This is a genomic window from Carnobacterium jeotgali MS3 (genome assembly GCF_000745125.1).
In the GTDB taxonomy this organism is placed as follows: Bacteria; Bacillota; Bacilli; order Lactobacillales; family Carnobacteriaceae; genus Carnobacterium_B; species Carnobacterium_B jeotgali.
The window spans coordinates 1-115,343 of record NZ_JQNF01000007.1 but is presented as its reverse complement, the minus strand read 5'-3'; the positions used below and the strand labels follow the sequence as shown (position 1 = coordinate 115,343).

97 protein-coding genes, 25 tRNA genes, 5 rRNA genes, 1 pseudogene, 2 riboswitches and 1 other annotated feature (1 of these 131 running past the window's edge) are annotated in these 115,343 nt (G+C 36.2%); of the genes and pseudogenes, 97 read left to right on the top strand and 31 right to left on the bottom strand.

Going from position 1 to position 115,343, the window contains the following annotated elements; translation table 11 throughout:
* The 3 genes in view from BP18_RS06660 to BP18_RS06650 are tightly spaced (at most 47 nt apart) and all read left to right on the top strand, a layout consistent with a single transcriptional unit that may run on beyond the window.
* A protein-coding gene (locus tag BP18_RS06660) for a bifunctional 3,4-dihydroxy-2-butanone-4-phosphate synthase/GTP cyclohydrolase II (RefSeq protein ID WP_007721328.1) crosses the window boundary here: on the top strand, window positions 1-379 show its 3' end. The gene continues 815 nt to the left of window position 1, outside the view; the window shows 379 of its 1,194 coding nt (coding positions 816-1,194); its start codon lies beyond the left edge, outside the window; it ends in the stop codon at window positions 377-379.
* A gap of 47 nt (window positions 380-426) precedes the next feature.
* Window positions 427-888 (top strand): 6,7-dimethyl-8-ribityllumazine synthase, encoded by a 462-nt coding sequence (gene ribH, locus BP18_RS06655; RefSeq protein WP_007721326.1) that lies wholly within the window; start codon window positions 427-429, stop codon window positions 886-888.
* Window positions 889-897: 9 nt separating this feature from the next.
* Window positions 898-1,563, top strand: a complete 666-nt coding sequence (locus BP18_RS06650) for an HAD family hydrolase (protein WP_035050506.1) — start codon at window positions 898-900, stop codon at window positions 1,561-1,563.
* Window positions 1,564-1,668: 105 nt separating this feature from the next.
* On the opposite strand, the gene BP18_RS06645 is transcribed toward BP18_RS06650, so the two are convergent.
* The gene (locus BP18_RS06645; protein ID WP_231549445.1) at window positions 1,669-3,111 is read right to left on the bottom strand and encodes a WD40/YVTN/BNR-like repeat-containing protein; all 1,443 of its coding nucleotides are present in this window, start codon (window positions 3,109-3,111) and stop codon (window positions 1,669-1,671) included.
* Window positions 3,112-3,510: 399 nt separating this feature from the next.
* Between BP18_RS06645 and BP18_RS06640 the strand changes: the two genes are divergently transcribed.
* The 6 genes from BP18_RS06640 (at window position 3,511) to BP18_RS06615 (ending at window position 10,715) form a co-directional block, all read left to right on the top strand.
* On the top strand, window positions 3,511-4,167 hold the full coding sequence (locus BP18_RS06640) for a potassium channel family protein (RefSeq protein WP_029277645.1): 657 nt from the start codon (window positions 3,511-3,513) through the stop codon (window positions 4,165-4,167).
* 4 nt (window positions 4,168-4,171) lie between these two features.
* Complete coding sequence (locus BP18_RS06635; protein ID WP_035050505.1) at window positions 4,172-5,521, top strand: TrkH family potassium uptake protein; 1,350 nt, start codon at window positions 4,172-4,174, stop codon at window positions 5,519-5,521.
* Between the two features lie 85 nt (window positions 5,522-5,606).
* A complete protein-coding gene (locus tag BP18_RS06630; RefSeq protein WP_029277647.1) occupies window positions 5,607-6,818 on the top strand; it encodes an amidohydrolase in 1,212 nt (403 codons plus the stop codon).
* Window positions 6,819-7,167: 349 nt separating this feature from the next.
* Entirely contained in the window at window positions 7,168-7,722 is a 555-nt protein-coding gene (locus tag BP18_RS06625; protein ID WP_007721319.1) for a nucleotidyltransferase family protein, read from the top strand.
* A gap of 213 nt (window positions 7,723-7,935) precedes the next feature.
* Window positions 7,936-8,643, top strand: a complete 708-nt coding sequence (locus BP18_RS06620; protein WP_007721318.1) for a DsbA family oxidoreductase — start codon at window positions 7,936-7,938, stop codon at window positions 8,641-8,643.
* Window positions 8,644-8,936: 293 nt separating this feature from the next.
* Complete coding sequence (locus BP18_RS06615) at window positions 8,937-10,715, top strand: DUF2207 domain-containing protein (protein WP_029277649.1); 1,779 nt, start codon at window positions 8,937-8,939, stop codon at window positions 10,713-10,715.
* Between the two features lie 189 nt (window positions 10,716-10,904).
* Here BP18_RS06615 and BP18_RS06610 read toward each other — a convergent pair whose 3' ends face one another.
* Complete coding sequence (locus BP18_RS06610) at window positions 10,905-11,390, bottom strand: DNA-deoxyinosine glycosylase (protein ID WP_029277652.1); 486 nt, start codon at window positions 11,388-11,390, stop codon at window positions 10,905-10,907.
* A 232-nt stretch (window positions 11,391-11,622) separates the two neighbouring features.
* On the opposite strand from BP18_RS06610, the gene BP18_RS06605 reads away from it, so the two are divergent.
* The 6 genes from BP18_RS06605 to BP18_RS06580 all read left to right on the top strand — a co-directional run bounded on the left by BP18_RS06605 (window position 11,623) and on the right by BP18_RS06580 (window position 15,813).
* On the top strand, window positions 11,623-12,156 hold the full coding sequence (locus BP18_RS06605) for an RDD family protein (RefSeq protein WP_029277654.1): 534 nt from the start codon (window positions 11,623-11,625) through the stop codon (window positions 12,154-12,156).
* Window positions 12,157-12,927 (top strand): class I SAM-dependent methyltransferase, encoded by a 771-nt coding sequence (locus tag BP18_RS06600; protein ID WP_029277656.1) that lies wholly within the window; start codon window positions 12,157-12,159, stop codon window positions 12,925-12,927.
* Window positions 12,928-13,101: 174 nt separating this feature from the next.
* Window positions 13,102-13,926 carry a substrate-binding periplasmic protein gene (locus tag BP18_RS06595; RefSeq protein ID WP_007721308.1) on the top strand — a complete coding sequence of 275 codons (825 nt, stop codon included), beginning with the start codon at window positions 13,102-13,104 and terminating at the stop codon, window positions 13,924-13,926.
* A gap of 39 nt (window positions 13,927-13,965) precedes the next feature.
* Window positions 13,966-14,610: an amino acid ABC transporter permease gene (locus BP18_RS06590; RefSeq protein ID WP_029277659.1), complete on the top strand. Its 645-nt coding sequence runs from the start codon at window positions 13,966-13,968 to the stop codon at window positions 14,608-14,610.
* 13 nt (window positions 14,611-14,623) lie between these two features.
* Window positions 14,624-15,391 (top strand): amino acid ABC transporter ATP-binding protein, encoded by a 768-nt coding sequence (locus tag BP18_RS06585; RefSeq protein ID WP_029277661.1) that lies wholly within the window; start codon window positions 14,624-14,626, stop codon window positions 15,389-15,391.
* Window positions 15,388-15,813 (top strand): OsmC family protein, encoded by a 426-nt coding sequence (locus tag BP18_RS06580; protein ID WP_007721305.1) that lies wholly within the window; start codon window positions 15,388-15,390, stop codon window positions 15,811-15,813. Before BP18_RS06585 ends, BP18_RS06580 begins: the two co-directional genes overlap by 4 nt.
* 432 nt (window positions 15,814-16,245) lie before the next feature.
* Here the strand turns inward: BP18_RS06580 and mgtA are convergent, their stop codons facing one another.
* The 3 genes from mgtA to BP18_RS06565 all read right to left on the bottom strand — a co-directional run bounded on the left by mgtA (window position 16,246) and on the right by BP18_RS06565 (window position 21,887).
* Window positions 16,246-18,855, bottom strand: coding sequence for a magnesium-translocating P-type ATPase (gene mgtA, locus BP18_RS06575; protein WP_029277663.1), 2,610 nt, complete (start codon window positions 18,853-18,855; stop codon window positions 16,246-16,248).
* A gap of 348 nt (window positions 18,856-19,203) precedes the next feature.
* Window positions 19,204-19,368: riboswitch (M-box (ykoK) riboswitch) on the bottom strand.
* Between the two features lie 227 nt (window positions 19,369-19,595).
* Window positions 19,596-21,248 (bottom strand): peptide ABC transporter substrate-binding protein, encoded by a 1,653-nt coding sequence (locus BP18_RS06570; RefSeq protein WP_029277665.1) that lies wholly within the window; start codon window positions 21,246-21,248, stop codon window positions 19,596-19,598.
* Window positions 21,249-21,482: 234 nt separating this feature from the next.
* Window positions 21,483-21,887 (bottom strand): zinc ribbon domain-containing protein, encoded by a 405-nt coding sequence (locus BP18_RS06565; RefSeq protein WP_029277667.1) that lies wholly within the window; start codon window positions 21,885-21,887, stop codon window positions 21,483-21,485.
* Between the two features lie 222 nt (window positions 21,888-22,109).
* Between BP18_RS06565 and BP18_RS06560 the strand changes: the two genes are divergently transcribed.
* The 7 genes from BP18_RS06560 (at window position 22,110) to BP18_RS06530 (ending at window position 29,522) form a co-directional block, all read left to right on the top strand.
* Complete coding sequence (locus BP18_RS06560) at window positions 22,110-23,276, top strand: CapA family protein (protein WP_007721297.1); 1,167 nt, start codon at window positions 22,110-22,112, stop codon at window positions 23,274-23,276.
* Between the two features lie 60 nt (window positions 23,277-23,336).
* A complete protein-coding gene (locus BP18_RS06555) occupies window positions 23,337-24,251 on the top strand; it encodes an ABC transporter ATP-binding protein (protein WP_029277669.1) in 915 nt (304 codons plus the stop codon).
* A complete protein-coding gene (locus BP18_RS06550) occupies window positions 24,251-25,852 on the top strand; it encodes an ABC transporter permease (RefSeq protein WP_051669242.1) in 1,602 nt (533 codons plus the stop codon). The genes BP18_RS06555 and BP18_RS06550 overlap by 1 nt, the downstream gene beginning before the upstream one ends.
* A gap of 386 nt (window positions 25,853-26,238) precedes the next feature.
* Window positions 26,239-27,228, top strand: a complete 990-nt coding sequence (locus BP18_RS06545; protein ID WP_007721291.1) for a mannose/fructose/sorbose PTS transporter subunit IIB — start codon at window positions 26,239-26,241, stop codon at window positions 27,226-27,228.
* 33 nt (window positions 27,229-27,261) lie between these two features.
* Window positions 27,262-28,062 carry a PTS mannose/fructose/sorbose transporter subunit IIC gene (locus BP18_RS06540; RefSeq protein ID WP_007721289.1) on the top strand — a complete coding sequence of 267 codons (801 nt, stop codon included), beginning with the start codon at window positions 27,262-27,264 and terminating at the stop codon, window positions 28,060-28,062.
* Between the two features lie 21 nt (window positions 28,063-28,083).
* Entirely contained in the window at window positions 28,084-28,995 is a 912-nt protein-coding gene (locus BP18_RS06535) for a PTS system mannose/fructose/sorbose family transporter subunit IID (protein ID WP_007721287.1), read from the top strand.
* A 146-nt stretch (window positions 28,996-29,141) separates the two neighbouring features.
* On the top strand, window positions 29,142-29,522 hold the full coding sequence (locus BP18_RS06530; protein ID WP_007721285.1) for a DUF956 family protein: 381 nt from the start codon (window positions 29,142-29,144) through the stop codon (window positions 29,520-29,522).
* Window positions 29,523-29,649: 127 nt separating this feature from the next.
* Here BP18_RS06530 and BP18_RS06525 read toward each other — a convergent pair whose 3' ends face one another.
* Window positions 29,650-30,504, bottom strand: coding sequence for an MFS transporter (locus tag BP18_RS06525; RefSeq protein WP_231549450.1), 855 nt, complete (start codon window positions 30,502-30,504; stop codon window positions 29,650-29,652).
* A 3-nt stretch (window positions 30,505-30,507) separates the two neighbouring features.
* Here BP18_RS06525 and BP18_RS06520 point away from each other — a divergent pair.
* The 7 genes and pseudogenes from BP18_RS06520 to BP18_RS06490 form a co-directional block, all read left to right on the top strand.
* Window positions 30,508-30,759, top strand: a pseudogene (locus BP18_RS06520) (ABC transporter ATP-binding protein); the annotation flags it as partial.
* A gap of 221 nt (window positions 30,760-30,980) precedes the next feature.
* On the top strand, window positions 30,981-31,901 hold the full coding sequence (locus BP18_RS06515; RefSeq protein ID WP_007721280.1) for an alpha/beta fold hydrolase: 921 nt from the start codon (window positions 30,981-30,983) through the stop codon (window positions 31,899-31,901).
* 55 nt (window positions 31,902-31,956) lie between these two features.
* Window positions 31,957-32,499: a DUF1697 domain-containing protein gene (locus BP18_RS06510; protein WP_007721278.1), complete on the top strand. Its 543-nt coding sequence runs from the start codon at window positions 31,957-31,959 to the stop codon at window positions 32,497-32,499.
* Between the two features lie 138 nt (window positions 32,500-32,637).
* Window positions 32,638-33,579 carry an alpha/beta hydrolase gene (locus BP18_RS06505; RefSeq protein ID WP_007721276.1) on the top strand — a complete coding sequence of 314 codons (942 nt, stop codon included), beginning with the start codon at window positions 32,638-32,640 and terminating at the stop codon, window positions 33,577-33,579.
* A gap of 472 nt (window positions 33,580-34,051) precedes the next feature.
* The gene (locus tag BP18_RS06500; protein WP_007721274.1) at window positions 34,052-34,636 is read left to right on the top strand and encodes a hypothetical protein; all 585 of its coding nucleotides are present in this window, start codon (window positions 34,052-34,054) and stop codon (window positions 34,634-34,636) included.
* 218 nt (window positions 34,637-34,854) lie between these two features.
* Window positions 34,855-35,664 carry an aldo/keto reductase family protein gene (locus BP18_RS06495; RefSeq protein WP_007721272.1) on the top strand — a complete coding sequence of 270 codons (810 nt, stop codon included), beginning with the start codon at window positions 34,855-34,857 and terminating at the stop codon, window positions 35,662-35,664.
* 14 nt (window positions 35,665-35,678) lie between these two features.
* Entirely contained in the window at window positions 35,679-36,119 is a 441-nt protein-coding gene (locus BP18_RS06490; RefSeq protein WP_007721270.1) for a VOC family protein, read from the top strand.
* A 359-nt stretch (window positions 36,120-36,478) separates the two neighbouring features.
* Here the strand turns inward: BP18_RS06490 and BP18_RS06485 are convergent, their stop codons facing one another.
* From BP18_RS06485 to BP18_RS06465, 5 genes are all read right to left on the bottom strand, one after another.
* Window positions 36,479-36,811 (bottom strand): MGMT family protein, encoded by a 333-nt coding sequence (locus BP18_RS06485; RefSeq protein ID WP_007721268.1) that lies wholly within the window; start codon window positions 36,809-36,811, stop codon window positions 36,479-36,481.
* A gap of 124 nt (window positions 36,812-36,935) precedes the next feature.
* Window positions 36,936-37,559 carry an amino acid ABC transporter permease gene (locus tag BP18_RS06480; RefSeq protein ID WP_029277676.1) on the bottom strand — a complete coding sequence of 208 codons (624 nt, stop codon included), beginning with the start codon at window positions 37,557-37,559 and terminating at the stop codon, window positions 36,936-36,938.
* Window positions 37,560-37,602: 43 nt separating this feature from the next.
* On the bottom strand, window positions 37,603-38,250 hold the full coding sequence (locus BP18_RS06475) for an amino acid ABC transporter permease (protein ID WP_029277678.1): 648 nt from the start codon (window positions 38,248-38,250) through the stop codon (window positions 37,603-37,605).
* A 73-nt stretch (window positions 38,251-38,323) separates the two neighbouring features.
* On the bottom strand, window positions 38,324-39,124 hold the full coding sequence (locus tag BP18_RS06470; protein ID WP_029277680.1) for a transporter substrate-binding domain-containing protein: 801 nt from the start codon (window positions 39,122-39,124) through the stop codon (window positions 38,324-38,326).
* Window positions 39,125-39,145: 21 nt separating this feature from the next.
* Entirely contained in the window at window positions 39,146-39,874 is a 729-nt protein-coding gene (locus BP18_RS06465) for an amino acid ABC transporter ATP-binding protein (RefSeq protein WP_007721260.1), read from the bottom strand.
* A gap of 653 nt (window positions 39,875-40,527) precedes the next feature.
* On the opposite strand from BP18_RS06465, the gene BP18_RS06460 reads away from it, so the two are divergent.
* Genes BP18_RS06460 through BP18_RS06445 form a run of 4 tightly spaced genes read left to right on the top strand, consistent with a single transcriptional unit; the run spans window position 40,528 to window position 44,194 of the window.
* Window positions 40,528-41,919: a bifunctional metallophosphatase/5'-nucleotidase gene (locus BP18_RS06460; RefSeq protein WP_029277682.1), complete on the top strand. Its 1,392-nt coding sequence runs from the start codon at window positions 40,528-40,530 to the stop codon at window positions 41,917-41,919.
* 26 nt (window positions 41,920-41,945) lie between these two features.
* Window positions 41,946-42,770, top strand: coding sequence for a YutD family protein (locus tag BP18_RS06455; RefSeq protein WP_029277684.1), 825 nt, complete (start codon window positions 41,946-41,948; stop codon window positions 42,768-42,770).
* 30 nt (window positions 42,771-42,800) lie between these two features.
* Window positions 42,801-43,565, top strand: a complete 765-nt coding sequence (locus BP18_RS06450) for a TIGR01457 family HAD-type hydrolase (protein WP_007721254.1) — start codon at window positions 42,801-42,803, stop codon at window positions 43,563-43,565.
* Window positions 43,566-43,609: 44 nt separating this feature from the next.
* The gene (locus BP18_RS06445) at window positions 43,610-44,194 is read left to right on the top strand and encodes a TIGR01906 family membrane protein (protein WP_051669244.1); all 585 of its coding nucleotides are present in this window, start codon (window positions 43,610-43,612) and stop codon (window positions 44,192-44,194) included.
* A 54-nt stretch (window positions 44,195-44,248) separates the two neighbouring features.
* Here the strand turns inward: BP18_RS06445 and BP18_RS06440 are convergent, their stop codons facing one another.
* The 3 genes from BP18_RS06440 to BP18_RS06430 all read right to left on the bottom strand — a co-directional run bounded on the left by BP18_RS06440 (window position 44,249) and on the right by BP18_RS06430 (window position 46,508).
* Complete coding sequence (locus BP18_RS06440) at window positions 44,249-44,755, bottom strand: phosphatidylglycerophosphatase A family protein (RefSeq protein ID WP_007721250.1); 507 nt, start codon at window positions 44,753-44,755, stop codon at window positions 44,249-44,251.
* A 103-nt stretch (window positions 44,756-44,858) separates the two neighbouring features.
* Entirely contained in the window at window positions 44,859-45,848 is a 990-nt protein-coding gene (locus BP18_RS06435) for an NAD(P)/FAD-dependent oxidoreductase (RefSeq protein WP_407921355.1), read from the bottom strand.
* A 156-nt stretch (window positions 45,849-46,004) separates the two neighbouring features.
* Window positions 46,005-46,508: a divergent PAP2 family protein gene (locus BP18_RS06430; RefSeq protein ID WP_007721246.1), complete on the bottom strand. Its 504-nt coding sequence runs from the start codon at window positions 46,506-46,508 to the stop codon at window positions 46,005-46,007.
* 210 nt (window positions 46,509-46,718) lie between these two features.
* On the opposite strand from BP18_RS06430, the gene BP18_RS06425 reads away from it, so the two are divergent.
* Window positions 46,719-47,309: a peptidylprolyl isomerase gene (locus BP18_RS06425; RefSeq protein ID WP_029277689.1), complete on the top strand. Its 591-nt coding sequence runs from the start codon at window positions 46,719-46,721 to the stop codon at window positions 47,307-47,309.
* Between the two features lie 90 nt (window positions 47,310-47,399).
* Here the strand turns inward: BP18_RS06425 and BP18_RS06420 are convergent, their stop codons facing one another.
* Complete coding sequence (locus BP18_RS06420) at window positions 47,400-48,581, bottom strand: MalY/PatB family protein (protein ID WP_007725867.1); 1,182 nt, start codon at window positions 48,579-48,581, stop codon at window positions 47,400-47,402.
* A gap of 207 nt (window positions 48,582-48,788) precedes the next feature.
* Here BP18_RS06420 and yugI point away from each other — a divergent pair, with 207 nt between their 5' ends.
* The 32 genes from yugI to BP18_RS06260 all read left to right on the top strand — a co-directional run bounded on the left by yugI (window position 48,789) and on the right by BP18_RS06260 (window position 60,044).
* The gene (gene yugI, locus BP18_RS06415) at window positions 48,789-49,169 is read left to right on the top strand and encodes a S1 domain-containing post-transcriptional regulator GSP13 (protein WP_029277691.1); all 381 of its coding nucleotides are present in this window, start codon (window positions 48,789-48,791) and stop codon (window positions 49,167-49,169) included.
* Between the two features lie 65 nt (window positions 49,170-49,234).
* Window positions 49,235-49,618, top strand: a complete 384-nt coding sequence (locus tag BP18_RS06410; protein ID WP_035050501.1) for a hypothetical protein — start codon at window positions 49,235-49,237, stop codon at window positions 49,616-49,618.
* 132 nt (window positions 49,619-49,750) lie between these two features.
* Complete coding sequence (locus BP18_RS06405) at window positions 49,751-51,097, top strand: glucose-6-phosphate isomerase (protein ID WP_029278146.1); 1,347 nt, start codon at window positions 49,751-49,753, stop codon at window positions 51,095-51,097.
* Between the two features lie 466 nt (window positions 51,098-51,563).
* On the top strand, window positions 51,564-52,094 hold the full coding sequence (locus BP18_RS06400) for a GNAT family N-acetyltransferase (RefSeq protein ID WP_007725860.1): 531 nt from the start codon (window positions 51,564-51,566) through the stop codon (window positions 52,092-52,094).
* Between the two features lie 541 nt (window positions 52,095-52,635).
* Window positions 52,636-54,197: ribosomal RNA gene (locus tag BP18_RS06395) — 16S ribosomal RNA — on the top strand.
* A 224-nt stretch (window positions 54,198-54,421) separates the two neighbouring features.
* Window positions 54,422-57,342, top strand: a 23S ribosomal RNA gene (locus BP18_RS06390).
* A gap of 91 nt (window positions 57,343-57,433) precedes the next feature.
* Window positions 57,434-57,549: ribosomal RNA gene (gene rrf / locus BP18_RS06385) — 5S ribosomal RNA — on the top strand.
* 23 nt (window positions 57,550-57,572) lie between these two features.
* Window positions 57,573-57,648, top strand: a tRNA-Val gene (locus BP18_RS06380).
* A gap of 1 nt (window position 57,649) precedes the next feature.
* Window positions 57,650-57,722: transfer RNA gene (locus BP18_RS06375), tRNA-Lys, on the top strand.
* Between the two features lie 41 nt (window positions 57,723-57,763).
* A tRNA-Leu gene (locus tag BP18_RS06370) sits at window positions 57,764-57,848 on the top strand.
* Window positions 57,849-57,883: 35 nt separating this feature from the next.
* Window positions 57,884-57,956 (top strand) — tRNA-Thr (locus BP18_RS06365).
* Between the two features lie 6 nt (window positions 57,957-57,962).
* Window positions 57,963-58,034 (top strand) — tRNA-Gly (locus BP18_RS06360).
* 49 nt (window positions 58,035-58,083) lie between these two features.
* A tRNA-Leu gene (locus tag BP18_RS06355) sits at window positions 58,084-58,172 on the top strand.
* Window positions 58,173-58,175: 3 nt separating this feature from the next.
* A tRNA-Arg gene (locus BP18_RS06350) sits at window positions 58,176-58,249 on the top strand.
* Between the two features lie 34 nt (window positions 58,250-58,283).
* Window positions 58,284-58,357, top strand: a tRNA-Pro gene (locus BP18_RS06345).
* A gap of 11 nt (window positions 58,358-58,368) precedes the next feature.
* A tRNA-Ala gene (locus BP18_RS06340) sits at window positions 58,369-58,441 on the top strand.
* Window positions 58,442-58,469: 28 nt separating this feature from the next.
* Window positions 58,470-58,543: transfer RNA gene (locus BP18_RS06335), tRNA-Met, on the top strand.
* A gap of 22 nt (window positions 58,544-58,565) precedes the next feature.
* A tRNA-Ile gene (locus tag BP18_RS06330) sits at window positions 58,566-58,639 on the top strand.
* A 37-nt stretch (window positions 58,640-58,676) separates the two neighbouring features.
* Window positions 58,677-58,766, top strand: a tRNA-Ser gene (locus BP18_RS06325).
* Window positions 58,767-58,792: 26 nt separating this feature from the next.
* Window positions 58,793-58,865 (top strand) — tRNA-Met (locus tag BP18_RS06320).
* Between the two features lie 38 nt (window positions 58,866-58,903).
* A tRNA-Asp gene (locus tag BP18_RS06315) sits at window positions 58,904-58,976 on the top strand.
* A gap of 5 nt (window positions 58,977-58,981) precedes the next feature.
* Window positions 58,982-59,052 (top strand) — tRNA-Gly (locus tag BP18_RS06310).
* Window positions 59,053-59,060: 8 nt separating this feature from the next.
* Window positions 59,061-59,134, top strand: a tRNA-Ile gene (locus BP18_RS06305).
* Window positions 59,135-59,166: 32 nt separating this feature from the next.
* A tRNA-Ser gene (locus BP18_RS06300) sits at window positions 59,167-59,254 on the top strand.
* A 25-nt stretch (window positions 59,255-59,279) separates the two neighbouring features.
* Window positions 59,280-59,351, top strand: a tRNA-Glu gene (locus tag BP18_RS06295).
* Between the two features lie 47 nt (window positions 59,352-59,398).
* Window positions 59,399-59,488: transfer RNA gene (locus BP18_RS06290), tRNA-Ser, on the top strand.
* A 26-nt stretch (window positions 59,489-59,514) separates the two neighbouring features.
* Window positions 59,515-59,587 (top strand) — tRNA-Met (locus tag BP18_RS06285).
* Window positions 59,588-59,627: 40 nt separating this feature from the next.
* Window positions 59,628-59,700, top strand: a tRNA-Asp gene (locus BP18_RS06280).
* Between the two features lie 15 nt (window positions 59,701-59,715).
* Window positions 59,716-59,788, top strand: a tRNA-Phe gene (locus BP18_RS06275).
* A gap of 11 nt (window positions 59,789-59,799) precedes the next feature.
* Window positions 59,800-59,870, top strand: a tRNA-Gly gene (locus tag BP18_RS06270).
* 9 nt (window positions 59,871-59,879) lie between these two features.
* Window positions 59,880-59,953 (top strand) — tRNA-Ile (locus tag BP18_RS06265).
* 19 nt (window positions 59,954-59,972) lie between these two features.
* Window positions 59,973-60,044: transfer RNA gene (locus BP18_RS06260), tRNA-Glu, on the top strand.
* A 276-nt stretch (window positions 60,045-60,320) separates the two neighbouring features.
* Here BP18_RS06260 and BP18_RS06255 read toward each other — a convergent pair.
* Entirely contained in the window at window positions 60,321-61,157 is an 837-nt protein-coding gene (locus tag BP18_RS06255; protein ID WP_007725482.1) for a hypothetical protein, read from the bottom strand.
* A gap of 170 nt (window positions 61,158-61,327) precedes the next feature.
* Window positions 61,328-61,415: riboswitch (SMK box riboswitch) on the top strand.
* On the opposite strand from BP18_RS06255, the gene metK reads away from it, so the two are divergent.
* Complete coding sequence (gene metK, locus BP18_RS06250; protein WP_007725481.1) at window positions 61,413-62,603, top strand: methionine adenosyltransferase; 1,191 nt, start codon at window positions 61,413-61,415, stop codon at window positions 62,601-62,603. (Overlaps the previous riboswitch by 3 nt.)
* Before the next feature lie 232 nt (window positions 62,604-62,835).
* On the opposite strand, the gene BP18_RS06245 is transcribed toward metK, so the two are convergent.
* Window positions 62,836-63,501 carry a phosphatase PAP2 family protein gene (locus tag BP18_RS06245; RefSeq protein WP_029276387.1) on the bottom strand — a complete coding sequence of 222 codons (666 nt, stop codon included), beginning with the start codon at window positions 63,499-63,501 and terminating at the stop codon, window positions 62,836-62,838.
* A 218-nt stretch (window positions 63,502-63,719) separates the two neighbouring features.
* Between BP18_RS06245 and BP18_RS06240 the strand changes: the two genes are divergently transcribed.
* The 6 genes from BP18_RS06240 to BP18_RS06215 all read left to right on the top strand — a co-directional run bounded on the left by BP18_RS06240 (window position 63,720) and on the right by BP18_RS06215 (window position 73,473).
* On the top strand, window positions 63,720-63,974 hold the full coding sequence (locus tag BP18_RS06240) for a hypothetical protein (protein ID WP_007725477.1): 255 nt from the start codon (window positions 63,720-63,722) through the stop codon (window positions 63,972-63,974).
* 228 nt (window positions 63,975-64,202) lie between these two features.
* The gene (locus BP18_RS12945) at window positions 64,203-67,577 is read left to right on the top strand and encodes a LysM peptidoglycan-binding domain-containing protein (RefSeq protein WP_035050500.1); all 3,375 of its coding nucleotides are present in this window, start codon (window positions 64,203-64,205) and stop codon (window positions 67,575-67,577) included.
* 70 nt (window positions 67,578-67,647) lie between these two features.
* Entirely contained in the window at window positions 67,648-67,971 is a 324-nt protein-coding gene (locus BP18_RS06230; protein WP_007725473.1) for a putative heavy metal-binding protein, read from the top strand.
* A gap of 92 nt (window positions 67,972-68,063) precedes the next feature.
* Window positions 68,064-68,305: a binding site (T-box leader), on the top strand.
* A 67-nt stretch (window positions 68,306-68,372) separates the two neighbouring features.
* Entirely contained in the window at window positions 68,373-70,790 is a 2,418-nt protein-coding gene (gene leuS, locus BP18_RS06225; protein WP_029278400.1) for a leucine--tRNA ligase, read from the top strand.
* Window positions 70,791-71,002: 212 nt separating this feature from the next.
* Window positions 71,003-72,679 (top strand): putative polysaccharide biosynthesis protein, encoded by a 1,677-nt coding sequence (locus BP18_RS06220; protein ID WP_007725470.1) that lies wholly within the window; start codon window positions 71,003-71,005, stop codon window positions 72,677-72,679.
* Window positions 72,680-72,753: 74 nt separating this feature from the next.
* Window positions 72,754-73,473: a pseudouridine synthase gene (locus BP18_RS06215; protein ID WP_007725468.1), complete on the top strand. Its 720-nt coding sequence runs from the start codon at window positions 72,754-72,756 to the stop codon at window positions 73,471-73,473.
* Between the two features lie 47 nt (window positions 73,474-73,520).
* Here the strand turns inward: BP18_RS06215 and BP18_RS06210 are convergent, their stop codons facing one another.
* Window positions 73,521-73,748, bottom strand: a complete 228-nt coding sequence (locus BP18_RS06210; protein ID WP_007725467.1) for a hypothetical protein — start codon at window positions 73,746-73,748, stop codon at window positions 73,521-73,523.
* A 144-nt stretch (window positions 73,749-73,892) separates the two neighbouring features.
* Window positions 73,893-74,729 (bottom strand): NAD(P)H-hydrate dehydratase, encoded by an 837-nt coding sequence (locus BP18_RS06205; RefSeq protein WP_007725466.1) that lies wholly within the window; start codon window positions 74,727-74,729, stop codon window positions 73,893-73,895.
* A 177-nt stretch (window positions 74,730-74,906) separates the two neighbouring features.
* On the opposite strand from BP18_RS06205, the gene pepV reads away from it, so the two are divergent.
* On the top strand, window positions 74,907-76,307 hold the full coding sequence (gene pepV, locus BP18_RS06200; protein ID WP_029278403.1) for a dipeptidase PepV: 1,401 nt from the start codon (window positions 74,907-74,909) through the stop codon (window positions 76,305-76,307).
* A 45-nt stretch (window positions 76,308-76,352) separates the two neighbouring features.
* Here the strand turns inward: pepV and BP18_RS06195 are convergent, their stop codons facing one another.
* Both BP18_RS06195 and BP18_RS06190 read right to left on the bottom strand, forming a co-directional pair.
* Complete coding sequence (locus BP18_RS06195; RefSeq protein WP_035050498.1) at window positions 76,353-77,057, bottom strand: amino acid racemase; 705 nt, start codon at window positions 77,055-77,057, stop codon at window positions 76,353-76,355.
* Window positions 77,058-77,096: 39 nt separating this feature from the next.
* Complete coding sequence (locus BP18_RS06190) at window positions 77,097-78,314, bottom strand: carboxylate--amine ligase (protein ID WP_035050496.1); 1,218 nt, start codon at window positions 78,312-78,314, stop codon at window positions 77,097-77,099.
* Between the two features lie 242 nt (window positions 78,315-78,556).
* On the opposite strand from BP18_RS06190, the gene BP18_RS06185 reads away from it, so the two are divergent.
* From BP18_RS06185 to BP18_RS06170, 4 genes are all read left to right on the top strand, one after another.
* Window positions 78,557-79,342: an SDR family oxidoreductase gene (locus BP18_RS06185; protein WP_007724810.1), complete on the top strand. Its 786-nt coding sequence runs from the start codon at window positions 78,557-78,559 to the stop codon at window positions 79,340-79,342.
* A gap of 51 nt (window positions 79,343-79,393) precedes the next feature.
* Window positions 79,394-80,401 carry a glycosyltransferase family 2 protein gene (locus BP18_RS06180; RefSeq protein WP_035050494.1) on the top strand — a complete coding sequence of 336 codons (1,008 nt, stop codon included), beginning with the start codon at window positions 79,394-79,396 and terminating at the stop codon, window positions 80,399-80,401.
* A gap of 112 nt (window positions 80,402-80,513) precedes the next feature.
* On the top strand, window positions 80,514-81,227 hold the full coding sequence (locus BP18_RS06175) for a DUF975 family protein (RefSeq protein WP_007724807.1): 714 nt from the start codon (window positions 80,514-80,516) through the stop codon (window positions 81,225-81,227).
* A 264-nt stretch (window positions 81,228-81,491) separates the two neighbouring features.
* The gene (locus tag BP18_RS06170; RefSeq protein ID WP_029277262.1) at window positions 81,492-82,061 is read left to right on the top strand and encodes a DsbA family protein; all 570 of its coding nucleotides are present in this window, start codon (window positions 81,492-81,494) and stop codon (window positions 82,059-82,061) included.
* Window positions 82,062-82,127: 66 nt separating this feature from the next.
* On the opposite strand, the gene BP18_RS06165 is transcribed toward BP18_RS06170, so the two are convergent.
* Complete coding sequence (locus BP18_RS06165) at window positions 82,128-82,559, bottom strand: GNAT family N-acetyltransferase (protein ID WP_029277260.1); 432 nt, start codon at window positions 82,557-82,559, stop codon at window positions 82,128-82,130.
* A gap of 543 nt (window positions 82,560-83,102) precedes the next feature.
* Between BP18_RS06165 and BP18_RS06160 the strand changes: the two genes are divergently transcribed.
* From BP18_RS06160 to BP18_RS12420, 5 genes are all read left to right on the top strand, one after another.
* Window positions 83,103-84,017 carry a PLP-dependent cysteine synthase family protein gene (locus BP18_RS06160; RefSeq protein ID WP_007724801.1) on the top strand — a complete coding sequence of 305 codons (915 nt, stop codon included), beginning with the start codon at window positions 83,103-83,105 and terminating at the stop codon, window positions 84,015-84,017.
* 13 nt (window positions 84,018-84,030) lie between these two features.
* Window positions 84,031-85,188, top strand: coding sequence for a cystathionine gamma-synthase (locus tag BP18_RS06155; RefSeq protein ID WP_029277258.1), 1,158 nt, complete (start codon window positions 84,031-84,033; stop codon window positions 85,186-85,188).
* Between the two features lie 5 nt (window positions 85,189-85,193).
* The gene (locus BP18_RS06150) at window positions 85,194-85,838 is read left to right on the top strand and encodes a class I SAM-dependent methyltransferase (protein WP_007724797.1); all 645 of its coding nucleotides are present in this window, start codon (window positions 85,194-85,196) and stop codon (window positions 85,836-85,838) included.
* 556 nt (window positions 85,839-86,394) lie between these two features.
* Window positions 86,395-87,303 (top strand): group II intron reverse transcriptase/maturase, encoded by a 909-nt coding sequence (gene ltrA, locus BP18_RS06145; RefSeq protein ID WP_029277256.1) that lies wholly within the window; start codon window positions 86,395-86,397, stop codon window positions 87,301-87,303.
* Window positions 87,216-87,668 carry a group II intron maturase-specific domain-containing protein gene (locus tag BP18_RS12420; RefSeq protein ID WP_081835468.1) on the top strand — a complete coding sequence of 151 codons (453 nt, stop codon included), beginning with the start codon at window positions 87,216-87,218 and terminating at the stop codon, window positions 87,666-87,668. Before ltrA ends, BP18_RS12420 begins: the two co-directional genes overlap by 88 nt.
* Window positions 87,669-87,750: 82 nt before the next feature.
* Here BP18_RS12420 and BP18_RS06140 read toward each other — a convergent pair whose 3' ends face one another.
* Window positions 87,751-88,938, bottom strand: coding sequence for an iron-containing alcohol dehydrogenase (locus tag BP18_RS06140; RefSeq protein WP_029277254.1), 1,188 nt, complete (start codon window positions 88,936-88,938; stop codon window positions 87,751-87,753).
* Window positions 88,939-89,156: 218 nt separating this feature from the next.
* Here BP18_RS06140 and BP18_RS06135 point away from each other — a divergent pair, with 218 nt between their 5' ends.
* The gene (locus BP18_RS06135; protein WP_007724789.1) at window positions 89,157-89,957 is read left to right on the top strand and encodes a formate/nitrite transporter family protein; all 801 of its coding nucleotides are present in this window, start codon (window positions 89,157-89,159) and stop codon (window positions 89,955-89,957) included.
* A gap of 145 nt (window positions 89,958-90,102) precedes the next feature.
* Window positions 90,103-91,899, top strand: a complete 1,797-nt coding sequence (locus BP18_RS06130; RefSeq protein ID WP_035050492.1) for a DUF4153 domain-containing protein — start codon at window positions 90,103-90,105, stop codon at window positions 91,897-91,899.
* Window positions 91,900-91,990: 91 nt separating this feature from the next.
* Here the strand turns inward: BP18_RS06130 and rpoN are convergent, their stop codons facing one another.
* On the bottom strand, window positions 91,991-93,340 hold the full coding sequence (rpoN, locus tag BP18_RS06125; RefSeq protein WP_007724785.1) for an RNA polymerase factor sigma-54: 1,350 nt from the start codon (window positions 93,338-93,340) through the stop codon (window positions 91,991-91,993).
* A gap of 207 nt (window positions 93,341-93,547) precedes the next feature.
* On the opposite strand from rpoN, the gene BP18_RS06120 reads away from it, so the two are divergent.
* Complete coding sequence (locus tag BP18_RS06120) at window positions 93,548-94,021, top strand: LURP-one-related/scramblase family protein (RefSeq protein WP_029277252.1); 474 nt, start codon at window positions 93,548-93,550, stop codon at window positions 94,019-94,021.
* An 88-nt stretch (window positions 94,022-94,109) separates the two neighbouring features.
* Here the strand turns inward: BP18_RS06120 and BP18_RS06115 are convergent, their stop codons facing one another.
* Window positions 94,110-95,336: an MFS transporter gene (locus BP18_RS06115; protein ID WP_029277251.1), complete on the bottom strand. Its 1,227-nt coding sequence runs from the start codon at window positions 95,334-95,336 to the stop codon at window positions 94,110-94,112.
* 230 nt (window positions 95,337-95,566) lie between these two features.
* Window positions 95,567-96,382 carry an aldo/keto reductase gene (locus BP18_RS06110; protein WP_007724777.1) on the bottom strand — a complete coding sequence of 272 codons (816 nt, stop codon included), beginning with the start codon at window positions 96,380-96,382 and terminating at the stop codon, window positions 95,567-95,569.
* Between the two features lie 229 nt (window positions 96,383-96,611).
* On the opposite strand from BP18_RS06110, the gene BP18_RS06105 reads away from it, so the two are divergent.
* The gene (locus tag BP18_RS06105; RefSeq protein ID WP_197050096.1) at window positions 96,612-97,085 is read left to right on the top strand and encodes a GNAT family N-acetyltransferase; all 474 of its coding nucleotides are present in this window, start codon (window positions 96,612-96,614) and stop codon (window positions 97,083-97,085) included.
* Between the two features lie 343 nt (window positions 97,086-97,428).
* On the opposite strand, the gene BP18_RS06100 is transcribed toward BP18_RS06105, so the two are convergent.
* On the bottom strand, window positions 97,429-98,748 hold the full coding sequence (locus BP18_RS06100; RefSeq protein ID WP_029277017.1) for an IS1380-like element IS1678 family transposase: 1,320 nt from the start codon (window positions 98,746-98,748) through the stop codon (window positions 97,429-97,431).
* Between the two features lie 651 nt (window positions 98,749-99,399).
* Between BP18_RS06100 and BP18_RS06090 the strand changes: the two genes are divergently transcribed.
* Window positions 99,400-99,906: an AAA family ATPase gene (locus BP18_RS06090; RefSeq protein WP_029278215.1), complete on the top strand. Its 507-nt coding sequence runs from the start codon at window positions 99,400-99,402 to the stop codon at window positions 99,904-99,906.
* Between the two features lie 295 nt (window positions 99,907-100,201).
* A complete protein-coding gene (locus BP18_RS06085) occupies window positions 100,202-101,059 on the top strand; it encodes a DUF368 domain-containing protein (protein WP_007724771.1) in 858 nt (285 codons plus the stop codon).
* A gap of 83 nt (window positions 101,060-101,142) precedes the next feature.
* Here the strand turns inward: BP18_RS06085 and BP18_RS06080 are convergent, their stop codons facing one another.
* A complete protein-coding gene (locus tag BP18_RS06080; protein ID WP_007724770.1) occupies window positions 101,143-101,625 on the bottom strand; it encodes an ECF transporter S component in 483 nt (160 codons plus the stop codon).
* Window positions 101,626-101,789: 164 nt separating this feature from the next.
* Here BP18_RS06080 and BP18_RS06075 point away from each other — a divergent pair, with 164 nt between their 5' ends.
* Window positions 101,790-102,638, top strand: a complete 849-nt coding sequence (locus tag BP18_RS06075; RefSeq protein WP_007724769.1) for a pyridoxamine kinase — start codon at window positions 101,790-101,792, stop codon at window positions 102,636-102,638.
* Window positions 102,639-102,721: 83 nt separating this feature from the next.
* Here BP18_RS06075 and BP18_RS06070 read toward each other — a convergent pair whose 3' ends face one another.
* Entirely contained in the window at window positions 102,722-103,906 is a 1,185-nt protein-coding gene (locus BP18_RS06070) for an MFS transporter (protein WP_007724768.1), read from the bottom strand.
* 222 nt (window positions 103,907-104,128) lie between these two features.
* On the opposite strand from BP18_RS06070, the gene BP18_RS06065 reads away from it, so the two are divergent.
* A complete protein-coding gene (locus BP18_RS06065) occupies window positions 104,129-105,070 on the top strand; it encodes an NADP-dependent oxidoreductase (protein ID WP_007724766.1) in 942 nt (313 codons plus the stop codon).
* A gap of 182 nt (window positions 105,071-105,252) precedes the next feature.
* Here the strand turns inward: BP18_RS06065 and BP18_RS06060 are convergent, their stop codons facing one another.
* On the bottom strand, window positions 105,253-106,092 hold the full coding sequence (locus BP18_RS06060; protein WP_007724765.1) for a DUF6544 family protein: 840 nt from the start codon (window positions 106,090-106,092) through the stop codon (window positions 105,253-105,255).
* Between the two features lie 560 nt (window positions 106,093-106,652).
* On the opposite strand from BP18_RS06060, the gene BP18_RS06055 reads away from it, so the two are divergent.
* From BP18_RS06055 to BP18_RS06045, 3 genes are all read left to right on the top strand, one after another.
* Entirely contained in the window at window positions 106,653-107,981 is a 1,329-nt protein-coding gene (locus BP18_RS06055; RefSeq protein ID WP_007724764.1) for a murein hydrolase activator EnvC family protein, read from the top strand.
* A 134-nt stretch (window positions 107,982-108,115) separates the two neighbouring features.
* A complete protein-coding gene (locus tag BP18_RS06050) occupies window positions 108,116-108,880 on the top strand; it encodes a TrmH family RNA methyltransferase (protein WP_029278213.1) in 765 nt (254 codons plus the stop codon).
* A gap of 148 nt (window positions 108,881-109,028) precedes the next feature.
* Window positions 109,029-109,544: an HD domain-containing protein gene (locus tag BP18_RS06045; RefSeq protein ID WP_007725827.1), complete on the top strand. Its 516-nt coding sequence runs from the start codon at window positions 109,029-109,031 to the stop codon at window positions 109,542-109,544.
* Window positions 109,545-109,612: 68 nt separating this feature from the next.
* On the opposite strand, the gene BP18_RS06040 is transcribed toward BP18_RS06045, so the two are convergent.
* Window positions 109,613-110,605 carry a zinc metalloprotease gene (locus BP18_RS06040; protein ID WP_007725826.1) on the bottom strand — a complete coding sequence of 331 codons (993 nt, stop codon included), beginning with the start codon at window positions 110,603-110,605 and terminating at the stop codon, window positions 109,613-109,615.
* Between the two features lie 202 nt (window positions 110,606-110,807).
* Between BP18_RS06040 and BP18_RS06035 the strand changes: the two genes are divergently transcribed.
* The 3 genes from BP18_RS06035 to BP18_RS06025 all read left to right on the top strand — a co-directional run.
* Entirely contained in the window at window positions 110,808-111,332 is a 525-nt protein-coding gene (locus BP18_RS06035) for a GNAT family N-acetyltransferase (RefSeq protein ID WP_007725824.1), read from the top strand.
* 531 nt (window positions 111,333-111,863) lie between these two features.
* Window positions 111,864-113,425, top strand: a 16S ribosomal RNA gene (locus tag BP18_RS06030).
* Window positions 113,426-113,648: 223 nt separating this feature from the next.
* Window positions 113,649-115,343, top strand: a 23S ribosomal RNA gene (locus BP18_RS06025); the annotation flags it as partial.

The window sequence follows — 115,343 nt, the reverse complement described above, 5'->3', positions numbered from 1 at the left end:
GGATGCAGCAATGAAACGAATTGCAGATGAAGGACGTGGGATTTTAGTTTACATGCGTCAAGAGGGGCGTGGAATTGGCTTAGTCAATAAAATAAGAGCTTATGCGTTGCAAGATCAAGGACACGATACCATTGAAGCTAACTTATTGCTTGGTTTTCCAGTTGATCTACGAGAGTACTATGAATGCAAACAAATTTTTGATGACTTGGGTGTTTCTCATCTACGCCTGATGACTAATAATCCACTGAAAGTAGAGAGTATGGATAAATACGGTTTGGATATTGTAGAAAGAATTTCACTTCAAATGGAAGCTTTTGCGGAAGATAAAGACTATTTAAAGATCAAGCAAGAAAAAATGCATCATCATTTGAACTACTAAAAATGGACAGCGTACTACAAAAAAATATCATACATGGAGGAATTAAAATGAACGTATTCGAAGGACAATTAATTGCAAAAAACTTAAAAGTGGGTATCGTGATTGCACGGTTTAATGAATTTATAGGATCAAAATTATTAAGTGGAGCTGTTGACGGTTTAAGAAGACATGGCATGCTAGAGGAAGAAATCACAGTTGCGTGGGTTCCAGGAGCTTATGAAATTCCATTAGTTGCACAAAAAATGGCAGCTTCAGGAAAGTATGATGCTATTATTACTTTAGGGGCAGTCATTAAAGGGTCTACCTCGCACTACGATTATGTCTGTTCTGAAGTTTCAAAAGGAGTAGCTGCAGCTGCAATGAATACAGGTGTACCCGTAATGTTTGGGGTCTTAACGACAGATAACATTGAACAAGCCATTGAACGTGCCGGTACGAAAGCTGGAAACAAAGGTTATGAATCTGCAGTTTCAGCGATTGAAATGGCCAATCTATTGAAAGGCATGTAAGGTCGGATCATGGATAAAACAAGACTAAAGAACATTCAAACCAATATTTTTGATTACGATGGGACACTGCATGACAGTACGGCAAACTATATTGCTGCTTTCAAAATGGCTTATAACTATTTGATCGAGAATAAAAAAGCTGACCCAAGAGAGTGGAAAGATAAAGAAATCACTAAATGGTTAGGGTATAGCAGTAAAGACATGTGGGAAAATTTCATGCCTAATTTAGATGCTGAACACCAAGCTACTGCTTCAAAAATCATAGGAGAAACGTTGCTGAAAAAAGTTCTCGCAAAAGAAGCAACTCTTTATACTGGAGCTTTGGAAACATTAGGTTACTTAAGACATAAAGGATACCAACTTATCTTTTTAAGTAATTGTAGTGAAAAATATATGAATGCACATCGGCAAGCTTTTCAGTTAAATCAGTATTTTGAAGAGATGTATTGCACAGAAACATTTGAGTATAGTGCCAAATACAAGATTTTTGAATTAATTGAAAAACAGTATAAAGAAAATTTTCTTATTGTCGGAGATCGCATACAGGATTTTGAAATTAGTCACTACCACAATCTAGTTAACATAGGATGTAATTATGGATTTGGGTCAGAAGAAGAATTGCAACAATCAGATCTAAGGATAAATGCTATCCAAGAATTGCAAGACATTCTTTAGATAGGAAAACTTGAATAAGTTGGTTTTTTACTCAAGTAAAAAAAAGATAACCTTCAGTTTGTTTAAAACAAACTGAAGGTTATCTTTTTTATAAGGTGAATATTATTAAACTTCTCCAACAAACGCCCAAGTTTCGCCATTGTCTTTGGATTGATACAAGGCTTTACTGCCGCCGTTATAATCGCCATCTTGACCTTGACCTACTTGGATAAACAAACTGTCGCTTTCTTTATAAGGCATTTCCGGAAAATCGAAAGGAGCGTACTTTTCTGTATCGGTTAAAGGAACTTCGATTGTTGGTAGTTCTACTGTTTCAAAAGAGATACCTCCATCGGTTGTGCGATAGAGATCTGCATAGCTACCTCCACTGTGAGAGAGTCCGACAAAACCGAGACTCTCATCCATAAAAGTGATGCCAGATGAAACACCCAGTTGGCCTGCAAATGGATCAGCGTTGACCACGTTCCAAGTATTTCCGCCATCTGTAGTCTTGTTCAATGAATAAAAACGCGAACCTGCCGCAGCGTCTACTACGACTAATTGATAGCCAAGTTTTTTAGTCAGAAAATGGGTTTCAATGTCATTCATATTTTGATCGGTTGGAACATCTCCACTTTGGATAGGTGAAACATCTGGTGTATAGTCGACAAAACGGACTGGTGTAATCGTATTATTAGTAGGTGTATAAACAGAAATTGAATAACCGATAATTTCATTGAAGGCTGTTTCGATTGGAAAAGTATCGCCTTTTTCATCAAAATAAAGAATTCCTTCAGTATTGTATCCCCAACTACGTGAACCAGCGTAATAAATGCCAAACGAATCTTCATCCCAGTCTTTTACGGTTTCTTTTATCGGAAGAATCTCCATCGCATCTAGTAAGGGTTGGAGTCTCATGTTTTTCTCAAATGTTGGATTGACGTTGCCGTTTAAAGTTACGCTGAAATCAGCACTTTTTGAACTATCGTAATCAATCAAATAACTTTCTGTCTCGCCAGCGTCATTTAAGCCATACAAAAAACTATAGAAAGTAGTAATGTCGCCCGCTTTATTAAAGGTCAATTCGACTTGATTGCTGACGTACAATTCATCTGGCAAATCATACTTCGTTTCAAGATCTTCTAATAAGCCATTTAAACCATCTTGATAGACATTATTGTGATCAAATGTGACATCACTAGAAGTTAAATAATCTTGAATGACATAAGCTAATTTCCCTTGATAATTAGTACCGCTATGGTAAAGGCTGATTCCTGATGCAACAGTGATCAAAAGGGAAAAATTGATACTAAGTAGAAAGAGAAATTTGCTGCGTTTTATGGTATGTGGTGAAGGTGTTTGTTTTTTATCAACTTTCCAGATGTACCAATAAAGACCCCAACCCATCCAGACAATCAAACTAATAAAAATAGTCAAAATAATGGGAGCTTTCTGAGCAACTCCGCCGTATTGAGCAAGTGAACATACGTAATAAGCCCCTATCCCGTAAATCGCTACGGTTACAGGGTTAAAAAGAAAAGCTCTCAATGTGTAATTTTTTTTCTTCAAGTCAATTTCATCTCCAGTTGTATCGTTTAATTTTTGTGGTAATAAGTAACAGATAACCAAATAATTGTAGTAAACGGTTAAAAGAATAATACTAATAAATTATTCATCTATAGAATAGTATACAATAAAATAAAATAGGACTACAGCCAGTAAATAAATAAAAAAATTAACTTTAGTAAATAATGAACTGATAGAAATCGCTTGAATTATTATATAGTGCACACTATTATGATGTATAAAGAACAATACTATAGTCACATATATTAATGAAATCAAATTTACAAACATACATAATGGATTACAAGATTTCCTTTTGAAAAATGTTATAAAATTTTCAACTATCATTAAAAAAAGCTATTAATCCCTATGATTTTTGGGAGAGTAGGTAGGAGTTGAATTATGAAAAAAGAATTTGTAGTTATTGGATTAGGAAGATTTGGAGGAAGTGTCTGTAAAGAGTTGCATCGTTTGGGTCATCAAGTTTTAGCGATTGATATAAAGGAAGAAAAAGTTAATGCGGTTTTAACCGATAGTACAAAAGCTGTTATAGCAGATGCTTCCCGTGAAGAAGTTTTGAAGTTACTGGGTGTTGGAAACTTTGATTATGCTGTGGTTGCGATAGGAGATAATATGCAGGCTAGTATTATGTGTACCCTATTATTAAAAGAAATGGGGGTGAGAAATGTATGGGTAAAGGCTCAAAATGCTAATCATAAGAAAGTTCTTGCTAAGATTGGAGCAGATAGAGTCATACAACCAGAATACGATATGGGAATTAGAGTTGCTAATCAAATACAATCTGGAAAGCTTCAAGAGTATATAGAACTTTCTGAAGAGTATAGCATATCAGAATTAGACATTTCTAAAAGACTAGCTAATAAAACGCTTAATGAGTTAAATATCAGAGCAAAGTATGGCTGTACTATTTTAGCTATAAAAAATGAAGAGAAAGTAAATATATCGCCTTCAGCAGAAGATAAATTATACGAAGGAGATATGATCGTCGTTATAGGAAAAAATAATGATATAAAACGTTTGGAAGAGAAAGGATTGTAGATTGATGAATAAGATTACTTTAAAAGGATATTTAAAACAATCTACTAGTCGTTTAAATCCATCAATGACAGTTGTAACAAGTTTTTTTATTCTTATTGTAATAGGTACAGTATTATTAAAATTACCTATTGCGACTACACAAACAATTTCATGGTTAGACACTTTATTTACTGCAACTTCTGCAGTTACTGTTACAGGTTTAATTGTAGTTGATACTGGTACAGCTTTTACGTTATTTGGACAAACGGTTATTATGTTCCTCATGCAACTTGGTGGATTAGGCCTAATGACGTCTGCAGTTTTTATTTTTTTCATATTCAAACGGAAAATTGGCATGCAACAAAGAAATCTTATTAAAGAATCATTAAATCAAGATTCTTCAGGAGGAATTATTCGATTGGTTCGATATTTATTAGTCTTCTCTTTTAGTATTGAACTAGTTGGTTTTATCATTTTATCCATCAAATGGATTCCAGAATTCGGATTTTCTAAGGGTGGCTTTTATAGCTTATTCCATACTATCGCAGCATTTAATAACGCTGGATTTTCTCTATGGCCGGATAATCTAACTAATTATGTAGGAGATCCGTTAGTGAACTTGGCCATTACAAGCATGTTTATTTTAGGGGGAATAGGATTTACAGTTCTTTTAGATGTGTGGAATAAGAAAAAATTTAAGACCTTGACTCTTCACTCAAAAGTTATGATTATAGGTACAATAGTTATAAATGTAATTGCAATAATTTCAATTTTTCTTTTAGAATATTCCAATCCTCAAACATTAGGAAATTTATCATTTGGGGATAAAGTATGGAGTGCTTATTTTCAAGGCCTGACTCCTAGAACAGCTGGTTTTAATTCTATTGATATAACTGCGCTGACAGTACCCACCATGCTGTTAACTGTGTTACTGATGTTTGTTGGGGCAGGAAGTGCTTCAACTGGTAGTGGAATCAAGCTGAGCACATTTATTATTTTACTTTTAACAACCATTACCATCTTAAAAGGTGGAGAAGAAGTGTCTTTGTTTGGGCGAAGAATAAAAAGCAATGCTATTTTGAGAGCTTTTACTCTAACTATGATAAGTTTTTTATTAGTTTTTGTGGCCATCTTTATTTTAACGATAACTGAAAATGGATCATTTATTGCTATTATTTTTGAAGTTGTTTCAGCATTCGGAACCGTTGGACTTTCAGCTGGGTTAACATCGGAACTAACGACAATAGGTAAATTTGTTATTATGTTTGTCATGTTTGTCGGACGTCTCGGTCCTGTTACGGTTGCTTCTATATTGATTGCTAGAAAAGAAAATTCTTTGTTGCGCTATCCTCAAGAAGATGTCTTTATAGGGTAAGGGTAGGAAGAAGTAGAATTGAAACAGTTAATAAGTAGTGAATAATGAACTAGAGTTACATAATTCAAAGAAGGAGATAATTGATATGGTTTGGATAAAAAATGTTTATTTAGAGACAGGTTACGAGGAAGTCAGATCGAATAAATTTGTAACGACTACAGCTGAGTTTGCTTTAGAAGTTGAGAATGGCAAAATCAAGACGATTACTGAGAAAGCTCCAGAAACTAGTCTAAAGACAATTGATGCAAAAGGTTACTTAGCTTTACCTGCTCTGCAAGATAATCATGTCCATTTAGACAAGGGTCATTTTGGCGGAAAATGGCAAGCGGTTATCCCTGCTTCAGGAGTAGCAGAACGGATTCAAGAAGAGAAAGAATTTTTAAGAGATTTTCTTTCTGAAACACCCCAAAAAGCACAAGCATTGATTGATTTAATTTGTAGCAAAGGAGCTACCTTTTTAAGAGTTCAAACAAATGTTGATTCGGTCATAGAATTAGATAATTTAGTGTGTGTAAAACAAGTGTTAGAAAAAAATAAACATCGTTTAGACTACGAAATTGTTGTTTTTCCACAACATGGCACGTTGATAACTGAAGAACAAGGCTTATTAAGTAGAGCTTTGGCTAGTGATGATACGTTTATTTTAGGGGGATTGGATCCAGCAACGATTGATGGAGATATAGAAAAATCGCTCCTTACAACTTTTACATTAGCTCGTCAATACAATAGAGGAATTGACTACCATCTGCATGATCGAGGAACATTAGGATTATTTGAAATTAATCGAATAATTGACTACACAAAAAAATACCAATTAGAAGGAAAAGTTCAAATTAGCCATGCACTTGCTTTGGCTGATGGAGATGAAGAAATGATTCAAACGATTGCAAAAAAATTAGCTGAAGCGGGTATTGGAATTAACACAACTATTCCGATTGATACAACTGTTCTACCAGTTCTATTACTTCAAGAAGAGGGAGTAAAAGTACGAGTGGTAAATGATAATATCAATGACCATTGGAGCCCATTTGGTTCTGGGGATTTAATTGAACGAGCTAGCCGGGCCGCAGAAGTGTTTTCGATGAAAGATGAAAGGTCATTAGCTCAAGCATATTCTTTGGTTTCGAATGGATTAACTCCTTTAGATTCAAAAGGCAATCAACGATGGCCAAAAATTGGAGACCAAGCGCAGATATTATTTGCAAAAGCAGAAAGTTCTGCACACCTAATTGCACGAGTTTGCCTAGAAAGAGTTGTCATGTTTAATGGAGAACTTGTTTCTGGGAAATTTCATTAATTTGTAGAGGTTTTTAAAACACGAAGTTGAATAGTTTCGTGTTTTTTTTTTGAATGAGCCTATAGTAAGAGTAAGGATATACCCTTTATTTAAAATTACTGATAAAAAGGATATAAAGCAATATAGTTAAAAAGTAAAGTATCAACTGTTTCATAGGAAAGATGATTCTTTAACTGATTGACCTGAATATTTTGTCTTTTACAATAATGAGAAGGAAGCTATCTTAAAATCACATTTTTATAAATCAAAATTCTTCGTGATTTTTGATTAAAAGATACGGTGTTCTTAGTCATGAAAATGCTACATATAAAATCATACGAAAGAAATAGCCATATTTAAGGAGGTCAAAATGGCTAACTTCGAAAAACAGTTGACAGAAATGATTAAACAAGACACTTACATAGTATCAATTTTGAAAACTGTAGAGAAATTAGAGATAAAAGATGCTTGGGTATGTGCAGGTCTTATTCGAAATAAAGTTTGGGATAAGTTTCATCATATTGCGACACCTATAAATGATATTGATGTTATTTATTACGATCCTTCAAATATTTCCTGGGAAATAGAAAAACAATTGGAAAAAGAGTTAGGGATTTTACTTCCAAATCAGCCTTGGTCCGTGAAAAACCAAGCCCGTATGCATTTAAAAAGTGGCTTTGATCCTTTTACTTCAACGTATGATGGAGTTGCTCACTTTCCAGAAATACCAACTGCACTAGCAATAAGGATTTCTAATAATGAATTTGAAATCATGGCACCCTATGGAATACAAGATCTGTTTGAAATGAAAGTGAAGCCTACACCTTTTTACCAAAAGCCGAGTGATTTTTATCCAATATATGTTGAACGTATGAAAAATAAAGAATGGCATAAAATATGGCGGATGGTATCTATAGAACTTTAAAAATGAGGCAATGCTATTATGTTAACAGTCCCCAAAAAAATAAAATAATCAACCTAATTGGGAGAGTAAAAGTGTAATCTGGTTTATTCAATCAATGATCACACATCAAAATAAGCGAATGTAACGAGAATATCAAATGAGGGGACAAAGTTGATAATGCAATCTATTCAAGTTACAATAAGTAAGTAGAAGTCAACTAGTAGGAGTGATAACATGCAAGTAGAATTTTTCCACGATGTGATCTGTAGTTTTTGTTTTCCGATGTCTTATCGCATGAGAAAAGTGGCTGAAAAGTATCCAAAATTAGAAATCATCCATCGTTCATTTGCTTTAGGATGGGAGAAAGAACAGTTTATTCAGCAATTTGGTTCGCATGAAGCAGTAAAACCTGAAGTAATTCATCATTGGGAAAATGCTAATCAAAATGATGACGAACACCGTTTTAATATAGAAGGAATGAAAGAACAGGATTTCTTATTTCCAACATCTAAAAATGGATTGAAAGCTGCGAAAGCTGCTGGAATGATTGCGGATCAAGACACGTATTGGGCTGTTTTCGATGGTTTGCAACAAGCTTTGTTTGTAGAAAACAGAGATATCTCAGATTTGACAGTGATTGAAGATGTAGTAAAGAAAACTTCAATTGATTTTGATGATTGGAAAGTGCAATTCGAGAACCCAGAAACGGAACAAGCCGTTTTGGAAGACTTACAACGCGTACAAGATTATGGTATTCAAGGAGCTCCTGCACTGGTAGTGAACCAAAAATACTTAATCAGTGGAGCACAGCCACAAGAAGTTATCGAACAAACGATTGAAAAAATCGCTAAAGAAGAAGGATTTCAATTAAAAGGACTAACATTAATGGGATCAAATGCGGCCGCTTGCAACATGATTGACGGCAAATGGGTTTGTGACTAAAAACCACGCTAATAATTTTTAATAGACATTTAGATAATAGATGAGAGCTTTAGTTGTCTCTAAAATTAGTTTTCACACTGATTTTTAGAGACTAATACTAAAGCTCTCTTTTTCACTTCCAATTTTTTAAAGGAGTACTTAGTTAAGCAAAAGAACATTTATAGCAGCTATATAGGAAAACGTTTCCTAGAGTATAGTGATATTGTGTATACTAGAAATAGATAGAAGAATTAAACAAAAATAAGTTATCTAAAAGAAATGAGTTACATAAAACAGAAAGTGGGGACAGTTAGATGAATAAAAGGATCAAAGGGTTAGTTGGTATAGGCATAGCTTTTCTGTTTAGTATGGCATTTGGTGAAACTGTTTTTGCGGAAAATAAATTATCAGATATGAAAATTCAAATTGACTTACAAGAAGACGGTTCTGGAGTTGTTACAGAACATCGAAGAATGACGATGGATGATGGTACTGAATTATACATTGCTTTGGAAAGCTTGCAAGATTCTAAACTGCTTGATTTTTCAGTAGCTGGGTATCAATTGATGGAACCATGGAATCTAGATGCTTCATTAAAAGAGAAGGCTGGACATTATGGCACTGTTGAGACAGATGATGGATTAGAACTCATCTGGGGTATTGGGGAGTATGGAGAAAATGACTATGAAGTGACGTATACTTTATCAAACTTAGTTCGTGAATTGGAAGATGGACAGGGTTTACTATGGAATTTTGATACATTTTCTGACATTCCAGCAGAGAATTTAACAGTTGAAATTACTGGATTTGAACCCTTTACTAAAGAAAATGTTCGTTTCTGGGGATTTGGTTTTGAAGGAGATATCCAATTAGAAGGAAATACGATTGTGTGGAAAGCCGATGAAGAAGTTGATGATAGCAAAGATGTAACGGTCTTGCTGCAGTTTCCGCAAGGTATGTTCGCTACACAAGCTAGTGCAGGTATGACGACGGAGGAACAGCGCGAAATGGCTATGAATGGTTCAGCGTATAATGACGAGGCTATTTCTAATACAATTCCTATCGTTATCATCTCTCTTATTGCAGTTGCTGGTGGAGGAATCACAGCTTTTATTATCAATTATACAAAGAAATTAAAAAAGGCCAGAAAAGAAGCAGGGCAAATGCGCACAGGAGCACAAAGAATCAAAGAGCATAAAGATGTTGTATTAGAAGAGATTCCATTTACTGGAGAAGATTTTGCCGGCATTGCCTATTTATTGCAAGACATCCATAAAGGGTATTTCGAAGATTACTTCTCAGCGTATTTGCTGAAATGGTCTTATGAGGAACGAATCATTATCCATACAGTTGAGAAAAAATCATTATTTAGTGATGGATTTGATACAGAAATTGAAATGCTTCATTTTGAGGAAGAGTGTTTACGTTATCCACAGTCGTTCAAAGAATTTGTGGATAACCTTGAGACTAATCACGAGGAAACATATGAAAGTGGTTTGTGGACCATGCTCATGGATGCTTCTGACAGTAATGGAATTATTAAAGATGATGAAATGAATCAATGGGCTAGAAAACATGCTAAAGAAGTAGAGAAATTTGCAGATCATTTGATTGATTATTCAAAAGAATATTTAGAAAAAGAAAATCTTATTTCATTTGGAAAAGTTGACGTATGGGGTGCGAAACATGAGGTAGCTGTTGCTAGTCCTGAAGGGGATAAATTATTTGACCGTTTGGTTCAATTTGATAATTATTTAGAAGAAATTGACTTGGAAGGTTTTTCAGATGGTACTAACCAATTCTCCTTTGAAGAATTCCTATTTTGGAATACGTTGTACTATAGAAGTGAGGAAATAACCAAAGAGTTCAAGAAAATGATTCCGAATCCGGATAATAGTTATGGCGACAATCAATTCATCTACCATTACTGGTATTGGAATGGTGTGACAGGGTTTAGAAATGACTGGTCTAGTGGATTAGCAAATGGTGGATTCCATTCAAGTGCTTCATCAGCAGTATCTGGAACGGGTGGTTCAACTTCCTTTGGTGGAGGTGGAGGTGCCGGTGGTGGAGGCGGCGGAGGAGCTCGATAGAGAGAGTTCCTTTATAATGTAATATATATTAATTAGATTTAGATATGAAAAAGACAAAATATCGTATAAAGATATTTTGTCTTTTTGTTAGGATAAATTTAGTTCATTATATTTTAATCAAATCCCACGTATACCCTTTCACTTTGAATACTAGAGGGTACTCCATGGCTACTGTAAGATTTGAATGAATTACTCTCTAAGAAAGGGAAGTTGGAGAGCCTCATTCCATTCTATTTTTCGTTCTTGTGCTTTGCCATTATTTGCACCACTGGTGGATAAACATTTTATGACAGTATAGTGCTCAAAAATAGTTGATTTTAAAACTTCTTGATAAGATTTGTCTCCATTTGCAATGATAAGTTTGATAGATGCTGTTGAAAATAATGCATCAAAATTATTTAATTTTGTTTGTTTAAAGTTACTATCTAAACTCCCAATTCTATCAAAATGACTATAAATATCCCATAGGCCAATTTGGTTTTGTGACAATAATTCCAACCGTTTTTCATAGTCGATTGGATCAGTAGTATTTAAAGATTCAGAAATGATTTTCCAAAATTGATTGCCTTTATTGGCATAGTATTGTTGCAATTCTAACGACTTCTCACTTGGAGCACTGCCGAGTATCAAAATTTTAGTATTTTCATCATAGATTGGTTCTAAACCACTCTTCATAAGTTGGACTCCTTAATAGTAAATTTATTTTAAACACCCACTGTATGAAAAAATGGATTGGTATCTTTCAATTGTATAGTAAAAAATTAGGAATTCCTATAGGGTTATTGCTGCTGCAATAGTTTTTGTATATTTTTGTTTTTCCTAAACGCATGTTGAACTTTTACTTAAACCTGTTAAGTAAAAATATGTAGTATAATTGACGCATAAGTTCAAATTTTAGTTTGAAAGGGTGAAGCTAGTGAGGGAGAATAATCCGATTCGAGTGCAAGTAAGAATCAAAGAACTGGCAATTGATTACAGTGTGATTTTGCTTTATCTTGTGTTTCTTCTTCTGGCTAACTTAGTCTTTTATTTTTTAGTGTTAGATGGAATACCTGGATTTACAATCATTCAATCTCAACTGATAGCAACGTTTGAATCGGTTGTTCCGATAGTGCTTGTTTTCTCGTTACTTGATTACAAAAAACCCTTTGGGACATATGGTAAGAGAAGAGTGGGTTTAAAAGTACAGTATAAAACGCCTTCGTTTTTTAGAAGTTTGGTTAGAAATAGCATTAAATTTTTACCGTGGCAGCTTGCTCATATTGGGGTCATCGATGGTATTTATTCTGAATTTACAACTTGGAGCTCGATTGTTTTTACAAATGCCGGAATTCTGTTAGCTGTTATCTTATTGGTTATGGGATTTTTTAGAAAAGATAAACGTCATTTAGGTGATTTAATAGCCGGAACTCAAGTCGTTCCAATTAGGAGGGAATCATAAATGGACCAAACTGTTAATGCTGAAGAAGCCATTAGAAGATGGGATGCGTTTGCCGATACGTATTCAAAAACTCATAACGAACAAGGGGAAATTCATAAAGAAGTGTTTTTAAATCCAACTATATTTTCTCTTATGGGAGAATTTAAAAATAAACAAGTTTTGGATGCCGGATGTGGTGAAGGCTATTTAAGCCGATTGTTGTCCAAAGGTGGATCGAATGTGACAGCGGTTGATTACTCTTTGAGGATGATTGAAATTGCACAAGAGAGAACACCAAATGACTTACAGATTAAGTATATAAAAGGCAACTGTGAGGATTTGAATACGCTCAAAGACACTAATTTTGATTTGATAGTATCTAACATGGTTATGCAAGACTTGCCAAACTACGAAAAAGCCTTTCAAGAGATGTTTCGTTTATTAGTAGAAGGAGGCAGTTTTATCTTTTCTATTTTGCATCCTTGTTTTGTTACTCCTGGAAGTGGTTGGGAGAAAAATGATAGTGGAGAAAAATTGCATTGGAACGTGGATCGTTATTTTTATGAAGGTGCTCATGAACAACGATTAGGGGATAAAGATAAAGTAATGTTTTTCCACAGGACATTAACCAGTTATGTTGACAAGTTAATAAAAACTGGTTTTACTATAGAAAGTATAGTCGAACCGAAGCCATCAGAAACAATGTTGGAAAAATATCCGTCATTCGAAGAAGATTTAAGATGTGCTGATTTTATGGTGTTTAAGGCAACTAAGCCAAAAAAGATAGATTAAAGAATCATCTTTTAGCTTTTGCAGTCTCTATTGTTATAAACTAAATACAAGTTGTATAGTTAATATAAAGCTAATGTAGACTTTTTTAAATGATAAACTAATCTCTTTACTTACTTTTTGTAAAGTGATAAAATTAAAAATTAAGAACGTCAACAGAAAAGGATGAGATAAATAGTGAAAAAGAAGAAATGGATGCTGGCTGGAATTGCGGTAGTAGCGTTATTTGTTAGTGCATGTGGAACATCAACAAAAGAGGATGCAACTTCAACTGCTGATGGAGATTTATTGAAGTCAGTTCAAGACGCTGGGGTATTAAAAGTCGGCGTAATGGGAACGTATCAACCGTACAACTTTATCAATGAAGATAAAGATATGGATGGTTTTGATGCAGATATTGCTAAAGAAATTGCCAAAGGATTAGATGTGGACATTGAATTTGTCTCTCAAGAATTTTCAGGAATGATCGCTGGATTGCAAACGGGTAAATTTGATATGGTTGCTAGTCAAATGACGATCACGGATGACCGTAAAAAAGAAATGTTATTCTCAGATCCATATATCACCAATCAAGTAAAAGTTATTGTTAAAGACGACAATACAGAGATTACTTCTGTTGAGGATTTTGTGGGTAAAGACATTGGAGTAGGTCTAGGAACAAATGATGAAACATACTTGCGTAACGAATTGATGCCTGAAGTCGGCGAATTTAACATTCGTACGTATGATGATGTGATCACTTCTTTGAAAGACTTGGATTCTGGTCGAATCGATGCTACTATCAACAACATGTATGCTTTAAAACCAATCATTGAAGCAAATGGGTTGAAGATTAAAGCAGTTGGTGAACCAATCAAATCAGACCAAGCAGGAATTGCTGTTCAATTAGGCAATGAAGCATTTATTGAAGAAGTAAATACTATTTTAGCTGATATTAAAGCAGATGGTACGTATGATGAAATCTTTATGAAATGGTTCGGCGAAGCACCACCAAAAGACTAAACATGAAGCAAGAATAAGTAGAAGAGAGGTACTTCTTTTATGGAAGTTTTAATACAGAATATCCCGTTCTTGTTGCAAGGAGCGTATTATACGTTATTGATCACGTTGGTTTCGATGTTTTTCGGTTCTCTTATCGGGATCATTGTTGCAATTGCTCGTCTGAAAGGCAATAAAGTGATCCAAGCGGTTGCTCGCGGTTACGTTTCGATTATCCGTGGCACACCGACTTTGGTCCAAATCATCATTATCTATTATGGATTAGTTGATTTTGGAATTCGATTAGATCCTTTACCAGCTGCTTTTATTGCACTGAGTGTCAATAATGGAGCGTATTTGTCTGAATCAATTCGTGGAGCTTTACAGTCGATTCCAAAAGGTCAAATGGAAGCTGCTTATGCAACAGGGATGACACCTTGGCAAGCGATGCGTCGAATCATTCTTCCGCAAGCCATTCGCATTGCTATTCCGCCAGTAGGGAATACCTTTATTGGTATGTTGAAAGAAACGTCCTTAGTATCGGTCATCAGTGTAACGGAATTATTGCGTTCAGCTCAATTGCTGATTGCTCAATATTATAGTTACATGCCGTTTTACTTGGGAATCGCGGTCATTTATTGGATCATGAGCACGGTTTTTTCTTTCCTACTGAACAAGTTGGAAGCACGTATGTCAATCTATGAATAGTTGAGGGATTAACATGATTAAAATAAATGGATTAGTAAAATCGTTTGGAGCATTAGAAGTCTTAAGGTCGATTGATTTGCAAATTAGTTCAGGTGAAGTTGTGGTTATTTTGGGACCTAGTGGATCTGGAAAAAGCACCTTGCTGCGTTGCATGAATGGTCTTGAAGAACTAACAGCTGGAAGCATTGAAGTAAACGGCGTTATTATGAACGCTGAGCAGTCTAAAAAAGAGCGCACCAAAAAAGTTCGTGAAGCACGTTTGCATACAGGAATGGTTTTTCAACAATTTAACTTGTATCCCCATAAAACGGCATTGGGAAATGTAACGGAAGCGTTGATTACTGTTAAGAAAATGGATAAAACTAAAGCAAACCAACTTGGCGAAAAAATGTTGGAACAAGTAGGATTATCAGATAAAAAAGATGAATTTCCTTCTAGATTATCGGGTGGACAACAACAGCGTGTAGCCATTTCACGTGCGTTAGCTATGGATCCAACCGTAATGTTATTCGATGAGCCAACATCTTCATTGGATCCTGAATTAGTCGATGAAGTTTTGACAGTCATCAAAGAATTAGCTAAAGAAGGTCGAACAATGGTTATCGTGACACATGAAATGCAATTTGCACGTGAAGTGGCAGATCGTGTGATTTTTATGGCAGACGGCGTTATCGTTGAACAAAATGAGCCCGAAGCCTTTTTTACACAACCAAAAACGGAACGTGCTAGACGATTTTTAAAAATGGAAGAATTAGAACATAGAGAAGGGGTAAAACGATGATTGTAACAACAACATGGAATAAAGGTCGTAAGTTTACCGCTAAAGGTGATTCAGGTTATGAACTTAAGATGGATGCTACACCAGCTTATGGCGGACAAGGGGAAGGTGCTACTCCGACTGAAATGCTTTTAGCATCATTAGCTGGATGCATCGGAATTGATGCAACGATGATTTTAAAACCTCATCTAGAAAAAATTGAAAAACTTGAAATTATCACTGACGGAACCCGCCGAGAAGAAGCGCCTAAAGACTTTACGGCTATGAACATAACTTTTGTAGTAGACGGAACAGTAGATAGCAGCAAAATTTGGCGTGCCGTTCGTTTAAGTGAAGAAAAATATTGCACCGTTTCTAATTCATTAAAAGCTGAAATCACTTATGATGTAGTATTGAATGGCGAAAAATTAGCAAGAGAAATGTAAGAAAAAATACTCGTTACCCTTTTTCAAATAAAGGTAACGAGTTTTTTTGTGGATAAAAAAGAGGCCATCCGTGACTCTTATTACGATTAACTCAAGATCATTTTAAGTTTAAGTTGGCGCAACGAGCCTTAGTTCGGTTGACTCAGAGTCGTTTAGTAGTTTGAGTTGGCGCAATGAGCCCTAGTTCGGTTAACTCAAAGTCGTTTAGTAGTTTGAGTTGACGCAACGAGCCTTAGTTGGGTTAACTCAGAGTCGTTTAGTAGTTTGAGCAGACTCAACGAGCTCTAGTTCGGTTGACTCAAGGTCGTCAAGTAGTTTGAGCAGACGCAATGAGCCCTATTTCGATTAACTCAAGGTTAATTTCAGTTTGAGTAGATAGATCTATAAGCCGTTGCTAGAGCATAAGCTCATTCCATTATAATCTTTCAACTATTATAACCATTGTTTATTAATGTTGATATAAATAGATTTGACTACTTGTATCAGTACAACATAGGTTAAGACAATTAAAATCATCCATTTCCAATACGCAATTGGCAGTGCTACAAAATCAAAGAAGGTCCCAAAGGTGCTGCTTGGAATCAACACAGCAACAATGATAACTGCAAGTGTGGACAAGGTTACACTCATGCTGGCTCTGCTTTGGATAAATGGTATTTTCTTTGTCCGGATGATGTGGACGACAACTGTTTGTGTGATCAGACCAATTACGAACCATCCTGTGTGGAATAGTGCAGCATTTTGAACGGTATTTGCTTGGAAAATAAACCACATTAATATAAAGGTTAAAATATCAAAAATAGAGCTGATGGGTCCAATGCTAAACGTAAATTTCAATAAATCAGAAGTGCCCCATTTAGCTGGTTTCATTAAATCTTCCGCGTCCATTTTATCCCAAGGAATTGTTAATTGAGCTACATCATAAATAAGATTTTGTACTAGGAGCTGTATGGAGAGCATTGGCAAGAAGGGTAAAAAGGCACTTGCTACTAATACACTAAATACATTTCCAAAGTTAGAACTTATGGTCATTTTGATGTACTTCATCATGTTTCCAAACACAGTTCTTCCTTCTAGTATGCCATCTTCTAATATGGTTAAACTTTTTTCTAGCAGAATAATGGAACTAGCCTCTTTCGTGATATCGGCTGCTGTATCGACCGAAATACCGACATCAGCAGTTCTCAATGCTGGAGCATCGTTAATCCCATCGCCCATAAATCCAACAGTGTGCCCTTTTTGTTGCAACAATTCAATAATACGAGCTTTTTGAGTTGGATTTAATTTAGCAAAAAGATTCACTTTTCCAGTAGCATCCATCAATTCTGTATCTGTCATAGAGTCAAGCTCCGTTCCGAGGATTGTTCGATCGACTTGGATTCCAACGTCTTTGCAGATTTTTTGAGCAACGATTTCATTATCGCCAGTCAATACTTTTACATTCACACCATGTTCATGCAACGATTTAATGGCCGAAATAGCAGATTCTTTTGGCGGATCTAAGAATCCCATAAATCCAACAAGAACCATATCAAATTCGTCTTTAATGGAGTAGATAGCTGAATCATGTACGTTTTGTTTATAGGCAACGCCTAATGCACGCATACCTTCTTTGTTCATGTTGATACTGACTTCTTCCAGAGTTTTTTGTAGTTGTGGAGTCAATGGAATGATTTCATCATTTAACTCTACATAGCGACAAACTTTTAGCATCTCTTCGACGGCACCTTTTGTGATCATTAATTGCTGATCGCCTGCTTTAACAGCGACTGTTAAGCGACGTCTTGAAAAATCAAAAGGAATTTCATCAATCTTTTCGATTTTTTCTAACTTGTTTTCTTCGCGATTTTCATTGAAATACTCGATTACAGCATGATCCATCACATTTTTCCAACCGGTTTGATAATTAGAATTCATATACGCTAATGCTAAAACACGATTACTTTCTTCTCCGATTGGATTAACATGGCGAACCAAGACAACTTTATCTTCTGTAATGGTGCCAGTTTTATCTGTGCATAAAACATCCATGGCACCTAAGTTTTGAATGGCGTTTAATTCTTTAACAATTACTTTTTTCTTAGACATCGTAATCGCGCCTTTAGCGAGGTTGCTGGTAATAATCATTGGCAACATTTCGGGTGTCAGACCAACGGCAACGGCTATTGAGAAGAAGAAGGCCTCACTCCAGTCACCTTTTGAAAAACCATTGATCAAAAAGACAATAGGGACCATAATTAACATAAAACGAATCAATAGTTTGCTTACATTTTTCACTCCGCGGTCAAAACTCGTTTCGCCTCTAGATTTGGAAGATTGAGCAGCAATATCGCCAAATAGAGTCGCTTCGCCCGTTTTTAAAATCACGACTTTGCCTTGTCCACTCAACACATCGGTGCCCATAAACAATAAATTCGGAAGGTCTAAAGCGGTCAACTGTGAATTTTCTTTCTCCAAATAAGGAAGTTTTTCAATTGGCATAGATTCACCAGTCAAAGATGATTGATTGACAAATAAATCTTTGGCCCAAATCAAGCGAGAATCTGCCGGAATTAAATCTCCCGTCGAAAGATTGACAATATCACCAGGAACTACTTCATTGATTGGAATTTCTTTTGTTGCGCCGTCTCTTGTTATCGTACAAGTAGTCTCAATTAATTCTTTCAAAGCTACACTAGCTTTTTTAGAACGGAATTCTTGAATAAAATGAAGACCAGCACTAAATAAAATCATCATAGCCATCACAATACTGGCTTCGAAATCTTTAGTGGCAGCTGAAACGACTAATAAAAGCGCTAAAACATAAATAAAAGGATCCTTGAAGGCTTGAAGCAATAATACATACCAAGGGGTTGGTTTTTGAACAGCTACTTCATTTAAGCCGTATCTTTCTAAGCGTATTTCTGCCTCTTGTTCGCTTAAACCAGATTCAGTTGTCTTCAATTGTTTTAAAATAGCAGTTTCTTCAAGGTAACCGAGTTCTTTTAATTGATTGTTTTTAGATTTTTTTTCTGTATAAATAGATTTTTTCGTGTTTGTCACTGTTATTTCCTCCTTTAACTTACTGAAGAAATAAGTCTACTGCATGAATTTCCTAACCAAGAAGAATCTCATGGTAGGCTTACTTATTCCTTCATTTCTTCTCCAAAAATCATCACCCGGGCTATCATTACTGGAACTTATTTCCATACCACTCACCTCACTTTTATTAGTCATCCATATAATATGTGAAACGATAAGACAAATCTTTGAAAGGGAGGTTAAAACTATTTTTGTAAATACAACAACAAAAAAAGCATATACTCTATTCAACGATAGAGTATATGCTTGAATGCCCATTCCAAATAAACGATTTCATATTTAATCAAAGTTTTTTGTAAAAAAAACTTTAGTTTCTCCCCATCGTTGAGTTTTAGCACTATATGGCGTAGATTAATTATCAGCTACATTAAAAATGACCTTAATTCGATCATTCCTGTTGACCCATTGGTGTCTCTCGACGTTTTTGGGCAGCAGCGTGTGTCCATATAGGAGCCTCACCTAACAGAAGTCTTATTCAATTCATTTACTATGCTAGCCTAAACCTTTTTAGAAGTCAAATAGTTCGATGTTGTGAGGATCGTTAAAAAAGAATTGCAGAGAAGGTTTTGTTCAAATGGTTCCGTGGCCTTTATACAAGCAAGTCTGGTTATTCCATAAAAAAACTTCTAGAATAATCTACAGTAGTGAGTGAACAACAAAAAACCAAAGAAACTTCTCTTTGGTTTTTTGTTGTTCACTAATTAATTTTTAACACTTGCGCGACTTAAGTCAAATTCGACACCAACTGAATTGAGGATGATTCCTTCAACAGCCGGATTGCGAAGTTGTGTTTCGGCTTCTTGGTACAACGGAATGAACACAAAATCGTCGGTCAAGATTGTATGAGCTTGTTGAAGATCGGCCCAACGTTTTTCATCATCATTTGCATTCGTTGTTTTAGCTTGATCGATAAGAGCATCATATTCGGCATTTGCATAGCCACCTTCGTTGTACGGTGAGTCACTGTATAATAAGTCCATAAAGTTGATTGCATCAGCGAAATCAGCTCCCCAACCAGTCAACAGAACATCAAAGTCACGAGAATCTGCTAGTGCAAGACGATTCTTTTTAGGAACATTACGTAGTTCGATGGAAATGCCTGGTAAGTTATTTTGAATTTGCCCTTGGATGTATTGACTGAGTTGCTTGCTTTTCTCATCATCGTCTCCAACGAAAGAAAGGGCGATACTCTCTACGCCTAATTCAGTTTTTGCTTCTTCCCATAATTCTTGTGCACGTTTTACGTCGTAAGAAAGGAAAGATTCTGTTTCTTCAGTGAAGTCATCTCCAGTAGTTGGGTTAGTAACAAAATCAGCTGGTAAAAAGCCGCCAATTTCAGTCGAACCGTCGCCTAAGACAGTGTTGACTAAATCATCTGTATTAATTACTAAACCTAAAGCTTCTCTTAATTTCTCGTTTTGTAAGTAATCATTATCCCAGTTGAATTCCAAATAAGAGGTTCTTGCTTTCTTTTGAACGACAACATTTTCATTATCAGCGTATTGTTTAACGATTTCTCCTGTTAGATGAGCGTTATCCGTTTGACCGCCTTCAAATAAATTAACTGCAGTACTTGGTTCTTTTACAACTTGAACATTAACGGCGTCTAAAGACACTTCATCTGCTGCATAATAATCGTCATTTTTTTCTAAGTCCCAAGTTAATCCAGTTCCATCCCAATTTTCCAATGTAAATGGTCCGTTTGCAAGTAGCGCATCACTAGATGTTCCATACTCATCACCTTGTTCTTCAACAAATGCTTGGTTTTGTGGGAAGAAAGCTGTGAAAGCTAATAAAAATTTAAAGTAAGGAGTGGGCTGGGTTAGGGTAAACGTAATTTCATGATCTCCATTTGCCGTAACGCCCAATTCACTAACCTCTGTTTCACCAGCCATAATTTCGGGAGCATTTTTAATCGTTTCAGCTAAGTAACTATAAGAAGCACCAGTATCAGGATCAACTAATTTTTGCATAGCATATACGAAATCATTGGCTGTAACAGGATCGCCATTAGACCATACCGCATCTTCGCGAAGTTTATAAGTATACGTAAGACCATCTTCCGAGATGACTCCCTCATCAGCTGCAATAGCAGGTACTGGGTTTCCTTCTTCATCGATGCGCAATAACCCTTCGATGACATGTCCTAAATAATTGGAACTATTGATATCGGTAATTAAAGCTGTATCCATCGTTGATAATTCTGTGGGTGCAGTATAATGAACGACTTGGTCCCCTGAGCCGTCATTTGTTGAACTACTACTAGAAGTACTAGAAGTATCACCATTGCTACTACATGCGCTTAATAAGAATACTGTACTCAAAGATGCTGCTAATTTATATGTTTTCCTCACTATAAACACTCCTTAATCTAATTTAACTAATCGTATTTTAATATAATAACACATCTATACAAAAAATGTGCAATATAAGCCGGAAATTCACAAAAATATGAATAAAACAGTCGAAATACTGTATTTTAAGCGTTAATAATGAATTAAAAAAACCTGCTACAAGTTACTGGATTTCTTAAGTAACTTGTAGCAAGGTTTTGGTTTTAAATGATTGCTTGATGAATACCTAGCAATTTAAGTTTTCTTAATGAATTTTTCGCGACAGTGCGGGCATGTAATAGTGATTTTGCCTTTATTTCGGGGCACACGTAATTTTTTATGACAGTTGGGACAAGCATAATATTTATATACTTTTCGCTCTTGAAATTTTTTGCGTTGTTTCTTCCATTGGTTATCGATACGGCGTTTAAAAGTTAGGAATTTCTGATTTTCTTGATACCGTTTTGTCCGATTGCGGGAAAAAGTTCGATAGTAGCCTAAAATGATCGCTGCCCATCCAAGTAAGCCACCAATCGACCAATTTAGCAAGTTAAAGAATAAAACAATAGCCAATCCTCCGTAAAGCAAGTAGGTTGAAAATTTATCTACGCCATATCTGCCCACCATAAATCGTTGAAATTGAATTTTTAATTTTTCCATTTGATGCTGTCGCCTCTTTCTCTGTATTCCATAAATAAACTAATCAATAGTGTAACATGTTGAAAAAAATTCAGCGACCGTCTTTAGTCTGACTTTAAGATAAATTTGCTGCCGTGAAGAAAGATGAAGAAAGGCTTATAAAGCTTTACATTCCAATATAAAACGCTTACCATTATTTTGAATGAGAAACGAACTAAATGGAAAATACGAGGGAGAAACAAAATGAAAAAAATAGGGTGTTTTGTAGCCGCATTACTCTTAAGTGGATGCATAAATAAAGTTGGTGAAAATCACTCATCAGAAATCACTTCATCAAGTGAATCATCTGTTGAACAAACTAGTGAAGAAAAAAGAGTCTCATTTATGGGAGTAGGAGATAACCTGATTCATAATGTGATTTTTGAAGAAGCACAGTTAGAAGATGGCACATTTGATTTTAAACCCATGTTTGAAAACGTAGCAGAGGAGATTGAAACGGCTGATTTAGCGTTTATTAATCAAGAAACATTGATTGGTGGAGATGATTTTGGATTTTCCGGCTATCCAGCATTTAATACACCTAGCGATATGTCAGCTGATTTAAATGAATTAGGGTTCGATTTAGTGAATGGCGCATCTAATCATTCACTGGACAAAGGCAGACAAGGTGTAGTCAACACTTTAGACATATGGGATAAACAAGAAGATATGGTATTTACAGGGGTCTTTGATTCTCAAGAAGAGCGTGATGCAATTCCGGTCATTGAACGTGACGGTGTAACCTTTTCATTTCTAGCCTATACATACGGTACCAATGGCATTGAGCCGGATGTTTCTTACCGGTTGAATTATTTTGATGAAGCGTTGATCACTCAAGATATTGAACGGGCAAAGAAAGTCAGTGATTTTGTGATTGTATCTGCTCATTGGGGCGACGAACATATGCTTGAACCGAATGAGTTTCAAAAGAAATATGCTCAATTGTTTGCGGATCTAGAAGTAGATGCAGTGATTGGGACTCATCCGCACGTGATTCAACCGGTCGAGTGGGTAGAAGGGAAAAATGGCAATCAAACATTGGTCGTTTACTCATTGGGGAACTTTCTCTCTGCAATGTCCACGGGAACTGAAAACAATATGTTAGGCGGAATGATTTCATTTGATTTTGTTCTGACAGAAGAAGAAAAAACTATTGAAAATGTCAAATGGGATGCGACAGTTATGCAGTACACAGGCAATAAGAACGATACCGAAGATTCAAGAAATAAGTTTAGAATCTATCAGCTGGATGAGTATACCAAGGAACTTGGCAGTCAGCATGCGCTTAATCGTTCTCAAGAAAACCAACTTTCTAAAGAGTCTTTGCAACGGACGACCGAAGCGGTCATTGACGCTGAATTTTTAAAATAGAATAGCAGCAAATTAATCAGTACACCGTTTGGAAAATTGTTTTTATTAGGAGGAGTAAAAATGAGTTTAGTAGAAGTAAAAGGATTAACCAAACGATTTGGAAAATTTACTGCTGTAAAAAACGTCAATCTATCCGTAAATGAAGGCGAAATCTATGGGTTTATTGGTCCGAATGGAGCCGGGAAATCCACTACTATCCGCGTTTTACTAGGGATGTTAAAACCAAGTGAAGGACAAGTGACAATTTTTGGCAAAGATGCTTGGAAGGACGCTGTAGCAATCCATAAAAGAGTTGCCTATGTTTCAGGAGATGCTAATTTATGGCCTAATCTAACTGGTGGAGAAGTTATTGATTTGTTTTTAACCATGCGCGGTAAGGGCAATGAAAATAGACGCGATGAATTGATTCAACGTTTTAAGCTAGATCCGTCAAAAAAATGCCGCACCTACTCAAAAGGGAATCGACAAAAAATAGCCTTGATCGCAGCTTTTGCTTCTGAAGCAGATCTGTATATCCTTGATGAACCCACTGCTGGATTAGATCCTTTAATGGAACGAATTTTCCAGGAGTGTATTTTGGAAGTGAAACAACAAGGTAAAACGGTCTTATTATCGAGTCATATTCTTTCTGAAGTTGAAAAATTATGTGATCGTGTAGCCATTATTCGCGAAGGCGAAATAATTGAAACAGGAACGTTATCCCAAATGCGACATTTGACACGCACAAAGTTAACCGTTGAAACACGAAAGGCAATGGTTGGATTGTCTGAGTTAAAAGGGGTTCATGACGCTATCCACACAAATGATGGGTGGGCATTCCAAGTAGATAGTGAGGAAATGGAAAAAGTGATCGAGTATATCAGTCAATTTGGCGTTTTAAAACTTGAAAGTGCTCCACCCACCTTGGAAGATTTGTTTATCCGGCACTACAAAGAAGATAGTGAGGAACAAAGCAGCGTAACAGGAGGTGTCTAATGATGATTGCTCAGTTATTCAAAGGAACCAATCGCATAATAGGGCTGCTTTTTAAACAAAATGGTTTGAAAATTAGTTTATGGTTATTCGGTTTGATTGGCGTATCTTTAGCGACTGTAACGGCCTATACAACCATTTACACAAGTGAAAAAGAAATTTTTGAATTTGGCTTAACGATGCAAAATCCTGCTATGGTGGCGATGTTAGGAAAAGCTTATCAGGTTGAAACCTTTAATCTAGGTGCAGTTTTTGCGAGTGAAATGTTGCTGTTTTCGGCTATCGCAGTGAGTGTTATGAATATCTTATTGGTAACCTCTAGTACGAGAATGGACGAAGAAGAAGGGCGTTTGGAACTGATTCGAGCTTTACCGGTCGGGAGGTTGTCGTATTTATTAGCAGGAATAATCCTGATGGTTATCGTAAACAGTGTATTGTTCATTTTTCTGTCGATAGGGTTAGGATCGTTTATGCATGAATCGTTTAATTTAGAATCGGTTATGTTGTACAGCGGCGTTCTTGCAAGTACGGGTTTGTTCTTTGCAGGAGTTGCAGCGGTTGCTGCTCAATTAACAGCAACGACAAGAGGTGCTTTAGGAATTTCTTTTGGCGGTATGATAACAGCGTATACCGTAAGAGCGGTAGGTGACGTTAGCAATGAGGGGTTGTCTTTGAATTCTCCATTAGGATGGACTGTTCGAACAAAGGTATTTGTTGACAACCAGTGGTGGCCAATTATTTTCTTGGTCTGTGGGGCTGCAACATTGCTGGTGAGTGCATTTTATCTGAATCATAAAAGAGATATCAATGCCGGCCTGCTCCCTGATAAAAAAGGAAAACGGTACGCTTCACACTTTTTAAAGAGCCGGTTTGGTTTAACTTGGCGGTTAGAAAAAGGAACTATCCTTTCATGGGCTATCGGCATATTTTTAATGAGTGCTGCTTTTGGATCGATTTTAGGGGATCTGGAAGCTTATTTCTCAGACTTTGAATTGGTTCAAAAGGTCTTACCCGATGGTTCAACTGCTTCCATGATAGAACAGTTTATTACGTTATTGATTGGAATTATGTCTGTTTTTGCGGCTATTCCAACTGTTTCTATTTTGTTGAAATTGAAAAAAGAAGAAAGAATGGGACGTACAGAGAACTTTTATAGTCGAGCGGTCTCTCGCAGTGAAATTATGGGGAGTTATTACATCGTTGCCTTTCTAACGGGTATATTGACGCAAATCCTAATTGGAATAGGACTATATGTTTCGGCAAGTCAAGTAATAGAAAAGACTATTGGATTAGGATCCGTTTTAGCATCTGTGCTAGCCTATGTTCCAGCTATCTGGGTGGTGATAGGTTTAACCACTTTGTTAGTAGGCGTTTTTCCTAAATGGGCGGGTTTTGTTTGGGTCTATATGTTCTTTGCAATGTTAGTCATTTATTTGGGCAGTTTACTTGGATTTCCAGAATGGCTAAACCGGTTCTCTGCTTTTTACCACGTGCCGTTGCTTCCAAATGAAGAGGTCAATTGGCTCACTCTAAGCCTCTTGAGTATAGTAGGTACTGTTCTTTCTGTTAGTGGATTTTTAGGCTATAACAAAAGAGATATTTAGTGTATTATAGTCATTTTTTTAAAATTGAATATAATACACTAAAAATTCAAAAGATGAAAGTGCTTCACGACACAAACGATACACTATTTAGTGTATCGTTTGTGTCGTGAATTTCTAGTTGCGAATGTCGATTCTATCGATTTTTTTGGTGATACACTAAAGTTGGCACGATAGTTGCATTTTATTAAGTGATGGACAAATTAATAAAGGCAATAAAAAAATCTAAACACTAAAAAAGTTTAGAAGAAAGTTTTGAAAGGTGGCGGTGTTGTTAGCACTGGAGGTTATTTTTTAAAACAGACAAAACTAATGTATAGTAACAACTCAAAGCTGTTAGTTGTGTCTAACTAGAAAAGTTAGGAATAAAATATTTAGGAGGTAGAAATATGGTAGGAATTATACTAGCAAGCCATGGCGAATTTGCTGAAGGCATCTTGCAATCTGGCGCAATGATTTTTGGAGAACAAGAAAATGTTAAAGCTATTACTTTAATGCCAAGCGAAGGTCCAGAAGATGTTAAAGCAAAAATGAAAACTGCAATTGCATCGTTTGACGATCAAGATGAAGTATTATTCTTAGTTGATTTATGGGGTGGTACTCCGTTTAATCAAGCTAATACATTGTTTGAAGAACGCAAAGATAAATGGGCAATCGTTTCTGGATTGAATTTACCAATGGTAATTGAAGCTTATGCATCTCGTTTGTCAATGACTTCGGCTCAAGAAATTGCAGCACAAATCATTGGAACAGCAAAAGAAGGCGTGAGAATTAGACCAGAAGAATTAGAACCTGTATCTACAACTGCTGTTGCAGCTGCTGGACCAGTACAAGGTTCAATCCCACCAGGTACAGTAGTTGGTGACGGAAAAATTAAATTGGTATTAACACGTGTGGATTCTCGTTTATTGCATGGTCAAGTAGCAACTGCTTGGACAAAAGCTATGGGACCAAACCGTATCATCATCGTTTCTGATGAAGTTGCTAAAGATGAACTTCGTAAGAAATTAATCGAGCAAGCAGCACCACCAGGAGTTAAAGCGAATGTTGTTCCAATCAGTAAAATGATTGAAATTTATAAAGACCCTCGTTTTGGCGGCACAAAAGCATTATTGTTGTTTGAAAATCCACAAGATGTTTTAAGAGTTATGGACGGCGGCGTAGACATTAAAGAAGTTAACGTTGGTTCAATGGCTCACTCTGTTGGTAAAGTTGTTGTAAGTAAAGTTCTTTCAATGGGACATGAAGATGTGAAAGCATTTGAAGAAATGAAAGAAAAAGGCGTTAAATTTGATGTACGTAAAGTACCAAACGATTCTAGTGCCAACATGCAAGAAATTATTAAAAAAGCAAAAAATGAGTTAGCACGCGCAAAATAAAGTAACAACATTAAATTAAATAGGAGGCCTATTATGTCTATAATATCAATTGTTCTAGTAATTCTTGTTGCATTTCTAGCTGGTATGGAAGGAATCTTAGATGAATTTCAATTCCACCAACCGTTAGTAGCATGTACATTAATCGGTTTAGTAACAGGTAATTTAACAGCAGGTATCGTTCTTGGCGGAACTCTTCAAATGATCGCTCTTGGTTGGGCAAATATTGGAGCAGCCGTAGCACCAGATGCTGCATTAGCATCAGTTGCATCAGCAATTATTTTAGTATTAGGTGGACAAGGCGTTGCCGGAGTTCCAGCAGCGATCGCAATTGCGGTTCCACTTGCAGTAGCAGGACTTTTCTTAACAATGGTTGTTCGTACATTAGCTGTACCTATCGTACACTTAATGGACAGTGCAGCTGAAGAAGGTAACTTCAAGAAAATTGAATGGTTACACTTATCAGCAGTAGCTATGCAAGGGGTTCGTATTGCAATTCCTGCAGGAGCACTATTATTTATCCCAGCAGCAACAGTACAATCTTTCTTAGAATCAATGCCAGCTTGGTTAACTGAAGGTATGGCAATTGGTGGAGGAATGGTTGTTGCGGTTGGTTATGCATTAGTAATCAACATGATGGCAACAAAAGAAGTATGGCCTTTCTTCATTATTGGTTTCGTAGTAGCAGCAATTTCTCAATTAACACTTATTGCTCTTGGAGCATTAGGAGTAGCTTTAGCTCTTATTTACTTGAACCTTTCTAAAATGGGTGGTTCTTCAAATGGTGGCGGAAGTAACTCTGGTGACCCGCTTGGCGATATCTTAAACGATTATTAATCCTGAAGGAGGAGAAGAGACATGGCAGAAAAAATTACTTTAACTAAAAAAGATCGCTTAGCCGTAGCATGGCGTTCAACGTTCATTCAAGGTTCTTGGAACTATGAACGTATGCAAAATGGTGGTTGGGCTTACTCAATGATTCCAGCAATCAAAAAATTATATACAAATAAAGAGGATCAAAAAGCAGCGTTAAAACGCCACTTAGAATTCTTTAACACTCACCCATATATTGCTTCACCAATTCTTGGAGTTACTTTAGCTCTTGAAGAAGAACGTGCAAATGGAGCTCCTGTTGATGATGTAGCTATTCAAGGGGTTAAAGTTGGTATGATGGGTCCTTTGGCCGGTGTTGGTGACCCTGTGTTCTGGTTTACTGTACGTCCGATGTTAGGTGCTCTAGGAGCATCTTTAGCAATGGGTGGAAATATCCTTGGACCAATCATCTTCTTCGTAGCTTGGAACCTTATTCGTTGGGGATTCATGTGGTATACACAAGAATTCGGTTATAAAGCCGGTTCTAAAATCACAGAAGACCTTTCAGGTGGTTTATTACAAGACATTACAAAAGGTGCTTCAATTTTAGGTATGTTCGTACTGGCAGCACTAGTACAGAGATGGGTATCAATTAGTTTCAAACCAGTTGTTTCTAGAGTTCAATTAGATGATGGAGCATTCATTAAATGGGATGAACTTCCTAATGGTGGAGAAGGTATCCGTCAAGCTTTTGAACAAGTAAACTCAGGTATGGCGCTTTCAGGAACAAAAGTAACTACTTTACAAAACAACTTGGATCAATTGATTCCAGGATTGGCAGCATTGGCTTTAACAATGTTATGTATGTTCTTGCTTAAGAAAAAAGTTAGCCCAATCGTTATCATTCTTGGTTTATTCGTAGTCGGAATTGGTGGACACTTAATCGGACTTCTATAATAAAGTCTTTTAAGTTTTCTGAATCAACACTAGTTCGTATACAAAAAAAGTGGCTGGGAATCTCTCAGTCACTTTTTTTGTTTCCTTAAATGTTTGAAACAACGTATAATGAAATCATAACAAGATAAAGAGATGGAGCGGATAAAATGGTTGAATCAATTAATACAAAGGTGGACCTGGTAATTGACGCTACCGCTTTTACGGGCCTAACAGATTACGGGAAAATTATGATTGGTGATAATGGATTTGAGTTTTTCAATGCACGTGATGCTCGTAAATACATTCAAATTCCTTGGGAAGAAGTAGAAAATGTGATTGCTTCTGTCATGTTCAAAGGAAAATGGATTCCACGGTACGCGATTGAAACGAAGAAATCTGGTACGTTTACTTTTTCTTCTAAGAATCCTAAGAAAGTTCTTAGAGCTATAAGAGAATACGTAGATCCAAGTCATATGGTTCAATCCCTAAGTTTTATGGATGTTATGAAACGTGCTTTCAAATCGATGGGTAGAAAGAAAAGAAAATAACTTTTATGGTCATTATTTTTAAAATTCTGATTAGGGTTATCAAAATTAATACAGTAAAAAAAGTGCTTCTAGTGTATTCAACTAGAAGCACTTTTTTATTGATTACACTTATAAATCTGAAAGTTTATTACTGCTCAAATTCTTCAATTTGTTCAATGACTGGTGTAGGTTTCTTTAATGGTGTTAAGAATGTCAGTACCATTGCAAGAATAGCTAGAATCGTCATAAAGTAATAGGCTTTACTTGCCGCAAAAATGGACGTTAAAGACTTGATATTTTCTGTAATACCTTGAGCTGCTAAATCACCTGCGTAAAGGGTTGCTTTTGAAGAGTAGATAGTTATAACAACAGCCGTTCCAACTGCTCCTGCAATTTGACGAACAGTGTTGTTAACAGCTGTACCGTGATTAATAAGATCAATTGGTAAGGCGTTTAAACCAGCAGTGCTCAATGGCATTGTGATAAAACTTAAACCGATACGCAAGAAAATTGTACGAATCATCAAGAAAGTAAAGGTTGTTGCGGCTGTTAAACTCGTAACGACCCACATGGAAGGAATAACAAAAATCAAACCAATAATGAATAAGGGTTTTGCGCCGAAGCGGTCATATAATTTTCCGACAATTGGAGATAAAACAGCATTAACAAGTGCTCCAGGCAGTAATAGTAGTCCTGAATCAACTGCAGAAAAGCCGCGTCCTGTTTGTAAATACATTGGCAACAAAATCATATCCGCATATAACATCATCGTTACAATAATGTTGATAAAAGATGTCATAGTAAAGATTTTATTGTTAAAAACGCGTAGATTTAAAAATGGATCACTTGAACGTAATTGACGCACTGAGAATAATACAAGTGAGGCAATACCTATAACGATCGTTGCTAAAACTAGTGTATCATCCCAACCACGACTACCCGCACTGCTAAATCCAAATAATACAAATCCAAAACCGAGAGTTGAAAGAGTGACACTAACGATTATGGAGTAATTGTGGAATTGGCAGAAGCAGAAGAGTTATTTACCAATCCGATACATCCTTATACTCAATCTCTGTTGTCTGCAGTACCTATACCAGATCCTCAAATAGAAAAAGAAAAAGTGTTGATTGTTTATGATGAATCCACCCACGATTATTCTGTAGAAAAGCCTTCTTTTGTAGAAATAAAAGAGGGACATTTCGTATGGGCAAACCAACCGGAAATTGAAAAATATCAGGTTGAGCTGGATAACTAATTGACTTTCTAAGAGAGTGAAAAATAAACCCCTACTGTTCTATGGAAATAGTAGGGGTTTATTTTTTTTGCAATGATTGGTAATAGTAAAAGGAAACGATAAGAATTATAATGAAGAAAGATTTTAATCTTGATACATTATAGAAATAATAAAATAGGAACAATTCAAGGAAATTAGAGTTTTTTGGTAGTATAGTAAAAAATAGTGAGGAGTAAAGTGGTATGAAAAAGATGTTCTTTTTTTCTTTCCTATTCCTAGTGCTTAGTTTAGTAAGTGTAGGATGTGGAAATGAAAAGACAGCTAGAACGGTTAAAGAAAGTGATCCAACTAGTGAATTGAAGTCAAATAGTTCTAGTGAACCTAGTACTTCCAGCAGTGGCGTAACGGATCCATTAACGACAAATCAAACGGCCATTCCAACACTCTTTATCCATGGTTATGGTGGAACGGAAGGAAGTTTTAGTGGAATGCTGTCTCGTTTTGAAACAAATGGTTGGGGGAAAAAGATTTTAACCGTAACGGTTCAGCCGAATGGGAGTGTTTCAGATACCGGTACTTGGGATGACCAATCAACTAATCCATTGGTTCAGGTACTATTTTCAGACAACAAAAATAACGAATGGAATCAAGCAGATTGGATTAAGGCTACTTTAGTCTACTTAAAACAAACGTATCAGATTGAAGAGGTGAATCTAGTCGGTCATTCAATGGGTGGAGTGAGCAGTTTTCGCTATCTAGTCACATATGGAGAGGAAGATTCACTGCCGATAGTGAATCGATTTGTTGCAATCGGTGCGCCATTCAATGATTTTGTAACCGGTAATGAAGAGCAGTCGTTTGATGCCTTAAAGCAGGATGGTCCACTAATCATCAGTCAACGATATAGTGATTTTGCTGCTGGCATCCAGCAGTATCCCAAAGAGACACCATTGTTGAATATCGTTGGAGATGTGCAAGATGGGTCAGATGGAGATGGAACTGTTTCTCTTAGAAGTGGATTATCCATAGGGCACTTAATGCAAATAAATGAAATGAATTATAGTGAGGAAATCGTTACTGGATCACAAGCTTCTCATAGTCAACTACATGAAAATACTCAAGTTGATGAGCTTGTTGCGAGCTTTTTATGGGATAGGCCATAAATAAAACAGTTCTTTTTAACAGCAATAACCATTCAATCAATAAGGGAGTTTTTGTATGGAATTTATTATTTTATTGCGAGGGGTCAATGTAGGAGGTAAAAATAGCGTTTCAATGAGTGAGTTAACGCACTATTTGATTAAGGATGGTTTTACAAATGTCAGAACTTATATTAACAGTGGCAATTTGATTGTTGATAGTGCAGAAGGAACGGAACAAGATGTTCTGGTAAAATGTCAAAAAATTTTAATGAACTATTTTGCTTTTCAAATTGATGTCATGGTTATTTCTGGTGAGAAATACAAAATGGAATTAGCGGGTATACCAACATGGTGGGGAAAAGATGCAGATTACAAACACAATGCCTTATTTTTGTTGCCTTCAGCAAATAAGAAAGAAATTGTCGAACTATTATCGGCTATTGATACTAATTATGAAAAAGTCTATATAGGAAAACATGCTATCTTTTGGTCCTCTGTTTTTAAAAATAATTACAATAAGACGTATTATTCGAAGTTGGCCCGTCAATTATTCTATAAAAAGGTAACCATCAGGAATCGAAATACAACTATTAAACTACTTAGTTATTTGGAAGATTAATAAGCAATTTTGAGTATAACAGTTCGAATAATGTATGCCTTTTATTTTTTGTCTTTGATGTACAATTTGATAGAAGAAATGGGTAAAATAAACTGAATGGTTTAAGATTCAATCAACAAAAAAGTGGAGTGTGATTAAATGAAAAGAAAATTATGGATAGGTTTGGGAGTTTTAGTCATTTTAGTTGTGTTTGGTTTGGGTTTCGCAGGAAATTATTTCTATGATGTAGCTGTGGCAATCAACCAAAAGGATTTTATTGAAGCAGCTGATGTAGACGGAGTTTATGATCCAAAAGATCCATGGCTGGAAGAAAAGAAATGGTACGATAAGATAGAGCGTGAAGATGTATCAATTGAATCTGAAGATGGATTAAAACTTTCTGGAATTTATATCAAAGGCGATTCTGATGCTAAAAAGGTAGCTATATTGGCCCATGGCTATGCAGGAAACTTAGAGCAAATGGCACAGTATGTTAAAATGTATCATGATATGGGATTCAATGTACTTGTACCCGATGCCCGAGGACACGGAACAAGTGAAGGCAATTATATCGGCTTTGGTTGGCATGAACGGAATGATTACTTACAGTGGATTCAATTGATGATTGATAAGGTCGGTACAGATGCTGAATTGGCTTTATTTGGGATTAGTATGGGCGGAGCTACGGTTATGAATGTCAGTGGAGAAGAATTGCCAGCTAATGTTAAGGTAATCGTGGAAGATTGTGGATACAGTTCTTTAAATGGAGAGTTGGCCTATCAATTAAAAGATATGTACGACTTGCCAGCATTTCCTCTAATTCCTGTAACCAGTTTAGTAACAAAGATCCGTTCGGATTACTGGTTTGGAGAAGCTGATACAGTAGAGCAAATTAAAAATAACAATGTTCCTATGTTGTTTATTCATGGTGAAAAAGACACATTTGTACCAACAGAGATGGTATACGATGTGTATGAAGCGAATCCATCGCCTAAAGAACTCTATATCGCACCGAATGCTGATCATGCAGAATCGTATGAACAGAATAAAGAAGACTATAAGAAAAAAGTTCAGGATTTTGTGTCGGAGTACATTTCATAGATAAATAAGATTAAAACCTAAAAGTAATAGTTATTATCTTTAGGTTTTTTTTGATGAGTTAACTACAGGATGGAGAAATTGAAACTAATTCACAAGGAAGAGTGGCATAGAAGGATATTATATGAATGAGCAACTAAAATAACGGACTGAAGATGGATGCATACCCATTAGTTCGAAAATGGAAAAGTTAAAGCAACCGAATTACTTGATAGCAAGATAAGAGGATAAGGTCATTGTTATCATAAAACGGTAAGACTATGGCAAGCAGAACACTTGAATAATGGAAAAAATACTGAATTATACAAAAAATTGTCACAAATTAAAAAAAACTTGTTTTTTTAAGCGAAACAAGTTGAATAATTCACAAAGACGTTGTACACTATGTATAAGTTATTAATACGTGTAAATTTTTATTAGAAAATTGTATTGATAGCTTTGGAAACGTATTAAAAAAATGGAGGTAAGGAATATAATGGTTAAATTAAATAAAAAAAGAGGTTTGTTTTTAGGAGTTTGTGCATCACTTATTATTTTAGCAGGTTGTGGCAATAACGAAGATACAGCAGATAAAGCTTCTTCATCTGTAGCAAGTTCAGAGGTGGCTTCTTCAGTTGCAGAAAGTACAGAAGTAGTTACAACAGCATCAATCAGCAATGACCCAGCAGACGTAGTAGCAGGACTTAGTGCAGATGGTACTTGGATCTATGCAATCACAGATGACGTAGTTGTACCAGAAGATATTATTGTATCTGGAACGTTCTATGATAAAAACGACGAAAGCGGAGATATTTACCGCAAATTAGCATTGTATTCACAAGATGAAGATCGCAACGTTACAGCAGAATTCACTTTAGAAGCACCAAAAATGATTGTTGAATCACCTAACTTCAAAATCCAAAATGGAACATTTGTTGGAGATGTTGTAGTTAAAGCTGAAGGATTCCAACTAGCTGATTCAAAAGTTGAAGGAAATGTAACATTTGATTCTCAAGAATTAATGGATTCTGCAGTATTAGACGCTGGTACTGTTACTGGCGAAACAACTGTAGCAAAATAATCAACTAGATTCATTTAATATAAAGCTGAGATAACTTTTCAGCAACAAAAAAGCGTTCATTGCAAAGCTGCATTGAACGTTTTTTTTGTCTTTATTCAGCTATCTTTTAGTCGTTAAATTCGATATTTGCAATTCCAAAAATAGTCGTTAGTTGACAGATAATAATGAGAACCCTTACTATTACATTAACTAAATCATCATAAGGAGGAATAAAGCCAATGCAAACGACCTTATTAGCAAATGGATTAAAAATACCACTTCTCGGAACAGGTACGAACACTTATGGCAAAGAAGGCAATCAATATAGAGGAAAGTTGAACGGAGACTTTAGTGCGTTAAAATCAGCGATACAGGAAGGCTACCGCCTCATTGATACAGCAATTTCTTATCAAAATGAATCTGGTGTTGGCAAAACCATTTTTGAAAGTGGTATTCCCCGTGAAGAATTTTATATCACTACAAAAATTCCATCAGATGATGCTTATATTGGTTCAAGAAAAGCCGTTGAACAAACGGTATTGAAAAGTTTAGAAAATTTAAAAACGGATTATATTGATTTGTATTTGATTCACCAGCCAATTGATGATGAAGAAAAGTTAAAATATACTTGGGAAGTTCTAGAATCTTTTGTGGATAATGGTAAAATCAAGTCGATAGGTGTTTCTAATTTTACTATTGAAATGTTGGAAGCTGTGCATAACTTTGCTCGTATTAAACCCGCAGTCAACCAAATTCAATCGAATCCACATACATGGAATCATGAAATGATTGATTATATGCTTAAAAATGATATTGTGCCAGAAGCTTGGGGTCCCTTAAGTAAAGTTACTCCAGAACAAAGAGCTAAATTAGCTAAAATTGCTGAAAATTATGGGAAAAATTGGGGACAAGTTTTATTGCGGTATCAAATTCAAAGAGGTGTGGTAGTTATCCCCAAGTCTCACAACAAAGATCATCAAATTTCCAATTTAGAATTATTTGATTTTGAGCTAACAAAAGAAGATCAATTTATGATTGAATCATTATAAAAGGAGACCTTAAAATGAATCGCATTAATTTAATTTGTCTTGGAGTAAAGGATATCAAAGCTGCGTTAAATTTTTATAAAAGCATTGGCTTTGAAACGTTTGAGGAATCAAATGCGCCAGCTATTGTTTTTTTCAATAATCAAGGCAGTAAACTTGAGTTGTTTCCAATTGAAGAACTAGCTAAAGATATTAATGAATCGGCTCCACCACTGGTTCAAGAAAGAGGATTTAACGGAATCACATTAGCTTGTAATCTGAAATCAGAAAAAGAAGTAGATGATACAATTGCTCTTGTAAGACAAAATGGCGGGAAAATTGTAAAAGAACCGGTGAGAGTTAGTTGGGGTGGGTACAGCGGTTACTTCCAAGATATAGATGGTTATTATTGGGAAGTTGCGTATAGTTCTAGTTGGAAATTTGATGATAATGAGATGCTGATTATGGAAGAAGCCTAAAATCTACCTATTCCATAAGAAATTTCTTTTGCAACATACCTATGAATTGACAAAGAATCACTAAAAAACGCTAAAATTAAACGAGAGAGACAACCTGTTGATAACCATGTATAACTATTGATATTAGAAATAATAACGGACAAAAATGAGAATTTAAAACTATTTATACGAGTTTATACACCGAAAAGCACTAGTTCATAAAAGAATTGTGGATAAGTTAAACTTTTTTTGTGGATAAACGAACATTTATCTCTTGAATTGAAGATATTGTGGATGAATTGGACAGTTAGATACACTATCAACAGAAAGTAGTTAAAAATGTGCATAACTAGTTTAGTCTGCTCGTAAAAGTATTATTTTTAAAGTTCTTCAACGATCCAATCTACTACTGGATGATAACGATAGACCGATAGATCAATTTTTCCGGAAGTAGTCAAGATAATGCCTTCTGATAATAAACGGTCTTTTTGAGTAAAGGCACCTTCAGCATCTTTGATGGCTACTTCGCCTTTAGTGTTTATAACACGGTGCCAAGGCAAGTTATAATTCCCACTCATGGTATGCAAGGTACGGACGACTTGTCTTGCTCCACGTGGATTTCCAGCAAGTGCAGCAATTTGTCCGTAAGTCATGACTTTTCCGCTTGGAATTGATTGGATGACTTGAATGGTACGTTCAGTAAAGGGAGTCATAGTAAAGTCCTTTCAATTTTTATTTTAATTAGTTAACTTTATTCTATCGTAACTGAAAAGAAAACAAAAAAATAGCCGTTCACTAAAAATATTCTTAGTGAGCGGCTTTCTTTTATTCTGTTAGTTAAGCTAATTTTGTTTCAAAGCGTTTAGCAACTTTTGATAAAGCGTAACAAATAATAAAGTAGAAGAATGCTAAAGCAATAAACATTGGAATCACATAAGTGGTATTTTGCCCATAAATGATTCGAGCATTATGAGTTAACTCTGGTAAAGAGATAATGGTTGCCAATGAAGTATCTTTTATCAAAGAAATCAGTTGGCTGACGATTGGAGGAACCATAGCTTTAAAGGCTTGTGGAATAAGAATAAACCAAAGCGTTTGAAGGTACGACAATCCAGTAGAACGTCCAGCTTCCATTTGACCAGAAGGAACAGAGTTTAAGCCAGCACGAATGATTTCTGAAAGCATAGCAGATTCAAAAATAGTCAATGCAGCTACTGCTGACCAAAAGATGTCAAATCGGATACCAATCTGTGGTAAGGCGAAATAAGTAAAAAAGATAATTAACAGCAAAGGTAAATTTCGTATTAAATCAACAATAGCCCCGATGATTTTTGAAAAAACGGGAATTTTCATATACCGAAGCAAACCTAAAATGGCTCCAATAATGAAACTAAAGACGATTGAAAGTAAAGCGACTTCTACTGTTACGAGAAGTCCATCCAGTAAGAAGCGGATATTCATCCACGAAAAAGCTTCTATAATAGTCAAATAATTTCTCCTCCTTTTAAGATGTTACATTTAAGCGGCGTTCAATATAACTCATCAAGTAAGTCAAAGGTAATGTAATGATGAGGTAAATTAACCCGATTAAGATATACGTATCAAATGTATTAAACGTCTCACTGGCAATTAAATCGCCTTGGTACATTAAATCAAGCCCGGTAACCATTGCTAGAACGGAAGAGTTTTTAACTAAATTGATAAATTGGTTTCCAAGCGGTGGAATCACAATTTTAAAGGCTTGAGGCAATACAATATAACGCATGGTTTCATTTTGTGTTAGACCAGTTGAAAGTCCAGCTTCTGTTTGTCCTTTAGGCACGCCCATAATTCCAGCACGAACCGTTTCTGCAATAAAAGCAGAAGTGTAAATGGTTAATCCGATTGTACCAGCTGTAAAGCCATTAATAGAGAACCAGTATAACGGAACGACTACGTAAAAGAACATTACAATGATTAAAAGCGGAATATTTTTGAAGAACTCGACATAAGCATTTGCCAAACCGCTAATCCATTTGTTTTTAGCTAACTGTAAAATGGCCATCAAAGTACCAATGATTAAACTGAAAAATAAGGCAATAACACTTGAAAACAGTGTATTTATAAATCCATCAATTAATACGTCAGGATAGGTTGTTAAAATCGTTAGCATAGGTGCACCTCGCTTCTTTATTTCTTAGCAGTAAACTTGACTGCTTATAGGTGAAGTTGTAATAGTCTTGCTCTTACTCCATTTCAGGAATCCACTTAGCGTAGATTTCGTCGTATACGCCATTGGATTTGAGTTTATTTAAAGCTTCGTTAACTTTGATTAGAAAGTCATCTTGACCTTTATTAATAGCAATACCATAAGGTTCTTGAGTGAAATTTCCACCGGCTAATCGGTAGCCTGGGTTATCTGCAATAATTCCTAATAAAATGGCATTATCAGTCGTAACGGCATCACCTTGACCTGATTGTAAGGCAGTAAATGCTTCAGAATAATTCTCTAATTCCAGTACATTTGTATCAGGGGACAACTCGCGAATATTTTGTGCAGAAGTGGAGCCTTTAACCGCTAGAACTGTCGTATCAGCCGATAAATCCTCTAGACTCTGAATAGAACTATCATTTGGGACCAATAAAGCTTGCCCTGCATCAAAATAGATATCAGAAAAGTTGACTTGTTCTTTTCTTTCTTCAGTAATTGTCATAGTCGCAATAATAGCGTCAATATTTCCGTTTTTTAATAATGGAATCCGAGTTTTCGACGTTACTTCAACGAATTCTGCGTTAGCTTCGTCTCCAGTTATTTCTTCAGTGATAGCTTTCGCTATAGCGATATCAAAACCTCTAATCTCACCAGATTTGATATCATAGAGACCAAAAAGATTAGTATCTACTTTTACACCCCACGTAATGGTCGGGTTTTCTTCTATACGTTCGGTTATGTCTACTGTTGCTGCACTTTGAGAACCACAGGCAGCAAGAAAAAAGACCGGTAGGAGTAAGAGAAGAAAAAGTGATGGCTTGTTTGATTTTTTCATCTGTAAAGTCCTCCTATAAAATTAATGGTTAATAATCTTGCTTAAGAATTGTTTTGCTCGTTCATCTTTGGGATTTTCAAAGAACGAAACGGTTTCGCGGTCTTCAAGGACTTCTCCGTCTGCCATAAAAATAACCCGGTCAGCAACTTCACGTGCAAATCCCATTTCATGGGTAACAACAATCATTGTCATGCCTTCTTTAGCTAGTTTTTTCATGACATCTAGTACATCTTCAATTGTTTCAGGATCTAGGGCACTGGTTGGCTCATCAAACAGTAAAACGCTCGGATCCATAGCTAAGCCTCTAGCAATAGCGATACGCTGCTGTTGTCCACCTGATAAATTAGAAGGGAAAGCATCTTTCTTATCTAGCATGTTCACTTTTTCTAAAAATTTCTCAGCATTTTTCTGAGCTTCTTCTTTAGATTGTTTCAATACTTTCATCGGTGCCAACATAATATTTTCTAAAACGGTTTTATGCGGATAAAGATTAAAATGTTGAAATACCATTCCAACGTTTTTACGAATTTCGTTGATATTCGTATTTTTATCATGAATATTTTGGTCTTTGATCAATAGTTCTCCTTCAGAGATTTCTTCTAAACCATTGATACAACGTAGCATGGTACTTTTACCAGAACCAGAAGGACCGATTACTACCACCACTTTACCTTGTTCAAAGGTAAGGTTGATGTTTTTTAAAGCATGAAACTCACCATAGTACTTTTCAACATTTTTAAATTCAATCATTTAGACACACTCCTTGTTTTCTATGTTTAAGTTGGTAGATTAAGAACGATGAAAGGAGTAGACCTCTTACACGCTCTTTATATAGGAATAAAATTTTGAACAATAAAAAAAAGCTTAGAACAAATAAAGAATTTTCTAATACTTACAGTAGGTAGATAGAATATTCTATTTTTTGTAAAGCACCTGTTCTTATTTGAAAAGATTCAGTATTCTTTCTTTAGATAATTGAGTTAGATAGAATGGATGAACACACTATAAATTAGCCAATATCTAAAGATATCCAGTTGTAAAATGAAACAAATGACACTAGGGTTATGGAAATGGCAATGAATGATAGATGTCTTCATAATTATGAAGAATTTCTTTGGAAAAGTAAAGATAGATGACTTTACTTTCTTGATAAAATCAACGGATAGGAAGATAGCCAATCTTTTATGCGAAAGTTTTTAACATGTGGCAACTCGAAAATTTTATCATTAAAGAAGGTTCTTTGCAAATGAATTCGATTTTTTTCAAGTTGAATAAGAAATTGTCTGTGACTATTTGGAGTTAATTTGAATCAGTGAGTGTTTCTTCATCAATACACAAGATATTTTTTTTGAAGATTGGTATAATAAAAGTAGTCTAAATTTCTGAAATAAAGGATGAAGCAAATGGAACGTGTCCACATTTATCATACAAACGATATTCATTCTCACTTTGAAAATTGGCCGAGAATTTCTGCTTATTTGCGTGAAGAGTCTAAGCGATTGGAACAAGAAAATGAAACAGTATTTTTATTTGATATTGGAGACGCCTGTGATCGAGTCCATCCTTTTACGGAAGCTACTGATGGAAAAGCCAACATCCTCTTACTAAATGAAGTAGAGTATGATGCGGTTACGATTGGAAACAACGAAGGAATTGGAAGCTCAAAAAAACAATTGAACCATTTATACGATGAAGCCAATTTCCCTGTTGTAATTTCAAACTTATATGATGATAAGACAGGGTACCCACCAGAATGGGCAAAATTATTTCATATCGTTCAAACTAAAACGGGTCATAAAATCGGTCTATTTGGATTGACGGCTCCTTTTCCCACTAGTTATAAACCGATTGGGTGGAATGTGAAAAACCCAGATGAAGTGATAGGAGATATGCTAGAACTGTTGTCTCCTTTGGTCGATTCCATTATATTACTGTCTCATCTAGGAATTGGTGAAGATAAGCGCATAGCGGAGATGTATCCGATGATTTCGATTATTATCGGATCGCATACGCATCATTTATTACCAAATGGAGAAATAATAAGAAATACGCTGCTCGCTGCAGCTGGAAAGTATGGGCAATATGTTGGCCATATTGAATTAGAAATTGACGGAAATAAAATTAAAACAGCTAAGGCAACAGTTAAAGAAACGGCAACCATGCAAGCTCCTAAAAATGAAAGGTTAGTGATTGAAAGCTATGAGAAAAAAGGGCATCAATTGTTAATGGAACAGATTATCGCTACTGTTCCAGATACTTTTTCTGTGAGCTGGCAAGGCAGTTCAGAACTTGTTACGCTAGGATTAGAAGCTCTAAAAGAATACGCGCATACTGATGCAGCGATTTTAAACGCAGGTTTGTTTATGCAGCCGTTAATTGAAGGTACAGTTACGAAAGATGCACTGCACGAAATTTTGCCACATCCGATGCGGATCTTGAGGTGTACCTTAAATGGAGAAGATCTGATTCGTATGATTTATGAAATGGAAAAAAATCGCTTGTTTTTGAGAAATTTCCCAATCAAAGGAATTGGATTTAGAGGTCAAATTTTTGGCGAAATCTGTTACAATGGAGTAACTTATGATAAAATGACCGGTGAAGTCTGTTGGTTAGATAAACCAATAGAACCCGATAAGCAGTATACGTTTGCTACAGTAGATCATTTTATGTTTATTCCATTTTTTCCTACTATTGAAATCAAAGGGAAAAATGAAGTGTTATTTCCATATTTTATTAGAAATGTTTTAGAACTCTATCTGAAAAAGCATTATCCAGCAGATAAATCAACCGAATGAATAGAGAAAGAAAGCAGGTGAACGCAATGACAAGTGAGAACGAAATTACTAAAGAACAAAAAGAAGAAACAACTCAGCCTAGAAAAGCGGTCCAAGCAAAAAAAAGACCGGCTAAACCTAGACCGAAAAAACGAGTGAAAGAAACACATCCGTTTGTGGCTGAAACAGAAGAGAAGCGGGATACAGAAGGTTTGACAGCAAATGAAATCGACAAAGAAGTAGATGAATTAATTAAACCCATTGAAGAACCCATTGTTCAACGAATTGATGCTACGACAATCACTATTGAGGGTAAGAAATTTGAAATTGTCAAAGACTACCGAGAAGCATTCGATGCAGAGCGGCTGGGCGAACGCTACAGTGAAATCTTAAATAAATATGATTACATTGTTGCGGACTGGGGATTTGAACAACTGAGATTGAAAGGTTTTTACGATAACCGTAATCGTAAAGTGCCACAAGATCAACGCATTGCAAATTTACAGGATTATTTATATGAGTACTGTAACTTTGGATGTCCTTATTTTGTTTTGCAACGAATGGATGAAAAAAAAGAACGCACAGCAACTAGTAAACCCAAAAGACGCAGAACACAAAAAAGTAAAAGTCCTACAAATGATAAAGTAGTCAAAAAAGATCAATCAAAAAATACTGTTCCAAAACAAACCAATACTTTTAATACGAAAAAATCATCGGATAGAATGAGAGCGAAAAAAGAGTTTGTTAAAAAAGAAATTTCACCAATTGAAAAATCGATTGAAAAAACAGTTTCAAAAGAAACAGTAGAAACTGTAAAAGATGCTAAAGGGAAACGTCAATACAGCATCCGTCGTAAAGTAGTTCCGAAATAAACTAATGAGAATAAAGGTTGTGTCAGGTAAATGAAGTACAAAGGATATTTAATTGATTTAGACGGTACAATGTATCGAGGAAAAGAACCGATTCCAGCAGCTTCACGGTTCATAAAAAGACTGCAAGAAAATAAGATTCCCTATTTATTTGTTACCAATAATTCGTCTAAAACACAAAAAGAAGTAGCCGATAATTTGATTCAAAATTTTGGTGTTCAGACGTCTGAAAAAGAAGTGTACACTAGTTCACTTGCAACAGCCGATTATCTGACTTCATTAGGTGGCGGGAAAAAGGTCTATATTATAGGAGAAACAGGTATCAGAGATGCTTTGAGAAATGCAGGTTTCATTGAAGATGAAGAGAATCCAGATTATGTAGTTGTGGGAATCGACCGACAAGTTACCTATCAAGACTTTGAAACTGCTACCTTGGCTATTCATAAAGGCGCTCGCTTTATTGCAACCAATAAAGATACCAATTTGCCGAGTGATAAAGGAATGGTTCCTGGTGCAGGGTCATTAGTGGCATTATTGATAGCTGCTACTAGAGTTCAACCTACTTTTATCGGCAAACCGGAAGCTATCATCATGGAAGAAGCGATTAAAACGATTGGCTTAACAAAAGAAGAGGTCATTATGGTAGGCGATAATTATGAAACCGACATTTTAGCAGGAATTAACAATGATGTGGATACGCTGTTAGTATTGACCGGTTTTACATCTCTTAAAGATTTAGAACTTGTAGAAGAACAACCAACTTATCTATTGAACTCTTTGGATGAGTGGGTGTTCTAGTGAAAGAAAAAGTGCTCCATTTTATAGGCTTGAGTTGCCTGTTTTTGTTTATTTTATCGTTTTCGATTGCACTGACAATCAACTTAACTCCCTTATATAGTTTCGATATTGATTACTTAGGAATTTCTGAGAATGTAGGGTTGTCTAAAGCTACATTGATGGAGAATTATCGTGTGTTACTAAACTACCTTAATTTTCCATGGGTAGCTGAATTGAATTTTCCAAACTTCCCGAGTTCTGAAAGCGGCTTGTTTCACTTTTACGAAGTTAGACGTTTGTTTACTCTGGACTATGTCATAGCATTTGTTACTGCTATTGGATCATTTTTCTATATTCGTTACATCAAGAAAAATCAACTTTTTTGGAAATTGGTCCGCCCATTCCAAGTAGGGATTGGGGTTCCGTTTGTTGTATTGTTTATGATCGCTGTTAGTTTTGATCAATTATTTGTGGCCTTTCATAAATTGTTTTTTAATAATGATGCTTGGCTATTCAATCCGTCTACGGATCCCATTATTTTAGCATTGCCAGAAACGTTCTTTATGCATTGTTTTATTCTAGCGTTTGTATTGATTGAAATTCAAATCGTATTTGGCTACTTTTACACTAAAAAAAAGGCTTTTAATTAAAAAGAACGCACTGACAAAAAAATGTCAGTGCGTTCTTTTTTGATAACCATAAAATTATTTGGTAATGTCACTTTTTGATGGATGAGCGTGTGCTAGTCGACTAGCAGCGGCAGCAGCGATAGCGCCAACGATATCATCTAAGAAAGTGTGTACTTCATCATCGTCATGACTATTTAATTTGCCTAAAATACCTGGCTTGATTTTGTCAATATATCCGTAGTTTGTAAAACCAATTGAACCATAGACATTCACAATAGAAAGAGCCATGATTTCATCAATTCCATAAAGACCCTCATCATCAACAATAATATCAAGCAAAGGGTTCATTAATTGTTTGTTTTCTGCCAAGATATCCAATTGAATACCTGTAAGAATGGTATTTTGCACTTCTCTTTTTCTAATTACAGCTTTTACGTTTTCCAAACACAATTCAAGTGTTAAGTCATCAATATACGATTGTTGTAAAAACATGACTAGTTCGGCAATATCTTCTAACTGCACGCCACGTTGTTCTAATAATTCTAATGATTTTTGATGTAATTCATTGGTATCTTTTACCATTTGTATCCCTCCGTTTTAAGTATAGCTTCATTATACTAGAAAGTAGATTAAATGACTTCTAATAACCATTAACACGTAAACCGTTACGTCTGGCCAAACTGAATTAAAAAAGACTTGTACTGTGCATAGGTTGTACTCGTTCATCTGGATTAATGTAACTCATAGCATTATTGATTGCAGTCGGCGCTTCTCCAAATCCGGTAGCAATCAATTTGATTTTCCCTTCATAAGTACAGATATCACCGGCCGCATAAATACCAGGAACAGTCGTTTCCATTTTAGTATTTACGGGAATTTCATTTCGTTTAACCTCAAACCCCCAATTTTTCATTGGTCCAATGGAAGAGGTAAACCCGTAGTTAATTAAAAAATTGTCAATTTCAAGTTCTTTTTCACTTTCTCCTCTGACTTCTTTTAATTGGATAGATTTAATATGAGGGTGGTTTCCTTTGAGAGCAACTGGAATATAAGGAGTGATAACTTCAACACTCGATTGATTTAGCAAAGAAACACTGTGCTCCAATGCTCTGAATTTATTTCTTCTATGAATGAGGTACACTTTCTTAGCAATGGGTTCAAGAGCTAACGCCCAGTCTACGGCAGAATCACCACCGCCGCAAATGGCAACAGTTCGATTTTTGAATTGTTCAATGTTATTAACATAGTAATGCAGTGTTTTTCCTTCATAGTCATCCGCATGCTCTAACTCTAATCTGCGTGGTTGGAAAGCGCCATTTCCAGCTGTTATGATAATCGCTTTTGAATAATGGACGGCTTTTGTAGTTGTCAGTTCAAAGATGCCACTATCATTTTTAACGACATTAATCACTTCTTCTTCCAAACAAATCGTCGGATCAAAACGTGAGATTTGAACGGAAAGGTTATCAATCAATTCTTGTCCTTTAACGACAGGAAGCGCCGCTATATCATAAATATCTTTTTCAGGGTATAACATGCTTAATTGACCGCCTAATTGAGGCAAGCTTTCAATTATTTTAACTTTTGCATTTCGCATACCGCCATAAAAAGCAGCAAACATGCCAACAGGACCTCCACCGATAATCGTAATGTCAAAAATGTCTTTAGTAGTCAAAATTCAATTCCTCCCATGATACAAAATTTTTCATTTGAAATAATTTGCCGTCGTTCACCTTGGAAACACCTAACTTTAGATGCAAATAAAAATAGTCCTTTAAATGCTAGTCTCTTTCAAGACAGCTAAAAGGACTAATAAACGCGGCATTGAAAATTAAAGCAGTGAAAAGTGAGTCAATACAGCTTTTGTTACAAAAGCGATTAGAATACCCGTAAGAATACCAAAAAAAACTTCAATGGGCTTATGACCAAGGTATTCTTTTAAATGCCGTTCTTTTTGTCCGTCAACAAGAGCTGCGGATTCATGAGAAAGCTTGACCACTTTTTTACGTAATAGCTGAAAATCAATGATTAATTGATTCAATAAAATACCTTGTTCGCCACTTTGTCTGCGTACACCCATAGAATCAAACATAACGATAACGCCAAAAGTACTTGCGATAGCTACAAAAGGAGAAGCAACACCATATTGTAAAGCTAAAGCAGTAATAAGGGCAGATACAGCAGCCGAATGTGAGCTAGGCATTCCACCCGTTGAAGTAGCCAATGCCCAAGTTGTTTTTCTTTGGAGTAGAAAGGCTACTGGGATTTTAATGAATTGTGCAAATATAATAGCTGTAAAAGCCGCTATAAGCGGAAAGTTTGTTAAAATAAGCATCGTGTACCATCCTTTTAAAAAAATACTATTCTTTTTCTATCATACCATGAAACGAACTTTTCTTTGATAAAAAAGTGTTTGGAAAAGTTAAAAAAGAAGAGCTAAGCCATTGTTTTTTAATTCCCTTGATAAAAACGACTAAAAAAAATAGCAATACAAGTAAGAATTCGGTATGATAGAGAAGTAAATATAAAATAGGAGGACGATAAAATGTCTGAATTTCCACAATTATCTAACGAAGTAGCAAGCAACGAAACGGTTGCTACCATTAAAACGACTATGGGAGATTTAAAAATTAAATTGTTCCCTGAAGTGGCACCTAAAACTGTAGAAAACTTTGTTAAGTTAGCAGAAAGCGGCTACTACAATGGCATCATTTTCCACCGTGTTATTCCTGATTTCATGATTCAAGGTGGAGACCCAACCGGAACAGGTATGGGCGGAGAAAGTATTTGGGGAAATTCTTTTGAAGATGAATTCTCAGATAAAGCATTTAACCTTAAAGGTGCTCTTTCAATGGCTAATGCTGGTCCAAATACAAATGGAAGCCAATTCTTTATCGTATCAGCTTCTCAAACACCGGCAAATATGATCAGTCAACTTGAAGCTGCTGGATATGCTTCTGAAGTTGTTGAAGCATACAAAACAAACGGTGGAACACCTTGGTTAGACAACCGTCATACTGTATTTGGTCATGTGATTGAAGGAATGGACGTTGTAGAAAGCATCCAAAATGTTAAACGCGGACCTCAAGACAAACCTGTAAACGATATTGTTATTGAAAGTATCGTCTTAGGTTAATAAAAAAGAATAAGCTAGAACAAATGTCGTTAGCTTATTAATAAAAAATGATGATTGAGTTCTCTCAGTCATCATTTTTTTATTGGGTAATTAGCCAACCGGATTGTCAAAAGCATATTTTATGCGTTTTAAACTTTCTATAACCATTGCATGAGGAGCAGCGAAATTTAAACGCATAAACTGATTTCCGGCAGGACCATAATCAGAACCGGCATTTAAACCGATTTTACCAACTTGTGCAAAATGATTGGTCAGTTGATCAACAGGAAGGTCTAGAGACGAGCAATCGAACCAGAACAGATAAGTTCCTTGTGGTTTCATATAAGGAACATCAGGCAATTCAGTATCAAAAAAAGCACAAATGGTTTCTAAATTAACGTTTAAATAAGCTAAAAGTTCTTCTAACCAAGGTCCGCCTGACGCAAAAGCAGCTTCCGTAGCAGCATAGCCAAATGTATTGATGCTGTTTTGTTCGGTCTTTGCTTGTGCTTGTATCAATGCATTTCGCAAAGTTTCGTTCTGTACGAAAATCATAGAGTTTTTAATGCCTGCTAAATTAAATGTTTTGGTAGCTGCAGTGAGAGTGATGACGAATTCTTTGTACTGTTCATTGATGCTCGCAACGGAAACAAAGTCTTCAGGCTGATAGACTAAATCGCCATGTATTTCATCGCTACATAAAAGGACCTGATATTTTTGGCAAAGATTGGCTAACTGGCTGAGTTCTTGCTTTGTCCAAACGCGCCCGCCAGGATTTTGCGGGTTACTTAATAGAACTAATTTTACTCTTTCTTGTTTGAATTGCTGTTCCATAATGGTAAAATCCATTTTAAATAAACCCTCTTCAATAGTTAAAGGAGACCGAATTACTCGTCGGTTATTTAGGGTTACCATTTGCTCGAAAGGTGTGTAGACGGGGTCATGAATAAGCACTGCATCTTGTTCTTTTGTGAACGTTTGGATCAATAAAGCGATACTTGGAACAACTCCAGGGGAAAATAAAATATCATGAGCGGTTAATTGCAAATGATGGCGATCTTTTTGCCAGTCTATAATGGCCTGGTAAAGTGAGTCAGGAGGATAAGCGTAACCTAAAATACGGTGGTCCACTAATTTTTTTAGCACATCTAAAATTATCGGTGCGTTGGCAAAGTCCATATCAGCTACCCACATAGGTAGAATATCGCCTTCACCAAATAATTTTTTTGAATAACCCCATTTAATGCTATTTTGTCCATTTCGATCAATGAGTTCATCAAAATTTAGGTTCATATACCAATTCCTCCAGTCAAAAGATAGTCATAATCGTTTCATTAATTATACTAGTAAACAGTATAGATATCTAATTCTCGCTAATGATGATAAAAAAATTGAAGTAACGTTAAAATGAAAACGTATTCCGAATATGTTTCATTGTTATTTGTGCTAAAATAAAACTAACACAAAAATACTTAAGAAATGGGTAAGCGAGGAGATAGTATGAATTATAAAATTGGCATGGTCATTAAAGGCAAAATTACTGGAATTCAACCTTATGGTGCTTTTGTTTCTCTTGATGAAGAAACACAAGGGCTTATCCATATCTCAGAATGCAAGCATGGTTTTGTTAAAGACTTAAGTGAAGTACTAGCAGTGGGAAATGAAATTGAAGTGATGGTACTAGATATTGATGAATACACAAAAAAAATCAGCTTATCACTAAGAGCATTAGAAGAAAGTGCAACATTTCAATATCACCCTAAGAAGAGACGACAGCATCATGAAAAAGTCGGAAAGTTAGGCTTTAGTACAATAAAAGAGGCAATCCCCAAATGGATCGAAGAAGCAAAAGAAGATGAAAAAAATAGAATGATGTTTTAAAAAAGAAAATTAACCTACTATACACAAAACAAATGCGCTTAAAACTATACCAGAGGTGTAAACTAATGACAGAAAAAAGATTGGTAGCTGGGACGATAATGGCAAAAGGACCAGAGGGAAAATATGTTTTTTTGGTAAAAAAAGAAACTGAAATGGATTTTTTCACTACCACTGAAATCAATGACACTAAAACAGGTTTAGCAAGTATAATAGATAAATTAAAAACAATCTTACCAATCGAAGCATCTGATTTAAAACTATATGAACTGACAAATGCAGTAGTGAGTGATAACCGGATCCCGTTATTTGTTTTTGAATTTCTAGATGTTGAAGTTGATCATAGACTGCTAACTGAAAACAATGATAATTCTTTATCTTGGCTGCATTCTGATGAATTAACAAAAACGTTAGAAAAATGGGAAATTTCAGGGGTACCACAATTTAAATAAAATCTTTCTTTAACGGCATTTCTTGAATAAGAAATGCCGTTTTTGCTTGCTTTTTTCTATTAAAACAACTAAAGTTAACTAGTATGAAGATAGCTTTTTTATTCTTTAAAACAATTAATTGGAGGGGTTTACGTGGGTCATATTAAATTTGATTATTCAAATGTTGAGAAATTTGTACAACCACATGAAATTACGAACTTACAACAACAGGTCACAACTGCTGATGAAATGTTACGTAAAGGGACTGGAGCAGGTAATGAATACCTAGGTTGGATCGATTTACCAACAAATTATGATAAAGAAGAATTTGCTCGTATCAAAGAAGCAGCTAAGAAAATCCAAAACGATTCAGAAGTTCTTGTTGTTATTGGAATTGGAGGATCTTATTTAGGTTCAAAAGCTGCAATTGATTTCTTAAATCATTCTTTTGTTAATTTACTTGATAAAGAAACTCGTAAAGCTCCACAAGTTCTTTTTGCTGGAAATAGCATTAGTTCAAGTTATTTGTATAATTTGATTGAAGCAATCGGAGACCGTGATTTCTCAGTAAATATTATTTCTAAATCTGGTACAACAACTGAACCGGCTATTGCGTTTAGAGTATTTAAAGAATTATTAGAAAAGAAATATGGTGCGGAAGAAGCTAAATCACGTATTTATGCTACTACAGATAAAGAACGCGGAGCTTTAAAACAAGAAGCAAATGCACAAGGCTATGAATCATTCATCATTCCTGATGATGTTGGCGGACGTTTCTCTGTATTGACAGCAGTAGGTTTATTGCCGATTGCAGCAAGTGGAGCAGACATTGATCAATTGATGAAAGGTGCAGCAGATGCATCAGTTGCATTTTCAAGTGATAAAATCGAAGAAAATGCTGCTTATCAATATGCAGTATTACGTAATGTTTTCTATCGTAAAGGAAAAACAACGGAAATTTTAGTAAACTACGAACCGTCATTGCAATACTTCTCTGAATGGTGGAAACAATTAGCTGGAGAATCAGAAGGAAAAGACCAAAAAGGGATCTACCCTTCAAGTGTAAACTTCTCAACTGACCTTCACTCAATGGGACAATACATCCAAGAAGGACAACGTAACATCTTTGAAACGGTTATTAAAGTAGATAAACCAAAATTTGATATTGCTATTCCTTCTACTGAAGAAGATCTAGATGGCTTAGGTTATTTAGAAGGAAAAGGTATCGACTACGTAAATACGAAAGCATTCCAAGGAACTTTATTGGCTCATACTGATGGAGATGTACCTAACCTAATCGTAACAATTCCTCAACAAGATGCTTACACATTAGGTTACATGATGTACTTCTTCGAAATCGCAATCGGTGTATCTGGTTACTTAAATGGTGTTAACCCATTTGACCAACCAGGTGTTGAAGCTTACAAGAAAAATATGTTCGCTTTACTAGGAAAACCAGGATTTGAAGAATTAGCTAAAGAATTAAACGCACGTCTATAATCAATCGAGAATAAAGTAACAACTATAAAAAAACATCTTAGACACTTTTGTCTAGGATGTTTTTTTATAGTTAGGCTTAAATAATAAGAAGCTAATTGTTAAATCTTTGTCGCTGGATTAGCAGTTAGAGATTGGAGTCTAATAGTAAAATTCTAAAAGAGAATCAAGGTAGGAGTTAAAATAACAGTGTTAAAGCAAAAATCAGTTAAAATACAACTAAAAAAGGATCGATAATCCTGACATTAGTGATGCTTCTAAAGAGTAAATCTCTAATGAAGATTAAATATTCCGAAATACAAAGTTTATAATCTTTTTAGCCAATTTATACTAAATCATAATAAACTTCAGGTTTTAGGTGTCAATTAGTATTGAATGATAAACAACTTTTGTAGTAAAGTATGCTAATAACTAAAAATTGTCTTCTATTATGGTATTCAACTATCTATATAGAAGAAAGGAGTAAAACATGAGTGATATTTTTGCGCTTCACCAAGCAAAACCTAAAGATGTTAAAATGATTGATGCATTACTTAGAGAAACGGCACTATGGTTAAAAGCTAAAGGTTCGCTACAATGGAATGGAATATTAGATGGTAAAGATAATCATGATACAGCAAGTGCAATTGATAGAGGAGAAGTATTCTATGGAACACTGAATAATGAATTAGCTGGGATGTTTATATTATGGGACAATCAAAGTGAGTGGGATACTGCTTTATGGGGAGAAAATACAAGTGGTGACTTTTACTATCTTCATCGTTTAAATATAAAAAGAGATAAAGCTGGAAAAGGAATTTCACATTTGATGATCAATGCAGCAAAAGAGTACGCTGAAAGCGAACATAAAAAGGGTATCCGGTTAGATTGCATTGCCAGTAATGTTTTTTTAAACCAGTTATATCTTAAAGAGAAATTTGAATTCATCAAGTGTAAAGAAGATTTTAACGCTGGAGAACAAATAAGTGACTTTAATTTGTATCAATATAACTTAAACTGAATTTTCGAAAAACGAACGATTATATAAAATGTATTTTTATAGATCGTTCATTTTGTTTGTTTCATTTAGAAGTAATACAGATTAAAATGCAACAAAATGATAAATTATACGCTTTTGAAAAAAAAGTAAAAAAAACAATATCTTTTTATTGACCAGTCGTAAAAAACTTGTTATAGTAATTGATGTCGCTAAGAGAAATAAGTGATAGACCTAATAGTTGTCGAAAAATTATTGTAAAAATAATGTTGACAAAGCGTAATAAAATATGTTAATCTATTTAAGTCCTCATGAGTTACACGAGCTGACAAATGGATAAATATTCAATTAAAAAAATATTTATCAAAAACTTGTTGACAAGTTAAAAACCAACTGCTATAATTTAGAAGTTGTCAAGAACTGACACAGCAAGCTTTAGACCTTTGAAAACTAAACAAAGTAAGACGAACCAAATGTGAGGGTGACTCAGCAGTGCTGAGTCAACAGTAACAAAATAGTGAATAATTATTCGCTAGCAATTCAATAATGAGCTTCAAGCATCATTTTATATGAGAGTTTGATCCTGGCTCAGGACGAACGCTGGCGGCATGCCTAATACATGCAAGTCGAACGCTTTAACTTCACCGGGTGCTTGCACCCATAGAAGTTAAGGAGTGGCGGACGGGTGAGTAACACGTGGGTAACCTGCCCATAAGAGGGGGATAACATTCGGAAACGGATGCTAATACCGCATATTTCTAATCGTCTCCTGACGAATGGAAGAAAGGTGGCTTCGGCTACCGCTTATGGATGGACCCGCGGCGTATTAGCTAGTTGGTGAGGTAATGGCTCACCAAGGCGATGATACGTAGCCGACCTGAGAGGGTGATCGGCCACACTGGGACTGAGACACGGCCCAGACTCCTACGGGAGGCAGCAGTAGGGAATCTTCCGCAATGGACGAAAGTCTGACGGAGCAATGCCGCGTGAGTGAAGAAGGTTTTCGGATCGTAAAACTCTGTTGTTAGAGAAGAACAAGGATGAGAGTAACTGCTCATCCCCTGACGGTATCTAACCAGAAAGCCACGGCTAACTACGTGCCAGCAGCCGCGGTAATACGTAGGTGGCAAGCGTTGTCCGGATTTATTGGGCGTAAAGCGAGCGCAGGCGGTTCTTTAAGTCTGATGTGAAAGCCCCCGGCTCAACCGGGGAGGGTCATTGGAAACTGGAGAACTTGAGTGCAGAAGAGGAGAGTGGAATTCCACGTGTAGCGGTGAAATGCGTAGATATGTGGAGGAACACCAGTGGCGAAGGCGACTCTCTGGTCTGTAACTGACGCTGAGGCTCGAAAGCGTGGGGAGCAAACAGGATTAGATACCCTGGTAGTCCACGCCGTAAACGATGAGTGCTAAGTGTTGGAGGGTTTCCGCCCTTCAGTGCTGCAGCTAACGCATTAAGCACTCCGCCTGGGGAGTACGACCGCAAGGTTGAAACTCAAAGGAATTGACGGGGACCCGCACAAGCGGTGGAGCATGTGGTTTAATTCGAAGCAACGCGAAGAACCTTACCAGGTCTTGACATCCTTTGACAATCCTAGAGATAGGACTTTCCCTTCGGGGACAAAGTGACAGGTGGTGCATGGTTGTCGTCAGCTCGTGTCGTGAGATGTTGGGTTAAGTCCCGCAACGAGCGCAACCCCTATTATTAGTTGCCAGCATTCAGTTGGGCACTCTAGTGAGACTGCCGGTGATAAACCGGAGGAAGGTGGGGATGACGTCAAATCATCATGCCCCTTATGACCTGGGCTACACACGTGCTACAATGGATGGTACAACGAGTCGCAAGGTCGCGAGGCCAAGCTAATCTCTTAAAGCCATTCTCAGTTCGGATTGCAGGCTGCAACTCGCCTGCATGAAGCCGGAATCGCTAGTAATCGCGGATCAGCACGCCGCGGTGAATACGTTCCCGGGTCTTGTACACACCGCCCGTCACACCACGAGAGTTTGTAACACCCGAAGTCGGTGAGGTAACCCTTTTGGGAGCCAGCCGCCTAAGGTGGGACAGATAATTGGGGTGAAGTCGTAACAAGGTAGCCGTATCGGAAGGTGCGGCTGGATCACCTCCTTTCTAAGGAAACTAACGGAAACCCACACATTCGTACTTACTTTGTTTAGTTTTGAGAGGTCTAATCTTCTCAATCTTTTAAATCGTAACACCTTGTTCTTTGAAAACTGGATAAAGTTAAAAATTGTAATTCAAGTAAGAAACCAGAAACACACCGAAAATTTTTAAAAGTAAGTTTTTAAGGTTCTCATCGAAAGATGAGTATTGAAAATTAACGATTAACCATAGGTTAAGTTAATAAGGGCGCACGGTGAATGCCTTGGCACTAGGAGCCGATGAAGGACGGGACTAACGCCGATATGCTTTGGGGAGCTGTAAGTGAGCTTTGATCCAAAGATTTCCGAATGGGGGAACCCAGCATCTTTTATAGGATGTTACTGCTGACTGAATACATAGGTCAGTAGAGGTAGACGCAGAGAACTGAAACATCTAAGTACCTGCAGGAAGAGAAAGAAAAATCGATTCCCTGAGTAGCGGCGAGCGAAACGGGAATAGCCCAAACCAGAAAGCTTGCTTTCTGGGGTTGTAGGACTGAACACATAGAGTCATAAATGATTTTGGTAGGAGAAGCGACCTGGAAAGGTCTGCCGAAGAAGGTAAAAGCCCTGTATCCGAAACCAAATTCACTCTGATCAGTATCCTGAGTACGGCGGAACACGAGAAATTCCGTCGGAATCCGGGAGGACCATCTCCCAAGGCTAAATACTCCCTAGTGACCGATAGTGAACCAGTACCGTGAGGGAAAGGTGAAAAGAACCTCGGAAGAGGAGTGAAATAGCCCCTGAAACCGTGTGCCTACAAATAGTTAAAGCCCGTTAATGGGTGATAGCGTGCCTTTTGTAGAATGAACCGGCGAGTTACGATCCCATGCGAGGTTAAGTTGATGAGACGGAGCCGCAGCGAAAGCGAGTCTGAATAGGGCGAATGAGTATGTGGTCGTAGACCCGAAACCAAGTGATCTACCCATGTCCAGGTTGAAGGTGCGGTAATACGCACTGGAGGACCGAACCCACGTATGTTGAAAAATGCGGGGATGAGGTGTGGGTAGCGGAGAAATTCCAATCGAACTTGGAGATAGCTGGTTCTCTCCGAAATAGCTTTAGGGCTAGCCTCGGAATTAGAATCATGGAGGTAGAGCAACTGTTTGGACTAGGGGCCCTTCTCGGGTTACCGAATTCAGATAAACTCCGAATGCCATTGATTTATATCCGGGAGTCAGACTGCGAGTGATAAGATCCGTAGTCGAAAGGGAAACAGCCCAGACCACCAGCTAAGGTCCCAAAGTTTATGTTAAGTGGAAAAGGATGTGGAGTTGCTTAGACAACTAGGATGTTGGCTCAGAAGCAGCCATCATTTAAAGAGTGCGTAATAGCTCACTAGTCGAGTGACCCTGCGCCGAAAATTTACCGGGGCTAAACATAACACCGAAGCTGTGGATAGAACCATTGGTTCTATGGTAGGAGAGCGTTCTAAGGGCGTTGAAGCTAGATCGTGAGGACTAGTGGAGCGCTTAGAAGTGAGAATGCCGGTATGAGTAGCGAAAGACGGGTGAGAATCCCGTCCACCGAATGACTAAGGTTTCCTGGGGAAGGCTCGTCCTCCCAGGGTTAGTCGGGACCTAAGTCGAGGCCGAATGGCGTAGACGATGGACAACAGGTTGAGATTCCTGTACCAGTTTGTTTTGTTTGAACAATGGAGGGACACAGTAGGCTAAGGAATACGCGCTGTTGGATATGCGCGTCCAAGCAACAAGTTTTGAAGTGAGTCAAATGCTTGCTTCTTTAAGAACAAGTTGTGATGGGGAGGGAAATTAAGTACCGAAGTTCCCGATGTCACACTGTCAAGAAAAGCTTCTAGTTAGAAACAAACTGCCCGTACCGCAAACCGACACAGGTAGTCGAGGAGAGAATCCTAAGGTGTGCGAGAGAACTCTCGTTAAGGAACTCGGCAAAATGACCCCGTAACTTCGGGAGAAGGGGTGCTGACCAATTGGTCAGCCGCAGTGAATAGGCCCAGGCGACTGTTTATCAAAAACACAGGTCTCTGCAAAATCGTAAGATGACGTATAGGGGCTGACGCCTGCCCGGTGCTGGAAGGTTAAGAGGATGGGTTAGCTCTCGGGCGAAGCTCAGAATTGAAGCCCCAGTAAACGGCGGCCGTAACTATAACGGTCCTAAGGTAGCGAAATTCCTTGTCGGGTAAGTTCCGACCCGCACGAAAGGCGTAACGATCTGGGCACTGTCTCAACGAGAGACTCGGTGAAATTATAGTACCTGTGAAGATGCAGGTTACCCGCGACAGGACGGAAAGACCCCATGGAGCTTTACTGCAGTTTGATATTGAGTGTTTGTACAGCTTGTACAGGATAGGTAGGAGCCAATGAAGCCAGGACGCCAGTCTTGGTGGAGGCGTTGGTGGGATACTACCCTTGCTGTATGACCACTCTAACCCACAGCCCTTATCGGGCTGGGAGACAGTGTCTGACGGGCAGTTTGACTGGGGCGGTCGCCTCCTAAAGTGTAACGGAGGCGCCCAAAGGTTCCCTCAGAATGGTTGGAAATCATTCGCAGAGTGTAAAGGCATAAGGGAGCTTGACTGCGAGACCTACAAGTCGAGCAGGGACGAAAGTCGGGCTTAGTGATCCGGTGGTTCCGCATGGAAGGGCCATCGCTCAACGGATAAAAGCTACCCTGGGGATAACAGGCTTATCTCCCCCAAGAGTCCACATCGACGGGGAGGTTTGGCACCTCGATGTCGGCTCATCGCATCCTGGGGCTGTAGTCGGTCCCAAGGGTTGGGCTGTTCGCCCATTAAAGCGGTACGCGAGCTGGGTTCAGAACGTCGTGAGACAGTTCGGTCCCTATCCGTCGCGGGCGTAGGAAATTTGAGAGGAGCTGTCCTTAGTACGAGAGGACCGGGATGGACACACCTCTGGTGTACCAGTTGTTCTGCCAAGGGCATTGCTGGGTAGCTATGTGTGGACGGGATAAACGCTGAAAGCATCTAAGCGTGAAGCCCCCCTCAAGATGAGATTTCCCATCACGTAAGTGAGTAAGACCCCTGAGAGATGATCAGGTAGATAGGTTGGAAGTGGAAGTCTAGCGATAGATGGAGCGGACCAATACTAATCGGTCGAGGACTTAACCAAATTTTTTAAACGGTGTAAGATGGTTTCAGAACGAAAAATGATTTTTAACTTATCCAGTTTTGAGAGAACAACGTTCTCTTGATTGAAATTGTGTGGTGATGATGGCAAGAAGGTCACACCTGTTCCCATGCCGAACACAGAAGTTAAGCTTCTTAGCGCCGATGGTAGTGAAGGGTTTCCCTTTGTGAGAGTAGGACGTTGCCACGCACATTCAATTATTTTTCTCATATGGAGGTTTAGCTCAGCTGGGAGAGCATCTGCCTTACAAGCAGAGGGTCGGCGGTTCGATCCCGTCAACCTCCACCATGAGTCATTAGCTCAGTTGGTAGAGCATCTGACTTTTAATCAGAGGGTCGCAGGTTCGAATCCTGCATGACTCATAACTAATCATTCAACCATGTTTAGTTATGCCATACTTTTTGCGGGTGTGGCGGAATTGGCAGACGCACTAGATTTAGGATCTAGCGTTGAAAGACGTGGGGGTTCAAGTCCCTTCACCCGCACCATTTTTTATTTGAATGATTAGTGAAGTACCACTTTAGCCGGCTTAGCTCAGTTGGTAGAGCATCTGATTTGTAATCAGAGGGTCGAGGGTTCAACTCCTTTAGCCGGCATTTTTTGCGAAAGTAGTTCAGTGGTAGAACATCACCTTGCCAAGGTGGGGGTCGCGGGTTCGAATCCCGTCTTTCGCTTACTAGGTTGACTAGTAAGCTCATTCGCAAGAATGAAAACTGTTCTAAAGCCGGGGTGGCGGAACAGGTAGACGCACAGGACTTAAAATCCTGCGGTGAGTGATCACCGTGCCGGTTCGATTCCGGCCCTCGGCACCATTTGCACCCATAGCTCAATTGGATAGAGTACTTGACTACGAATCAAGGGGTTAGAGGTTCAAGTCCTCTTGGGTGCATTTCTTTTGAAAGAAAGAATAAAACCTTATTTAACGGGAAGTAGCTCAGCTTGGTAGAGCACTTGGTTTGGGACCAAGGGGTCGCAGGTTCGAATCCTGTCTTCCCGATTTAAAAATTAGGGGCCTTAGCTCAGCTGGGAGAGCGCCTGCCTTGCACGCAGGAGGTCAGCGGTTCGATCCCGCTAGGCTCCACTTTTTTTAAAATTATTACTTTTATTATGGCGGTGTAGCTCAGCTGGCTAGAGCGTCCGGTTCATACCCGGGAGGTCGGGGGTTCGATCCCCTTCGCCGCTATTATTATTATTTAAAAGATCTTGGACCTTTAGCTCAGTTGGTTAGAGCAGACGGCTCATAACCGTCCGGTCGTAGGTTCGAGTCCTACAAGGTCCATTAATCAGTTAAGATTAAAGTACCCTTGTATCATAATGGAGGATTACCCAAGTCCGGCTGAAGGGAACGGTCTTGAAAACCGTCAGGTGTGTAAAAGCACGCAAGAGTTCGAATCTCTTATCCTCCTTTTTTTTAAAGCTTCATTAATATTATCGCGGGGTGGAGCAGTTGGCAGCTCGTCGGGCTCATAACCCGAAGGTCACAGGTTCAAGTCCTGTCCCCGCAATTTATCTTTTTTAAAAGATAGTTTTTAAATGTAAAAAAGGTCTCGTGGTGTAGGGGTTAACATGTCTGCCTGTCACGCAGAAGATCGCGGGTTCGATTCCCGTCGAGACCGTTTTTGCGAGTGTAGTTTAGTGGTAAAACCACAGCCTTCCAAGCTGTTGATGCGAGTTCGATTCTCGTCACTCGCTTTTTTTATGGGCCTATAGCTCAGCTGGTTAGAGCGCACGCCTGATAAGCGTGAGGTCGATGGTTCGAGTCCATTTAGGCCCATTGAATAAATTAATACTTATTTTTTAGTTATTGGGGAAGTACTCAAGTGGCTGAAGAGGCGCCCCTGCTAAGGGTGTAGGTCGTTAACGCGGCGCGAGGGTTCAAATCCCTCCTTCTCCGTATTATATTTTTTTGTAATTTTATAGGCCCGTTGGTCAAGCGGTTAAGACACCGCCCTTTCACGGCGGTATCACGGGTTCGATTCCCGTACGGGTCATAAACATTTTTGTTTAATTTAATACAGTATCATCTTATCAGTCTTATGGAGGATTACCCAAGTCCGGCTGAAGGGAACGGTCTTGAAAACCGTCAGGTGTGTAAAAGCACGCAAGAGTTCGAATCTCTTATCCTCCTTTTTTTAAATGTTTCATTAATATTATCGCGGGGTGGAGCAGTTGGCAGCTCGTCGGGCTCATAACCCGAAGGTCACAGGTTCAAGTCCTGTCCCCGCAATTTATCTTTTTTTTTAAAGATAGTTTTTAAATGCAAAAAAGGTCTCGTGGTGTAGGGGTTAACATGTCTGCCTGTCACGCAGAAGATCGCGGGTTCGATTCCCGTCGAGACCGTTTAATTAAATATTTGGCCCGGTAGCTCAGTTGGTAGAGCACTTGATTGAAGCTCAAGGTGTCGGCAGTTCGATTCTGTCCCGGGCCATTTCTTGTAATGCGGGTGTAGTTTAGTGGTAAAACCACAGCCTTCCAAGCTGTTGATGCGAGTTCGATTCTCGTCACCCGCTTTTTTTTTTGGGCCTATAGCTCAGCTGGTTAGAGCGCACGCCTGATAAGCGTGAGGTCGATGGTTCGAGTCCATTTAGGCCCATTGCACTATTTAAAATAATGGCCCGTTGGTCAAGCGGTTAAGACACCGCCCTTTCACGGCGGTATCACGGGTTCGATTCCCGTACGGGTCATAAAATAAACAAAAAAAAGGATTGGAGATTTTCTCTCCGATCCTTTTTTTTGTTTTATCATGGATGCTGCAGTAAGGAAGTGAATCGAAACATCACTACCTATAGTTTATACAAGTGAAAATCCTCCCTTTGAATGTGGTGTCGTAACTTTATTCTAACGGAGATTTTCGCTTGTTTTAATTTTTTGTCATTTTCTATAAAAATAGTGCTGGCGACTTTTAGTCACCAACACTAACTATTATAGAACCTCTAAACGTCACTACCTTTATTTTATATTTAATTTGTATGAATGAATAGAATAACACTAAAGGATATAAAAAAGGCAACTGAATATAACTGTAAAGCTCTTTGTTTAAGTTTCTTAGCAATCAACTCTTCTTTAGAAAAGAGATACTGAATAAGTTTGATGGCAAAAGGTAAAGTAAATAGGATAATAAAGGTTGTTCCTTTGAAAGTAGGAATATAGAAGATAAAACTTATTAGGTAAATGAGTAGTAATAAACCTAATAAAAAACGGTTGAATTTTTTTGTATCTAAAAAAGTAGTATTTGTCTGTTGATCAGTCAATTGTACATTGATCATTGGATAGTTTAGTTGTATTTTCCCTAACTCTACTAAGAATACAACTAGAATTAAAGGAATACTCCAATAAAAGAGGGTAGTCGGAATGAAATTTGCTTGGACATAAAAACTTAAGTAAGTTAGTATACCGCCTTTAAAAATACTGGAAATAGCTAATGTTAGCCAAGTGTATCCTTGTCTAATTAAATAAAAGTGAGTATGGATCACTGCACTATAAAAGAAACAAAGTAGGCCTACTAATGAATGAATTGCGGATGAAAAGTAATAGATGAGCAAAAGATTAATTACTTCAAATACAATAAAGGATATATGGTTAAAAGAAAGAGTAATTTTAGCTGTTTTAAATAAGAAATTTCCTAATAAGTGGTTTATAAAAACGAAACCATATAATAGAATGAATGGAATGAAATTAAATCGAGTATATTGACTAGCATAAAGAGTGCCTGCTAGTAGATAGGATAAAGGAATAATAATAACTAAGAATAAAGGATGATAAAGATACTGTTTGATAGTTCTATAAATAGGCTGCACCAATTAGAAGACTCCTTTTAATTTTTTGTCTATTCTTATTTTACCCAAAATGAGATGAAGGGTACAGGTAAATAATAAATAAGTAAAAATAATTAGTATTAAAGTAATCAGTTATTTATCAAATGTGATAGATTTGATATTAATAAGGCGTAAATTATGGTAGAATGTATGAGGTTTGCAATTCGGATTCCCGAGAGGATTCACTTTTAAAGTGGAGAAGCCTTGTAACCGAAAATTTAAAGGGGGAACAAAGTAATGATAGAAAAAAAATTATTTACTTCTGAGTCTGTTTCAGAGGGACATCCAGATAAGATAGCGGATCAAGTTAGTGATGCTATATTGGATGCGATTTTAACAAAAGATCCGGACGCACGCGTTGCATGCGAAACGATAGTAACAACAGGTTTAGTATTAGTCGCAGGGGAAATCTCTACTACAACGTATGTAGATATCCAAAAAACGGTACGTGATACAATACGCGAAATAGGCTACACAAGAGCTAAGTATGGTTTTGACGCAGATACTTGTGCTGTAATCGTATCTATTGATGAACAGTCAAGAGATATTGCTCAAGGTGTTGATGAGTCTATTGAATCGAAAGAAACGAATCAAGATGAATTAGATCAAATTGGTGCGGGTGACCAAGGTTTAATGTTTGGTTTTGCTGTAAATGAAACACCAGAACTAATGCCATTACCTATTTCATTGAGTCATCGTTTAACAAAACGGTTATCGATCGTTAGAAAAGAAAAGTTGGTCTCTTATTTAAGACCAGATGCGAAAGCTCAAGTTACGGTAGAATATGATGAAAATAATAAACCATTGCGTGTAGATACTATTGTTATTAGTACACAACATCATCCTGATGTAACCTATGAATTATTGAAAAAAGATATGATTGAACTTGTTATTAAACATGAAATACCTAGTGAATTATTAGATGAAGATACTAAGTACTTTATTAATCCAACTGGGCGCTTTGTTATTGGCGGACCACAAGGAGATGCCGGATTAACAGGACGTAAAATTATCGTGGACACTTATGGAGGCTATGCTCGTCATGGTGGTGGAGCTTTCTCTGGGAAAGATCCTACAAAAGTGGATAGATCAGCAAGTTATGCAGCGCGTTATATTGCTAAAAATATTGTCGCAGCTGGATTCGCCGAAAAATGTGAAGTTCAGTTAGCTTATGCAATCGGAGTAGCACATCCAGTTTCTATCGCTATAGATACGTTTGGTACAGGAACGGTAGCTGAATCTCGCTTAATCGAAGCTGTACGAGCTAATTTTGATTTAAGACCAGCTGGTATTATCAAAATGCTAGATTTGCAAAGACCAATTTATAAACAAACAGCAGCTTATGGACATTTTGGACGTACTGATATTGAGTTAACTTGGGAACAAACAGATAAAGTTGACAGTTTGAAAATTTTTTTAGCTGAGTAAGATGTTAAATTAAAATAAGAAAGACCAATGATTTTTTAGTCATTGGTCTTTCTTATTTTTTCATTTGCGATGAGAAAAATAGAATTATTTTTATGATTTAAGAAGTCATAACGTAAGACTGTGCAATCGATTTGAGAAAGGTTATGGACATAATTATCGTTTAGTCCATTTTATTATTTATTAACCTATATGGAACACAAAAAAAGGCGGCTCATTGTTGTGAGCCGTCTTTTTAACTTTGTTTATTTTTTAGAACTTTTTTTGAATAAATAGCAGCAGAAAGAGATAACCAAGAGCCAGCTAAACAAAAACCTGCAAGGACATCGGAAGGGAAATGAACACCTAAGTAGATTCGACTGATACCAATAGTAATAATAATGACGGATGCCAAAAGACAAGCTAACAAATTAATCCATTTTTTTTGATTTAGATGGAAAATCAATAAAACAATTCCGCCATAACAAATCAAGGAAGCCATAGAATGACCACTAGGAAAGCTGTAGCCATCTTGTAAAACAAGGTGCTCTATAGTTGGTCGTGTTCTTTGAAAAATGAGCTTAACGACTTGATTTAATACACCCGCTCCTACAGCAACATGAAAAATATACCAATAAGCGGTTTTAAAATCTTTCTTTTTAAAAATGAAATAAAGACTAACAAGAAATGTCAGTAGAATAATAAAGAGTGTTCCTCCCATATCAGTTATATAGGAATAAAAAATGGTTTTTTCAACAGAACGACCAGCTAAAAGGGGAGCAGCAATGAATTGGTCAAAAGTATTGAGCCATTCTTTTTGCTTTGTTACTCCAAAAGCCAAAATACTAAAAGGGATGAGTAGAAGCAGACTGATAAAGAAATAGGTTGAAGTGTAGAATGGTTTATTCGTTGAGGGTCTCATATTTTTATCTCGTACTTTCTATAAAATGTAAAAATTAAATAAACAGGTACCTTACATAATAATTTTAGCATATTTGAGGCATAGAATAAACTGAAAAGGCTGCTTAACAATAAAGCAAGCTAATGAACTAGTAATTAACTGATAAAAAAGATTTTCTTATCTCTTTTTTAATAGTTGAGGAATATAATTAAGATAGTAGATAAAGGGAGTGAAATACAATGCTGATTGATGACAGTGAATATGCTGAAACAGTAGGTACTTGTCAGATCAAAAGTATTCAGTTTCCAAAAATTATAGTACAAACAGAAAATAATGAAAGTATAGCAATTAATACGACAAAACAACAGCAGACAGACGTTGTTTTTTGGAAATCTATTTCAGACATTATGAATGCTGAGATTTGGATTCCTTATAATAAGGTTACATATTTTCTTTTACAGCAAGATTGGATTTTAGATACATCTTTTGCTTGAAAATAGATGAAAAGGATTTGATGTTTGTATACATCAGATTTTTTTTTATGCTAAATTATTGATCTTGTAACTATTAAACTATATTACGATTGTGTAACGTATATTAAAAAACGGACATCTGTTTAAGTTAACCTTTCATTATAAGGATCGTAAAGATATAATAAAATAGCAATGACTTTATGCAAATCAACTTTAAAAATGTCTAAATAAAAAATAGGAGGTACTCACTTGAAAAAAACAAGAAAAGAAAGAATTTCAGCTGAAAAAAATAAAAAAAGTGTTGATCATTCAGTATATTCTAGCGAATTGATCAAAAAAGGCACAGCTGTTTTTAGCACAACTCTATTAGTGAGCTTACTAGCATTTCCAGCTTTTTCTGCATCAGCTAGTGCAAATGAATTAGCAGGACAAAGCAGCAATGAATTGGAAAAAACACTTGAACAGAATAATGATGTAGATGAAGCAAAAGAAGGTACAAAAGTAGCAGTAGAAACTGGTAGCAGTGAGTACATATCAGAAGATGGTTTAACTGAGAAAGAACAAATAATTAATAAACTTAAGGCACGTATGACAATTGAAGAGTTTGAAGCTTTAGAATTTGACGAATTATCAGTCGAGGAAATTAATGATTTAATTTTAAATGCTCAAGAAACCGAAACCGAAACCGAAACCGAAACCGAAACCGAAACCGAAACCGAAACCGATATTGACTCAACGGATGAGTTGAATGCGACTATTCCTGTAGAAACTGATGTAGCAGATGAAGAAATCACAGAACCAAAAGCTGTAGAAGTACCAAATAAAGTTGAAATTAGTGTTCTAGAAAAAGAAATAATAGAAGAAGTAATAGTAGAAGAATCATTAGCAAAAGAAAATAATGATGTTAATGACACAAACATATCAGAAGATGTAGAAGCACCACGTGAAGTGGAAATCAGTATTCCAGAAGAAATAGAAGATACTATTGAACCAGCTGTAGAATCTGAAAAATCAGCAGTAGAACCAGTAGTTGAAAAAGAAAAAGCTATCGTTGAAACGGTTAAAGCGAAAGTTGCTACTCCAAAAGTTGCTGCAACAACTACATCAGCCCAAGTAAAAGCAGTGACAACATCTGTGACAGAAACGGTTAAAGTAGCAACAACTTCTGTAGCAACAGCAAAAACCTACACTGTTAAATCTGGAGATACTTTAAATAAAATTAGCAGTGCTAATGGTGTAACTGTAACACAACTGAAAAAATGGAATAATTTATCTTCAGATCTTATTAAACCTGGACAAGTTTTAGCTTTAAATGAAACAGCAGCTAAAACTACGCCTGTAACCACTCCAAGTAACACAAATGAAGCAATTGCAGGTGCAAAAACACCAGCTGGATTTATTAATGCTGTTTCATCTTATGCAAAACAAGTGGCGGCAAACAATAACTTATACGCTTCAGTCATGATTGCTCAAGCAGCTTTAGAAAGTGGTTATGGCAGCAGTAAATTAGCGACAAGTCCAAACCATAATTTATTTGGTATAAAAGGAAGCTATAATGGAAATAGTGTTACGATGTACACTTCTGAATGGAGTTCTTCAACAGGTTGGATTTATATCCCGCAAAACTTCAAGAAATATCCTTCTTATGCTGAATCATTACAAGATAATGCTAATTTAATAAAAAAGGGTACTTCATGGGATAATAATTATTACGCAGGTGCTTGGGTAAGTAATACGGATAGTGCTTTTGAAGCGACTGCGTGGTTGCAAGGACGTTATGCAACGGACCCAACATATGCTTCTAAATTGAATGCTATTATAAATTCATATAATTTAACACAATATGATACGAAATCTTCAGGAGAGCAACCTCAAACTAATCCTATACCAAATGAGAATACGAATGTCTCAACGCCAAATACAGGAAATACAAGTAGCTCAACATATACTGTTAAATCAGGTGATACATTAACAGGCATCGCTTCAAAATATGGTGTATCCGTATCAGACTTGAAATCATGGAATAACTTGAAGACAGATATGATCTATGTGAACCAAGGATTGACAATTAAAGGCGGCTCAACATCCGGTGGAACGACAACACCAGCGCCAAGTACTGGAAATACAAGTAGCTCAACATATACTGTTAAATCAGGAGATACATTAACAGGCATCGCTTCAAAATATGGCGTATCCGTATCAGACTTGAAATCATGGAATAACTTGAAAACAGATATGATTTATGTGAACCAAGCGTTGACAATCAAAGGCGGTTCAACATCCGGTGGAACGACAACACCAGCGCCAAGTACAGGAAACACAAGTAGCTCAACGTACACTGTAAAATCAGGCGATACATTAACGGGCATCGCGTCGAAAAATGGTGTATCCGTATCAGACTTGAAATCATGGAATAACTTGAAGACAGATATGATCTATGTGAACCAAGGATTGACAATTAAAGGCGGCTCAACATCCGGTGGAACGACAACACCAGCGCCAAATACTGGAAATACAAGTAGCTCAACGTACACAGTTAAATCAGGCGATACATTAACGGGCATCGCTTTAAAAAATGGCGTATCCGTATCAGACTTGAAATCATGGAATAACTTGAAAACAGATATGATCTATGTGAATCAAGGATTGACGATCAAAGGCGGCACAACATCCGGTGGAACGACAACACCAGCGCCAAGTACTGGAAATACAAGTAGCTCAACATACACAGTTAAAGCAGGAGATACGTTAACGGGTATTGCTTCAAAAAATGGCGTATCCGTATCAGATTTGAAATCATGGAATAACTTGAAAACAGATATGATTTATGTGAATCAAGGATTGACAATTAAAGGCGGCACAACATCCGGTGGAACGACAACACCAGCGCCAAGTACTGGAAATACAAGTAGCTCAACATACACAGTTAAATCAGGAGATACGTTAACGGGCATTGCGTCGAAAAATGGCGTATCCGTATCAGACTTGAAATCATGGAATAACTTGAAAACAGATATGATTTATGTGAACCAAGCGTTGACAATCAAAGGCGGTTCAACATCCGGTGGAACGACAACACCAGCGCCAAGTACAGGAAACACAAGTAGCTCAACGTACACTGTAAAATCAGGCGATACATTAACGGGCATCGCGTCGAAAAATGGTGTATCCGTATCAGACTTGAAATCATGGAATAACTTGAAAACAGATACAATCTACGTGAACCAAGCGTTGACAATCAAAGGCGGCTCAACATCCGGTGGAACGACAACACCAACGCCAAGTACAGGAAATACAAGTAGCTCAACGTACACTGTAAAATCAGGCGATACATTAACGGGCATCGCTTCAAAAAATGGCGTATCCGTATCAGATTTGAAAAAATCTAATAACTTAACGTCAGATACGATTTATGTTGGTCAAAAATTAATTGTAAAAAGCACGACAACTGCTACAGCACCTGTAAAACCAAATACTAGTAATGTAAAATCGCATAAGGTTGTCAGCAATGATACACTGTGGGATATTGCTCAAAAATACGGTATGTCAGTTTCAGACTTAAAAGCAGTAAATTATTTAAAATCAGATGTTATATTTGTTGGTCAATCTTTGATTATCAAATAAGGATAACAGAGACCAGCCATCAGGTTGGGTCTCTGTTTTTTTTAGCTAAACTAAAAAGGGAGTGTAAATGATGATCGTTACTACAACAACGTCGATTGAAGGCTATGAAATTTCAGCTTATGAAGGAATTGTATTCGGTGAAGTCATCTCTGGGATTAATTTATTCAAAGATATGGGAGCGGGTTTACGAAATATGTTTGGTGGGCGTTCTCAAGGCTATGAAAATGAACTGTTAGAGGCTCGTAGTAAAGCGCTAGAAGAAATGGAAGTAAGAGCTGTAGAACTAGGTGCAGATGCTATCGTTGGAGTGAAAATGGACTATGAAACATTAGGTGCAGATAATGGAATGATCATGGTGACGTGCAGTGGAACAGCAGTGAAAATTAAAAAATGATGTAATTGAGAGAGCAAAAGTCTTATTAGAAATGAACGGACTGCTTTTCTTATTGCTCCAGAGGCTATTTTTTGTTAAAATGAAACCAATAGAAAAAAACAGTGAAAAGGAATAGTAGAAACGATTTTTTTTGAGAGAGTGCATGGGTGGTGGAAATGCATAAAAAAGACTTTTGAACTCGCCTTTAGAGTTGCTTTGTTGAAATAGGAGTAGACAAAGACGTAGCACCTGCGTTAAGGGTATGAGGAGTCTACAATTAATTCGTTTAATTAATGAATAGTTGTAGAAAACATAGGTGGTACCGCGAGTAATGAATTATTTAATCGTCCTATGAGTACAGATAGTCATCTGCATTCATAGGACGATTTTTATTTTGATTAAGAAATGAAAGAGGGATAAATATGAGCTTTAACCATAAAACGATTGAAAAAAAATGGCAAGATTATTGGGCTTCAAATAAAACATTCCGTACAACGGAAGACGCTGAAAAAGAAAATTTTTATGCACTAGATATGTTTCCCTATCCATCAGGACAAGGCTTGCATGTAGGTCATCCAGAAGGCTATACAGCAACAGATATCGTTTCTCGTTTGAAACGTGCTCAAGGATTCAACGTGTTGCATCCAATGGGATGGGACGCATTTGGATTGCCAGCTGAACAATACGCATTAGATACTGGGAATGATCCTGCTGAATTCACTGCGCACAATATCGAAACATTCCGTCGCCAAATCAATTCATTGGGCTTTAGCTACGATTGGGAACGTGAAGTAAATACAACTGATCCTGATTATTACAAATGGACACAGTGGATTTTTACTAAATTATACGAAAAAGGATTAGCTTATGAGGCTGAGGTAGCTGTGAACTGGTGTCCGGCATTAGGAACCGTATTGGCTAATGAAGAAGTAATTGATGGAAAAAGTGAACGTGGAGGACATCCTGTTTTTCGTAAACCAATGAGACAATGGATGTTGAAAATTACAGCGTATGCAGATCGTTTGTTAGATGATCTAGAGTTAGTAGATTGGCCAGAAAGCATTAAAGATATGCAACGCAATTGGATTGGAAAATCAATTGGAGCAAATGTAGTCTTTACTGTTAAAGATACAGATCATAAATTTACGGTCTTTACGACTCTTCCAGATACTTTGTTTGGTGCAACTTACAGTGTCTTAGCTCCAGAATTAGAGTTAGTCAAACAAATTACGACTCCTGAACAAGAAGCTGAAGTAAATGCTTATGTTGAAAAAGTTAGTTTAAAGAGCGATTTAGACCGAACAGATTTGAATAAAGATAAAACAGGAGTGTTCACTGGTGCTTACGCTATTAACCCTGTAAACGGCAAAGAAATCCCGATTTGGATTGCTGATTATGTATTAGCGTCATATGGAACTGGTGCAATCATGGCTGTTCCAGCACATGATGAACGTGATTATGAATTTGCAAAAACTTTTGATTTAGATATTCTTCCTGTACTGGAAGGTGGAGATGTAGCAAATGCTGCCTTCACTGAAGATGGTCTACACATCAACTCTGACTTCTTGAATGGTCTTGGAAAAGAAGAAGCGATTGATAAAATAAATAACTGGTTAGAAGAAAATAGTGTTGGTAAAAAAGAAACGACTTATCGTTTACGTGACTGGTTATTTGCCCGTCAACGTTATTGGGGAGAACCTATTCCAGTTATCCATTGGGAAGATGGTACGTCAACAACGTTACCTGAATCTGAATTGCCATTAATATTGCCAAAAACAGATGAAATCAAACCTAGTGGAACTGGTGAATCTCCATTAGCAAATATTACGGAATGGGTAAATGTTGTCGATCCTGAAACAGGAATGAAAGGACGCCGTGATACAAATACTATGCCACAATGGGCAGGTAGCTCATGGTACTTCTTACGTTTTATCGATCCTAAAAATAAAGAAATGCTAGCAGATCCAGAAAAATTAAAACAATGGTTACCAGTGGATATTTATATTGGTGGAGCTGAACATGCTGTATTGCATTTGTTATATGCTCGTTTCTGGCATAAATTCCTTTATGATATTGGTGTTGTTCCAACTAAAGAACCCTTCCAAAAATTATACAATCAAGGAATGATTTTAGGCGGAAATAATGAAAAAATGTCTAAATCAAAAGGAAATGTTGTAAATCCTGATGACGTTGTAGAAAAATTCGGTGCAGATACATTACGTATGTACGAAATGTTCATGGGACCTTTAGATGCTTCAATTGCATGGAACGAAAACGGATTAGAAGGAAGCCGCAAATTCTTAGATCGTGTATGGCGTTTGATCATGGATGAAGAGGGCAAAGTTCGCGACCGTATTACAACGTTTAATGATGGATATCTTGATGTTGTTTATCACCAAACGGTTAAAAAAGTAACAGAAGATTTTGAACAATTGCGTTTCAATACGGCAATTTCTCAAATGATGGTCTTTGTTAATGAAGCCTATAAAGCCGACGCATTGCCAGTAGATTATATAAAATCTTTTGTTCAATTACTTGCACCCATCGCACCACATATGGGAGAAGAATTGTGGGCTCATTTAACAAATAGTAATGAAAGTATTTCTTATGTTGCTTGGCCTACATTCGATGAAAAATTCTTAGTTGAAGATGAAATTGAAGTTGTATTCCAAGTTAATGGAAAGTTAAAAGCAAAAGCTCAGGCAGCAAAAGAAATCTCTAAAGATGATTTAGAAAAATTAGCTATGGGTAATGAAAAAATCAAAGAAGCCATTGAAGGAAAAACGATTCGCAAGGTGATTGTTGTTCCTGGAAGATTGGTAAATATTGTAGCGAATTAAGCTGATTTCCAAGTAGGTTTTAAACGAATTATGGGTATAAGAAAAAAAGGGATGAGACTTTTGTCTTGTCTCTTTTTCATTCAACTACCGTAAACAGAATTTAATTTTTCTTTAAAGTTAAGTGTGAGAGGTCCTTTAAGCATTGCAACCCACTTAGTTAAGAAGTAAAATAGAACCTGATATACAAAAGTATGAGAGTAGGTTTTTGAGTCATGTCAAAAGATACAGTCAATGATAATAAAATTGAACAACCGAAAAAAGAAATGAGTTCACAAGATAAAATGATCAGTGGATCAGCTTGGATGACAGGTGGAAGTATTTTATCTCGATTATTAGGAGCTCTCTACATTATTCCTTGGATGGCTTGGATGGGGAATCAAGATATAGCAGAATCAGCAAACGCACTTTATACAATTGGGTACACACCGTATGCTTTATTTTTAAATATTGCAACAGCTGGCGTTCCATCCGCAATTGCTAAACAAGTTTCTTATTACAATAGCTTAAATGAATACGAAATAAGTCAAAATATTTACAAAAAAGGGTTACAAATAATGGCTGTTACAGGTGTCGTGTCGGCATTAATTATGTATGTTGCGGCGCCGTTTATAGCAGCAAGCAGTCCAAATGTTTCGGTTGAAAATGCCACACAGGTTATTCGTTCACTAAGTTGGGCATTACTGATTATTCCTTGCATGAGTGTAACTCGTGGATATATTCAAGGGCATCACGTGATGAAGTATTCAGCTATTTCACAATTTATTGAACAATTAGCTCGTGTTATTTTTATGCTGGCTGCAGTGTTTTTGATTCGTAAAGTATGGAATGGTTCAGTAGTAAATGCGGTTTCTGCTTCAACATTTGCAGCCGTTATTGGTGCTGTTTTTAGTATTGGGTATTTGTTCTACATTATTTGGCGCAAAAAACCAGAGTTAGATGAACGCGCATCTCAAAGTTTGAATAAAGTAAGTATTTCTACAAATGAAATTTTTAAATCGATTATCCGTACTGCTGTTCCGTTTATCATTATTGGTTCAGGTATTACGCTTTTTCAAATGATTGATCAATTTACGTTTCAACAAATTATGATTCGGATTTCTGAATTGTCGCCAAAACAAATTGTGAATAATTATGGAGTGGCTTCAGGAAATGTTAATAAATTGATTATGATTGTCATCTCTTTTGGTGGATCAATGGCAATCACATCTGTTCCGTTAATTTCAGAGTTGATAGCTAAAAATGATTTTAAAAAAATTGCTCGTCAAATCAGCGACAGCCTGCAATTATTTTTCTTTATTATGCTGCCGGCTTCAATTGGAATGATGATAGTAGCTGAACCTTTATACACGGTTTTCTATGGACATAGCGATTTTGGAACAACCTCATTACAAGTCGCTTCTTTTATGAGTTTATTCTTAGGATTGTTTGTCCTTATGGGATCAACTATGCAAGCTGCAAACCAAACAAGGCCCGCACTATGGGCACTAGTCATTGGGCTAGTTGTAAAATTAGCATTTCAATATCCAATGTTGGCAATAGTCGGTACAAATGGAATGTTTGTTTCTAATATCTTTGGATTTGGTGTCACAGTCTTCATAATGTTAAGAAAGATGTATAAAGTTACGCATTTTGATGTTGGATTAGTTAGTAGACGTATATTATTGATGGTAATCATCACTTTAGCGATGGCTGTTGTGACGTTTGTCGTTAAAGAAATGCTTTACTTAGTAATGAATCCAACCAATCGAACAAGTGCACTTTTGGTAATGGGTATTTCAGTTTTATTTGGCGGTGGAGTTTATATGTATGCTTCTTTAAAAACACGTTTAGCGGATCGTTTATTAGGAGCTCGTGTTACAGGTATAAGAGCTAAACTGCACATTAAATAAAAGAAACTAGTTGAGACAAAAAAAGTTTCAACTAGTTTTTTAATTAATTGTTTTAAAAGAATGGAGCAAAGAAAATGCGATTGGATAAACTGTTAGCCAATATGGGATTTGGAACAAGAAAAACGGTGAAAAATGTATTGAAAGCAAAAGAAGTAACTGTAAATGGATTAGTTGAAAAAGACGGAAAAACTCACGTGAATCCAGAGACAGATAAAATCGAGGTTTCAGGAGAAGTCATCCAATACCAAGAATTCATGTATTTTATGTTGCATAAACCACAAGGAGTTGTGAGTGCAACGACAGATCATGTGCATAAAACAGTCATTGATTTGCTACAGCCGCAAGACCAAGTCATGGATCCGTTTCCCGTGGGCAGACTAGATAAGGATACAGAAGGTTTACTGATTTTAACCAATGATGGAACGTTAGCACACAACTTGCTTTCCCCAAAAAAACATGTGGATAAATGTTATGAAGCCATCATTGAAGGAGTAGTTGATGAACAAGATGTTCAAGCATTTGAGAATGGTATAACGTTAGATGATGGATTTAATTGTCAATCAGCTAAATTAGAAATACTATCTGTAGATTTTGAAAAAGAAAGCTCTGTTATTCAAGTCACGATACACGAAGGAAAGTTTCATCAAGTTAAGCGTATGTTTGAAGCTGTAGATAAATCTGTTATTTATTTGAAGCGTTTGTCTATGGGGAGCTTACAATTAGATGAAACCTTAGAACTAGGTGAGTACAGACAACTGACAAAAGAAGAATTAGCTAGTTTAAAAGATAACTAAATACTAAAAAAAGGAATCAAGGTTTTTACCTTGATTCCTTTTTGCGTCTATTGAGAAAAATCAGATCTATCAGGTGACTCTGTTGGAGGGAAATCTTCTTCGATTTCTAAATCTCCAGCAGTGTGAATGGCTGAATCTAAGTCTTTGTCATCATAATCTAAATGTTGTGTTCGAGTAGAACGTGTTTGTTTTTCACCTCTAGCTAGATCAGTTGGAACGTTTTCTGGTATAAAATCTGGGTCTGATGGATCATGTTCAATGATGCGTTTTACCATATATACCACTCCTTTTTAATCTGAATGATGGAGCTGACTAGATTATAAATGAGTATACTTGGAAAGGAAAAAGATTACAATTCATACGATAAGATTTGTTAAAGAGGAATAAAACGCTAATAACCAGATAGAGGACCAATGAAATTAAAAAATGAACTTTGTAGAGAATTCTTTCATTACAAAAGGGATATTAGCAATAATTTGTGTTGGAAGAACAACATATTGCTTTTTAGCTAAATCATCTCCAATTTTACTGTGCAAGAAAACAGCAGTAATGATAGCAAAACGATTATTTTTAAATTGAGCACTAAATCCAGCAATCATACCCGCTAATGCATCTCCCATACCGCCAGTTGCCATTGCAGGATTGCCTAGACTATTTTTCCAAACTTCATCTAAAAAGTAGATTTCTGTGCGCGCTTGTTTTAAAACGACTGCAGCCTTTAATTCTTTACGGGCTTGAATGTTTAAGGTCTCATTCTGTTCAGTCGGTTTTAAGTGAGAAAGCTTTTGCCACTCGCCTAAATGAGGCGTATAGATTGTTTTAGCTATCGGTGTCTTTAAGTTGTTTTTAGCCATTAAAGTGATGGCACTGCCATCAATAATTAAGTAGTGTTCTTTTGTGACGGATGCTAAAACGGACTTTAAAATAGCTAATGATTCAGAAGAGAGACCTAGTCCGGGACCAATGACAATAACGGTTGCTGTTGCGAGCTGTTTAAGCAATCGATCTGCATCATACATATCAAAGACCATTGCTTCTGGCAGCCGTGCATGTAAAGCCGTATGATTTACTTTAGCTGTTGCGACAGTAACTAACCCAGCTCCACTATAAACGGCAGCACTAGCAGTAAGAATGATAGCTCCGCCCATGTCTTCGTTTCCGCCTATTACAAGCACACGACCATAATCAGCTTTATGACTCTCTTTTTTTCTTTTGGGAATCATGCCTTGAATGGCTTCTGAATTTATTTCTTTCACTTAAGACCCTCCAATAATTTAAACTTACACTCTCATCGATTATAGAACGAATGCTTATTTTTTGCACGAAACTTCTTCTACTAAGTAGATAGCAAAAAAATTGGACTAGACGTTGGTCTTAGAAACGAAAAGTGATATGATAGATGTGTTGATAAAATAAAAAGGAGTGTTGAAAATATGACAATTGATTGGAAAAAAGAAGCTGCTAATCGAAAAGATGATTTCATAGCAGACTTAGTAGAATTACTTAAAATTGACAGCGTACGCGATGATAGCAAAGCAACAACTGATGCTCCAGTAGGTCCAGGACCGAAAGAAGCGTTAGAAGCATTCTTAGCTTTGGGAGAACGAGATGGATTTGTTACTAAAAATGTTGGTAATTTAGCTGGACATATCGAATACGGTGCCGGCGATGAAACAATGGGCGTTTTTGCTCACGTTGATGTCGTTCCAGTTGGAACTGGCTGGGAAACCGACCCATTCAGCCCTGTGATCAAAGATGGACGCATTTACGCTCGTGGGTCTAGTGATGATAAAGGACCAGGCGTGGCTGCTTATTATGCTTTGAAAATGATCAAAGACCTAGAATTACCAGTTTCTAAAAAAGTTCGTTTTATTATTGGAACAGATGAAGAGAGTGGCTGGATGTGTATGGATCATTATTTAGCGAATGAACCAATCCCAGACTTTGGTTTCTCTCCAGATGCAGAATTTCCAATTATCAATGGTGAAAAAGGGATTCTTACGGTTTATATAAACACAAAAGGCAACAACAAAGGCGGAAAAAATGAATTAATAAGTTTTGATGCTGGCTTGCGTGAAAATATGGTTCCTCAAGATGCTACTGCTATCTTTACTAGTGAAGAAGCTGAACAAATTGAAAAAGATTTTTATGACTTTGTTGAAGTTTCTCCAATTACAGGAACAATCAAAGTAGTTGATGATCAAGTTACGATTGAAGTAGGAGGAAAAGCTGCTCACGGTATGGCACCGCATTTAGGCGTAAATGCTGGAACGTATTTGGCTGCTTTCTTAAACCGTTATTCATTTGGTGGAGATGCTAAAAACTACTTACAATTGACAGCAGAGTATTTGCATGAAGATACTAAAGCTGAAAAATTAGCATTAGATTACATTGATGACGTTATGGGAGACTTAACAATGAATTCAGGTGTATTTACGTTCACTCCTGAAAATGGTGGAGTTATTGCAGTAAACATTCGCTTCCCTAAAGGGGTAACACCTGAAGGAATCGAAATTAAAATGGAAAGTAAATTAGCTGAGTATGGCGTAACTCTTAGTCGAGGCAAAGAACAAATGCCGCATTATGTATCAGCTGAAGATCCATTAGTTAAGACACTTTTAGATGTTTACCAAAGACAAACGGGATTAGAAGCACATGAACAAACAATTGGCGGTGGAACATATGGCCGTTTGTTGGAACGTGGAGTTGCTTATGGCGCGATGTTCCCGAACAGTATCGACACCATGCACCAAGCTAACGAATTTATGGCAATTGATGATTTAATGAATGCAATGAGCATTTACGCAGAAGCCATTTATGAATTAATTAAATAGCAAACTAAAAAAAACAGGATTCTTTGTAAAAAGAATCCTATTTTTTTAAACTTTTATTTTCAAGTCTTGTGCTAGCTGAAAGGTCCGATCTAACAGAATCTTTTCAGCATCAATAACGGGAAGTCTTTTTAACGGATCATGGCTATTGGCCAACGAAAGTTCTGTGCATCCAAGTAGAGTGATTTCACTTCCCATTGAATGAAACTCTTCCAATATTTCTTCATAGAGGAAAAGATTAATGATAGCTTGTTCTTTTATGAAGGTATAAATCAATTGATTGATTTTATCTTGCAATACGATATCTGGTAGAATGACTTCAAATCCTTTAGCAAGAAGTTCACGTTCGTATAACTGACTTTCTAAAGTTCCTTGGGACGCTGCTAAGCCAATTTTTTTATTAAAATTAGAAGGAATAGCCTTTACCGTTTCTTTAATCATATTGATGATTGGAATCGGTGTAGCTTTCTTTAATTCCTCGATAAAATAATGGGCAGTGTTACAAGGAATGACGATAAATGCTGGTTGTAAGACATTGATTTTTTCAATATCTTCTAATAGTGCAGGTAAAGGACTAGGTGCTGAGTGATCAAGGATAAATGTTGTACGATCAGGAATCTCAGCATGATTAAATAAAATATAATTGAAAAAATCTTGATCTTTTGTTGGAGTGTGTCTGCTGTTTAGTTCAAGTAAAAAATTAGTCGTGGCCAATGTACCCATACCGCCTAAAATAGCAAAAAAATTCTTCATGACTAGGACGACCTTCCTGTTACGCAATAGAATAAGAAGTTAATAAGGTTGAGGATACCGTTTAAATTTTTTGAAATAGTTTAAAGTAGCTATTGTTACGTAAAGTTTGCGTTTGATACTTGGCTCATCATGACTATTTAAAGGGTGGTAAACTTTGTTAGTTTTATATAATTCTTGAATAGTTTTTTTTATTTCATCTGAATGGATATTATCCAACAATAGTTTTTTCGGCACAGCAGAGTATAAAATTTGTTTATCCGCTATAGAGAAGTCGATAGAACTATTTTCAATGAAATCTTTTACATAATAAGAAGCAGTATTTTTCTCAGCAGCAGTGACATAATAATTGCTGCGGCCAAGACGAGCATTAAGTTCGAAAAATTTATAGGTCTGATCACGTGAATCGTATTTGACATCAAAATTAGAAAATCCGGTCCAGCCAGTGGCGTGGATTAATTTGGTTACATCTCTTACAATTTGATCATCTTTTTTAGTTAAAATAGCCAGGTGATTTCCAATTGCTGACGGAGTGTGATCTTCTAATAACGTTTGACCGAAAGAAATAACTTTTACTTCTCCAGTTTTATGAGAAGAATAAACTGTAGCCACTCCAACTAATGAATCATCGCCTGGAAGGTACTCTTGCAGAATAATTTCATCATCGTACCCATTATGCCTCATATCGTGAATGCTCTTTTTGTATGTAGCGTGGTCTTCACAGATATAAACTTTTTCTTTACCGGGATAGTCGATGGCGTGGTATTTCATACTATTTGTCGGTTTAATAATAATAGGGAAGCCAAAAGGTAAATGAGGTTCATATTCGTTTATCACTATGGTTTTAGGATAAGGGACACTTTCGCTTTCACAAATGGTATAAAAGCTCGCTTTATTCGTTGCACGATAAAAAACTTCTTTATCTACATATGGAATAATCCAATTTTTAGGAAAATGTGATTTATGAGTGATAAGCAATTCAACAGAGTTATCGGTACTTGCTAAAAGGATCTTTTTAATAGTTGGGTAACGTTTATCAATATTTTTTAAGAGAGTTAGCAATGCTTCTGGTTGCATCATTTTAGGCTCAACTATTGGTTCAATGAAGGCAGAATGGTCGATAGGTCCAGTGAGCAAAGTACACAAAACGAGAGAAGTAACGCTATAGGCTTCATAAAATGAGCGTGCCGTACTATAAGCGCCTAAGTTCCCTCCTAATATAACTGGAATAAATGTCTGTAATTCAATGGCAGATGGCATAGTTAACAGTCCTTTCGAAAGGATAAAATGAGCATGAAATGAAGAAAAAATAAAATAAAACCAACTTGTTTACAGAAAAGAAAGCCTTTTCTTAGGTGATGAAAGTATACCACCCAGATTTGTTAAAAGGAAGTGAGAGGTATTTTGAGATTAATTCAGAGTAAAAGTTTACTTTTGTGTTTTAATATGGAAAAATGAATTAAGATGAAAAGATAGGGAACGAAGAAAAAGGAGGTATTTTAGTGGATTTAAATTTAGCAGGGAAAACAGCTTTAGTTATGGCATCAAGTCAAGGGTTAGGAAAAGCTATAGCAACTGAATTAGTAAAAGAAGGAACAAATGTGATGATTTCTAGCCGAAATCCTGAGAAGTTAAAAAAAGTTCAAGAAGAATTAAAGGCAATTGGAAAAGGAAGGGTCGCTTTTTTTGCCGCTGATATAACTAAAAGTGAAGATATTCAACAACTCGTAAAAGAAACGCAAAAAGTATTTGGTTCCATTGACATTCTTATCAATAATGCTGGAGGACCTCCATCGGGCTCTTTTGAGGATTTTTCAGATGATGATTGGGAAAATGCCTTCCAGTTGAATTTATTGAGCTACATTCGAGCTGTTCGAGAAGTCTTACCGGATTTAAAAGAAAATGGTGGGAAAATTATTAATATTGCTTCTTCATCGATCAAACAGCCAATTTCAGGTTTGATATTATCGAATACCTTTCGCCTAGGTATTGTGGGCCTTAGTAAAACGTTAGCAGAAGAGTTAGGACCGTACAATATTTTAGTAAATACTGTTGCGCCAGGACGAATCGCAACGGATAGAATAGCAGAGTTAGATGAAATTACTGCTAAGAAACAGAATGTATCTATGAAAGAAATTACAAGAAGAGCTCAAAATGCTATTCCGCTTGGTCGATATGGGACACCGGAAGAATTTGCAAAATTCGTTGTTTTTCTTGTTTCTGATGTCAATACGTACGTTACTGGTTCAGCTTTAATGATTGATGGCGGAAGTGTCAAAGCCATTTGAGAAGGATCCTATTCCTAGAAGTGTGTAAAAAATATTCAAGGAGGAAAAAAGATGTTGTTAAGTGTCATTATGCCTGTATATAATACTAGCGCAACTCTAGGAGATGCAGTGAAAAGCGTTTTAGAGCAACGATTTAGTAATTTTGAGCTGATTTTGATTAATGATGGTTCTTCAGATAGTTCACCAGAAATTTGTGATTTGTTAGCAAAAACGGATGAACGAATTAAAGTTGTTCATCAAAAGAATAAAGGATTATCGGCCGCTAGAAATCAAGGGATAAAAGCTGCCTCTGGTGAGTTCTATGCATTTATTGACAGCGATGATCGGTTTGATGAAGAGGCCTTTTTAAATTTCTATGAAGCTAGAGTGCAACACGAAGATATGACGATGTATGTGATGAATTTTGATAAAGTTTATGGCGGGATCAGTGTGCCTAAAAAACGGAGTAAAAATTCAATTATTACTGAACCAAAAGAACTGATTAAATTGATATTCAGTTCTTCAGGGGTAGCTTTTTATACATGGAATAAAATTTACCGTCATAGTTTATTTCAAAGCGTGTCTTTTCCAGAGGGAAAGATTTTTGAAGATATTGTAACGACATATAAACTAGCCAAGTTATCTAGTAAGACAATTGTGACTACTACTGTTGGTTACCACTACATCAGAAGGTCAAATACAATTGTCAGCAGTACCTTTTCACCAGAATATTACGATATTCTAACAGAGACGGAACAATTATATGCATTGGTAAAAAACGATTTTCCTGAGTTGAAACACGTAGCTTTACAAAAGCTCATAGAAAGTATTATTTCTGTTGGGTATAAATTAAGCCAAGCATCTGAATCGCCAGATACAGTTGCTTTTCAAAAAAGACTTCAACAAGATATTCAACTGTATCAGAATGAAATCGATAATGACAAAAAAATACCATTGTATTATAAAATAGGATTGAAATTACTAAAGAGTGATATTAGTTCCTATAAAGATTATTACAAAGCTACCCTGAAAAAAAATATTATAGGAAAACAGTCTGAATCGGAAGATAAATTTTTGTAAGTGAAGGATATTTTTTGTCTAGAATAAAGAAAATTTTTTAAAAGATAACAAATGCTATTCTTTTTTTGGTAAACTATAGAAAATAATTTGTTTGAGGAGATTACCAAAAAAAATGGACAGTTATAAAACAAGAGCTGAATTAAAGTACGATGCTAAAGCATTATTTAAAGGAAGGTGGAAAGATGCAATACTACTAAACCTTATTCCAACCATCCTATCAATCGTTATTATACTATTGATCGCTGCTTTGGCGGTTAGTCTGTCTAATAATGCAGATACAACTTTAGGAAATTGGGTAGACAATGCGTTGTTTTCTGATGATGGTACTGGAAACGGCACGAGTAATGTTGGTAGTGGGATTTTATCCACGCTTTTTACAGTTGGTATTTCATTTACATTTCTAGACTGGTTTAGAAATCCTAAGATGGAAATTAACCCTTTAAAAAATGGGCTGCAAGTATTTACAAAAAAATACTTTCTTAGAGTAATATTGATTTACATCATAACGTCTATTTTTACGACATTATGGAGTTTATTACTGATTATTCCAGGAATCATAAAATCCTATGCGTATTCTCAAGCGTACTTAATTTATAAAGATCAATCTAGTAGCATTTCAAATGAAAAGGTTTCTTCTTTAGATTGTATCACGGAAAGTAAAAACCTAATGAAAGGGCATAAATGGCGCCTTTTCATATTAGACTTAAGTTTTCTTGGTTGGAATATATTAGCTATTTTATCGTTAGGTATTGGGTTTATCTGGTTGATGCCTTATAAAAATGCAACAAAAGTTGCATTCTACGAAGACTTAATCAATAATAATTAAATGAAATTAGCTACGAGAAAGGATTGAGCCTACGACTCAGTCTTTTCTTTTTTTGTAAAATGTTTTACTCTAATGCTGTTTAATGTATGTGATTAGTTAATTTTTTCAGAGAATCTCTTTGAAAAAGAATGACCAACCCTACCATTGAAAATAGCTAACCTCAATTTCGGTACTAAAAAACACTAATGAGCAGATGATTTTTGGTGGAAGCTGATTACTGTTAAGATAGTACTATAGTTAATATGGAATTGGGGTGAAATATTTATGGTGGAAAGAACGAAACAAGTTGAATTATTCTTATTCATTAATCCAATCAGTCATGATTCATTAAAAATGGAAGAAGAAGCATTTAAATTTATTGACACCTATGAAAATAACTCACAAATAACCATTTATCCTTATCACAATACTCATACACTTTATAGCTACATGATAAAAAATCAATTATCATTTGAGAATGCTACCTTATGGAATAATCTTCATAATGATAGTTACCATCTATCGTTGGCTTTTATTGCCGCCTCCATTCAAGGGAAGAAGAAAGGCAGAAGGTTCTTGATGGATCTTCAGCGCAAGATGATGAATCAAAATGAATTGCTATCAAAAGATTTAGTGATTGATGCAGCTAAAAAAGCCAATATAGATGTAGAAATGTTTCTAGTAGATTTTCATTCTACTTTTGTTCAAAAACTTTTTTTGTCCGATCAAAATTTTTCCCAGGCTATGGGAATAAGAGAGACGCCATCGTGTTTATTGGTAATCACAGATGAAGAAAAAAAAGCAACTCTAATAGAAAATTTTATTACTGCAGAAGATTTGTATCAAATGGTCTGACTAAAAGGAATTAAAAGAACACAAACGACTCGGATAATTGCGAGTTGTTTGTGTTCTTTTTAAATTTCATTCTAGCAGCATAGAAACATGGCTAACACCGAATAAAGTATAAGGTTCGGAAATTTCTTTGAATCCAAAAGAAGCATAGAAATCTTTTATGTATTCTTCAGAATTTAATTCAATTGCTTTTTCCGGATAGTGTTTTTTGCAATAGGTTAATACATTTTGGAATAACTGGCGTGCAAGTCCTTTTCCGCGATTTTGTTTTGTCACTAAGACACGACCTATGTGAACATTTCCGCTATCTGTGACAAAAACCCGAGAATAAGCCATTAATTTTCCATCTTCGATATACGAAATATGGATGCTATTAAAATCTCTACCGTCGATATCTTGGTAAGGAGATGCTTGTTCAACAACAAAAATAGCGCTGCGTTCTTTATAAAATAAATACAATTCATCTTTTGTTAATTCATCAAAGTTCTTATATGTCCACATTGCAGCAACTCCTTTTTGATTTCATTTAGTCGGATAGAGGGGTATCTCATTAATCTCCAATGATTATTTTCTCAAAAATGAAGCATTAATGCAACTGGAAATAGCTATAAAAAATATCTTCCTTGGAATTAAAAATAAAGATTAGATTGACAAATAAAAGGGTGATTGATAAGATGTGTCTACAAAGATGTAAGAAGTCTCTTACATTAAATAAACTAAAAATAATAAACTAAGAAAGGAAGAAGCCATAATGAAAAAGATGAACGGTTCAGACGTGTGTTGTTGTTTATGTTGTATGGAACACTCATGTCGACAGTTGTCATCTTTTATTAGGTCTTCTTCTTTTTATGAACACAATTAAAGTTTCATACCCTAAGGAACGTAGCTTTTAAAAACCATTTTTTTAAGCGGGTGTATTGAAATTGTTTTCATTTAGAAGGAACTGAATTAAAAAATTGATGATAGGTGCATGAGTGTAAAAACTCATGCACTTTTTTTGTCTTATTTTTTAAACATTAAACTAACGAAAGGAGAATGAGAGCAATGCTTTATAGCAAAATACAAGATTTGATAGGGGATACACCGTTACTCGAGATTCATGGTTTTGATTTGCCAAAAAATAGTAAAATATTCGCCAAGTTAGAAATGTATAATCCTGGAGGAAGTATCAAAGATCGTTTAGGCGTCAACTTGTTAAGAGCTGCTTTTGAAAGAGGATTAATAAATACTGAAACAACAATTATTGAACCGACTGCTGGAAATACCGGTATTGGTTTAGCTTTAGCTGCGCAAGAGTATGGACTAAAAGTTGTTTTTACAGTTCCAGAAAAATTTAGTCAAGAAAAACAAGAATTGATGAAAGCTCTTGGTGCAAAAATAGTCTTTACAGCAAGTGAAGAGGGAATGACTGGGGCAATAGAAAAAGCTAAGTCTTTAGCTGCAGAAATTAAGAATAGTTACATTCCAATGCAGTTTGAAAATCAAGCAAACCCGTTAACTTATTATGAAACTGTTGGACCAGAAATTATAAAAGATATGGAAGGAATGTCAATTCAATCTTTCGTAGCTGGAGCTGGTAGTGGCGGAACATTCGTGGGTACTGCGGCTTATTTAAAAGAAAAAAACCCAACGATTCGAACTAGTATTGTTGAACCTGAAGGCTCTATTTTAGGTGGAGGAGCTAGCCATGGGCACAAAACTGAAGGAATCGGAATGGAGTTTATACCAAAATTTTTAAATAAAAGGCTCATTGATCAAATATATACGATTTCTGATGAAGAAGCTTTTTATTTTGTTAAACAGTTAGCCATGACTAATGGATTATTTGTTGGAAGTTCAAGCGGATCAGCGTTTGCGGCCTGTTTGAGAGAAGCTCGGTTGTTACCTGAAGGAAGTACGATTGTAACGATTTTCCCAGACAGCAGTGAACGATACTTAAGTAAAAAAATCTATCAATAGGAGAGTGTCAAAAATGAAAATGAAAACAAAATTAATCCATGGTGGTATTAGCCATGATGAAGCAACTGGTTCAGTAAATGTTCCGATTCATCAAACGTCTACGTATAAACAAGAAAAAGTTGGGAAACATAAAGGCTACGAATATTCTAGAACCGGGAATCCGACCCGCTTTGCAGTGGAAGAACTGATCAAAGATTTAGAAGAAGGTATTAGAGGATTTGCTTTTGGGTCAGGGTCGGCTGGTACTCATGCTGTCCTTTCCTTATTTTCTCAAGGAGACCATATTATTGTGGGAGATGACGTATATGGTGGAACTTATCGCTTAATGAATAAAGTACTCGTTCGTTTAGGAATAACCTTTACGACAGTTGACACAAGTGATCTAAGCACTATTGAACCAGCTATCCGCCCAGAAACAAAAGCGATTTTTTTAGAAACGCCAACCAATCCGTTGCTTAAGATAACCGATATTGCAGAAACAGCGAAACTAGCGAAAAAGCACAACTTAATTACGATTGTGGATAATACATTTGCGACCCCCTATCATCAACGTCCTTTAACGCTTGGAGCGGATATTGTTGTTCATAGTGCTTCCAAATATTTAGGAGGACACAGCGATATAGTGGCAGGTTTAGTTACCACCACGAATGAGGTATTAGCGGATGAAATCGGTTTTTTACAAAATGCAATTGGTGGAATCTTAGGGCCACAAGATAGTTGGATTTTACAAAGAGGAATCAAGACTTTAGGAATTAGAATGGAAGAACATGAAAAGAATGCTCACGCAATAGTGGATTACTTGATTAATCATTCTAGTATCGAAAAAGTATATTATCCAGGATTAGTAACCCATCCTGGACATGAGATTGCTAAAAAACAGATGAGTGGTTTTGGTGGAATGATTTCGTTTGAATTGAAAGAAGGGTATTCAGCTAAAGATTTTGTCGAAAAATTAAGCATCATTACACTTGCTGAAAGTTTAGGAGCGGTTGAAAGTTTGATTGAAATTCCAGCATTAATGACACACGGATCTATTCCAAAAGAAATCCGTCTTAAAGCAGGCATAAAAGATGAATTGGTGCGCTTTTCGGTTGGTTTAGAAGATGTTGAGGATTTGATAGCTGATTTAGAGCAGGCATTAGTATTTGTATCTACTAGTAAGGGAGAATAGACGAAATGGGACGTGAATTTTTAGGTATCTTTACAGAGTGGTCAAGCGACTATGATGATTTTGTAGAAGGTAAAGATCCAGAATACCAAGCTGTTTTTGAAGGGTATAGTACTATTTTGAAAGAAATTGTTCGCAGAAGTGGACTGAACGTACTAGAATTCGGGATTGGCACAGGAAATTTGACCCAAGAATTGATTTTAGCTGGGAAATGGGTTTTTCCCGTAGAACCCTCAGAAGAAATGCGGAAAATTGCTAAAACGAAGTTACCGAATGAAATAGTTATTTATGACGGAGATATGCAACAGTACCCAAGTCCCACTAAACAATTAGATACCATTGTCAGTTCATACGTTTTTCATCATTTGACAGATAAAGAAAAAAGTCTCGCTTTAAAGGATTATGCTAATCAACTAGAAGTGGGTGGGAAAGTTATATTCGCAGATACCATGTTTGAATCACAAGCAACGAATGAACAAGCCATCGCACAAGCCAAGCAAAAACAGTTTTACGCTTTAGCTAAAGATTTAGAACGAGAATATTATCCTCTAATCCCAACGTTAAAAGAATTATTTGAACAAGCAGGATTTAGAGTAGCTTTCCATCAAATGAATGAATATGTTTGGATTGTGGAAGGAACTAAATTAAGTTGAGATGAAAAGCAAAAAAATCCTACTGAAGAAATCAGTAGGATTTTTTTTTAGTGCGCCCGGCATGGGTGATAACTTGGTGGTGAAAGTCCACAACAGGCTTTGCAGTAGGAACTGTTAGCGAATGGCAAGGGTGTCCATTGTGAAGTGGAATCTGAAGGAAGCCGGACGCAAACACTCGCACTGACGAACAGAAACCTCATATAAGGCTGACTGGAGAGGGACGAGCTTGCTAAACAAAGCAAAGTCCAATACTGCACGAATCTTCTACAGTAAATGAGGCAGTGACATGAGTGGAAGGTTATCATTCTTACCCGGGGAGGTCTCACTAGCGAGCAAGCTCGTAGTAATAACGAATAGTGAGAAGTCAGCAGACGCCATAGTAGGAGAACGTTGTTCTCTGAAGGGCTGAACAATAATAATCTTGGGAAAACAAGGAGGTGAATACGTCACCACTATCGCAGAAAACATCAAGGTAAAGACCAAGCGATGGCTACCTACAGAGGGATAAGTTGGAAACGAAAGAGTATGTAGGAGTGCGTAGGGACGTAGCATAGATATGGAAAAACAAGATGGTATCACACTTATCGAGAAAGTTATAGATAAAGATAATTTAGAAAGAGCGATGATTAAAGTTCGTAAGAACAAAGGAGCTCCAGGTGTAGATGGTCTAACCGTCTATCAACTGGAAGGTCACATGAAGAGATATTATCCTCATCTTATAAGGAAATTGAAAGACGGTTCTTATCAACCACAACCAGTGCGCAGAGTATCCATTCCAAAATCAGATGGCACCAAAAGATTATTAGGGATTCCTTCTGTATTGGATAGAGTGGTACAACAAGCTATTCTCCAGGTGATTGATCCGATTATCGACCCACAATTATCCGACAACAGTTATGGTTTTAGAAAAGGAAGAAATGCCCATCAGGCCATTCAAAAGGCAGAACAGTATTATAAAGAAGGGTATCGGGTAGTAGTCGATTGTGATTTAAAAAGCTATTTCGATACGATACACCATCAGAAATTACGGGCAAACCTAGAATGGTTTATTCAAGATAAAATCGTTCTAAAGCTGATATGGAAATTCCTAAAGTCAGGCATTTTAGACAAAGATAGTTATATCGAGACAGATACCGGAGCTCCTCAAGGAGGCCCACTTTCTCCATTACTAGCAAATGTCTATTTAAATCAACTGGATAGGGAACTTGAAAGGAGAGGTCATGCTTTCATTCGCTACGCGGACGACTTCGTTATTTACGTTAAAAGTAAACGTGCAGGCGAACGAGTAATGGAAAGTGTTACTCAATTCATTGAAAAAGACTTGCGTCTTACAGTAAACCAAAAGAAAAGCAGTATCACCACTCCGACTAAAGCAAAATTCCTTGGTTTTCATATTATGAACCATATGGGAAAGTTGGATGCCGACCTAGTAAGTCGGCAAAACAACGATTCCGAAATAAACTAAAGTATCTCACAAGCCGAAAACGGCCAGGGACATTTAAAGAAATCCTAACACAACTAAACCAAGTAACTGTTGGATGGATAAATTATTATAAGATTTCCTTCATGAAATCCTTCCTAGAAGAAACTCAGAACTGGTTGCGCCATCGTGTAAGACAATTAATATGGAAACGATGGAAAAAGGTATCCACTAGATACAATCAACTGAAAAGATTAGGAATAGACCACGATAACGCACTGAAAACAGCAGCCAGCCGTAAAGGGTATTGGCGTATTTCACGTAGTGAAGTTCTACACCGCTCGATAACAAATAAAAGGCTCATACAGTGGGGATTAAAAGATTTAATCCTACTATATGAGCGTAAGTGATACTTAAATTATTGAACCGCCGTGTACGGAACCGTACGCACGGTGGTGTGAGAGGTCGGTAGATAAATTAATTATCTACCTCCTACTCGATTAAAGCAGCTTGGTAAATTTTGCGGCTGATTTCAATTGTTTGATCTTTACGTTCTGACAAAGCAATTTTTTTGTGGCTTTCTAATTGAGTGACTAAAATATCAATTACTTCTTCACCCAAATCAATATCTTTAAAAGAAGTTGGCGCGCCTAAACGTGCAAAAAATTCTTTAGTTTTCTCAATAGCTCCTGTAACCTTTTCTTCATCTGTTCCTTCAGTGATCTGCCATACACGTTCTGCATACTGAAGCAATTTGTCGTATTTTTCATTTTTTCTAACGGTTAAAAGCGCAGGTAAGACGATAGAAAGTGTCCGAGCATGGTCAATATGATAAAGAGCCGTTATTTCGTGACCTAAATCATGAGATGCCCAATCTTGAGGAACTCCTGGAGATAATGTTCCATTTAGCGCATTTGTAGCGGTCCACATAAAGTTAGCACGCAAGTTATAATCTTTATTTGTCTCGTCAATCACATCTGGTCCAATTTCTATTAAGGTCTGCAATAGGCCTTCTGAAAAACGATCTTGGACCATTGCACCTACTGGAAAAGTTAGATATTGTTCCATAATATGAACAAAAGCGTCAATTACCCCATTTGCTAATTGGCGTTTTGGCAAAGTGTAGGTTAATTCTGGTTCTAGAATAGAAAAAACTGGGAAAACTTTTTCACTACCAAAACTGACTTTTGCTTGTTTTTCTTTAAATGTAATAACGGAACCTGCGTTCATTTCAGATCCAGTTGCAGGTAATGTCAAAATAGTTCCAAAAGGTAAAGCCGATTTAATGGGTTCACTAGTTCCGATTCCTGAACCAAAAATATTAATAGGGTCGCCTTCAAATTCAGCAGCAGCTACAATAAACTTGGTTGCATCAATAACTGAACCACCTCCAACAGCTAATAGAAAATCATATCCCTCTTTTTTTACGAGTTCTACAGCTTTCATAGCCGTTTCAAAAGTAGGATTAGCTTCGATTCCACCGAACTCACCGTATACTCGATCTCCTAAAGCCTGTTTAACTTTATCTAATGTACCAAATCGTTTGACGCTTCCACCACCATAAGTAATCAATACCTTTTTATTTGATGGAATTAATTGATCTAAAGTGCTGATTTGATTTTTACCAAATACAACTTTTGTTGGATTAAAGTAAGTGAAGTTTGAAATGTTATTTTGCATAATGGATGTGCTCCTTTATTTAAATAAATTTATGAAGTAAAGTATACCACAAAATTGAAAATAACAGTTATTCAAGCAAGTTAAATTAAGGCGAATTTTAGAACAAAATATAAAAAAAAATAAAATGTAAGCGTATTTATTCACAAAAAAATATTATTATGGAGTATAATAACAATATTGTTAAAAAGATAACAAACTAAAAGGGTGGTAGATAAATAATGGAAACACAGAATACTGGTCTAATGTATAATATTGAAAAAAGCATTATGAAAAAACAAAATTTATATGATAACAGTAAGTCTCGCTATTTTGTTCGTGCGATGTTAGCTTGTTTATTCTTAACATTAGGAACAGCTGTTGCGGTTATGATTGGTCAAGCTGGAGAAGAAATCGCACCGGGATTAGGAAAAATGCTATATGCATTTATGTTTAGTTGGTCACTGGTTATGATTATCTATATGAATGCTGAATTAGGTACTTCGAATATGATGTACATGACAGTAGCAATACAAAGAAAGTTAATGAAGCCTAAAAAAGCGTTAGCTATTTTATTTTATTGTATATTATTTAACTTAATTGGTGGAATTATTGCAAGTTTAGTTATATCTTTCACATATAAGTTCCATGCATTGCCAAGTGACCATTATTTATTTACAGCAGTAGCTGGAAAATTAGCTAAAACACCTTTACAAATCTTTTCAGAAGGTATTTTTGCAAATATTATCGTTAATACAGCTGTCTTTTGTACAATAAGGATGAAAGATGATGCTGGGAAAATTATTGCAATGATCTTCATTATCTTTATTTTTGCTTATCTTGGTTTTGAACATGTCATTGCAAACTTTTCTTCTTTTGCATTAGCCTTTTTTGCTTCTGGTGGTTCTGTTCCTGGTATGACACTCGGTGCGGTACTGACAAACTGGGGTATGGCTCTATTAGGGAATTATGTTGGAGGAGCATTGATTATTGGAGTGCTCTATTCATGGTTAAATAAGAATCAAACAGAATACGTAGATTAAATCATTTATTCTAGGAGAAAAAGCTGATACGTATGTGTCAGCTTTTTTTTAGTTTGGCTAATGATTGACAGAAGTTCACATTAGACCACATAATAAGAGTAAGAAAAATTAGTGGAAACTCACTTCTTTTAAGGAGGGACAACTTATGAAGTTGGTACAGAATATACAAGATAAATTTCAAGGGCTTATTCAAGCAAGCAAACGATATCCATTAACTGTCTTATTTTTAGTAGTTATCGCTGGGCTCAATACGTACTTGATTCAACAAGAAACGGATGATTACATCAATTATGTGTATAGTCTTATAGTAGGTGTGTTTTTAAGTGCGGTAGCTCAACACATATATGAACGATTCTTTGAAAAGACTTCCCAAAGGATAGCGTTAATGGGGGGCTCACTTCTATTAACACTTTTATATTTTTATACAATTGGATCATCAACGGTCTATGATCTTGAAATGACTGTTAAAACAAGCATTATATTCTTAATACTTGCGGTTGCTTTCATATGGGTTCCTACTATTAAAAATCGGATTACATTTAGCGAGAGTTATTTATCGGCCTTTAAAGCATTTTTTACAACGGTGTTGTTTACGGTTATTTTATATGCAGGTGTTGGGTTTATTATTTTTGCTGTTGATCAATTATTATTTTCAGTAGATTATAAAGCGAACTTGCATAGCGCTAACTTGATTATTTCACTTTTTTCACCAATCTTTTTCCTGTCTTATACACCAGGATATGTAACAAAAAAAGACGAAGCTACTCAAACTCCTGAAAAACTTGTTGCCAAACAGAATCAAATAAAAAACGAAGTCTCTGTTCCTAAAGTACTTGAACTGTTAATCTCCTATATTCTTATTCCATTAACCGCAATTTTTACGGTCATTCTATTGGTTTACCTTTTACAGAATATCACGGGAGATTTTTGGACAAATAATTTGCTAGAGCCAATGTTGGTTTCTTATTCGGTCACGGTTATTCTCGTGTACCTTTTAGCTAGTAATATTGAAACCAAATCAGCTCTTCTTTTTAGAAAAATTTTCCCAAAAGTATTGGTTCCTATTGTCTTATTTCAAACCATTTCTTCTGTCTTAAAAATCCAAGAAACGGGACTGACACATGGTCGCTATTACGTTATTCTATTTGGGCTATTTGCAGTCATTGCAGGATTGATTTTTAGCATCTTGCCTGTTAAAAAAAATGGTTGGATTGCTGTTGTATTGATTGTGCTCTCTGTGATCTCTATTACGCCTCCAGTAGATGCTTTTACGGTCAGTCAAACATCGCAGACTAATTTGTTGAAAGAAACACTGGAAAAGAATCAAATGCTAGAAGAAAATAAACTTATTCCCAATGCTGATGTATCTAAAGAAGATAAAATTAAGATTAGCCAAACCATTTATTATTTAACGGATATGGATTACACGGAAGATATAAAATGGCTAGCGCCTTATGGTCAACAACTAACGTATCAATTTGAAGAAATTTTTGGTTTCCAACCTATATACGGTGAAACAGGTTTTGTAAATAACCAGCCTGCTCAAGATGCGTATTATGCTACATTAGATCGCCAGCAAACCCCAGTGATTTCAATTGAAGATTACGATAAGATGATTGCCATTTCTTACTATGAATTTAGTGAACGTTCAGCGATAGAATTTGAAGTTGGCGATTCAACTTATGCAATTGAGACCCAAGGTAAAGAAGGTAAAAATCTTGTTTTAATGGATGAAAATAAACAAAGTCTTATGAGTATTGATCTTCAAGAGGCAATGGAGCAAGTAGCCACAACTACTCAGACTGAAAATCTATTTACGATAGAAGAAGGAACGGTTGTAGCGGAAAACGAACAAGTTGAAATGAAGGTATTGTTTACCTCAATTGATATTTATGATGATCAGTACAATAGTGAATTTTATTTATTCGTTGATGTAAAATAAACAAATGATTCAAAAAAAGCTGTCTCAATCCTAAATGGATGAGACAGCTTTTTTGTCTGAGAAGTCATAGATTGCAAAGGATGAGTAGTTTTCAATCGAATCGTTTGCGTTTTGGAGAGCTAGCAATAAACAGAGCTTCACGGTATTTTGTGACTGTTCGCCTAGATATTTTAATGCCATCTTTTTGTAAAATATCCACGATTTTTTGATCAGATAAGGGTTTTTTTGTATCTTCATTTTGAATTAAAGATTGTATTTCTTTCTTTATTTGGTTAGAAGAAATAGCACCGTCATGATCTTCAGAAGTAGACAATAAAGCATTTGTAAAGAAGTGTTTCAACTCAAATAATCCAAATTCGGTTGTAAGGTATTTTCCATTGATGGCACGACTTACTGTAGATTCATGAATACTCAACTCTTCGGCAATTGTTTTAAGCGTTAAAGATTGGATGGGATGATCTTCGGATAGAAAAAATGCTTTCTGTGCATTTACGATGGCAATTCCAATTTTAAGAATCGTATCTTCTCGTTGAATAAGCGTTCTTTTAAGCCACTCATATTCGGATTGTTTTTCCGTTAAAAACGTTGAAACCTCTTTATCTTTGAGCACTTTCAATTCTTCATAATACTCTTTTTGAAAAATGATAACGGGAAGCCCAGACTTAACAGAACTTACTACAATCTCTTGTTCATCGGTTACTTTAACAGATAAATCAGGACGAATGTACTGAGTAGGAGTACTTGAAAAGATTGCTCCAGGATGTGGTGTAAGAGTTTTAATGAAATCAGACACTTCTTGAACTTCACTCAATGATATAGCGTAACGCTTTGCAATGCATTCCCATTTTCGATTAGCAAAAGCTTCAAATTCCTCTTCAAGAATCAAATAGGCAAGGTTGGGTGCTTCTTCCTTTCTTTCTGTTTGAAGCATCAAACATTCTTGCAAATTTCTGGCGCCTACTCCTGCAGGTTCCAATTGTTGTAAAAGAGTCAATGCATCCAGTAGTTGAAGAGGGTCTGCTTGAGTTAGCGTACAAGCATCTTCCAATGAAACAGTTAGGTATCCATTATTATCAAGATATTGTGCTAACCAAATAATCAAATCACGTAAGGCAGTTTCTCTAAAAGATAAATGAATTTGATCAATAACAGTAGCATAAAGAGAAGCAGCAGGAGTGGTTGCCACTGTATCCCAGACAGACCCATTAGACGTTTGATCTGTTCTTGACTGATTGCTATTGTATTTTTGTGTCGAAGTTCCTTGGTTTCTTGGTGTCGATTTTACAGAAATAGAAATGAAAGGATTTTCTAATGATTTCTGTTTTAAAAATTCAACTAAATCTTTACGATTGTATTGCAACATTTGAATGGATTGTTGCAATTGGGGGGTCATAGCCAATTGTTGTTTTTGTAATTGAGTGTAATTTTGCTCGAAATTCAAAACGGTTTCACCTCTAATATCAGTAAGTTTGATACGTTCATCATAGCATATCGAACTTTAAATGAGAATCTCATCTAAAATAAAGCAAAAGCATAGAGAAAATAATGTAAAGAATTGTTCACAACTAGCTTAATAGTAGCGTATGACTAAAAGGATGATTATAATTAAATTGTATCCTATTCGATCATTTGAAAGAGGTGTCTGATAATGAAATTGTATATTAAAGAGAAACGTTTTTCATGGCGAGATCAGTTAATCGTTCGAGATGAACAAAATCAACTCGTTTATAAGATTAAAAGCGAACGAATATCAATTGGGAACAAAGTGCATATTTATGATCACAATGAGAAGAAAGTCCTTTCAATTGAAGAGAAAAAGATAGGGTTAGTTCCTAAATATGCTATTTATCAACAAGGAGAAAAAATTGCTACAGTAAAAAAAGAATCAAATTTATTTTCATCCGACTATGAAATTGATAAAGTGAATTGGAAAATCAAAGGCAATGTTGAAAAAGAGGATTATGAAATTAAGTCCGGATTTAGTGAGATTGCTTCTTTCAAAAAGAAATGGTTTTCCTATGGTGATGCTTATGTATTAGATTGTAAAGAAGAAAAAGATGGTCAGTTAGTATTAGGTATCGTTATAGCAATTTGGTGTTTACAAATAGATGAAGAAAAATAAAAATGAGATTTAAGAAACCACTGATGAACTAGTCAAAATAGTTTATCAGTGGTTTAGTTTTGTTTACATAGTTGGTAAGTGTAAATGGTTAGTCATAATTGACTGTTTTTTTAGTGCCATATAAGCTTGAAACAACAGAATAAATACCGGCAACTCCTAAAATGATGATATAGCCGCTAATTAAGCCAGCAGCAAGATACCCACCCAATGTTAATCCTAATGCAGCTAAAAGCTGAGAACCTTGGAAAGAAAGAGAAGCAAAACTTAAATAGGAAGCTTGTTTGTCTTCAGGTATCAAATTAACTTGACGAGCATTTAAAATAGGAGCAGAAGCTAATTCTCCAATAGTAGCTATAATTGCTAATGGAATCAATAGGTAAATGCTATTGGCAGAAGCCATTAAGCTATAACCAGTAACATAAACAAACAAACCAACGATGACAACAGTACGTTCGTTCTTTTTCTCAGTTAATCGTGAAACCACGAATGTGAAACAAACAACCATAATGGTGTTGATTACTTGTAAAAGACTAAGCATTCTTACACCGTCAATAGGGATCGAGAATAATGTGATTGGGTTAAATTCTTTTGATAAACGAATTCCAGTATAGTTTTGTAAAGAAAATTCTGCTGCGCTATAAAGAGCAATTCCTAAAATTAAAATAACCCACCGTTTATCTTTAGCAGCAATATAATAGTTGGTAAACAAATCATGGAAAATTGTTTTTCCTTTTTTATGAGATACCTTATTTTTATAAGAAAGTTCTTTTTGCAGAAAAGCGGAAACGACGAATTGTAAAAGAGCTGCTCCTAAAAATAAGTAAACTAAGTAATGTTTAAATAAGAAACCACCAATTGAAGCACCTAAAGCCATTGATAAATTAAATGTCCAGTACTGCAACTGATAGACTTTTTTACGTTCATTTGGAACAGTAGAGTCAAGTAATACAGCATCAAAAGCGGAATAATATAAGTTATAAGTAATACCACAAATAAGGTACCCACCGATTAACCAAAAATGCTGTGGTAGAAGACCAGTAAAATTTAAGGCAACAATAAATAAGGAAACGCCATATAAATTTTGGAAAATCATGAGTATTTTTTTTCGTTGAAAATTATCTGCTAAATAGCCACCGACGATTCCAGCTAAAAATGAAGAGACAACATTTATCATGACTAATAAACCAAGCGTTTCTGAGCTAAATATACCAGCTAAATAAATAATCAAGTAAGGAATGGTACAAGCATAAACTAAACTACTAAAAAATGAAGTGACTAGTGTTGTTTGAATATTTTTTGAAAAAGATGATAGCATAATAAGCTCCTTACAAATAAGAAAACAGGTGATTTATTTGATCTGTATCCTTATCTTGTTTTTTTATAAAGTAGTAAGAAATAAGTACAGATAAGTTACTTCTCGAACAACTTAATAAAAGTAGCGTAGCACAATTCTAAGAATAAGAAAATAAAAAAATTAGAAAAAGTTAACTTAATAAAAAAAGACCTGAGATAATTTCCTCAGGTCATCTAGTTAATTATTAAAAATTATTTACGTACATCTTCAACAGCGCTCAATTTTTCCACGTCTTCGGGAGAAATCGTGAAATCTAATTGACTGTTTTCAACAATTCGTTCTTCGTGTGTTGACTTAGGAAGTGGCAATGTTTCGCGTTCTAAACAATAACGGATACATAATTGTGCAGGAGTCACATCGTATTTTTCTGCCATTTCTTTAATTTCTGGACTGTTTAATGTTTGACCGGTTGCTAATGGAGAGTAAGCTTCAACCACAATATTGTGTTCTTTACAAAAAGCAAGAAGTTCCTCTTGATCATGTCCAACGTAGAATGGAATTTGATTAGCCATTGGTACGATGTCACAAGCATCGATAAGAGCTTGAATATCTGACACAGAAAAATTAGAAACTCCGATAGTGCGAATCTTACCATCGTTGTATAATTTTTCCATAGCTTTCCAAGATTGAATGTTTTCTTCGGTATAGTCAGCACCTTTTTCATTCCAAGGCCATGGAGCATGAATAAGATAAAGGTCTAAATAATCTACACCTAAGTTTGTAATAGTGGTGTTGAAAGCCTCTAAGGTTTCATCGTAACCTTTAATTTGAGCTGGTAATTTACTAGTGATAAAGATTTCTTCACGTGGTAAATCAAAATCTTTGATTGCTTTTCCAACATTTTCTTCATTTTGGTAAGCTAATGCTGTGTCAATATGAGTGTAGCCATTTTTAAGAGCCATTGTTACGGCATCATATGCTTCCTCATTTGGGATTTGCCAAGTACCAAAACCGATATTTGGGATCTCAACACCATTGTGAAACACAAAAGAATTTTCTTTCATCATAAATTATTTCCTCCTCATTTTTAAAGATGTTACTTCCTTATTGTATGCTTTTTTTAAAGTGAAGTAAAATAATAGTGTATCCGTTTTCTAATATAAGTATAACTCAGATTTTAGAATATAAAGTATGTGGTTAAATCACGCCAAGATAAGTGTTGTTTGGTATAATATGTTAACTACTCAAAGCAAACATAGTTTTTTTATGCTAGCCAGAATACATAGAAAGGTGAGAATGAAAATGAAATTTGAAATGCTCTGCAACAATAAAGTATACGTTGAAGATGTCGCTTTAGAAGTGTTTAATGAATTTGTATTAAAAACAGCTAGCACTAAGTCGTATAAAGAATGTGTTGATTTTTTCTCGCATACCTATGAAAAAAACTTCCCAATGACTTTTATAGCAACTAAAAATGAAAAGTTAGTAGGGTCTGTATCGCTTTTTGAAAATGATTGGGCAGAAAAAAAAGAAGCAACTCCTTGGATTGCGTCGTTAGTAGTAGAACCCGAATATCGTAATCAAAAGATTGCTGAAAAATTGCTAACAATGGCTATAGCACACTTAGAAAAGATAGGGTATGAAGCAGTCTTTCTTAAAACAGAAAATGCTCCAAATTATTACATAAAAAGAGGGTATCAACTTATAGAAGTAACCCAAAACAGTGATGGACAAACCGTGTACATATTTTCAAAGAAGTGTCATGGTTAACTTGTTTTTTGAGTACTGAGCAACTACTGCTAACAATCAATTAGGAATAAAAAAAAATAATCAAATAGTGTAAACCCTATCATCTATATTGTACCATCTGTCATAAGAGACTATAATAAAAATTAGAGGAATTAATGATACCTGAATAATTCATAGCTTTAATTCTTTGGTACATTTTATTGAAATATGTATCACTAATATCCCTATCAACTGATTTTGACTAAAAAGTTACTTCAAACATTCACTGTTCAAAAATATTGAGGAATAAATTTTGGGTGTAAGGCATTTTGAGCATACTTCTCCCTGGATAACTTCCCAGTAAAAAAATCGTTAGATTGTTGGATTAGATCCATTGACTGGCTCGCCTCAGGCGAGCAAAGACCCTGTAGAATTCATTCTGATACACATGATAACTAGATAATTTGAGATAGACTCGTCTACCCGTTTGGACTAATTTCCCAGCAACTTTCAGAAACTTCAATCGAATAGAATGAATGGTCATTCCCTTTTGGACTTCTTCAAAGCCAATCGTTCTTAAGAAGTTGACTAAGTTGTAAGCTATCAAGCTGAGCATCATTCGGACATGATTCTCCAAAAAGCGAGGACTGTCTGTCTTGTCAAAGTAAAAGCCAGCTTTCGCTTCTTTAATGAAGTTCTCCATTGTGCCACGTTTGGCATAGAGAGAAAAGATGGTATCAGGAGAAACATTTTCTGATAGATTCGTCACGATAAACTCATGTCGAAAGAGTAGTTCGCCCGCTTCACGTGTTGAGCGTATACACACGCGACGACTTTGTGACCAGGTTTGTGCTTGATAAGTGGTGGAGAAGTACTGAACTTCTCGTTCTTCCCACTTTTGATTATCGCCATAAAGTACTGATTTCTCAGCTATTTGACCTAGTCTACGATTATTCTTCAGTCGAATAACATAATGACTCTTTTTTGATTCACACGAATCATACACACCAGGTGTAGCGAACCCGCTGTCTCCACGAACCAAGATGTCAGTGTTTGGTAGAGAGTGATTATAGTGCTCTAATAAAGGTGTGAGAAACTCCTTTACGCCTTTTGATGTATATTGATTTCCTGAACGTAGTTCAGCTTTTAAGAAGTCACCAGTCAATCCGTCAAAAGCTACCAATGGATGATAACCATAGGTTTGGTAGTGGGTATTATAATCCGTTTGTTCTTGGTGACCAAATGTATCTGAATGGGTCGAATCTAAATCAATGATTAATTCCGTATCATTACGGATGAGGCGTGCTTTATCAATAAGTTCTTGGTTCAAAGCTTGAAGTTCATGGATATTCTCCTCAGATAGTCGATCTAAAAATCGAGAAAGTGAAGATTGAGAAGCGAGTTCTTTCCTATCTAAAACAGCTTTAAACACAGGATCTTGTCTCAGGAGATTAGCTGCAGAATCAGCTGAGTAACCAGCAATTAATTGCATAATGAACTGCTCAAGTATGGATAAGTTGTCATGAGTAAAATATGCTCGTTCGTCTTCAATGTGAATGTGTTGCTTAGCCAGTTCAGAAAAACCGAAGGTGTTCATCAGCTCTTTCACTAGGACGAGACCCGAATCACTCGATAATTGACCACCTGTATGAGAAATAGTGATATTTGAATTGAATTTTACTTGGTTTTTGTGTAAGCTAGTCATTAGAAGAACTCCTTTCTTTTGGTTGGTTTAGTCACTTTAACCATAGCAGAAAGGGGTTCTTTTTTCATCACTTAACGGGTGAAGATGAAAAAGTAATTGTAAGCTGCCGTGAGGCAGTTTCACATGGTTTTAATTAAAAGTATGAATTATTCAGGTGATAGAAACTAAATTAAATATTGCAAAATAGCTAGAAATTTAGAGTGTTTATTATTTTATAAATTTGAAAAAAATGAGAGTTTAAACAGTCAAATGGAGGTAATATATGGGTAAGAAATATGTATTAAAAGGATTATCATTATTTCTATTTATTCCATTAACAATCAATTATTTTATTAAAACACCTTTCACATCAGATATATCCTTGCTATCAGTTATTCTTGTTTTCGGGATTACATGGATGACATATGAAGAAGTTAGATTGTTTTTAGACCACTCAGATAGTAGAAGTAAGAGTCAAATGATTATAGATCGTGCTTTTCTATTGATCCTAATTTCTATGTCAATAGATACTGTGGTTACTTTTTTTATTAACTAAAATACTAGAAAATATTAACGGTAAAAGGAAATAATAAAGACACTGATAACAATAAAGCGTATATTAGTATACATTCTATATAAAGTAACTGGTTTAATCATTGGAGGAGTTTTGGAGTGGGCTCAGAAAGAAAAATACATATCGTTGGTTCTGTGGGTAGTGGAAAAACGACTTTAGCAAAGAAGCTCTCAAGTGAACTAAATATTCCCTATTATGAGATAGATAATATCATTTTTGAAAGACAGCCATCAGGAGATTGTAGAAGGTCTGATGAGGAAATAGTAAAAAGGATAGAAGAAATCAGTAAAACTGAAACGTGGATTTTAGAAGGAACTAGTACAAAAGAATGGGTGATTAATAGTTTTAAAAATGCGGATTCTATTATTTTTCTAGATACACCTTATTTTATCAGAGTAAAACGTATTTTATTTAGATATGTGAAGCAAGTATTAAAAGTAGAAAAAGCAAATTATAAACCAACTTTTTCAATGCTTATAAATATGTTTAAATGGAATCACAAGTTTAATAAGGTGAATAAAACTGAATTTTATAAACTAACACAAGAATATAAAAATAAAGTAAGAATATATCCTTCTAAATTGAATAAAGGGGAAAGAAACTAATTTTTTTGATTGACTAATAATAGGAGGAAAAGATATAATTTTCACTTCTGATGAAAAAAGTAGTTGTTTATACTGTTATGCTTGTCATTTGATGTATGGATAAGTATTATAGTAAAAGATAGCTTCCAATTGGCTGTTTGTTGTATGAGAGACAGTCATATTATTTATTTAAAAATCATTAAGAAAGTATATAAAGTGTATCAAAAAAAAACGATTTGGGTCATAATATTAAAAGCAGTATATATAAAACAATAATCGCTTTTTTTTTAAGTGAGTGGAGGTATATTTAGTTATTATGAAAAAAAACGAAGGTATTATTGATTGGTTTATTCGATTTGTGAAAGGAATGTTCATTGGTTCTGGCGCTATCTTGCCTGGAGTAAGTGGTGGAGCATTAGCTGCTGTATTTGGAATTTATGAAAATATGATTGCATTTCTTTCAAATATTCGCAAAGATTTTCTTAAAAATGTAAACTATTTTATTCCAGTAGGGATTGGTGGTTTATTCGGGATTTTTGTACTAGCGTATCCGATTGATTATTTTTTGAAAAATAATGAGGTTCAGGTTTTATGGTGCTTTATCGGTTGTATTCTGGGAACATTGCCCGCTTTATACAAAGAAGCTGGAAAAAATGGACGCAAACCTTATCATCTTGTTATCACAGTAGTTGTTGCTATTCTTGCTTTTATTGGATTACTTTATGCAAAATTCAATATGAATGTAATTGTTGAACAATCTACTTTATCATGGGTAATGGCTGGCGGTATTTTTGCATTAGGTTTTATTGTTCCTGGATTAAGCCCGTCAAACTTCTTGATGTATATGCATCTATATGAACCGATGACAGAAGGAATAAAAGATCTGAACTTTTCTATTTTGATTCCTGTTGCGATTGGGGCAATTTTATGCGTGTTATTATTGTCTAAATTGGTAAGCAAGTTAATGGAAATTGCCTATACATCTATCTTCCACTTTATTTTGGGTGTTGTAATAGCTTCAACGGTCATCATCGCTCCGATGCCTGAACAATATAATGGCATGACTGCTGGAGAAATAGCAGTGACAGTTGTGTTATTCTTTGTAGGATTGTCTGTAGGATTGCTAATGGAAAAATTGGAAAGCAACTATAAACCGGCTGAAATAAATAGATAATAGCAGGAAGTTTTTTTAATTCTGGTTTAATTTAAACTAAAAAGTATTGATGAGCATACTCATCAATACTTTTTTTAATGTAACTATCTTTTTATCTTAGTGCCGATACCTTTTTGTAATAAAACAGCGCCTAGTGCTCCAACCATTCCTTGAAGCAAATTACCAGGAATTGAAACAGCTGCTCCAGCTATACCATACATGAAGCTTTCGGCGACGAAATAGCCTAAAGCCATAAAAATCCCAGCAGGAATAGCTGCTAAAAAGGGATTGTTATAGCCTGTTTTTTGAAAAATCCAACCGCAAATATAGCCTTGTAATCCTTTAACTACGAATGTGATAGGAGCATAATAAGCATAACCAATAATAATGTCAGCAAGGGCACTTCCCAATCCGCCCACAAAAAAACCAGCTTTTTTTCCTAAAAAAAGGGCTGCAAACAATAAAACCATATCCCCAAGATTAATGTAACCATGAAAAGAAGGAATGCGAACAAGGATAGTCATTACGATAGTTAAAGCCATCAATAAAGCAAAAGTTACAATTTCTTTAGTATTAATTTTGTGCATTATCCTCATCCTTTATCTATAGTGATAAAATCATTTTATCTTTTTTCAATGTTAAAGTCATGATTTTTTTCAAATTCAAAAAAAAATTAGAAAAGAACAGATTCTAGTATGTGAATTATGCTAGACTAGTAGTAATTAAGAACCAGGTAGAAGAGGAGAAAAAGATGAAGCAGCCCAGAATTTTAGTTATCCAAGATATTTCAGCAAGTTGCCGTATTTCAATGAATGTGGCTGTCCCAATTCTAAGTTGTTTAGAAAACTGGGTGAGCATCTTGCCTACAGCATTGTTGTCTACACATACTGGTAAAGGTTTTGAAGATTATACTTTTTTAGATTTAAGTGCTGAGATACCAGCTATCTTAAACCATTGGCGTTCGTTAGGAATAAAATTTGATGGGATAGTCATTGGGTATTTAGGCTCTATAGAACAAATTAAATTGATGGAAAGCATTATCAAACAATTTTCAACAGAAGAAGCTCTAATTGTAGTAGATCCTGTGATGGGTGATCACGGAACTTTATACCCGGGTTTTACCTCTGAGCATGTTGAAGCGATGCGTAAACTTTGTCAATTTGCAGATGTCTTGATACCAAATGTGACTGAAGCTTGCTTACTAACAGAAATAAACTATCCAGAAAAGCCACATAATATAGAAAAAATCGAACCTATTATTAGGAAATTAACGGACAAAAACAACCGAAATATTGTCTTATCGGGTGTAACCGGAAATGAAAGACAAGTTGGTGCTGCATTTATTTCCAAAGGAAGTTCAAAAATCCATTATGCTTTTTCAGAAGTTTATCCGGGGCATTTCGATGGAGTAGGAGATTTGTTTACAAGTGTAGTAGCAGGATTTTTATTTCAAAAACACAGCTTGAAAAGAGCCAACGAAGTAGCCGTAAATTACATTTCCAGAGTGGTCAAACGGACTATTGAAGACCAAATTGATCCCTTGTATGGAATTGCTTTTGAAAAAGATTTGATGTATTTAATGAAAGAACTAAAAAAATAATTATCCATTATTGAAGGTAACAGAAAAAGCAACCAAAAGTTGCAAACGGTATGTTTACAGCTTTTGGTTGCTTTTTCCTATGTCTAAATATCGGTTTTTACTGAATAAAAGAGTAATAAACACCCAATAAATGCCGCCACTATTCCAGCACTTAACATTTCTGGAACACCAGCATGGTCTAGCAACCATCCACCTATAAAACTTCCAACCACACTACCTAGGGTAACAGCGCCTATGTTAAACGCTTGTCCTTTGACATAATCTGGTTTCTGCATTAGCTGATTGACATAATAAGTTGAGGCTGGAATGTAAAGAGCAAATGCTAATCCTTGAAATAATTGAGTAATATTAAGCATAAATATTGATCCTGATAGTAAGAAAAGAATACTTCTGATTACAAAGGAAATGGCAGCTACTTTCAACCAAATACCACTTTTTCGTTTAGTCAATAAATAGCTGAATCCTAACATAGCAGGTAGTTCACTCAAAGCTGTAATCATTAACGACAAACCAAAGTCACTGTCGTTTCCTCCAAGCGAATGAATGATTTGGACTAAATATGTATTTACAATAGTATGAAAAAGAAACAAACAGGCCGCTCCTATTAGAAAATAGGCAAAGCGAGGGTATCTTTTAAAAAAGGTTTCTTTTTCTTTGGTTAAAGGGTTATTCGACTTTAAATTTGGAGCAGATGGCACTTCAGAAATAGTAGTTTCGGGAAAGGTGAAAATAAGGACCAAAAAAGCTAATAATAAAAAAATACAGGCAATAGGTAAAATAATTGTACTAAAGCGTGTTAACAATAGACCTAACGTGTATGAAGTTAGAGCGAACGCTAGGGAACCTGCTCCTCTTGTTAAACCAAAATTGATTTTTACCCCACTATTAATGTGTTCAAAGGTAAAAGAATTAATGAATGGCTGCATGGATAAGACTAATGAAACTACAGCTATAAATAGTAATGCTTCAATTGCAGGAGCGCCAGTAGAAAGAAGCAAAGAAACAAGAAGGGCAATAGATAAAATCGTAAGCATAGCTAAGCTCCATTTCAATGTTAATCTTTTAAACTTATCGATTACAGCACCTAAAGTAGGTTGTAAAATAACAGATAAGATATTGGAGCTGGCAAGAATAAGCCCAATATTTTGATTTTCGAAGCTTCGGGAGAGCAAAAAGACTGAAGCAAAACCATAGATGGAGCAAAATACCATCCAATATAAGCTTTGTAGCAGAGCATATTTTATGGTTAAAGTACGAATTGTTGTCATAAATTGTTATTCTTCCTTTCCTATTAAACCAAAATTGGATTTCTTTGTCCCTCTAAGTATCATAGCATGTATTCACTTCAAAAAAGAAGAAGTTAGATGGAATATTTAATCTGAACAAATCATTAGGATTTCTTTTTTTTTTTTTTTTTGGTATACTTATTATTAGTAAGAAGTGTGTTAATAAAAATTATGTAAAAAGATTAGTGTTTGGAGGAAAGAATAATGAGAGCAGTTATTATCGAAGAATACGGTGGAAAAGAAAAGTTGAAAGAATCAGAAGTACCGATGCCTAAAGCGGGTGCTCATCAAGTAGTTATAAAAGAAAAAGCAACTTCAATCAATCCTATCGACTGGAAATTACGCGAAGGGTATTTACAGACAATGATGCCTTGGGAATTTCCGATTATTTTGGGATGGGATGTTGCTGGAGATATTGTTGAAGTCGGCAGTGAAGTAACGGACTGGAAAGTTGGAGACCGAGTTTTCGCGCGCCCAGAGACAACACGTTTTGGAACATATGCTGAATATACTGCAGTAGATGATCATTTATTGGCTTATATTCCTGAAACGATTTCTTATGAAGAAGCAGCGGCTGTTCCTTTAGCAGGATTGACAGCTTGGCAAGCATTATTTGATCATGGCAAATTGGTTGAAGGAGAAAAAGTATTGATCCATGCTGGTTCAGGTGGAGTCGGAACTTATGCTATCCAATTAGCTAAAAGTAAAGGTGCTTATGTTATTTCTACAGCAAGCGAAAAAAATCGTGAATTGTTGTTGAGCTTAGGAGTAGATCAATTTATTGATTATAAGAATGAAGACTTTACAGAAATTTTGAGTGATATAGATGTTATTTTTGATACTATGGGCGGAGAAATCTTAGCTAATAGTTTTAAAGTAATCAAACCGCATACTGGACGTATCATTTCAATTGTTGGCGAAGCAGACAAAGCATTAGTTGAAAAAGCAGATGTTACGTTTAAGAATATTTGGTTAGAACCAAAAGGAGAACAATTGGCCGAATTAGCTCAATTAATGGAAGAAGGCAAAGTGAAATCTATTATTGGCGCAACTTATCCTTTGACTGAAAAAGGCATTTACGATGCTCACGCAATGAGTGAAACACACCATGCAGTGGGTAAAATCGTGATTAAAGTAGGAGAATAAAGAACCATAAAAGCATTCATTTACTATGTGAAGAAAAAGAAGTGACTGTATTCAGTTGCTTCTTTTTCTGCCTTTTATATTAAACAAACTAGCTTTAAAGCATCTATTCAAACCGGTTTTGCATATCTTTTGAGGAAAAAATAATATACGAATTATGTCACTTCCAAAACTTCACCAGCAAACTAATAGGGTAATGGTATATTATATTCAATTTGGGTAACTTCAAAATTAAACCAATTAAAATTTCCAGTCTTTAATTTCCATGTGACATCACCTTTTGTCGGAACTTTTATTCCATCAAATTTTTTATAAGCATACAAAGAAATTGACCACAACTCTAACCGGAACTTGTTGTCAAATTCTCCGTACCTTTCAGCCTCAAAATTAATCACCTCACCCTTATCATTAAAGGTTAATACTCCTGAGGCGATCACTTCTTTGTATGTCATAGTTGCTTTTGCATGTTTAGTATCAATCTCTTCCCACGTTATAAAATTATTTACTACAGCAGTAGGAAACCACACCATCTCAGCAAGGTATCTTAATAATGTACCCTGATTGATTTTTTTTCCTTTTGAATTGGCAACATTAAATAATGAAAGGAATTTAATCAGCATGTTTCCTTTTCCTTCCGTGTATATATCTCTTCCAACAATATGAAATAAGGGAGCCATTTTAATATTTGCTTTCCAAATAAAACTTGGCTCCTCTGTGGTAAAGTATTGTTCTGCCTGAACAGGCATCCATCTTTTGTCTATTTCTAATCTCATAGTTGCTTTTTGCTTTAAACGAACAGATGTTACCTTTTCCTTTCCAATAATTTGGGCGTATTTAAGCCACCTTTGAACATTTTGTGGCAGTACTTCTATATCTGCCTTAGATATATGTGACCTTTTATTTTTTACCTTGTTAAATAATACTTTTATCTCATTATCTACATTTTTATTAAATACCAAATTACCTATAAATGAAACTGATACAAATATGATAATAAATATTAACACAACTATTAATATTGGCATGTTACACCTCCCATAATTCTAATAAAATCAACTAAATTACTTTTATCAATAAAGCTTGGTATTTATTAAAATTAGTACATTCAATAAATATTGTGTAATATCTGTAAGTTTCATCTTGATAACTAGTTTTGGAAATAGCAGATACTTATTATTCAAAGAAAATCAACTTCTTTATGCGGTTAATATATTCATAAAAACCCTCCTAGCATTCAGTTATGAAGCCATTATACCACCTAAATAATAACTAAATGACTTTTTTTAAAGCGTTTACAATTATTAAGAATGGTTAAGTTATATTTCCTTATAAATACTTTTAAAGAAGATATGCTATTAACTAACGTATATTATCTAACAGTTCGTTAAATATGTACAAAATATGGCTAAATATACAAAACAAGCGTTTCGTAAATTAAAAACAATATGTATCCGCTTTCGGAAATAAGAATGTAATAAAGCGAGCTGCTTTGTTAAAGAATTAACATCATTTTCGGATGAATTCTATGCTATACTAACAAATGTGAGAAAAATAAAAGGGTATAAAAAACCACGGAGGGCATACTTTGAAAAAGAAATTAATGACCGGGATAATTGCAGCACTATTACTTGCAAGTCCTATCGTAATGCCAACTGTGACAGAAGCAGCGAGCGTCGAAGATCTTGAGAGCCAAAAAGCTGAATTAGAAAATAAATCAAATGATTTAAACTCAAAAATCCAATCACAAGAAGAAACGTTAAATAACCTAGAATCTGAAAAAGCAAACCTTGAATCAGAAGTTGAAAAACTTCAAACAGACATTGATGCAGTTGTTCTAGAATTAAAAGCACAAGAGCAGAAATTAGCTGACTCAAAAGCAAAAATTGAAAAATTAAAAGTAGAAATTGAAAAACTTAAAGATTTAATTGCTAAACGTGAAGAAAAATTAGAGCATCAAGCAAGATCTGTTCAAACCGATGGTAATACTACTAATATGGTAGAGTTGGTATTATCGGCAGATAGTTTGTCTGATTTAATTGGCCGTGTAGGTGTGGTAAATCAATTGGTTTCTGCAAATAAAGATATTGTAACTCAACAAGAGAATGATAAAAAAGAAGTAGAAAAAAATGAACAAGCTGCACAAGAAGAAAAAGTAGCGATAGAATCATTAAAATCAGAAATTGAAGTTAATAAAAATAATTTAGTTGCTCAAAAAGCAGAACTAGATGATAAAATTATTCAAGTGGCAACAAAATACGATATGACAGAGTCTGAAAAAAATCAATTTGTTAAAGAACAAGCCGTTATTGCTACTCAAACAAGTGTCTTGTCAAGCGAGTTGCAACAAGAACGTCAACGTATTATTGCTGAAGAAGAACAAGCACAAGCGGCTGCTAAAAAAGCAGAAGCTGAGGCGGAAGCACAAGCTGCACAAGCTGAAGCTAAACAAACAGCTAATAGTTCTTCATCGAACAGTTCTAAGGATTCAAGCAGTACTACTGCACCTTCAAGTAGCCCGTCTTCTTCAAATAGTTCAGGATTCATCAAACCAAGTGGCGGTTACTCAACTTCTTCATACGGATACCGTATCCACCCTATTACTGGTGTAAATAAATTACATGGTGGTATTGATTTTGGTGGTGGTGGTCCAATTGTAGCAGCACAAAGTGGAACAGTCGTTTTTGCTGGATACCATAGTTCTTGGGGTTACTATGTGAAAATTGATCATGGAAATGGTCTTCAAACACTTTATGCCCATATGGTTGCAGGTAGTTTGCTTGTTTCTCCTGGACAACACGTTTCTCAGGGTCAACAAATTGGAACAATGGGTACGACCGGTTCTTCTACAGGAGTACATTTACACTTTGAAGTTTATGTAAATGGTTCTCGTGTCGATCCAGCTAACTATCTATAGAAGAAAGAACTAAAAAAGTGAACGGTTTGTATAAGATTACGAATTAAAAACTTAAATAGCTGAAGTCCTCTCTTTTAAAGAGAGGACTTTTTTAGTAGAATGAATGAGAAGAAGAAATGGGCGGAGGATCACAAATGGAATTAATTTTATCTACAAAAAATGAACGTGTAAAGAACTGGAAAAAGCTTCACTCCAAAAAAGGGCGCCAAAAAGCAGGAACTTATTTAATAGAAGGATTTCATTTAATAGAAGAAGCTTTAAAAAATCATGCAGACATTTTGGAAATGATGATAAGTGAAGAAATCGCTTTTGAAGATATCCCGCAATTTGATGAAGAAAAACAAGTTGAAATTTCGACGGAAATTGCCAAAGTCTTAAGTGAGACAGAAACTTCTCAGGGGATTTTTGCTGTTATTCAAAAAACAGATTTAATAGAAAAACCTTTATTAGATAAGCCTTTTTTGTTGTTAGATAATGTTCAAGATCCAGGAAATGTTGGAACAATGGTTCGTACAGCTGATGCTGCTGGGTTTGGCGGTGTGGTTTTAGGTGAAGGATCTGTAGATTTATACAATAGTAAAGTACTACGCTCCATGCAAGGCAGTCATTTTCACTTACCTATTTATCAAGGAGATTTAAACGAATGGTTTGATTTGTTTTTTGAGCATGGATTTCCAGTTTATGGCACTGAATTAAATGAAGAAGCCGTTTCTTATCGAACTATTGAACCGCAATCGATTTATGGGTTGGTTATGGGAAATGAAGGGAACGGAATGTCAGCTGAATTATTGAAACGAACCACTAAAAATCTCTATATCCCAATTGTTGGACAAGCAGAATCTTTAAATGTCGCTGTAGCAGCAGGTGTAGTAATGTTTAGCTTAACAAAAGCTGAGTAAATAGTGTTGCAAATTTGTGTCAAAAAAATGTACTTTCCTAATATTTCTTTAAGTTTAAGTGGTTCTGCTTTAAAAATAAAGACAGAGCATGTAAGATTGGAACCAGTTAGAAAACATCATAATTTATTAAGGAAAAGGAAGTCGTTTAATGACCGAACCAAAGTGGAAGCAAGATTTAGAATACGTCGCGCTTATTGAGGATTTATTGGAATTCGAAGAAGTAAAAAAACTGAATGACTATACGCAACATCATTTTACAACACGATTAGATCATTCAATTAGTGTATCTTATATCAGCTATTGCATTGCTAAAAAACATGGTTTGGATTTTAGAGCAACAGCTCGTGCAGGATTACTTCATGATTTATTTTATTATGACTGGCGAATAACGAAATTTGATGAAGGCTCTCATGCCTATGTTCATCCTCGTATGGCTTGTGAAAATGCAAAGAAATTAACAGAGCTAAGTGAACTAGAATGCGATATTATTATTAAACATATGTGGTTAGCTACAGTAGCTTTTCCAAAGTATAAAGAAAGTTATATTGTAACGTTTGTTGATAAATATTGTGCAGTGAAAGAAGTGGCCGTTCCATTGACTGGGAAAATGAGAACATCTATAAAAAATGTTTGGGCGCGTTTAAAACCTGCTACAGCTCAATAATAGCAATGTATATAAATAGCTATCTCTTATTCATGAAAATAAATAAAAAGACTAAACCTATTGCAGGTTTAGTCTTTTTTAGCTTCTGTAAGAAGGTTTTTCAATATTTCAGTTCGGATCTCAACTAGTTCTGGAAATTGATAAAAGAAGTTTTGTTTTTTTTGTGCAATTGTTGTGTTGCTTTCTTTAGGAGACAATACAAAGAAAGTCCACGATTCAGCAATGTCCTCTTCAGGATGGGTAACAGCATAAGGTGTCAAAAAATCTTCAGCATGTTCAGTATAAAAGGCATTTTTCGCAGCGGTGTCATTTTGTTTATTAAGCTGTTGCCACTCTTGGTAATAATCAAGCCAGAATTTTTGATAATACAGATTCATATAAGAATCCGTATTACTTTTACCATAAAAGGAAGAATAAGTAGCTTCCTTTTCACCAGTAGTTTTCCAATCGTAATTTGATACCATTTGATCGCTACTTAAAGTGAGGAGATGACCATATTCATGAATCAAAGTATAATAGAAGTTTTTTTCATCTTTACTGTCAGCGTAATCCACGCCAAGCTGCCAAGTATCTCCATTGTAGTCTAATGAATCAACATAGCCTAAAAGATTACTAGCTCCATCAGAGAAAACAGAAAATGATTTAACGTTTGTCCGTAAATCTGTTGGGATGATAGTCGTAAACGATTCCCATAGTTCCTTATGTTGAGAAGTATCCTCAGCATATTTGACTTGATTGGCATTTTTATAATTAATATTTTTAGTAGAAAGAGTATCACCATCAACTTGGTAAGTTACAATAGTAGAATTTTTAATTAATGCGCTCCGATTTTGTTCCATACTAGTACCAGCTTTTTTGTGAGACCCTGATGTAAATTCTAAAGGATTGCCAATCAGCTTTTTGACTTCACTAAGATAACTATCACCTTCCTTAATAATCATTTCTTCGCTAGGTTTTTCAATAGTAGGGTTAATAAAGCCTTGTATTGCTAAGACATTAAATGAAAAATAGCCTAAAAATAGCAAACTACTAGTAAAAATTAAAAAAAGGATTCGTTGCATCGGGTAATCACCTCCGCTAAATTTCTAATTTATCTACCACAAGTTTAGTGAATGTAAATAAGATTGTAAAGTAAAGTCGCCTCCTTAGAGATATAGATAAATGTGGGATAAAACCTTGAAAATAGGCACTTTAAAACGACACAAAAATAATACGTGAAATTTTCAAAAAAATGAGTTTTAGTTAGGATAGGAGGACGCTTAAATGATAGAGGTAACCTTTACCACACAAAAAGCACTTATTAGAGAAGCGAGTTTAAACGACTTGCCAGAAATGGTTGATATTTATAATAAGGCAATACTCACAGGAGGCATAACTTGTGATATTGATGTATTTACTGTAGAACAAAGAAAATCATGGTTTGAATCTCATCAAACAGAGAAATACCCACTTTTTATCTATGAAGTTGATGGAAAGGTTGCTGGATATAGTCATTTAAGTGGTTACCGAGTTGGTAGAAGAGCCGTAGAACGAGTAGCTGAGATCAGTTATTATGTAAATAGCGATTACCGTAACCGTGGAATTGGTTCAAAATTAGTCGAGCATACCCTTCAACAAGCTAGAGAAATTGGCTATCACAATGTTATGGCTATGATTGTAGAGGGTAATGGAGCTAGTGAATACCTGCTTAGCAAATTTGGTTTCCAGCAATGGGGAAGAATGCCAAAGGTTGCTGAATTTAATGGAGAATTACATGACCACTTATATTATGGAATGAAATTAAACTAAATAGTTGCTTGAAAAAAGTAGACTAGAATGACCCTAAAAAGGAATTTCAGTCTATTTTTTTCAACAATTGAGAATTAAGTAGTTCCTAGTTATATTTTTTGAATAATTATCCTTATATAAAGTAACAGATGAATAGAATGCATAACGACATAAATGTTCGTTTTTGGCGAAGAAAATATCTAATATTTTAAAAATACAAATTAAATGTTTGGAATTGTGAAATATGTTTATTTTATGTAAAAAAATCATTGACGCTATTTAGAATTCCTGTTATATTAATACATGTCGCTGAGACAGGTTGAAACAAACCGGTAAAGCGAGAAACAAAAATTAAAAAAGTTGTTGACAGACGATATCGAACGTGATATTATTAGTAAGTTGTCAAAACGAAACAATCAACTTTAGACCTTTGAAAACTAAACAAAGTAAGACGAACCAAATGTGAGGATGACTCAGCAGTGCTGAGTCAACAGTAACAAAATAGTGAATAATTATTCGCTAGCAATTCAATAATGAGCTTCAAGCATCATTTTATATGAGAGTTTGATCCTGGCTCAGGACGAACGCTGGCGGCATGCCTAATACATGCAAGTCGAACGCTTTAACTTCACCGGGTGCTTGCACCCATCGAAGTTAAGGAGTGGCGGACGGGTGAGTAACACGTGGGTAACCTGCCCATAAGAGGGGGATAACATTCGGAAACGGATGCTAATACCGCATATTTCTAATCGTCTCCTGACGAATGGAAGAAAGGTGGCTTCGGCTACCGCTTATGGATGGACCCGCGGCGTATTAGCTAGTTGGTGAGGTAATGGCTCACCAAGGCGATGATACGTAGCCGACCTGAGAGGGTGATCGGCCACACTGGGACTGAGACACGGCCCAGACTCCTACGGGAGGCAGCAGTAGGGAATCTTCCGCAATGGACGAAAGTCTGACGGAGCAATGCCGCGTGAGTGAAGAAGGTTTTCGGATCGTAAAACTCTGTTGTTAGAGAAGAACAAGGATGAGAGTAACTGCTCATCCCCTGACGGTATCTAACCAGAAAGCCACGGCTAACTACGTGCCAGCAGCCGCGGTAATACGTAGGTGGCAAGCGTTGTCCGGATTTATTGGGCGTAAAGCGAGCGCAGGCGGTTCTTTAAGTCTGATGTGAAAGCCCCCGGCTCAACCGGGGAGGGTCATTGGAAACTGGAGAACTTGAGTGCAGAAGAGGAGAGTGGAATTCCACGTGTAGCGGTGAAATGCGTAGATATGTGGAGGAACACCAGTGGCGAAGGCGACTCTCTGGTCTGTAACTGACGCTGAGGCTCGAAAGCGTGGGGAGCAAACAGGATTAGATACCCTGGTAGTCCACGCCGTAAACGATGAGTGCTAAGTGTTGGAGGGTTTCCGCCCTTCAGTGCTGCAGCTAACGCATTAAGCACTCCGCCTGGGGAGTACGACCGCAAGGTTGAAACTCAAAGGAATTGACGGGGACCCGCACAAGCGGTGGAGCATGTGGTTTAATTCGAAGCAACGCGAAGAACCTTACCAGGTCTTGACATCCTTTGACAATCCTAGAGATAGGACTTTCCCTTCGGGGACAAAGTGACAGGTGGTGCATGGTTGTCGTCAGCTCGTGTCGTGAGATGTTGGGTTAAGTCCCGCAACGAGCGCAACCCCTATTATTAGTTGCCAGCATTCAGTTGGGCACTCTAGTGAGACTGCCGGTGATAAACCGGAGGAAGGTGGGGATGACGTCAAATCATCATGCCCCTTATGACCTGGGCTACACACGTGCTACAATGGATGGTACAACGAGTCGCAAGGTCGCGAGGCCAAGCTAATCTCTTAAAGCCATTCTCAGTTCGGATTGCAGGCTGCAACTCGCCTGCATGAAGCCGGAATCGCTAGTAATCGCGGATCAGCACGCCGCGGTGAATACGTTCCCGGGTCTTGTACACACCGCCCGTCACACCACGAGAGTTTGTAACACCCGAAGTCGGTGAGGTAACCCTTTTGGGAGCCAGCCGCCTAAGGTGGGACAGATAATTGGGGTGAAGTCGTAACAAGGTAGCCGTATCGGAAGGTGCGGCTGGATCACCTCCTTTCTAAGGAATATAACGGAAACCCACACATTCGTACTTACTTTGTTTAGTTTTGAGAGGTCTAATCTTCTCAATCTTTTAACCGCAATACCTTGTTCTTTGAAAACTGGATAAAGTTAAAAATTGTAATTCAAGTAAGAAACCAGAAACACACCGAAATTTTTAAATGTAAGTTTTTTAAGGTTCTCATCGCAAGATGAGTATTGAAAATTAACGATTAACCATAGGTTAAGTTAATAAGGGCGCACGGTGAATGCCTTGGCACTAGGAGCCGATGAAGGACGGGACTAACGCCGATATGCTTTGGGGAGCTGTAAGTGAGCTTTGATCCAAAGATTTCCGAATGGGGGAACCCAGCATCTTTTATAGGATGTTACTGCTGACTGAATACATAGGTCAGTAGAGGTAGACGCAGAGAACTGAAACATCTAAGTACCTGCAGGAAGAGAAAGAAAAATCGATTCCCTGAGTAGCGGCGAGCGAAACGGGAATAGCCCAAACCAGAAAGCTTGCTTTCTGGGGTTGTAGGACTGAACACATAGAGTCATAAATGATTTTGGTAGGAGAAGCGACCTGGAAAGGTCTGCCGAAGAAGGTAAAAGCCCTGTATCCGAAACCAAATTCACTCTGATCAGTATCCTGAGTACGGCGGAACACGAGAAATTCCGTCGGAATCCGGGAGGACCATCTCCCAAGGCTAAATACTCCCTAGTGACCGATAGTGAACCAGTACCGTGAGGGAAAGGTGAAAAGAACCTCGGAAGAGGAGTGAAATAGCCCCTGAAACCGTGTGCCTACAAATAGTTAAAGCCCGTTAATGGGTGATAGCGTGCCTTTTGTAGAATGAACCGGCGAGTTACGATCCCATGCGAGGTTAAGTTGATGAGACGGAGCCGCAGCGAAAGCGAGTCTGAATAGGGCGAATGAGTATGTGGTCGTAGACCCGAAACCAAGTGATCTACCCATGTCCAGGTTGAAGGTGCGGTAATACGCACTGGAGGACCGAACCCACGTATGTTGAAAAATGCGGGGATGAGGTGTGGGTAGCGGAGAAATTCCAATCGAACTTGGAGATAGCTGGTTCTCTCCGAAATAGCTTTAGGGCTAGCCTCGGAATTAGAATCATGGAGGTAGAGCAACTGTTTGGACTAGGGGCCCTTCTCGGGTTACCGAATTCAGATAAACTCCGAATGCCATTGATTTATATCCGGGAGTCAGACTGCGAGTGATAAGATCCGTAGTCGAAAGGGAAACAGCCCAGACCACCAGCTAAGGTCCCAAAGTTTATGTTAAGTGGAAAAGGATGTGGAGTTGCTTAGACAACTAGGATGTTGGCTCAGAAGCAGCCATCATTTAAAGAGTGCGTAATAGCTCACTAGTCGAGTGACCCTGCGCCGAAAATTTACCGGGGCTAAACATAACACCGAAGCTGTGGATAGAACCATTGGTTCTATGGTAGGAGAGCGTTCTAAGGGCGTTGAAGCTAGATCGTGAGGACTAGTGGAGCGCTTAGAAGTGAGAATGCCGGTATGAGTAGCGAAAGACGGGTGAGAATCCCGTCCACCGAATGACTAAGGTTTCCTGGGGAAGGCTCGTCCTCCCAGGGTTAGTCGGGACCTAAGTCGAGGCCGAATGGCGTAGACGATGGACAACAGGTTGAGATTCCTGTACCAGTTTGTTTTGTTTGAACAATGGAGGGACACAGTAGGCTAAGGAATACGCGCTGTTGGATATGCGCGTCCAAGCAACAAGTTTTGAAGTGAGTCAAATGCTTGCTTCTTTAAGAACAAGTTGTGATGGGGAGGGAAATTAAGTACCGAAGTTCCCGATGTCACACTGTCAAGAAAAGCTTCTAGTTAGAAACAAACTGCCCGTACCGCAAACCGACACAGGTAGTCGAGGAGAGAATCCTAAGGTGTGC

What these genes read in the sequence shown, in the direction of transcription:
- ribH (WP_007721326.1), top strand. Translation starts at nt 427, where the DNA reads ATGAACGTATTCGAAGGACAATTAATTGCAAAAAACTTAAAAGTGGGT.
- BP18_RS06650 (WP_035050506.1), top strand. Translation starts at nt 898, where the DNA reads ATGGATAAAACAAGACTAAAGAACATTCAAACCAATATTTTTGATTAC.
- BP18_RS06640 (WP_029277645.1), top strand. Translation starts at nt 3,511, where the DNA reads ATGAAAAAAGAATTTGTAGTTATTGGATTAGGAAGATTTGGAGGAAGT.
- BP18_RS06635 (WP_035050505.1), top strand. Translation starts at nt 4,172, where the DNA reads ATGAATAAGATTACTTTAAAAGGATATTTAAAACAATCTACTAGTCGT.
- BP18_RS06630 (WP_029277647.1), top strand. Translation starts at nt 5,607, where the DNA reads ATGGTTTGGATAAAAAATGTTTATTTAGAGACAGGTTACGAGGAAGTC.
- BP18_RS06625 (WP_007721319.1), top strand. Translation starts at nt 7,168, where the DNA reads ATGGCTAACTTCGAAAAACAGTTGACAGAAATGATTAAACAAGACACT.
- BP18_RS06620 (WP_007721318.1), top strand. Translation starts at nt 7,936, where the DNA reads ATGCAAGTAGAATTTTTCCACGATGTGATCTGTAGTTTTTGTTTTCCG.
- BP18_RS06615 (WP_029277649.1), top strand. Translation starts at nt 8,937, where the DNA reads ATGAATAAAAGGATCAAAGGGTTAGTTGGTATAGGCATAGCTTTTCTG.
- BP18_RS06610 (WP_029277652.1), bottom strand. Translation starts at nt 11,390, where the DNA reads ATGAAGAGTGGTTTAGAACCAATCTATGATGAAAATACTAAAATTTTG.
- BP18_RS06600 (WP_029277656.1), top strand. Translation starts at nt 12,157, where the DNA reads ATGGACCAAACTGTTAATGCTGAAGAAGCCATTAGAAGATGGGATGCG.
- BP18_RS06590 (WP_029277659.1), top strand. Translation starts at nt 13,966, where the DNA reads ATGGAAGTTTTAATACAGAATATCCCGTTCTTGTTGCAAGGAGCGTAT.
- BP18_RS06585 (WP_029277661.1), top strand. Translation starts at nt 14,624, where the DNA reads ATGATTAAAATAAATGGATTAGTAAAATCGTTTGGAGCATTAGAAGTC.
- BP18_RS06580 (WP_007721305.1), top strand. Translation starts at nt 15,388, where the DNA reads ATGATTGTAACAACAACATGGAATAAAGGTCGTAAGTTTACCGCTAAA.
- BP18_RS06565 (WP_029277667.1), bottom strand. Translation starts at nt 21,887, where the DNA reads ATGGAAAAATTAAAAATTCAATTTCAACGATTTATGGTGGGCAGATAT.
- BP18_RS06560 (WP_007721297.1), top strand. Translation starts at nt 22,110, where the DNA reads ATGAAAAAAATAGGGTGTTTTGTAGCCGCATTACTCTTAAGTGGATGC.
- BP18_RS06555 (WP_029277669.1), top strand. Translation starts at nt 23,337, where the DNA reads ATGAGTTTAGTAGAAGTAAAAGGATTAACCAAACGATTTGGAAAATTT.
- BP18_RS06550 (WP_051669242.1), top strand. Translation starts at nt 24,251, where the DNA reads ATGATGATTGCTCAGTTATTCAAAGGAACCAATCGCATAATAGGGCTG.
- BP18_RS06545 (WP_007721291.1), top strand. Translation starts at nt 26,239, where the DNA reads ATGGTAGGAATTATACTAGCAAGCCATGGCGAATTTGCTGAAGGCATC.
- BP18_RS06540 (WP_007721289.1), top strand. Translation starts at nt 27,262, where the DNA reads ATGTCTATAATATCAATTGTTCTAGTAATTCTTGTTGCATTTCTAGCT.
- BP18_RS06535 (WP_007721287.1), top strand. Translation starts at nt 28,084, where the DNA reads ATGGCAGAAAAAATTACTTTAACTAAAAAAGATCGCTTAGCCGTAGCA.
- BP18_RS06530 (WP_007721285.1), top strand. Translation starts at nt 29,142, where the DNA reads ATGGTTGAATCAATTAATACAAAGGTGGACCTGGTAATTGACGCTACC.
- BP18_RS06515 (WP_007721280.1), top strand. Translation starts at nt 30,981, where the DNA reads ATGAAAAAGATGTTCTTTTTTTCTTTCCTATTCCTAGTGCTTAGTTTA.
- BP18_RS06510 (WP_007721278.1), top strand. Translation starts at nt 31,957, where the DNA reads ATGGAATTTATTATTTTATTGCGAGGGGTCAATGTAGGAGGTAAAAAT.
- BP18_RS06505 (WP_007721276.1), top strand. Translation starts at nt 32,638, where the DNA reads ATGAAAAGAAAATTATGGATAGGTTTGGGAGTTTTAGTCATTTTAGTT.
- BP18_RS06500 (WP_007721274.1), top strand. Translation starts at nt 34,052, where the DNA reads ATGGTTAAATTAAATAAAAAAAGAGGTTTGTTTTTAGGAGTTTGTGCA.
- BP18_RS06495 (WP_007721272.1), top strand. Translation starts at nt 34,855, where the DNA reads ATGCAAACGACCTTATTAGCAAATGGATTAAAAATACCACTTCTCGGA.
- BP18_RS06490 (WP_007721270.1), top strand. Translation starts at nt 35,679, where the DNA reads ATGAATCGCATTAATTTAATTTGTCTTGGAGTAAAGGATATCAAAGCT.
- BP18_RS06485 (WP_007721268.1), bottom strand. Translation starts at nt 36,811, where the DNA reads ATGACTCCCTTTACTGAACGTACCATTCAAGTCATCCAATCAATTCCA.
- BP18_RS06480 (WP_029277676.1), bottom strand. Translation starts at nt 37,559, where the DNA reads ATGAATATCCGCTTCTTACTGGATGGACTTCTCGTAACAGTAGAAGTC.
- BP18_RS06475 (WP_029277678.1), bottom strand. Translation starts at nt 38,250, where the DNA reads ATGCTAACGATTTTAACAACCTATCCTGACGTATTAATTGATGGATTT.
- BP18_RS06470 (WP_029277680.1), bottom strand. Translation starts at nt 39,124, where the DNA reads ATGAAAAAATCAAACAAGCCATCACTTTTTCTTCTCTTACTCCTACCG.
- BP18_RS06465 (WP_007721260.1), bottom strand. Translation starts at nt 39,874, where the DNA reads ATGATTGAATTTAAAAATGTTGAAAAGTACTATGGTGAGTTTCATGCT.
- BP18_RS06460 (WP_029277682.1), top strand. Translation starts at nt 40,528, where the DNA reads ATGGAACGTGTCCACATTTATCATACAAACGATATTCATTCTCACTTT.
- BP18_RS06455 (WP_029277684.1), top strand. Translation starts at nt 41,946, where the DNA reads ATGACAAGTGAGAACGAAATTACTAAAGAACAAAAAGAAGAAACAACT.
- BP18_RS06450 (WP_007721254.1), top strand. Translation starts at nt 42,801, where the DNA reads ATGAAGTACAAAGGATATTTAATTGATTTAGACGGTACAATGTATCGA.
- BP18_RS06440 (WP_007721250.1), bottom strand. Translation starts at nt 44,755, where the DNA reads ATGGTAAAAGATACCAATGAATTACATCAAAAATCATTAGAATTATTA.
- BP18_RS06430 (WP_007721246.1), bottom strand. Translation starts at nt 46,508, where the DNA reads ATGCTTATTTTAACAAACTTTCCGCTTATAGCGGCTTTTACAGCTATT.
- BP18_RS06425 (WP_029277689.1), top strand. Translation starts at nt 46,719, where the DNA reads ATGTCTGAATTTCCACAATTATCTAACGAAGTAGCAAGCAACGAAACG.
- BP18_RS06420 (WP_007725867.1), bottom strand. Translation starts at nt 48,581, where the DNA reads ATGAACCTAAATTTTGATGAACTCATTGATCGAAATGGACAAAATAGC.
- yugI (WP_029277691.1), top strand. Translation starts at nt 48,789, where the DNA reads ATGAATTATAAAATTGGCATGGTCATTAAAGGCAAAATTACTGGAATT.
- BP18_RS06410 (WP_035050501.1), top strand. Translation starts at nt 49,235, where the DNA reads ATGACAGAAAAAAGATTGGTAGCTGGGACGATAATGGCAAAAGGACCA.
- BP18_RS06400 (WP_007725860.1), top strand. Translation starts at nt 51,564, where the DNA reads ATGAGTGATATTTTTGCGCTTCACCAAGCAAAACCTAAAGATGTTAAA.
- metK (WP_007725481.1), top strand. Translation starts at nt 61,413, where the DNA reads ATGATAGAAAAAAAATTATTTACTTCTGAGTCTGTTTCAGAGGGACAT.
- BP18_RS06245 (WP_029276387.1), bottom strand. Translation starts at nt 63,501, where the DNA reads ATGAGACCCTCAACGAATAAACCATTCTACACTTCAACCTATTTCTTT.
- BP18_RS06240 (WP_007725477.1), top strand. Translation starts at nt 63,720, where the DNA reads ATGCTGATTGATGACAGTGAATATGCTGAAACAGTAGGTACTTGTCAG.
- BP18_RS06230 (WP_007725473.1), top strand. Translation starts at nt 67,648, where the DNA reads ATGATCGTTACTACAACAACGTCGATTGAAGGCTATGAAATTTCAGCT.
- leuS (WP_029278400.1), top strand. Translation starts at nt 68,373, where the DNA reads ATGAGCTTTAACCATAAAACGATTGAAAAAAAATGGCAAGATTATTGG.
- BP18_RS06220 (WP_007725470.1), top strand. Translation starts at nt 71,003, where the DNA reads ATGTCAAAAGATACAGTCAATGATAATAAAATTGAACAACCGAAAAAA.
- BP18_RS06215 (WP_007725468.1), top strand. Translation starts at nt 72,754, where the DNA reads ATGCGATTGGATAAACTGTTAGCCAATATGGGATTTGGAACAAGAAAA.
- BP18_RS06210 (WP_007725467.1), bottom strand. Translation starts at nt 73,748, where the DNA reads ATGGTAAAACGCATCATTGAACATGATCCATCAGACCCAGATTTTATA.
- pepV (WP_029278403.1), top strand. Translation starts at nt 74,907, where the DNA reads ATGACAATTGATTGGAAAAAAGAAGCTGCTAATCGAAAAGATGATTTC.
- BP18_RS06195 (WP_035050498.1), bottom strand. Translation starts at nt 77,057, where the DNA reads ATGAAGAATTTTTTTGCTATTTTAGGCGGTATGGGTACATTGGCCACG.
- BP18_RS06190 (WP_035050496.1), bottom strand. Translation starts at nt 78,314, where the DNA reads ATGCCATCTGCCATTGAATTACAGACATTTATTCCAGTTATATTAGGA.
- BP18_RS06180 (WP_035050494.1), top strand. Translation starts at nt 79,394, where the DNA reads ATGTTGTTAAGTGTCATTATGCCTGTATATAATACTAGCGCAACTCTA.
- BP18_RS06175 (WP_007724807.1), top strand. Translation starts at nt 80,514, where the DNA reads ATGGACAGTTATAAAACAAGAGCTGAATTAAAGTACGATGCTAAAGCA.
- BP18_RS06170 (WP_029277262.1), top strand. Translation starts at nt 81,492, where the DNA reads ATGGTGGAAAGAACGAAACAAGTTGAATTATTCTTATTCATTAATCCA.
- BP18_RS06165 (WP_029277260.1), bottom strand. Translation starts at nt 82,559, where the DNA reads ATGTGGACATATAAGAACTTTGATGAATTAACAAAAGATGAATTGTAT.
- BP18_RS06160 (WP_007724801.1), top strand. Translation starts at nt 83,103, where the DNA reads ATGCTTTATAGCAAAATACAAGATTTGATAGGGGATACACCGTTACTC.
- BP18_RS06155 (WP_029277258.1), top strand. Translation starts at nt 84,031, where the DNA reads ATGAAAATGAAAACAAAATTAATCCATGGTGGTATTAGCCATGATGAA.
- BP18_RS06150 (WP_007724797.1), top strand. Translation starts at nt 85,194, where the DNA reads ATGGGACGTGAATTTTTAGGTATCTTTACAGAGTGGTCAAGCGACTAT.
- ltrA (WP_029277256.1), top strand. Translation starts at nt 86,395, where the DNA reads ATGGAAAAACAAGATGGTATCACACTTATCGAGAAAGTTATAGATAAA.
- BP18_RS06140 (WP_029277254.1), bottom strand. Translation starts at nt 88,938, where the DNA reads ATGCAAAATAACATTTCAAACTTCACTTACTTTAATCCAACAAAAGTT.
- BP18_RS06135 (WP_007724789.1), top strand. Translation starts at nt 89,157, where the DNA reads ATGGAAACACAGAATACTGGTCTAATGTATAATATTGAAAAAAGCATT.
- BP18_RS06130 (WP_035050492.1), top strand. Translation starts at nt 90,103, where the DNA reads ATGAAGTTGGTACAGAATATACAAGATAAATTTCAAGGGCTTATTCAA.
- BP18_RS06120 (WP_029277252.1), top strand. Translation starts at nt 93,548, where the DNA reads ATGAAATTGTATATTAAAGAGAAACGTTTTTCATGGCGAGATCAGTTA.
- BP18_RS06115 (WP_029277251.1), bottom strand. Translation starts at nt 95,336, where the DNA reads ATGCTATCATCTTTTTCAAAAAATATTCAAACAACACTAGTCACTTCA.
- BP18_RS06110 (WP_007724777.1), bottom strand. Translation starts at nt 96,382, where the DNA reads ATGATGAAAGAAAATTCTTTTGTGTTTCACAATGGTGTTGAGATCCCA.
- BP18_RS06105 (WP_197050096.1), top strand. Translation starts at nt 96,612, where the DNA reads ATGAAAATGAAATTTGAAATGCTCTGCAACAATAAAGTATACGTTGAA.
- BP18_RS06100 (WP_029277017.1), bottom strand. Translation starts at nt 98,748, where the DNA reads ATGACTAGCTTACACAAAAACCAAGTAAAATTCAATTCAAATATCACT.
- BP18_RS06085 (WP_007724771.1), top strand. Translation starts at nt 100,202, where the DNA reads ATGAAAAAAAACGAAGGTATTATTGATTGGTTTATTCGATTTGTGAAA.
- BP18_RS06080 (WP_007724770.1), bottom strand. Translation starts at nt 101,625, where the DNA reads ATGCACAAAATTAATACTAAAGAAATTGTAACTTTTGCTTTATTGATG.
- BP18_RS06075 (WP_007724769.1), top strand. Translation starts at nt 101,790, where the DNA reads ATGAAGCAGCCCAGAATTTTAGTTATCCAAGATATTTCAGCAAGTTGC.
- BP18_RS06070 (WP_007724768.1), bottom strand. Translation starts at nt 103,906, where the DNA reads ATGACAACAATTCGTACTTTAACCATAAAATATGCTCTGCTACAAAGC.
- BP18_RS06065 (WP_007724766.1), top strand. Translation starts at nt 104,129, where the DNA reads ATGAGAGCAGTTATTATCGAAGAATACGGTGGAAAAGAAAAGTTGAAA.
- BP18_RS06060 (WP_007724765.1), bottom strand. Translation starts at nt 106,092, where the DNA reads ATGCCAATATTAATAGTTGTGTTAATATTTATTATCATATTTGTATCA.
- BP18_RS06050 (WP_029278213.1), top strand. Translation starts at nt 108,116, where the DNA reads ATGGAATTAATTTTATCTACAAAAAATGAACGTGTAAAGAACTGGAAA.
- BP18_RS06045 (WP_007725827.1), top strand. Translation starts at nt 109,029, where the DNA reads ATGACCGAACCAAAGTGGAAGCAAGATTTAGAATACGTCGCGCTTATT.
- BP18_RS06040 (WP_007725826.1), bottom strand. Translation starts at nt 110,605, where the DNA reads ATGCAACGAATCCTTTTTTTAATTTTTACTAGTAGTTTGCTATTTTTA.
- BP18_RS06035 (WP_007725824.1), top strand. Translation starts at nt 110,808, where the DNA reads ATGATAGAGGTAACCTTTACCACACAAAAAGCACTTATTAGAGAAGCG.